Below are 114,806 nucleotides of genomic sequence, written 5' to 3' on the forward strand. Positions count from 1 at the left end.
TGTGATCGAGAAGGTGATTGAGAAGCCGGTTGATCACACCGTGCAGCGGGTGGTGGAGAAGCCCAATGTGATCGAGAAGGTGATCGAGAAGCCGGTCGATCACACCGTCGACAAGATCGTGGAACGGCCCAAGATCGCCGAGCGCGTCGTGGACAAGCCGGTCAATCGCGAGCTCGAGAAGATCGTCGAACGACCCGTCATCGTGGAGAAGACCATCAACAAAGAGGTGAAGTTCTTCCAGGAGCGGGTGGTGGAGCGGCCGGTCGAGGTTCCGGTCGAGAAGATCGTGGAAAGGCCCGTCTACCGCGAGGTCGAGAAGATCGTGGAGAAGCCGGTCGAGAAGATCGTCGAGGTGGTGGTCGAAAAGCCGGTCTATGTGCGGAAATTCGTGGAGAAGCCGGTCGAGAAGATCATCGAGGAACACCAGGCCACCAAGACCGTCACACGTGGACTTGCGGGTGAGGTCACGGCGACCACGGCCACCTTTGTCGAGACCGGAGACGTGAAGGAGGCGCGGTGGATCGAGCGTGCCACCGGGCAGCATCCCGACGACGACATCGTCGGTGACGGCTCTGTGGAACTCCGGAAACGGTCGGAAGAGATTCCCGTTCGCCCGGCCGCGCCGGTCGACAACTCGCGAACCGATCGCCCCGACGACCCCAAGGGGCCGCGGTGGAACATCCCCCGTCACCTGCGGAAGTGAAACCAGAAACCCCAAAGGAGGAGGTTCCGGTGCGTACCTCGTCATCGCCATTGATGCGACGCCCAGATTTACGACGATTCACGACCGTAATGACCCTTGCGCTCGTGGGAGCCGGCTTGACGATCTGTTCGGTTCCCGTGGCCCGAGCGGATCCCGCGCAGTCCGCGGCGGCAACCGCGATCACCGCGCACTACAAAGAGCTGGGCGGCAACAGGGCGCCGCTCGGTGAACCCGCCGGCCCGGCGACCGCGATCGCCGGGGGTGCCTATCAGGTATTCGACGGAGGAGAGATCTACTTCTCCGATGAAACCGGAGCCCGCGTGATGTACGGGGTGATCCTCGCGAAGTACAAGGCCCTGGGCGGGCCCGCTGCGCTCGGATTCCCGACCGACGACGAGAGCGACACCCCGCCGGCGGGCAAGATCACCGACCTGTCGACAAAAGGGGGTGCATCGATCGTGTGGAGTCCGCAGACGGGCGCGCATCTGATCACGGGAAAGGTGCGGCAGGCATGGAACGCGAGCGGCGCGGGCCGAGGACCGTTCGGGTTCCCGGTCACCGACACCGCTCTGAAGGACGAGACCGCCATGTCCACGTTCGCGGGTCCTCGAGGCACCGAGATCAGCTGGAATCAGACAACCGGACTGCGGACCGAGCCGGCCGCGTTGGCGTCGACGATCCCCGGATTCGCGGGATCGGCGCCGGGCGCCACGGGTGTGTCCGCACCGAGCGTCGCGGCACCGGGTGTCAGTGCCGGTGACGCGGGTGGTTCGTCGTCGAGGTGGTGGCTGTGGGGATTGCTGCTCGCAGCACTCGCCGCGTTGTGCGCCCTGGCGGCCTGGCTTCTGCGCCGCCGACCGAAGGCGAAGGGGCACGGTCCGACGCGACCCGAGCCGATATCGCGGGGAGCAGTTCCCGCGTCACCACGGGCCGCAACACCGCCGGCGCCGGCGCCCCGATCCGCGCCCGCAGGCGTGGGAGGGACATCGGCTTCGGTGACGCGACCCGTCGCGACGTCACCACGCGCGACACCACCGGCACCGACCAGGCCCGCTCCGGTCCCTGCTGCGCCTGTCAAGCCCGTGCCGGCGCAACCCGCCCCGGTCAAGCCGGTTCCGATCAAGGCGGCCGAGGTCAAGCAGGCCGAGGTCAAGAAGCCTGAGGTCAAGAAGGCCGAGGTCAAGGCCCCGGTCAAACCTGTCCCAGCGGTGCCCCCGACCGAGATCGAGGTATTCGCGCACGATCTGCCGAAGACCCCGTTGGAGGTGCGCTACGACGACGTCGTGACGACCGGTCCGATCGAGATCACGTATCTCAACAACGCGGTCGGCGACCACGAGGTGAGCCGGGAGGACAAGTCCGACGTGCTCTGAGTCCCGATCACCCCGGCACGAAAACCAGTGATGCCCGGTTCCACAACACGGAACCGGGCATCACTGCGTCAGGTCTCAGGGCGTGGCGTCAGCCGTGGTACGGCTCGGCCTTGACCAGCGTCACCTTGATCACCGAGCCACTGGGGACGGTGTACTCGCGGGTGTCGCCGACCTTGGCGTCGATCAGGGCCGAACCCAGCGGCGAGCTGGGCGAATAGTTCTCCAGGTTGCCGCCCTGGGCTCCCTCTTCGCGCGTGGCGATCAGGAAGGTCTCCTCATCGCTCTTGTCGCCGTCGTAGTACACGGTGACCACCGAACCGGGCAGTGCGACGCCCGACTGCGTCGGCGCCTCGCCCACCTTGGCGTTGTTCAGCAGTTCCTGCAGCTGGCGGATACGCGCTTCCTGCTGGCCCTGCTCTTCGCGGGCCGCGTGATAGCCGCCGTTCTCCTTGAGGTCGCCCTCTTCGCGTCGCTCGTTGATCTCGGCAGCAATGACCGGACGGTTGGCGATGAGGGAGTCGAGCTCGCTCTTGAGGCGGTCGTGCGACTCCTGGGTCAGCCAGGTCACCTGGGTGTCGGTCATCGGTCACTCCTTTGTGTTGTCCGCGCCTCGGGCGAAGGTCTTCACCTGGGCATATGGACTGCTCTAAATGCAGCAACACGACCCCTTCCGGAGCCGTGTATTCGATCACGATACCAAAGGTTGCGGGCAGAAGCACGTCATTTGACGTCTTCGCGCAATTCTTCAAGCGCTTCTTGGTAGCTGGGCTCGGCCATTTTCAGCCGCGCCACCACCAGATAGGTGATCGGCATGACGACGATCTCCACCAGCGTCTTCCAGATGAAGCCGACGGCCGTGTAGTTGATGAAGTCGCCCCAGGTGGAGATCCCCAGGGCCGACGCCGCGATGGAACAGAACACGAGGGTGTCGGCGAATTCGCCGACCACCGTCGACCCGAGAAGCCGTGCCCACAATTGCCGCTCACCTGCGCGTTCCTTCATCTTGACGAGGACGAAGGAGTTGAGGAATTCGCCCGCGAGGTACCCGGCGAGACCCGCGAGAAGGAACTGTGGAACCACGCCCGCGACCCGCTCGAACGCCTGCTGGCCGTCGTAGAACGGCGCCGCCGGCAGATGGATGGTGAGCCAGAAGCACAGCGACGCGAGCACCAGCACGGCGAATCCGGCGAGGATCACCCGTCGCATCGCGCGAAAGCCGTACACCTCGCTGATCACGTCGCCGAGAACGTAGGCCAGCGGGAACAGGAAGAACGCGCCGTCGGTCACCAGGCCGTGCAGACGAATCGGTCCGACGTCGAGGTGCAGCCATGAATCGAACAGCAGCACGCCCTTGGTGCCGGTGATGTTGCTGATCAGCATGACGCCGACGAACAGCGCCACCAGCAGCGGGAAGTAGGGACTGCCCGCGGAGGCGAATGCGGCTCGCTGCCGGGTGTCGCGGGTGGTCACGAGTCCGGCACGGTCAGATAGGCCGGCACGTTGGTGGTGCAGCCGAACACCTCGCCGATGACCGGCGGCTCCGAGGTGCGCACCACCGTGCGCAGTCCCTCCTGCTGTTGTCCCGGCGGAACGAGCACCTCGCGGCGTCCGGTCTCCGACCCGTCCTTGGACCGCGCACGGACCACGCAGGCCACCGGCCGGGTGGGATCGCTGCGGTTGACGGTGTAGATCACGGCCACCGACGAGGAGTCGAGGATGTCGTATCCGGTGGCCTGCCCGCTGACGTCGGGATCGGCGAATTTCGTGTAGCCGATCGCGGCCAGCGCGATCCCGATCACCACCACGGCCACCGACAGACCGATGAACCAATAGCGCCGACTGCGCGCCGACTGTGCGACGGGGTAGGTGGCGCGGGGACCGCTCTGCGGGCGATCCTGCAGGTCGGAGCCCTCCGACCTGCCCCCGTCTGAACTGTTCACGCGTCAATACCTACCATGTGAGGAGTACGCATCCGAAGGTGAGGAACCCGTGACGCAATCCCGTCCGACCGGCGACGGCTTTCGACTGATGGCCGTGCACGCCCACCCCGACGACGAGTCGAGCAAGGGTGCGGCAACGTCGGCCAAGTATGCGGCGGAGGGCGACGAGGTGCTGATCGTCACGCTCACCGGTGGTGAACGCGGCGACATCCTCAATCCGGCCATGGACCGTCCGGGCATCAAGGAGCGGATGAGCGAGGTCCGCCAGGAAGAGATGGCCAAGGCCGCCGCGGCGCTCGGCGTCGAACAGGTGTGGCTCGGCTTCGTCGACTCCGGGTTGCCCGAGGGCGACCCGCTCCCGCCGTTGCCGGAGGGCTCGTTCGCGACGCTTCCGCTCGAAGTGCCCACCGAGAAACTCGTCCGCCTCGTCCGTGAGTTCCGGCCGCACGTGATGATCACCTACGACGAGCACGGCGGCTACCCCCACCCCGACCACATCATGTGTCACAAGGTGTCGGTGGCAGCGTTCGAGGCGGCCGCCGACCCCGACGCCTATCCGGGTACCGGAGAACCCTGGACCGTGTCGAAGCTGTATTACACGCACGGGTTCATCCGCGACCGGATGGTGCTGTTCTCCGAGGAGTTCGCACGTCACGGGCAGGAGAGCCCCTTCGCCGAGTGGCTCAGCAAGTGGGACCCGAGCCGCGGCGACCTGATGGGGCGCGTCACCACCCAGATCGAATGCGGCGACTACTTCCCGCAGCGCGACGACGCGCTGCGCGCGCACGCCACCCAGATCGACCCCAACGGGGTGTTCTTCGCCGTGCCGCTGGAATGGCAGCAGCGGCTGTGGCCCACCGAGGAGTTCGAATTGGCGCAGACCCGCGTCACCACCTCGATTCCGGAGAACGACCTGTTCGCCGGTGTGGCCAAGGACTCCGAACTGCTCGACGTGCGTGAGGAGGCGTCCTCGTGAGCCCCACGACGATCGCGGTGCTGGCCGCGCAGCAGCCGCAAGGACCCGAATTCGGCAAGGCCTCCCCGATCGGCCTGCTGGTGATCATCGTGCTGCTGATCGGCACCGGCCTGCTCATCTGGTCGATGAACAAGCAGCTACGCAAACTGCCCAAGTCGTTCGACTCCGAACATCCCGAGCCCGATCAGGCCTTCGACGAGGGGACCGACAACGCCGGTGCCGGACTGACCCCCGACACCGCCGCCGGCGCAACCACCGACGACTCGCCGGGCACCTCGGTCCCCGGCGCCACCGACGACCGCAAGTCCGCGGACACCTGACCCCCGCGGGACGCGAGCCGGGATGCGCAACGAACTGGGCGGCTCGTCGAGTCCCTACCTGCGCCAGCACGCCGGCAATCCGGTGGCCTGGCAGGAGTGGGGTGATGCGGCGCTTGCCGCGGCGGTGACCCGCGACGTGCCGATCCTGCTGTCGGTCGGCTACGCGGCATGTCACTGGTGTCACGTGATGGCACACGAATCGTTCGACGACCCGGTCACCGCCGAGGTGATGAATCGCGACTTCGTGTGCATCAAGGTGGACCGGGAAGAGCGCCCGGACATCGACGCCGTCTACATGAACGCCACCGTCGCCATGACCGGGCAGGGCGGCTGGCCGATGACCTGTTTCCTCACTCCGTCGGGCGAACCGTTCTACTGCGGCACCTACTATCCGGACACGCCCCGCGGTGGGATGCCGTCGTTCCGGCAGATCCTCGCCGCGATCACCGAGGCGTGGACGCAGCGCCGCGCCGAGATCGACTCGCTCGGCGGGCAGGTGCGCGACGCGCTGGCGTCGGCCTCGTCGGCGTTACCGGCGGGCACGATTCCGGTGGACGAGCGGCTACTCGGCCATGCGGTCACGACGGTGCTCGGTGACGAGGACGTCGTCGCCGGGGGTTTCGGCGGTGCGCCCAAGTTTCCGCCGTCGGCCCTGATCGAAGGATTGTTGCGCCACCACGAACGCACCGGAGACGTCGCGCCGCTCGAGGCGGCGGCCCGCACCGCGGACGCCATGGCCCGCGGGGGCATCTACGACCAGCTCGCCGGTGGCTTCGCCCGATACGCCGTCGACAACGACTGGGTGATACCGCATTTCGAGAAGATGCTCTACGACAACGCACAGTTGTTGCGGTGCTACGCACACCTCGCACGCATCCTCGACACTGTTCCGGCGCAACGCGTCGCCGGCGAGATCGTCGACTTTCTGCGCACCGACCTGCGGGTTGTCGGCGGCTTCGCATCGGCGCTCGACGCCGACGCCGCCGGTGTGGAGGGCTCCACCTACGTGTGGACCCCCGACGAACTGCGCGAGATTCTGGGCGAGGACGACGGACGTTGGGCCGCTGAGCTTTTCACCGTGACGGCGACCGGCACGTTCGAGCACGGACGGTCAACGCTGCAGTTGCGCGCCGACCCCGACGACGCCGCCCGCTATGCCGATGTGCGACGCCGACTGCTCGCCGCGCGTGCCGAACGGCCGCAACCGGCCCGCGACGACAAGGTGGTCACCGGGTGGAACGCGATGGCGGTGACGGCGCTGGCCGAGGCGGGATCGGTGCTGGGCAGGCCGGAGTGGGTGGATCTGGCGGTCGAGGTGCTCGACGAGGCGTGGGGTCACCATGTGGTCGACGGACGTCTGCGTCGCTCGTCGCTCGGCGGTGTGGTGGGGGATCCGCTGGCGGCCCTTGACGATCACGCCGCGCTCGTCACCGCGATGCTCGTCGTTCATCAGGCCACCGGTGACAAGCGTTGGTGCGAAAGGGCATACGAGCTGCTGGACACGACGGTCGAGGTGTTCGCCGACCCCGCCGAGCCGGGCACCTGGTTCGACGCGGCCGAGGGCACGCTCATCGCGCGGCCGCGTGATCCGGCCGACGGCGCCACCCCGTCGGGCGCCTCCCTGCTCGCCGAGGCGCTGTTGATCGCCTCGACACTTGCCCCGTTCGGCCGGGCAACCCGATACGCCGAGCTGCTCGACGCGACCTTGGCGCGCGCCGCGATCCTGCTGGCCAAGGCGCCCCGCGCGGCGGGTCACTGGCTGGCGGTGGCGCAGGCGCGCGTGGCCGGTCCGCTGCAGGTGGCGGTCGCCACCGGCACGTGGTCGGATGGGGAACTCGCCGCGCGGGCACGCCGACTCGCGCCGGGCGGCGCGACTGTTGTTGCCGGAAGCCGTGATTCGGTGCCGTTACTCGACGGTCGCGGACCGGTCGACGGCGCGGACGCCGCGTATGTGTGCCGGGGCACAGTGTGCTCGTTGCCGGTCACGTCGGAGGCCGCACTGGCAGACCTGTTGCGGCAGCCGTAAATCCGGCCGAACACCCACTGTGCCGTAGTTTCGTGTCACCTGGTGACATCGAACTACGGCAGAAGGGTTTTCACAGCGCTCCGGTCGACGGATGCGCGCCCTCGGGTCCGCGGAGCTCGACGAGACGGCGATCGCCGCCGGTGTCGCTGAGGAGTGCACTACCGGCGGGACGCAGGTCGATGTTGGCGCCCTGGGCGATCGGCCACCCGAGGAATCGGCAGATGAACGAGCGCGAGAAGTGTCCGTGCGACACCACCACCACGTCGGAGACTTCGAAACGTTCCTCGACGTGATCGACGGCGGTGTCCACCCGGCGGGTCATGTCGGCCACCGACTCGCCGCCGGGAGCACCCGACGTCCAGATCGCCCAGTTCGGGTCGTGCTCGGCGTGGATCTGCGCGCGGGTCAGTCCCTCGTAGTCGCCGTAGTCCCACTCGGCGAACAGGTCGTTGGTCTCGTCGATGTGGAGACCGGCGAGTTCCGCGGTGCGCTGGGCGCGTCGCCGCGGTGACACCATCACGTACGGGTCGAGAAGTCCCAGCCGTCCGGTGACGCCCTGGAGGGCGGCGGCGTCCTGGGCGCCCTTGTCGGTGAGATCGATGTCGGTGCGTCCGGTGTGCCGGTCGGTCAGCGACCATTCGGTCTGACCATGCCGGATGAGCAGCACGTGACGCGCGATGCGGGTGGACATTTCTCCAGGCTAGTCCCGGCGGAACGTCGGCACGTACAACGACGCCGGGCCGCGGTGGGCGGCCCGGCGTCGCGCTGACCGGTTCGGTTGTCAGGGGTCGGCAGTATTCAGGCGCTGATGGCCTCGGCGAACTGCTCGATCATCCAGTCGATCTCCTGGTGGGTGATCACGATCGGCGGGGCGAAACGGATCGTCGAACCGTGGGTGTCCTTGGCCAGCACACCGAGTTCGGCGAGGCGCAGGCAGATCTCTTTGCCCGTGCCCAGGTCGGGGTCGATGTCGACACCGGCCCACAGGCCCTTACCGCGCACCGCGATCACGCCGCGGCCGACGAACTCGCGCAACCGGGCGTGCAGGTGCTCACCGAGATCCTCGGCCCGCGACTGCCACGTGCCCTCGGCCAGCATGCGTACCACGGTGTGGCCGACGGCCGCGGCCAGCGGGTTGCCGCCGAAGGTCGAACCGTGCTGTCCGGGGTGCAGCACGCCCAGGATGTTGCGGTTGGCCACCACCGCCGACACCGGCAGCACACCGCCGCCGAGCGCCTTGCCCAGGGTGTAGATGTCGGGCACCACATCCCAGTGCTGGCACGCGAAGGTCTTGCCGGTGCGGCCGAGTCCGGACTGGATCTCGTCGGCGATCATCAACACGTTGTTCTCGGTGCAGAGGCGACGCACCTCGGGCAGGTAGTCGTCCGGCGGCACGATGATGCCCGCCTCGCCCTGGATGGGTTCGACCAGCACGGCCACGGTGTTCTCGTCGATGGCCTCGGCCAGCGCCGCGGAGTCGGCGTAGGGCACGCGCTCGAATCCGGGGGTGAAGGGACCGAAGCCGCCGCGTGCGTCGTCGTCGTCGCTGAAGCTGATGATGCTGATCGTGCGGCCGTGGAAGTTGCTGCCCGCGACGATGATCTTGGCCATGCCGTCGGGTACACCCTTGACGTCGTAGCCCCACTTGCGGGCGACCTTGAGCGCGGACTCCACCGCCTCGGCGCCGGTGTTCATCGGCAGCACCATGTCCTTGCCGCACAGGGTGGCCAGCGCCGCGCAGAACGGTTCGAGCTGATCGGACACGAAGGCGCGGCTGGTGAGGGTGACCCGCCCGAGCTGTTCCACAGCGGCCGAGGTGATCTCGGGATTGCGGTGGCCGAAGTTCACGGCGGAGTACGCGCCGAGTGCATCGAGGTATCGGCGGCCTTCCACGTCGGTGATCCAGGCCCCCTCGGCGGTGGCCGCGGTCACCGGCAGAGGCGAATAGTTGTGCGCCACATGGGGCTCGGTGACTGTGTGCATTCCTGCCCCTTTCTGATTCGTCGGTGAATCTGTTGAAACCGTTGGGTGTGAAGCGGGCGTGGGAAGTCTCAGTTCCAGTGTGCAGCACTTGACCCCGCCGCCGCCCTTGAGGAGTTCGGACAGGTCGACGGTGATCGGCTGATACCCGGCCAGCCGCAGCTGTGCCTCGAGGTGCGGTGCCGCGTCGGTCATCACGACGTGGCGGCCGTCGGAGACGAAGTTGAGTCCGAGAACCGCGGCGTCGGAGTCATCGGCGATGATCGCGTGCGGGAACAACTCTTCGAGCAGGGCCCGCGAGGCGTCGGAGAATGCCGCCGGGTAGTAGGCGATGTTCTCGTCGTCGAGCACGCCGAGCGCGGTGTCGAGGTGGTAGTAGCGGGGGTCGACGAGGTCGAGCGTGATCACCGGGAGTCCGGTGATGGCTCCGACCTCGGCGTGGGTGTCGGGGTGGGTGCGGAATCCGGTGCCGGCCAGGATGCGTCGGCCGACCACCAGGAAGTCGCCCTCGCCCTCCTGCACGCCCGACGTGCGGTGTACCTCGCCCACGCCTGCGGTGTGGAACCAGTCGGCGTAGTGGTCGCCTTCGGGTGCGCGTTCGGGAAACGCGAAGCTGGCGGCGACGGCCTTGCCGTCGATCACCAGGCCACCGTTGGCGGCGTAGACCATGTCGGGCAGACCGGGCTGCGGATCGACCAGGTGGACGGCGTGTCCCAGGGATTCGTACACCTGGCGCAGGCCGTGCCACTGGGCGAGGGCCTTGCCGGCGTCGACCGGGACGGACGGATCCATCCACGGATTGATGGCATAACTGACGGTGAAATGCGCGGGGGCGGTCATGGCGTAGGTACGGGCGCGTGGCGACCGTTCGAAGGGCGCAACAAAAGAAGGGCTCGTCATCGTCATAAATCGAGGGTATCGTGCCTGATCGGCGCAATCAATCGACGTAGATTGCGCATTTGATTTACAAATCACCGGAAGCTGATCAGAGGAGATTGATACGTTGCGTCAGATCGACGATCTGGATGAAAAGGTGCTCGCGTGCCTCACCCGCGACGCCCGGGCCACGTACGCGCAGATCGGCGACGAGGTGGGACTCTCCGCGCCGGCAGTCAAACGACGCGTCGACCGATTGCTCGACGACGGCATCATCCGCGGCTTCACCACGGTGATCGATCCGATCGCGATGCAGTGGACCACCGAGGCCTACGTGCAGGTGTTCTGCCGCGGCAACATCTCACCCGACGAACTCGCCGCCGCATGGGAACCCATCCACGAGGTGGTGAGCGCGGCCACCATCACCGGACAGGCCGATGCGATCCTGCGGGTGATGGCCCGCGACGTACACCACCTCGAGCAGGCGCTCGAGCGCATCCGGCAGGCCGGTCCGGTGGACCGCAGCGAATCGATCATCGTGCTCAGCCATCTCATCGACCGGGGCCATCCGTGAGCGCCGATGGGTGAGCGCCGATTGTGAGCTCTTTGTCGTGATCGACGCCGCGGTGCTAGCCTTGTGCTCGTGATCAGAGTGCGCGCCTATTGGCGGTTCTTTATCGAGGCTCCGGGTGAGCCTGCGATGAAGCGCTGATCAGCGTCGCACAACACAAACCCGGAGCCCCGAGCAGTGACCATCAGGTCGCTGCTCTTCTCATGTCAGGGGTCTCCGGCCACGACCAGCGGGTGCGCCTGACAGACGGACAAGGGCACACAACCGCGAAAGGCATCACCGTGACCACCCTCCCGGACCTGAGGAATGAGAGCACATCCGACCGACGGGTCAGATCGTTCCGCTCCATCCCGTCCCCGGACACCATCCGCACCGAGTTGCCGCTGACGGCGCGTCGCGCGCTGGCCGTGCAGGCCGACCGCGACGAGATCGCCGACATCCTCGCCGGTCGCGACGACCGCCTGCTCGTGGTGGTGGGACCGTGCTCGGTGCACGATCCGATCGCCGCACTCGACTACGCCCGGCGCCTCGCGCCCCTGGCCGTCGACTACGCCGACCGGCTCAAGATCGTGATGCGGGTCTACTTCGAGAAGCCACGCACCACGGTCGGATGGAAGGGTCTCATCAACGACCCCGGCATGGACGGCAGCTTCGACGTCGAGCGCGGACTGCGCACCGCGCGGTCGCTGCTGCTCGACATCATCGACCTCGGGCTGCCCGTCGGTTGCGAGTTCCTCGAACCCACCAGCCCGCAGTACATCGCCGACGCGGTCGCGTGGGGCGCGATCGGTGCCCGCACCACCGAGTCGCAGGTACACCGACAGCTCGCGTCGGGTCTGTCGATGCCCATCGGATTCAAGAACGGCACCGACGGCAATGTGCAGGTCGCCATCGATGGCGTCAAAGCCGCAGCGGCACAACACGTCTTCTTCGGAGTCGACGACTTCGGTCACGGCGCGCTGGTCGAGTCCGCCGGCAACGACGACTGCCACATCATCCTGCGCGGCGGCACGTCGGGACCCAACTTCGACGACGCCTCGGTGACCGCGGCCGTGGCCGCACTCGAGAAGGCCGGGCTTCCCGCGCGGGTGATGATCGACTGCAGTCACGCCAACTCTGGCAAGGACCACATCCGTCAGGCCGAGGTGGCCACCGAGATCGCGGAAACCGTGCGGGCCACCCGCGCTGCGGGCAAGGCGCCGACGATCAGCGGTGTGATGCTGGAGAGCTTCCTCGAGGCCGGGGCGCAGTCGCCCGACGCCTCGCCGCTGGTGTACGGCAAGTCGGTGACCGACAAGTGCATGGCGTGGGACGTGAGTGCGATCGTGCTGGCGGCGCTGGCACGTAGCTGAGACGCACCTTGCTGGGGCGCACCCAGCTGGGCGGGCGCTTCGGCTGGCCGGGCCCCTTCTGCTGAGAGCAGAAGCGTCGGTCGTCAACGTTGAGTGGTGCCTACGATCGGCACATGAGTGCTCTCGGTGGATCAGACCCGGACGTGCAGACCGAACCCCTGTGGCGTGAGGTCATCGGCAAGCTGATTCAGGTCATCGGTGTACGCCATCTGCCCGGTCTGAACCTGGTTCAGAATCGCGCCCATATCCGACAGCGACGTACCCGCAATCGCAGCGGTATCCGCCGTCATCGTCAGATACTTGGTGAGATCCTGACCCGGCTTCACACCCGCAGCCATTGCCGACGCCGAAATTGTCGCCGCATCACCCAGCCCGTACGCGGTGCCCTTCACCGCGGCCAGAGCCGAATCCATCACCTTCGCGGTCGTCTGCGTCGACGCACCCAGCGCCGACAGTTTGCCCCGCGCCTGGTCGATCGCATCGAGACGCTTAAACCCGGCTACGAGAGCGGTGCCGATCGCAGCGGTACCAGCAGCCGCCGCCGCAGCAGCACCCGTCTTGAGCGCGGTACCCAACGCCGACGACATCGCGCCACCCATACGCTGACCGGCGCGCGACGCCTCACGATCAGCTTGGCCCAGCGCCGCACGAACACCAGGAGCAATACGGCTTGTCTCCGGAACGATGCTCACGTACGCGGTGGCTAGTTCGGTCACCGACACCTCCAGATGGGGCTACAATCTCGCGCATGGCACGGAACATCACCGACGAGATGATTGACGCTGAATTGGCACGTCAGGAGCGCATGTCTCGTGACGGCGTAGTTGAAGTCGAGGGAACAGTGAACGCGAACCTGTCGTTCAGTCAGTTGATGCTTGCGGTACTCGCCGCGAACCTCGCAACCGCCGTACTCGTCGGCCTCGCAGTGTGGTTGATAGTCGCGCTCGGCTAAGCCGTCAGTTCCGCGCGGATCTCGTCTGCCACCTTGCGGGCACGGTCGATCGCGTTCTGGGAAGCGAACAACTGGTACGACCAGGCGACCACCTCGGCGTGCGACGCCGGAAGGAAATTGAAATCCTCTGCTGCCGTGGACAGGCCGAAACCCGGCAGGTCGATCGCGACGCAACGGAAGTCGTTGCGCAGGGCGGTGATCACGTCGCGGTAGACGAACGACCACGTCGGGTTGCCGTGCACCATCAGCAAGGTGGGCCCCGAACCCTCGTCGAGGTAGTGAATGTGATGCCCCGCCACGTCGATCCACGCACCGGTGAACGGGTACAGCTCCGGATCGACCCAGTCGGGAACATGGTCAGTCATCAGCAGTCACCTATCGGCAGTCACCCGTCAGCAGTCACCCGGCGGCAAAGACCCATCGGTTCAGACTACGTCGACGCCGGGTCGCCCGGCGGGAATGGTGACGGTGGCGCGACGCTGCAGCGTACCCGTGGGTGACGCGACGGAGCGAGCAACGCGGTACTCCGCTTCCCACGTGTTGTGGGTCAACCGGTTGAGCACGTAGCCGCGTTGTGCGTTGCCGAAATGCACGTGCGGGCATGCGGCCTTGAGTTGCTGGTCGCTGGGATCGCTGTCGGCGCCGTCGCCTCCCGAGGTGATCGACGTACCGGCCAATTCGACGCCGACGGTGGGTGACGGCCGCGAGTAGGTGGCCCGCAGGTCGCTGACCACACTGCGATGGATGTCGCCGACGATGGACACGAGGTTGTTCACCCCGCGGGCGCGGGCGCCGTCGAGGATGCGTGCGCGTGAGGCCTCGTATCCGCTCCAGCCGTCCATGCTGACCGCGCGCACGCCGTTGTGCTCACGTGCGATGTCGGCGATGGTGGTCTGGTGCGCGAGCACGTTCCACCGGCTGCGGCCGGCGGCCAGGCCGTCGAGCAACCACCGTTCTTGTGCAGCACCGGTGATGGTGCGTCGCGGGTCGGCGGTGCGGTCGTTCTGGGCGGTGTCGTTGTCGCCGTTGACCTGGTCGCTGCGATACGTGCGCGTGTCGAGGACGCTGAACTGCGCGAGGTCGCCGAACGAGAATCGACGGTAGGCGCGGATGTCGAGGCCGTGTGGTCGCTGGGCGGTGCGTACCGGAGTGTTCTCCCACCACGCGCGGATCGCCTGGGATCGCCGCGCGAGGAACGCCGGGATGGGTTGGTCGTCCTCGGGGATGTCGGCGGCCCAGTTGTTGTCCTCCTCGTGGTCGTCGAAGGTCGTGATGAACGGGCTGGTGCCGTGTGCGCGTTGCAGATCCGGGTCCAGTTTGTAGAGCGCGTAGCGGTCGCGGTAGTCGTCGATGGTCATGCACTCGCGCTGCGCCGATGCGGGCATCGCCGTGGTGCGCCGCCGTCCGCCGTCCACCGGGATGGGCTTCTCGTAGATGTAGTCGCCGAGGTGGAACACCACGTCGGGTGCGCGGTGGGCCATGTCGGCGAAGGCCAGGTAGTGCCCATCGGCCCATGACTGACAGGATGCGAAGGCGAAAGTCATTGCGGCCGGACTGCTCCCGATGGCCGGAGCGGTGCGGGTGCGGCCCACCGGGGAGATCTCGCCGTTGGCCCGGAACCGGAAGAAGTAGTCCGCGGCGGGACGGAGTCCACGGACGTCGACGTGGATGCTGTGGCCGTTGTCGGGTGTGGCGAGGGCGGTGCCCCGCGCGACCACTCCGCGCAGCGACGGGTGGGACGCGATCTCCCATTCGACGGGGACGCTCGCCTGTCCCATCCCGCCCCCGCGCGCGAGCGGGTCGGCGGCGAGGCGCGTCCACAGCACCACCGAGTCGGGCAGCGGATCTCCCGAGGCCACACCGAGTGTGAACAGGTTGTGGCCGCGTCGGGGCGGGGGTGCCGAGGCGGCGTCGGTGGTGAAGATCGACGGGATGGTCGCCAGGCCGGCGGCCACGCCCGTCCAGGTGAGGAATCGTCTGCGGGTGAGGCCACCGCGCAGCGTCTTGTCGGGGTCGACCCGAAGCGTGCGGATCGAGGGTCCAGGCATGAGCACAGACGACCAGGGTGCGGTGTCGTGGCGGCGACACCACAGCGACACCCGAATGAGGGCGCAGTGAAATAGGGAAGATGCAGATAGTGCTACGCCGCGCTGGGCGGGTCGGCGCTCGGGTCGTCGGGGTCGCTGCGGTATCGCGGCCAGGTGATGTCCCACGCTCGCGGCCGTTCACGCAGCTGCGTGAGCACCTGGTGGGTGAGGTGGTCTTCGAGCCCGCTTCGCGGTGGCGATGGAGGTGGCAGAGGCGGATCAGGTGGGATCGGCGCGTCGGACTGCGCTGGCGCAGTCGGTGGTGACGCTTCCTGATGGATTTCTGAACGAACCACCGAAAGGTGTCGGGCCAGTTCGGTCCTCGCATCGGGGAATCGGTTGACCTGTTCGGGATTGAGGGGCATGCCCGGCTCCGCGTTGACTCGCCAGGCCGTACGCCCGGTATCGGGACCCGACTTGATCACGCGCGTGGAGTACTGACCGGGATTGGGCCCGATCATGTGGTGGTGCACGGGGCAGGCAGGCGCCAGCACGTCGATGTCGGTGAGCCCCCCTTCGGCCCATTCCACGGTGTGGTGGATCTCGACGTGGGTGGCCGGTTGGGTGCATCCCGGTGCCGAGCACATCTCCCCGCCGTCGGCGGCGAAGGAGGCGAGGCGCTGTCCGAGCGAGGCCAGGCGCCTCGACCGGCCGAAATAGAGCGGCACGCTGGTGTGTTCGGAGAACACCGCGAGGTACTGCTGCGATCGTGCGGCCAGTTTGATCACATCGGAGATCGGCAGTTCCGTTCCGGACGCGGTGGTGCCCAGGCCGGCCTGGCGGCGCAAGTCTTTCTCGTCGACCTTGATGATGACCTGGGTCGGCATCCCGCGATGACTCTTACCGAGCAACTTCTGATTCAGCGCGGCGGCCAGGAGGGCGTGCAGCGCGTCGTGATGGCGTTGCGCGGTGCTGCGGAGGTCGCGCTTGGCCGCGTCGTCGAGTTCTTGCGGGTCGACGTCGGCGGCCGATCCGCTCGGAGAGTTCTCGTCGTCACGGTTGTTGACGCCTGCCGCGCCCCACGTGTCGAACAGCACCTCGAGCATGGCCCGCGTCTGCGGATCCAGATGGCCCGTCAGCTTCGACATCAGCTGTGAATCCTGCCGATTGAGCCACAGGTTTCGTCGACGTGCACGGTCGGAGTCGTCGGAGAGTTGCCCGTCGGGATCGAGGTGCGCCATCAGGCGAGACCCCAGCACGGACAGATGCGCGGGCCCGAACTCGATGGCGAACTCGGCCATCATGGCCTCTGCGGCCACCCTGACGTCGTGGGCCACCGCGTAGGGGATCTTCTCCAAGATGTCGAGCACGGTGTGGGCACGTGCCGGTGCGACGCCGCCCGCCGCAAGCGCGTCGGCCAGTCGTGGGTGCTGCGGTTCGAGTACCTCGCCGGTGGCCCCGTGGAAGCGGGCGGTGGCCTTGATGAGTCGATGCCTGCGCACCGGATCGCCGATGCCCAGATGCTGGGCGAGGAATCCGATGACACCTCTGCTGCGCATCCGTCGCGGCAGATCACGATCGGAGATCTCGACCACCTGCTGATCGGTGACGGCCGCCAGTCGCCGTGAGGCCCGTTCGGTCTCGGCGCTCACCGCTACGACGTCCTCATCGGTACACGACGAGACGCCGGTGGCGGCCAACTCGTCGATGAGACGGTGGATCTGCGCGACGAGTTCGGCCGGTCGCGACTCGCTACTGCTCGCGTCGGTACTGCTTGCATCAGTGCTGCTCGCGTCGGTACTGCTTGGGTCTGTCACGCCGATCACCTCCCGCCGGGGCATTGTCATCTCAGGATCGTGTCGTCTCAGGATCGCTCGACCGCCATCCAATCGATCATGTGTTCGACACTATCAGACTATCGTGACAAGTGCCGCGGCGCAGGTCAGGGCATGAAAACGGCCGCTATCTGCTCACCCGAGGATCACCAGCCACACCGCCACGTAATGGAGCAGCGCGGCGATGGCGGTGCAGGCGTGGAACACCTCGTGGTGCCCGAACGTCGTGGGCCAAGGATTGGGCCAGCGCGCCGCGAAGAGCACGCCGCCGATGCTGTAGAAGAGGCCACCGAGCACCAGCAGGACGATCACGGCCCACCCGGTGCGGGCAACCAGGGTGGGAGCGACGGCGATGACCACCCAGCCGAGCAGGATGTAGAGGGTGACGCCGAGCCACCGCGGGGCCTCCGGCCACGCCATCTTGAGCGCGACACCGGCGATCGCGCCGGCCCAGACGATGCCGAGTACCCACCACCGGATCGGCGTGGGCAGCGCCATGGTGCAGAACGGGGTGTAGCTGCCGGCGATGAAGACGAAGATCATCGAGTGATCGGCACGCTTCATCCGAATCTGCGCGCGTACGGATTTCCATGGAATCCGGTGGTAGAAGGCCGATACCGCGAAGACGCCGACGATGGTCAGCGCATACACCGAGCATGCGACGGCAGCCCCCGGGCCACGCACGAGTCCGGCGCCGACCACCACCGCCACGCCGGCGAGAGCCGCCACGTACGCCGCGTAGTGGTGGATCACGCCGCGCAGGCGTGGCTTCTCCGCGGTGGGCGTGGGCAGTATCGTGTTCACGCAACCTACGGTACCGTAACTTGGCTGTCCCGTCGGGAGGGTGTCACCGCGCCTCGGCGGTGTTGTAGCGATGCAGCAGCGACGCGAACTGTTCGAGGTCGCCGGCAGGCCAGTCGGCCAACAGCCGGGTGATCGCGGCGCCGCTGCGGTGTCGGATGTCGTCGAGTATCGACTCGCCGTCGGCGGTCAGTTCCAGGGTCTGCGAGCGTGCACTCAGCTCGTCCTGACGGCGGCGCAGAAGGCCCCGGGTGCGCAATTCGCCGAGTTGTCTGCTGGCCGTCGACTTGTCGATGCCGGCCTCTCGCGCCAGGGCGGCGGCATTCACACCGGGGTGTGCCGCGACCAGCGAGAGCAGCGAGTACTCGACGTAGGTGAGGCCGCTTTCGGCGTAGATGCTCCTGGCCCCGTTGCGAAGGCGTCGGGACAGTGTCACCAACTCGGTGCCCACGCGGGTGCCGGCATCGGGGGCAGGGGCATCGGGGGCGGGGGCATCGGGGGAGGGGGCATCGGGGGAGGGGGATTGCACACGATCGACCATGGTTGTATTCTACAACTATCCCACGGTTGCAGAATGCAACTTCAATCATCACTCCGACAGAGGTATTTCGTGTCCGCTCCAGCTCCCCACGCTCTTCCGATCAAGACGATCGCCTCGCACGTCGCCGTGCCGTTGGTGATCGGATTCGTCATGGCGCTCGCCTACATCGGCGGTTTTCACAAGCCCGACCCACACGATGTCCGGGTGGACGTGGTGGGTGCGGGTCCCCAGACCGCGATCACCGCGCAGAGCCTGCAGCAGACCCTCGGCGATCACGTGTCGATCCGCACCGTGGCGAGCGTCGACCAGGCGCGCTCGGCCATCGAACACCGCGAGATCGCCGCGGCCTTCGTCCCGTCCGCAAACCCGCCGTCGCTGCTCGTCTCCACCGCAGCGTCCGACCCCACCGCGGTCACCATGGAACGCATCTTCGGACAGATCACGATCGCCCGCGACGAACCGCTGAAGATCGTCGACGTGGTGCCTGCCGATCCGGTGCGCGACCCGTCGGGTCAGAGCATCTTCTTCTTCCTGGTGGCGCTGACCGTCGGATCGTACGGTTGCGGCATCGCCATCGCCGTTGCCGCCGGCGGCCGATCAGTGCGTGTGCGTCTCGCATTCGCAGCGGCTGGTGCGGTAATCGCCGCGGCGGTCACCACAGCCATTGCCACCTGGGTATTCAATGCCCTTCCCGGGGCGCAGTGGCAGATCTTCGGTCTGTCGATCATCTACGCATTTGCCACCATGCTCTTCGCGATCGGCTTGCATCCGCTGATCGGCCGGTTCACCACGCTCGCCATGGTCACGCTGTTCGTGGGCCTGAACTTCACCAGTAGTGGCGGCGTGTTCGCCCCGCAGCTACAGCCGGCGTTCTTCGGTGTGCTGCACGACTTCTGGATCGGCGCCGGGCTGAACGAGTCGGCGCGTGACCTTGCGTACTTCCCGCAGGTCGCAGTTGCTGGTGACATCGCGAAGATCGTGGGCTGGCTCGTCGTCGGAGCTGCTCTGGTGGCTGTGGCGGCGACCGTCGAGCGGCGTCGCAACGTCGCGGCTCTCACGGCCGGCGGGGCCGGACGTCACGAGCGCGACGAGCTGTCGGAGGCCGAACGTGAGGAACTCGCCGAGGACGTGGTGGCCTGACTCACGGGGCTCACAAGGTCGGCGGCTACCCTTGGTCGCGATGAAGTTGCTTCCCGATCGTCTGCGTCGGCCGATGCTCAGCGTGTATGAGCGTCGGCTGATCCAGTTGACCGACGGAACTCGGCTGCCCCGACACGTCGCGATCATCTGCGACGGCAACCGCCGTTGGGCCCGCGAGGCCGGATTCGAGGACGTCAGTCACGGGCACCGGGTGGGTGCGCAGCGGATCGCCGAGATGCTGAGCTGGTGCGCCGAACTGGGCATCGAGACCGTGACGATCTACTTGCTCTCCACCGAGAATCTCCAGCGACCCTCCGACGAACTCGATGCCCTGATGGAGATCGTGCCCGACATCGTCGACGAGATCTCCGGCCCGGACAGCAACTGGCTGGTCCGCATCGTCGGCACCCTCGACCCGCTGCCCGACGAAGTGGCCGAGCGGCTGCGCCGTGCGTCGGAACGGACCGCCGGGCGCGTCGGGATGAACGTGAACGTGGCGGTGGGTTACGGGGGGCGGCAGGAGATCGTCGACGCGGTGCGGGCACTGCTCACCGAGCGGGCCGCCGATGGTGCCGATCCCCAGCAGATGATCGACGCGGTGACCGTCGAGGCCATCGACCGCAACCTGTACACCAAAGGTCAACCCGATCCCGATCTGGTGATCCGGACGTCGGGGGAGCAGCGGTTGAGCGGATTCCTGTTGTGGCAGAGCGCTTACTCGGAGATCTGGTTCACCGACGCGTACTGGCCGGAGTTCCGTCGGGTCGATTTTCTGCGGGCGCTCCGGGATTTCTCGGCGCGTAACCGACGATTCGGGAGGTAGGACCGCACATGGGAGGGGCGCCGGGGACTGTTCCGGCTCGATGTGTTGGTCGGAGGGTGACGGCGGTCTCGTGTCCCCAATTAAGGTGACAACGCCCTCGAAAGTTCGATATCGCCGAGTATCAGGTCATTTGACCTGGTAAGTACGGAGGGTCTGGAAGGGCTGTGCTGGCAAGGGTCGGGTGGGCAGCCTCCGGGGAACGGGAGTTCGAAAATGACTATTGCGGATCAGCACGGGCCGGGTAGGCGTCGGCGGCTGGCGGGCTTGGCGCTCGCGTCCCTGGCCGCCGCCACCATCGGCCTCGCCGGATCGGCGGGCATCGCGCATGCAGACGACACCACGCCCGGGCGGGTGATCTCGACGGCGCCGCTGGCACCGCGCGCGACGCTGCCGGGTTCGGTCGACGGTCAGCGGATCACCTACTGGACCAAGGGCGTCAAGGATGTGCCTGCGCAGTCGAGTGCCGCGGTGTACCTGCCGCCGGGCAAGGCGCCCGCCGGCGGATGGCCGGTGATCGCCTGGGCGCATGGCACCACCGGTCTCAATGACGTGTGCGCGTACTCGACCAACGGTCCGATCCTGCCCGATCGTGACTGGGCGTACCTCGACAGCTGGCTTCAGCAGGGTTATGCGGTGGTGGCCAGCGACTATGTCGGTCTGGGAACTCCGGGCCCGCACCCCTATCTGGACGGCAAGGTGGAGGCGCACAGCGTCGTGGACGCGGTGAAGGCCGCAACGGCGACCAACCCCGCGCTGGCCAAGAAGTGGGTGGTGGTGGGCCAGTCGCAGGGCGGCGGTGCGGCGATGTTCACCGCGCGTTACGCCGACGAATTCGGCGGCAACTCCGACGGTCTCTCGTATCGCGGAGGGGTGGCCACGGGTGTGCCCGCCTACGTCGAGGATTTGGTGCCGCTCATCGCCCGCCCCGGTTCGGTGCCGGTGTCGCTGGGTAAGTCGCTGCCGGAAACGACGAGCTACGTGCTGTACATCCTCTCCGGGTTGCGGGCGGCGTTCCCCGAATGGAATGTGGATTCTTACCTGACTCCCTACGGCCGGGAATGGGTGGATCGGGCCGAGGGGCCGCTGTGCGACACCACCAAGGGGCCCGGTCAGGAGTACGGCTTCGGTGACGTGATCGAGAAGTCGGACGTGGTGATCGGCAAGTTGTTCAGCCGGCCTCTTGACCAGATCCCCGGATTCAGTGCCGCGCTCAAGGACTACATGGGCGTACCCGAAAGTGGTTACCACGAACCTGTTTTCGTCGGTCAGGGGTTGCTCGACACCGACGTGAACACGCCCGGCACCCTGCTGTTGGTGCAGCGGATGAAGAGCAACGGGCAACCGGTGACCTTCAAGGCCTACAACACCGATCACAGCGGGACCGTCAATGCGTCGAAGGCCGACAGCATCCCGTTCGTGAAGAAGCTGTTCGGCTGACACAGCGCACCAGCGCTGGATACGGCGTCCGCTGGTGACTATCGCACGGGTGGAGCCTCGGGGGGCGCTCCGGCGGTACCGAGGATCTGCAGCGCCTCGAAGACAGTGTCGACCGCACGCTCGCCGATTTCGTCGGCCAGTGCCCCGGCCTCTGCCGCAGCGGCGGCCGTGGCGAGTGCGGTCACCTGTCGACCCATCGCCGTCAGTTCGATCAACCGTGCGCGTTTGTCGCCGGGGTCGACACGACGGCTCACATACCCCCACTCCTCGAGTGATTCGACGATCGCAGCCGCTGATTGCTTGGTCACTCCGATGTGCGCGGCTATGTCATTGATCGAGGCACCGCCGGCGTCGATCCGCGCGAACACCATGCCGTGTACCGGCCGGAGCGACCGATGCCCGCCCGCGACAATCCGAGCGTTGATCCGCTCGTTCACCGCAGTTTCCGCGCGTATGAGGAGAAACGGGAGATCGCTGTGTGCGGAGCGAGGCGTTGACATATAGGCAGCCTATCTGTCTAATTATGGACAGTCTAACTGTCTATGAGAGAGAGTCGTCATGCCACTCATTACCAAGCCGATCACCTTTGAAATGCACGGAGCCGTCTTCGAGTCGTTCGTGTCTCCGTCGCGGGGGAGTAGCGAATTGTGCGGATGGCGCACCGAACTGCGGCCGGGCCAGATCGGGGCCGAGCATTGCATCGACGCCGAAGAGATCCTTTTGGTGCTTTCGGGCCGGCCGCGCGTCGTGCTCGACGGCGCACAGTACGAGGTCGCGGCTGGAGATGTTCTCTTCGCCGCCGCGGGAACGTCTGTACGCGTTGACAATCCGCATGCCACCCCGGCGCGCATGTGGGTCTCGGCCGTCGCGGGGCTGACTGCAACGTCCTCCACCGGAGAGCGAATCAGTCCACCATGGACGCATTGACGCGACATTCGCATCACCAGATTTGTAGAACAGGCCACAGGTACCGCCGTCGCCGCAGTTGCCCGCGGACCCCTCGCTGTCCATCGGACGAACCATCACCGAAGGCCGCGACAACCCCGCAATCCTTGTGTCTACCCGCTCACACAGGCAAGGCTCACATCACAACTTGCGCAACCGAACCCGATTGATCGAATGGTCGGGATCCTTGCGGAGCACCAGTGTTGCGCGCGGCCGGGTGGGCAGGATGTTCTCCCGCAGGTTCGGCAGGTTGATCGATGTCCAGATGTCGCGGGCGGCCGCCGACGCCTGCTCGTCGGTGAGCGACGAATAATGGTGGAAATGCGAGTGGGGATCGGCAAACGACGTCGACCGCATCTGCAGGAACCGTGACACATACCAGCGTTCGATGTCGGTGGTCTTGGCGTCGACGTAGATCGAGAAGTCGAACAGGTCCGACACCATCAGCGTCGGCCCGGTCTGCAGCACGTTGAGTCCCTCGAGAATGAGGATGTCGGGCTGATGGATGTAGTGCAGCACGTCGGGCACGATGTCGTAGGTGAGGTGCGAGTACACCGGCGCGGTGACCTCACGCGCCCCCGACTTCACCTCCGTGACGAAACGCAGCAGCCCCCGACGGTCGTAGGATTCGGGAAAACCCTTGCGGTGCATGATGCCCCGGCGTTCGAGCTCGGCCGTGGGATACAGGAACCCGTCGGTGGTCACCAGGTCGACCTTCGGGTGCGACTCCCACCGCGCGAGCAACGCCGCGAGCACGCGTGCCGTGGTCGACTTGCCCACCGCGACGCTGCCGGCGATCCCGATGACGAACGGCACCTGCTTCTTGGTGCCGCGCTCGCCGAGGAAGGTCGAGGTTGCCGCGAACAATCGCTGCCGTGCCGCCACCTGCAGGTGAATCAGACGCGACAGCGGCAGATACACCTCGGCCACCTCGGTCAGGTCGACGTGTTCGCCCATCCCCACGAGCTGCTCGAGTTCGGTCTCGGTGAGCACCATCGGCATGGATTCGCGCAGATCACGCCACTGTTTGCGGTCGAGCTCCAGGTAGAGACTCGGGTCGCGCCCGGTGGTGTCGCGCGCCATCAGGCGAGTTCGGCCGGGGATGGGTGCGAACCGGGCCTGCTCGTCATGGGCCCCCTGAACATCATGCGCACAGTGTAGAAGCACGCACGTGGGGGCACGCCATTCGGCAGGTGTGGGTAGCCTTCGCCTATGGCATCGGACCCCACCAGGCCGGGCGGCGCCCTCGTCGACGACTACCTCCGCCTCGGGCTCGCCTTCGACCGCATCGAGGACGGCTTTGTCGACGCCTACACCGGTGATCCCGCGCTTCGGGCCGAAGTCGCCAACGCGCCGGCACCCGACCCGGCGCGCCTCGCCGACATCGCACGCGGACTACGCGCCGACCTCCCGGCCGACCTGCCCGCCGACCGGGCCGCGTTCATCGACGCGCACCTGCGTGCACTCGAATGCTCGGCTCGCAAATTCGCCGGCGAGGACATCGGTTTCGTCGACGAGGTGCGTGCCTACTTCGACGTCGACATCGCACTCGCCGACCCCGACACCTACCGAAAAGCCCACGCCGACATCGCATCCGCTCTCGGCGAACCCGGCCTGAGCGGTGCCGCACTGGCCGATGCCTACGCTGCTCACCGTCGCGCCGACGAGATCCCGCCCGAGCGCGTCGACGAGTGTGTGCGCGCCTTCAGTGGCGCGTTGCGGGAGCGAGTTCGCAACACATATCCCTTGCCGCACAACGAGATCGTCGAGTTCGAGGTGGTCACCGACAAACCGTGGTCGGGATTCAACTACTACCTCGGCAACTATCGCTCCCGCGTGGCGATCAACGTCGACCTCACCCAGTACATGTCGTCGCTGCCGTACCTCATCGCCCACGAGGCGTACCCCGGGCACCACACCGAGCACTGCCGCAAGGAGGAGATCCTGGTGGGTGGCGGACAAGACGAGCAGACCATCTTCCTTGTCAACACCCCGCAATGCCTGATGGCCGAGGGGCTCGCCGACCACGCCCTGCATGCCGCCGTCGGCGACGACTGGGGACTGTGGGCGCAAGAGATCTACGCCGACCTGGGCCTGCGATTCGACGGAGCCCGCGCACAACGGGTGAGCGCGGCGTCGTCGGGCCTGCTCACCGTGCGCCAGGACGCCGCGCTGTTGCTGCACGACCAGCACGCCGACGCCGACACCGTCGCGCAGTTCCTGCAGCGCTGGCTGCTCGCCCCGCCCGAACGTGCCCGGCAGATGCTGCGTTTTCTCACCTCACCGCTGTGGCGGGCCTACATCTCCACCTACGTCGAGGGCTACCGGCTGCTCGGCGCGTGGCTCGACCGCGCACCCGAACCTGCGCGCCTCGCCCGCTTCGGGCGCCTTCTCGACGAGCCGCTGACCCCGGCCCTCCTGCGGGCCGAACTGGGCCAATAGACTGTCGGGCATGACCGACACCCCGAGCGTCAATTCGCTGTCCCTGGCCGAACTCGACCCTGACGTGGCCGCGGCGATGAACGGCGAGCTGAGCCGTCAGCGCGACACGCTGGAGATGATCGCGTCGGAGAACTTCGTGCCGCGCGCGGTGCTGCAGGCCCAGGGCAGCGTGCTCACCAACAAGTACGCCGAAGGCTATCCGGGCCGCCGCTACTACGGCGGCTGCGAATACGTCGACGTCGTGGAGGACATCGCCCGCAACCGCGCCAAGGAGCTGTTCGGCGCCGACTTCGCCAACGTCCAGCCCCATTCGGGTGCGCAGGCCAACGCGGCGGTGCTGATGGCACTGATGAATCCCGGCGAGGGGCTCCTCGGTCTCGACCTCGCGCATGGCGGCCACCTCACCCACGGCATGCGCCTGAACTTCTCGGGCAAGCTCTACGAGAACCACTTCTACGGAGTGAGCAAGGAAGACTTCCGCATCGACATGGACGAGGTGCGCAAGATCGCCCTCGACGCCCGGCCCAAGGTGATCTGCGCCGGATGGTCGGCGTACCCGCGCACCCTGGATTTCGCGGCGTTCCGGTCGATCGCCGACGAGGTGGGTGCCTACCTGTGGACCGACATGGCGCACTTCGCCGGTCTCGTCGCCGCCGGACTGCATCCCTCGCCGGTACCCGATTCCGACGTGGTGTCGACCACCGTGCACAAGACGCTCGGCGGTCCCCGGTCGGGTTTGATCCTGGCCAAGCAGGACTGGGCGAAGAAACTGAACTCGGCGGTGTTCCCCGGCCAGCAGGGCGGACCGCTGATGCACGTCATCGCCGGCAAGGCCGTCGCCCTCAAGATCGCGGCCACCGACGAGTTCGCCGAGCGTCAGCGCCGAACGCTGTCGGGCGCGAAGATCCTCGCCGACCGACTGACCGGCGCCGACGTCGAGAAGGCCGGGGTCTCGGTACTCACCGGCGGCACCGACGTGCACCTGGTGCTCGTCGACCTGCGCAACAGCCCGCTCGACGGTCAGCAGGCCGAGGATCTGCTGCACGACGTCGGGATCACCGTCAACCGCAACGCGGTGCCGTTCGACCCGCGTCCGCCGATGGTCACCTCCGGCCTGCGGATCGGTACCCCGGCGCTGGCCACCCGCGGATTCGGCGACGAACAGTTCACCGAGGTCGCCGACATCATCGCCACCGCATTGGCCGCGGGCACCCACGCCGACCTGCCCGCGCTGCGCGGCCGCGTGTCGAAGCTGGCGCTGGACTTTCCGCTCTACGACGGCCTGGAGGAATGGGGCCTGATGAGCCGGATCTGAGGGCCGATTGATCTGAGCACCTACGGATCCGTATCCTTGCACCGGTGAACGTACTGAGCGAAGACGATCTGATCATCGCCCTGGAGAAGGCGCTTCCCGAGATCGCGGAGGACCACCAGCTGGCGTCGGCCGTGTGGAACCCCCACGACTACGTGCCCTGGGACGACGGCCGCAACTTCGCCTTCCTGGGCGGGGAGGACTTCGACCCCTCGCAGGCCACGCTCTCGGACGAGGCCACCGCCGGCGTGCTGGCGCTGCTGCTCACCAAGGACAATCTGCCGTCGTATCACCGCATCATCGCCAAGTACTTCCCGGCGTTCTCCGACTGGCGGCAGATGGTGGGTGTGTGGACCGCCGAGGACAATCGGCACGCCGTGGTGCTGCGCGACTACCTCGTGGTGACCCGCGCCATCGATCCCGTCGACTCCGAGGAACGTCGTCGCATCCACGTCACCGCCGGATACCGCCAGAACGAGGCGGCCGTGGCCGAACTGACCCCGCTCGACGTGCTGGCCCTGATGGCGGTGCACGAGGCGCAGTGCGTCGAGTTCACGCAGAAGCTGTCGGCAGCGGTCACCGACGACGTGTTCAAGCAGGTCCTCACCAAGATCATCTCCGACGATGAGAACTCCGCGCGCACCTTCGGCGCCTTCCTCAACGCCGGGCTCGTCGCCGATCAGGACGCAGCGGTGATCGCCCTCGACAAGGCGCTCGCGCGTGCGGCCGACGAGGAGATCGGCTCCGACGTCGCCGACTTCGACGCCCAGCGCGCCCTGATCGCCGACTACGAGACCGACGAATCGCGGGCGCGCATCGCCGCGCAGTTCGCCGACCAGCTCAAGCTCGACAGCGTCGACGGCCTCGGCGACGAGGCGCAGGCCGCGAAGGCGCGCATTCTGGCGCTCGCCGGTCGCTGAGGGCCGCTTGCCGGCCGGTTAGGTCGCCGAGAACGGCGTCCAGCTCCCGTTAACGCACTTTTCACGCGAACACGCGCCGCAGCGCGCGCCACGACGCGGGTGCGCGCGTACGTTGACGAGTGACGGGCCGCGGGGAAGCGGTTCGTCCGGGAGGTTCCATTCGTGGGTTGCACCAGCAGCACGAGAGGACCGGCCCCGGTCCTCGTCCACCTCGGCTGACGCCGAGGGCAACGGACAGGAACCGGCCGGTCATCGAAGAACTGGTTTGTGCGGGGTCGCACAAACGTAGGAGCCCACGTGACCACACGCACCTACGTCCTCGACACCTCTGTGCTGCTGTCCGACCCTTGGGCAGTCACACGCTTCGCCGAACACCACGTCGTTCTTCCGCTGGTGGTCATCGGCGAGCTCGAGGGCAAACGTCATCACCACGAACTCGGCTGGTTCGCGCGTGAGGCGTTGCGCATGCTCGACGACCTGCGACTCGAGTACGGGCGACTGGACAAACCCATCCCGATCGGCGATGTGGGCGGCACCCTGCAGGTGGAGCTCAATCACACCGATCCCGCGGTGCTGCCGGCCGGATTCCGCACCGAGACCAACGACTCCCGCATCCTCGCCTGCGCACTGAACCTGCGCGCCGAGGGCGCCGACGTCACCCTGGTCTCCAAGGACACCCCGTTGCGTGTCAAGGCCGGCGCGGTGGGTCTGGCCGCCGACGAGTACCACGCACAGGACGTGGTGATCTCCGGATGGTCGGGGATGGCGGAGCTGACAGTGGACCAGCCGGTCATCGACACGCTGTTCGCCGACGGCATCGTCGACCTCGATGCCGCGCGAGAACTCCCGTGCCACACCGGGGTTCGGCTTCTCGGACACGGCTCGTCGAGTGCGTTGGGCCGGGTCAACGAGGCCAAGCAGGTGCAACTCGTACGCGGCGATCGCGAGGCGTTCGGTCTGCACGGACGTTCGGCCGAGCAGCGGGTGGCTCTCGACCTGCTGCTCGACGACAGCGTCGGCATCGTGTCACTCGGCGGCAAGGCGGGCACCGGAAAGTCGGCGCTGGCGCTGTGCGCGGGCCTCGAAGCGGTGCTCGAACGCCGCACCCAGCGCAAGGTGGTGGTGTTCCGGCCGCTGTATGCCGTTGGCGGACAACAACTCGGCTACCTGCCCGGCGGCGAGGCCGAGAAGATGGGACCGTGGGCACAAGCCGTGTTCGACACCCTGGAAGGCCTTGCCTCCCAAGAGGTCATCGAGGAAGTGCTCAGCCGCGGCATGCTGGAGGTGTTGCCGCTCACCCACATTCGCGGCCGGTCGCTGCACGATTCGTTCGTGATCGTCGACGAGGCACAGTCGCTGGAGCGCAACGTGCTGCTGACGGTGCTCTCGCGTCTGGGCACCGGGTCGCGGGTGGTGCTCACCCACGACGTGGCCCAGCGCGACAACCTGCGCGTCGGGCGTCACGACGGTGTGGCCGCGGTGATCGAGAAACTCAAGGGGCACCCGCTGTTCGCGCACGTGACGCTGACCCGCAGCGAGCGGTCGCCGATCGCCGCGCTGGTCACCGAGATGCTCGAAGAATTCGCGCCCGGCGCCACGTACTGAGGTTCGCTTCGTACTGACGCCGGTTGCGCCCTGACAAGCGCCCACCCCGGGGCTGCTGTCGCGATATCGCGACGGAGGTCCGGGGGAGGGCGCTTTTCAGGCAGTGGTCGGGTCAGGCAGTAGTCGGGTCAGGCAGTAGTCGGGTCAGGCAGTGGTCGGGTCAGGCGCGGCCGGACACCTTGTCGGCGATCCGTGCGATCACGTCCGACTGGGCCGACTCCGAGTCCAGTTCGCGGCGATCAGCGGTGCGGTAGGCCGCATACATGGTCGCGACGCCGACCCAGCGCAGCGGTTCGGGTTCCCACCGCCGCGAGTGATGGCCCACCCAGGGCAGGTCGGTGAGGTCGGTGCGCTCTCCGGCCACCAGATCGCGCAGGGTGCGTCCGGCCACGTTCGTCGTGGTGAGCCCCGATCCCACATACCCCGACGCCGAGCCGATGCCGGTGGTCGGGTCGAAGTCGATGGATGCCGACCAGTCCCGCGTCACGCCCAGCACCCCGCACCACGCGTGCGCGATGTCGACACCCGCGGTGGCCGGGAACATCTCGTGCAGCGCGGCAATGAGCGATCGTGCGGTGCGCTCCTGTGTCCGCCCGTCGTGGTCGATGCCGGACCCGAACCGGTAGGGCACCCCGCGACCACCCAACGCGATCCGGCCGTCGGCGGTGCGCTGCGAATAGGTGTACGCGTGCGCCGTCTCACCGAGCAATTCCGCACCGGCCCAACCGATCTCGTCCCACACCGCGTCGGGTAGCGGATCGGTGACGATCATCGACGAGTTCAGCGGCAACAGGGTGCGCCGCAGGCCGGGCAGGGTGGCGGTGAAACCCTCCAGGCAGATCAGGATCGTCTCGGCCCGCACCACACCGCGATCGGTGGTCACCCGCCGCGGGGCGATCGCGGTGACCGCGGTGTCCTCGTAGATCGCCACGCCCCGGCGCTCGACGGCGTCGGCGACACCGCGGGAGAGCTTCATCGGATTGACCCGCGCGCACTGCGGCGAGAACATCGCCGCCCGGGCACGCGGTATCGAGAGGCGGCCGCGCAGCGCGTCGGCGTCGAGGAACTCCCAGTCGGCCGCGCCGACATGATGTTCGTGGTCGAGTTCGTCGCGCAGTCGCGCCTCCTGCGAGGGGCACCGCGCGATGTGCAGCACCCCCGACTTCACCGCGTCGCAGGCGATGTTCTCCTCGTCGATCCGGTGCAGCACCTCGTCCACCCCGGCGCGCATGGTGGCGGTGAGCCGACGATTCGCGTCGAGTCCGTCGCGCCCGCGGGACTCGGCGATGGCCGCGTAGTTCGACCGGTTGCCCGCGACCTCGGCCGAGAGCCAGCCGCCGTTGCGCCCCGAGGCGCCGAAGCCGCAGAACTCCTTCTCCAGAACGGCGATACGTGCGTCGGGTAGCGCCCCGGCCAGGTAATACGCCGACCACAGGCCCGTCAGACCGCCCCCCACGACGGCGATGTCGACGTCGAGATCACCCGGCAGGGCGCCACGCCGGTCGATGGGGTCGATGGTCGAATACCAGAAGGACACGTCACCATTGAGCACGTCACTCACCTTAGGCTCCGCAATGTTGCATGGATATTAAGAATCCGTTGTTCGGGTAGACCGATACAACGAAATCCGTGACGATCGATGCCAGATAGTTCGGATTTCGTGAGTGAAGGGTATCGATCGCGTTGGCACGACTCCCCGACACCGTGTTCCACTCGGGGCCGGTTTTCGACGGGTTTCGCCTGCTGGAGGGCGTGGCCGTCGGCGTGCGCGACGGCCGCATCATCGCGGTGGGAGACCGGGCGCGTGTGCGCGCCGATCTCCCGCACGCCGACGACTTCGATCTGGCCGGGCGCCTACTGCATCCCGGCTTCACCGACGCCCACATCCATGCGCTCTCCGGCGGCGTCGACCGCAACGCCTGCGATCTCACCGGCGCCACCGACGCCGAATCCACCCTGGCCGCGATCGCCGCCTACCCGGCAGGCACCGACCGGGACTGGATCGTCGGTTCCGGCTGGACGATGAGTCATTTCGACCGCGGGTGTCCCACCGCCGCCGCCCTCGACTCCGTCGTCGCCGACCGTCCCGTCTTCCTGCTCAACCGCGACCATCACGACGCGTGGGTCAACACCCGCGCGCTGGAACTCGCGGGGGTGGACGCACAAACCCCCGACCCGGCCGACGGTCGCATCGAACGCGACGCCGCCGGCCACCCGACCGGCACCCTGCACGAAGGCGCGATGGACCTGGTGGGACGGCTGGTTCCGCCCACCGACCGCGACGAACAGACACGCGGACTCGCCACCGCGCAGACCTACCTGCATTCGCTGGGCATCACCGGCTGGCAGGAGGCCATCGTCGGCGACTATCCCGGCATGGCTGATCTGGACACCGCGTACACCTCTTTCCTGCAGGCGGGTCTGCTCACCGCGGACGTGGTGGGCGCCGCCTGGTTGCCCCGCGACCTCGATCTCGCCGGTGTCGAGGCACTGGTCGCCGGATTCGCCGCCACCGCCGCGGCCACCGAAGGCCGGCGCTGGCGGATACCCGCGGTCAAGATCATGGTCGACGGGGTGGTGGAGAATCAGACCGCCTCGATGTCGCAGCCGTACTGCGGGTGCGCACCCACCGCGCTGGGCCTGTCGTACTTCGACCCCAAGGTGCTCACCGAAGCCGTGATCGCCTGCGACGCAGCCGGACTCGACCTGCACTTCCACGCCATCGGCGACGCCGCGGTGACCACCGCGCTCGACGCCATCGAGGCCGCGCGGGTGGCCAACGGCATCACCGCCGGACGCCACCACATCGCGCACGTGCAACTCGTGGTGCCGGCCGACATCCCCCGCTTCGCCCGACTCGGGGCGACGGTCAACATGCAGGCGCTCTGGGCGCACAACGACGACGCCATGGTGAGCCTCATCCGGGCGGCCGTCGGCGAGGAACGCTACCGCTGGCACTACCCGTTCGGGTCCCTGCACCGCTGCGGGGCGCAACTGGCGATGGGCAGCGACTGGCCGGTGACCACGCCCGACCCGTGGGCGGCGATCTCGGTGGCCGTCACCCGCACGTCGCCCAGCGACGACACCGACCCGCCGCTGCTGCCCGACGAGGCACTCGACCTGTCGACCGCCCTGGCCGCGTACACCAGTGGGTCGGCGCGAATCAACCGGCGCAAGACCGCGGGTGTGATCCGTCCCGGCGCGTCCGCGGATCTGGTTGTCGCCGACCGCAATCCCTTCGACCACCCGCCGCAAGACCTGTGGCAGACCGGCACCGATCTCACCGTCGCCGACGGCACCATCGTTCACGAGAGGACACCCACATGACCGCAGTCGACGCGCCCGCCCCGACGCAATCGGCCCCACCCACCAAGGGCGCCATCTCGCTGAGTGGCATCACCAAGGTCTACGACAACGGCTACGTCGCCGTCACCGACATCGATCTCGACGTCGCCGCAGGCGAATTCGTGTCGCTGCTCGGACCGTCGGGCTGCGGCAAGACCACGCTGCTGCGCATGATGGCCGGATTCGAACGTCCCACCAAGGGCGACATCACCCTCGACGGCACCTCCATCGTCGACGTCCCGCCGGAACGGCGACCCATCAACACGGTGTTCCAGTCGTATGCCCTGTTCCCGCACATGACGGTGGCGCAGAACGTGGGATTCGGTCTGCGCCAACGCAAAGTGCCCAAGAAGGAGATCGGCACCCGTGTCGCCGAGGCACTCGAACTGGTGCAGATGACCCGCTTCGCCGACCGCAAACCCGCGATGCTCTCCGGCGGCCAGCAACAGCGCGTCGCGCTGGCCCGCGCCCTGGCCAACCGGCCCGACGTGTTGCTGCTCGACGAGCCGATGAGCGCGCTCGACCGCAAACTGCGCGAAGAGATGCAGATCGAACTCAAACTGCTGCAAAAGGATCTCGGCACCACCTTCGTGTTCGTCACGCACGATCAGGAGGAGGCGTTGTCGATGAGCGACCGCATCGTGGTGATGAGCGAGGGTCGCATCGCCCAGATCGGCGACGGCAGAGACGTGTACGCGGCGCCGGTCAACCGGTTCGTCGCCGACTTCGTCGGCAAACAGACGTTCTTCGACGTCACCGGCGGGTACATCGACGGACGTGTCGAGACCACCGACGGGGCGTTCGCCGCCACCGGTGACATCGACGACGTCACCGGCGAACTCGTGGTGGCGGTACGACCCGAGGCCATCTGGTTCGTCGACGACGACACCGCCGTCGACTCGGGCGACAACGTGGTGTCCGGTGTGGCCGAAGGGGTCTCGTTCCTCGGCGACTTCACCCAGGTGGTGGTGACCACCGACGCCGGCACCGAGGTGCTGGTGCGCGGGGCCACCCGCAACTTCCCGCCACTGGAGGAGGGGCAGCACGTCACCTGCACCTTCGCCAAGGCCGACACCCGGGTGTACGCGAAATGAGCCGACGAGACAACCACGGCGGTGGCAACCACGGCGCGAGCGCCGTGACGGTGAACGCGCTGGTGCCGCGGGCATCCGTGGCGCGCATCACCCGACGCAGCTTTCTCGCCGGGATCGGTGTGGCCGCAGCGGGAGTGGCCGTCTCGGCATGCGGCGGGTCCAAGACGATCGCACCGTCGGCCCCGCTCGGCGACAGCGTCGAGAGCCAGCTCAACTACTACAGCTGGGGCGACTACGAGGACCCCGGCGACCTCGACGGATACCGCAACAAGTTCGGGGTGCGCCTGCAGGTCGACTCATTCGGCTCCAACGAGGAGATGATCGCCAAACTCGCCGCCGCCCGCGGCACCTCCGGATACGACGTGGTGGTGCCCACCGGCGTGTACATCCCGCAGATGGTGCAGCACGGCCTGCTCGACGAACTCGACCACGCGCTGATCCCCAACCTGGTCAATCTCGAGGAGCGGTTCTTCAACCCGCCGTGGAACCCGATGTCACGGCACGCGGCGTGTAAGGACTGGGGCACAACGGGATTCATGTACCTCAAGTCGCTCACCGACCGCACCCCGACGTCGTGGAAGGATTTCATCGACCTCGCGACCGGACCGGCCCGCGGCAAGGTGAGCGTGGTGGAGGACCCGTGGGAGGTGGTCTCGATCGCGATGGGCGCGTTGAACATCAACCCGAACACCACCGACCCGAAGGATCTCGACGCCGCCCGCACCATTCTGCTCAACCAGCTCGCTCCGACGGTCCAGGGCTACAACTCGTCGATCACGTCGGTGGTCTCCGGCGGCGCCTACAGCCTGCTGCAGGCGTGGAACGGCGACGCGCGCCTCACACTGATGAACGAGAACGATCCGGACCGGTGGGGTTTCGTCTACCCGCTGCCCACGGCGAACCTGTTCGTGGACAACTTCGCGATCGTGCACGGCACCCAGCATCCGCGTGCCGCACACGAGTTCATCAATTACATGCTCGACCCCGAGGTGAGCTTCCGGGAGATGGAGTACATCGGGTATCAGACGGGAGTGAGGGGGATGGCGGAGAAGGGCAAGGCCGCCGATCTGCCGTTCCCGGAACTGTTGTTCCCGTCGGACGAGATCGTCGATCGTCTGGTGTCGGCCAACGTCGACTCCGCCACCCAGGAACGCACCGAGATCCTCAATCAGATGCAGGCGAGGAGTGCCCGATGACCGTCACCATGGACCCGCCGGCCGGAGCCCCGAAACACGCCGCACCCGATCCGGATCCGATCGAGACCCCCAAACCACCACTGCGGCAACGTCTCTTCGGTGTCGGGGGTCTCACATTCCCGGCCTGGGCCTACCTGCTCTTCTTCTTCGTCATCCCGCTGGCGCTGGTGATCTGGTACAGCTTCGGCTACAAGCCCGACCAGTTCACCACGTATGCCACCGACCAGCTCTCCTTCGGACGCTACAGCGAGGCGTTCGGTGCCGATTACCGGTCGACGTTCTGGAACACACTGGGCATCGCGGTGACCGGTGTGGTGCTCGCGCTGCTGATCGGCATCCCGTTCGCCTACTGGCTGGCGGTGAAGTCCGCCGCCCGCCGTCGTCCGATCTATCTGGCGCTCATCATCATTCCGTTCTTCACCAACTTCCTGGTGCGCACCATCGGCTGGCAGATCACGCTGGCCCCCTCGGGATGGCTGTCGGGGTTGATGCAGAGTATGGGGCTCGGCGAACTCGGCGTCCTCTACACGCGCACCGCGGTCCAGATCGGCGTCGTGTACAACTACCTGCCACTGATGATCTTCCCGCTGTTCGTGGCGATGGACCGCGCCGGACTGTCGCTGCGTGAGGCCAGCCGCGACCTCGGCGCCAATCGCTGGACCACGTTCTTCCGGATCACGCTGCCCCTGGCCTCCCCGGGCATCGTGTCCGGCTGCCTGCTGGTGTTCATCCCGCTGATGGGCGACTACGTCACCCCGGCCGTCCTCGGCGGCGCCAAGGGCACCATGGCCGGCCAGATGATCGCCGCCCAGTTCGAGACCGCGCAGAACTGGGCGCTCGGGTCGGCGATGACCGTGTCGCTGATGGTGATGGTGCTGCTCTGCGTGATCCTGGTCGGGCTCGTCATCAGGGTGGTGGCCCATCTGCTCGACACCCGGGTGTTCAACGTGCCCGCACCCGAGACCGGCGCCGACTCACCCGGACCGCTGCCGCCGCTGACGATGAAGCCCCTGCGCACCACCCGTGACTGGTACACGATCGCGATCAAGGTGTGGGCGGTGATCGTCTACCTGTTCCTGTTCCTGCCGATCCTGGTGATCGTCGCCTACTCGTTCAACACCGGCCGGGTGCTGGCCTCCTTCGAGTCGTTCGGGTTCAGCGCCTACTCCGACGCCGTCACCAACGACACCATCGTCCGCACGGTGGTGGTGTCACTCGAGGTGGGCATCCTCTCGGCGTTGCTGGCCACCATCCTCGGGTCGCTCGCAGGGATCGGTATCGGCATCTCGCGCCGGCCGCGCTGGTGGTCGATCGGCCTGCTCGCCCTGCTCACCGTCACGCTGGTGACACCCGACATCGCCGACGCCGTGGCGTTTCTGCCCTGGTACGTGACCCTGGGCGTCGACGCCGGGCTTTCTCCGTTCAACAACGGCCTGGTGCGCCTGGTGATCTCGCACGCGGTGGTGTCGATGGTGGTGGTGACCTTCATCGTCCGCGCCCGCGTCGCCGCGCTCGACCCGGCATTGGAGGAGGCCGCGGCGGATCTGTACGCCTCGCCGCTCTCCCGCCTGCGGCACGTGATCCTGCCGGCCGCGATGCCGGGCATCTTCGCGGGCATGATGCTGGCCTTCACGTTCAGCCTCGACGACGTCGTCATCTCGACGTTCGTGCAGCAGCCCGGGTACACACCCTGGCCGGTGTACATCTTCTCCAGCGTGCGGGTGGCGCTGAAACCCGAGGTGGCGGCGATGTCGACGCTGATGCTGCTGCTGACGCTGGTGGTGCTGGCGTTGAGTGCGCTGGTACTGCGCCGCAGCGGTGAGGACTCGAACTCGATGGCCAAGATGCTCGGCTGAGGCAGAAGCCTGGGTCGAGAGTCTCATCGGTCCGCCCTCGGGGGGTAACGTGAACGCTTGAACCTGAAACCGGATTCAAGTACGTTTCTCGTATGAATATCGACGGCACCGTGGCCATCGTCACCGGTGCGGGCGGCGGCATCGGCGGGGCACTCACCCGAGCTTTCGTCGCGAACGGTGTCCGGGTGGTGGCCACCGACCTCGACGAGCAGGCGGTGTCGGCGACCGCTGCCGCCATCGATCCGACAGGGCAACGGGTCGCGGCGCTCGCGGGCGACGCCGGGTCGGCCGAGCACATCGATGCCGCGATAGCGCTTGCCGAGTCGCGATTCGGCCCCGTCGACATCTACGTGGCCAACGCCGGCATCGGCGGACGCGCGGGTCTCGAGGCGTCGGACGCCGACTGGGATCTCGCCCTCAACGTCAATCTGTTGGGCCACGTCCGTGCCGCGCGCCGGTTGGTCCCGGAATGGGTGGGACGGGGCAGCGGCTACTTCATCTCCACCGCATCGGCGGCGGGCCTGCTCACCCAGATCGGTTCGGCCGTCTACGCCACCACCAAGCACGCGGCCGTCGGATTCGCCGAATGGCTCAACGTCACCTACGGCGACGCCGGAGTGCGGGTGAGCTGCCTGTGCCCGATGGGTGTGGACACCAAACTTCTTCGCCCCGAGGGCGGCTCCGACGATCCGGGGGAGGTGCTGATGCAACGGGCCGTGGAGTCCTCCGGACGCGTCCTCGACGCCGACGAGGTGGCCGAGGTGGTGCTCGCGGCGATGCACGACGAACACTTCCTGATCCTGCCGCACCCCGAGGTACTCGACATGTACCGGCACAAGGGCGCCGACTACGACCGCTGGCTGCGCGGCATGCGCCGCTACCAGCAGTCGCTGCTCGCCGTCGGCCCACAATCCTAGAAACCCCACCACAGTCTTGGAAACACCACAGTCTTGGAAAACCCACCACCGCAAGGAGATCCGATGAGTCTGTTCGAGATGTCGCCGCGCGCCGAAGAATACCGGCAACGCCTGCTGGCCTTCATGGACGAGTACATCTATCCCAACGAGGCGCTGTTCGCCCAGCAGGAACGCGAACTCGACAACCCGCACGGCAATCCGCCCATCCTGCTCGAACTCAAGCAGAAGGCCAAGGCCGACGGGCTGTGGAACTTGTTCCATCCGCACAAGGAGTGGGGTCCTGGCCTGACGAACCTCGAGTACGCACCGCTCGCCGAGATCATGGGGCGCGTGGTCTGGGCGTCGGAGGTGTTCAACTGCAACGCCCCCGACACCGGAAACATGGAGGTGCTTACACTCTTCGGCTCCGACGAGCACAAGGAGCGCTACCTCAAGCCGCTGCTCGACGGGGAGATCTCGTCGGCCTTCGCGATGACCGAACCGGCCGTCGCCAGCTCCGATGCCACCAACATCGAGATGTCGATGGTCCGCGACGGTGACGAGTACGTCCTCAACGGCCGTAAGTGGTTCGCCTCCAACGCGGTTCGTCCGGACTGCAAGGTCCTCATCGTGATGGGCAAGACCGATCCCACCGCACCCACCCACCGCCAGCAGTCGATGATGGTGGTGCCCACCGATGCCCCCGGCGTCACCATCGTGCGCAACCTGCCGGTGTTCGGCTACACCGACCGGGAAAGCCACGGCGAGCTGGTCTTCGAGAACGTGCGCGTGCCGGCGAAGGACGTGCTCAAGGGAGAGGGCGAGGGCTTCGCCATCGCGCAGGCCCGCCTCGGGCCGGGCCGAATCCACCACTGCATGCGCACCATCGGCATGGCCGAGCGGGCGCTGCAACTGTTGTGTGAGCGTGCCGTCGACCGCGTCACCTACGGTGAGCCGCTGTCCAACCGCGCCAACATCCAGGATTGGATCGCCGAGTCGCGCATCGACATCGAGATGGTGCGCCTGCTCACGCTGAAGGCGGCGTACATGATGGACACCGTCGGCAACAAGGAGGCGGCCACCGAGATCGCCGCCATCAAGGTCGCCGCCCCCAATGTGGCGCTCAAGATCATCGACCGCGCCATCCAGGTCTACGGCGGAGCCGGCGTCACCGACGACGTCCCGTTGGCCATGGCCTACGCCCACATTCGCACCCTGCGACTGGCCGACGGCCCCGACGAGGTGCACAAGCGGGCCATCGCCCGACGCGAACTGCGACCCTACCGGCACGGTAAGCCCGCCCCGGAGACCGTGGCAGGCGTGTCCGATCAGGCGCTGGTGTCTCGGTGGTGAGCACGACGGCGCAGGGTACCTCGATTCCCGAAGTGGACACCACAGCACTTCGGGAGTGGTTGCGCACCAACGAAATCGACATCGACGACGAGTTCGGGTGCGTCCGCGTCGGTGCCGGACAGTCGAATCTGACGTATCTGCTGCGCGACGCGTCGGGCCACCGGTACGTGCTGCGTCGACCACCCGTCGGTCACCGGCTCGCCTCGGCCCACGACGTGGTGCGGGAGGCGCGGATCCTGTCGGCGCTGGCGCCCACCGACGTTCCGGTGCCCACGGTGTTCGGTGTGTGCACCGACGAGTCGGTGGCGCCGGTCCCGCTGGTGGTGATGGAGTTCGTCGACGGGGTGGCCCTGGACAAGCGGGAGACCGCCGAGGCCATGCCGATGGACGTGCGGCGCGCGGTGGGCACGTCGATGATGCAGACCCTCGCGCACATTCATGCCGTCGACCTCGAGGCGACCGGTCTGATCGATCTGGCCAGTCACAAGCCGTACGCGCAGCGACAGCTCAAACGGTGGAGTGCGCAGTGGGAACAGTCGAAGACCCGGGAGATCCCCGAACTCGACGCGCTGACCCGCCGCCTCGCCGACAATATCCCCGAGCAGCGCGAGATGTCGCTGGTGCACGGCGATTTCCACATCCGGAACGTGATGGTGGATCCGGCGAGCGGGGAGGTGCGCGCGGCGCTGGACTGGGAGCTGTCGACACTCGGCGATCCGCTGGCCGACATCGGCAGCACCCTGGCGTACTGGCCCGAACCCGGGGAGGAGATCCCCGGCCGCTTCTCGGTGGAGACCATGCCCGGTTTTCCCACCCCCGCCGACGTGCGCGACGACTATCTGCGGATCACCGGACGCGACCCGCAAGCGCTCAAATACTGGCACGCGCTGGGACTCTGGAAGGTGGCGATCATCGCCGAAGGCGTGTTGCGCCGGGTGCGCGACGACGCCACCAACCGGGCGGCGAGCGGTGTGCCGACCGACGCGGTGGTGGATCGTTTCGTCGCCAAGGCCACAGCGGTGGCCGACTCGGCGGGATTGGTGTGAGCACGCAGCCGCTGCCCGACAGCGCACTCGCGGTCCCGGCGCTGGTACCCGATGCCGTCGACCGCAAACCGCTCACGGCCCGCGGCGAGCGGACCCGCACCGCGCTGGTCGACGCGGCCCGCCGCATCTTCGAACGCGACGGCTTCGCCGATTCCCGGCTCACCGACATCACCGCCGAGGCGAACTGTTCGACGGGATCGTTCTACACCTACTTCGACAGCAAGGAGGAGATCCTCGACGCGGTACTCGCCCAGGCCCATCAGGACATGCTCCATCCGGGCCTGCCGCACGTCGAATCCGATTCCGACGACGACCCGACGGCCGTCCTCGCCGCCGCCAATCGTGCCTATTTCGAGGCATATCGGCGAAACGCCGGCCTTCGGCTGGTGCTCGATCAGGTGTCGTCGACGATGCCGGAGTTCCGCGAGAAGCGGCGCCGACGCAGCATGGTGTTCGTCGAACGCAACGCCCGCCACATCCAGGAGTTGCAGGACCGGGGTCTCGCCGACCCCGAACTCGACCCCATCGCCGCCGCGGGAGCGCTCTCGGGCATGGTGTCGCGCATGGCATTCCAGGCATTCGTGGTCGGCGACCCCGACGCCGATCCGGACGACGACGTCGATATCGACGCGATGGTGTTCACCGCAACTCGTCTGTGGGTCAACGCACTCGGGCTCGGGCCGACGCGTCGGGCGTAGCATCGCGATCATGTCCCTGAGTGTGGCGCGCCTCGATCACCTGGTGCTGAACTGCCGTGACATCGACGTCACTGCCCGCTGGTACCAAAGGGTTCTGGGGATGCGCGTGGAACGATTCGGTGCCGAGATGCGGACAGCCCTACGCTTCGGGGAGCAGAAGATCAACCTGCGACCGGCTTCCCGCGAGGGTGACGATCCGGGATGGGTGAGCGCGCGGGTGGTGGCCTCCGGGTCGGAGGATCTGTGTTTCGTCATCGCGTCGGCGACGGCGACGGAGGTCGGTGATCACCTGCAGCGTTGCGGAGTCGAGATCACCGAGGGGCCGGTGACACGAACGGGTGCGCTCGGTTCCATCGTCTCGCACTATTGCCTCGATCCAGACGGAAACCTCATCGAGATCGCGGTCTACCCGGCAGACCGCGCCGAATGAGGTGCACCCGGCGCGGTGAGCGGGTTCATGCAGTGGCCGTGAGCCCTTCCCGGTCGATGGCCCGCTTGAGGATCTTGCCGGTGGCGCCCTTCGGTAGCGCTTCGACGAACTGGAACACGCGCGGCACCTTGTAGGCGCTGAGGTGTTCCTTTGCCCAGCTGCGCAATTCGTCGACGTCGAGGTGGCTTCCCGGTCGTGGCGTGATCACGGCGGCGATCTCCTCGCCGTAGTGGTCGTCGGGGATGCCCACGACGGCCACCTCCACGATGTCGGGATGCTCGTAGAGCACCTCCTCCACTTCGCGGGGGTACACGTTGTATCCGCCGCGGATGATGAGATCCTTTGCGCGGTCGACGATCCGGACATCACCGTCGGCGTCCATCGAGCCGAGATCCCCGGTCTTGAGCCAGCCGTCGCGCAGTTCGGCCGCGGTGGCGTCGGGGCGGTGCCAGTAACCCTTCATCACGGTGGGACCGGAGATGAAGATCTCGCCGACGGTGTCGGCCGGCACGACGTGTCCGTCGGGATCGCGCACCTCGATGGTGAAACCGGGCAGGGCGGGACCCACGGTGCCCACCTTCGGTGGACTCGCGAGGTCCCGGAAGGTGGCGGTGCCCGCGGTCTCGGTGAGTCCGTATCCCTCGAGTATCGCGCACCCGAACTTGTCGGCGAAGGCACGGATCACCTCGCCGGGCATCGAGGCGCCGCCCGAACAGGCGAGCCGGAGATCGACGAAATCGCCTGGCGCGTAACCCTCTCCGGCGAGCAACATGGCGTTCCACATGGTCGGCACACCGCAGGCGATCGTGATGTGCTCGTCGCGCAGACGATCCATGAACACGGTGGGGGAGAACGGGGAGAGCAGCGAGAGGCTGCATCCGCTCGACAGCGCGGTGTGCATCACCACCGCCTGACCGAACACGTGGAACAGCGGCAACGCGGTGGCCCACCGGTCGTCGGCGGTCATCTGCAGGGACTGGCGGAAGGTGATGGGCACCGCGTTGATGTTCGCGACGGTGAGTTCGGCGCCCTTCGGCCGGCCGGTGGTTCCCGAGGTGTAGAGCAACACCGCGTCGTCGTCGTCGGAACGTTCGACGTACTCCGCGACGGGCTCGTTTCGAAGGTCGCGGTCGGCGGGCGTCACCTCGACGAAGCCGAGTCCTTTCTCCTCGGCCACGGTGCGCGCATGCTCCGCGCACCCGTGCCACGCGACGATCAGCGACGCCTCCGAATCGTCGACCACATAACGGATCTCGGACGGGGTGGACATCACGTTCATGGTGACCACGGTGGCGCCGACCGTGTGCAGCGCATAGTAGGTGATCGCGAAATCGGGTACCGACGGTGCGATCAGCAGGACGCGATCACCCGGTTGCACGCTATGGCCCTGGTGGTCGGGATCGCGGTAGCGGGCTGCGGCCCGCGCGATATGCGTGCGCAACTGGCCGTAGTCGAGTACGTCGGCGCCGTCGCGGATGGCGATCCGCTCCGGCGTGTGTGCGGCGATGCGCCACAGGTCTGCGACAACACTGCTCATGGCTCGATGTCCTTCTCGGTCGGGGTGATCGGGGCGCGCCCTGTGATGCGACGTGGCCCTGTGATGCGACGTGGCCCCGTGATGCGACGTGGCACTGTCATTCGAAGTTGCCCTGTCATTCGAAGTAGCGGCGGGGGACGTCGACGAGCATGGTGGTGATGTCGGCGTCGCTGACGCCCCGTTCGCGCAGCGCGGGCAGCACGTCCTCGCTGATGTGGCGGTAGTTCCACTTCGGGACGGCCTGCTTCTTGGCCTCGGGATCGAACCAGTCGATGAAGCAGGAGGCGTCGTGGGCCAGTGCCATCCGGTCGGCGTAGCCCCTCTTGGCGAGTTCCACGACGGTGTTGATGCGGTCCTCGAAGGGCAGCAGTACGTCGAGGCCGAAGCGGTCCATGCCCAGGATCGACCCGGCGTCGGCGATCTTCATCAGATAGTCGAGGTCGGTCGAGTCACCCGAGTGCCCGATGACGACCTTGGAGAGGTCCACGCCCTCCTCGTCGAGCACCCGCTGGGCGACGAGACCCGATCCGGTGTGCGGGTTGGTGTGCACCGTGATCGGTGCCCCGGTCTGCACGTGGGCCTGTCCGACGGCGCGCATCACGCGCTCCACGCCGGGGGTGAGGCCCGGTTCCTCGATGGCGCACTTGAGGAACGCCGCCTGCACGCCGGTGTCGGCGATGCCCTTGGTGAGGTCGCGCACGAAGTAGGTGACGAGCGGCTCGTCGACGTCGAAGAGCAGTCCCGGACCGGTGTAGTGGAACTGGAAGGGAATGTCGTTGTAGGTGTAGAGGCCGGTGGCGACGATCAGGTTGAGGTCGATCTGCTCGGCGATGCGCTGGATACGGGGGATGTAACGGCCCAGGCCGAGGACCGTCGGATCGAGGATGGTGTCGATGCCCAGCGACTTGAGTTCGGTCAGGTCGCGCACCGCTTCGGCGATCTTCTGATCCTCGTCCCAGTCGTATTGGTAGTTCTCCCGGTACTCCTCGCCGAGGACGAAAACGTGTTCGTGGACCAGGACGTTGCCCAGGGCTGCCGAGTCGACCGGACCTGTGACTGTGTTGACGATGCTCACTGCGTTCCCTTCGCGCTGTTGCCGGACATCACACCCGCCGACGGTTGTGCTGTACATCACGTGCTGCAGAGAGAGATTAGTTGAGACTGAGTTCAAGTTCAATGGGCACGTCATGGGATCAGTACCGCACCGTGACCATGCCGAGACTTACGCACTCTTGCCTTTTGTCACACTGGTGTGGTGCAGAAGTTACTGATGAGGCGAATGAGACTGTTGGTACTAGTGGTGCTCGCGGTGATGGCTGCGATCGCGGCGGGTACCGGCCAGGCGCTCGCCGCGCCGGGAACGACCACCACGCCCACCACACCGGTCACGCCGAGCGTGTCGGGCGTGCCGCAGACCGGCATTCCGCAGCTCGACGAGATCCTGAACAAGCTGGCCGGCACCGGGTCGTCGGAGCCGGGGGGCACCGCGGGCGACAGCAGTCAGCTGATCGTGGTCACCGCTCCCAAGGCCTCCGACACCACCGCGACGCTCACTGCGTTCGAGCGCGGCACCGACAACACGTGGAAGACGGCGATCGGGCCGACCAAGGCATTCCTGGGTGCGCAGGGGATGGGCGAACCCAAGGACAACGTGCCCCGCACCCCGGAGGGCACCTTCGCTCTCGACCAGGCGTTCGGGCGACAGGCCAATCCGGGCACCAAGATGCCGTACTTCCAGGCGACCCGGGAGGATTGGTGGGACTCGAACATGAAGTCCCCGACCTACAACACGCATGTGCGACAGGCGAAGAGCCCCGGCGGCGACAGCGAGAACCTGTACGACTCGGGTCCGGTGTACGACTACGCGGTCAACATCGCACACAACCCGCAGCGGGTGCCGGGCAAGGCGTCGGCGATGTTCTTGCACGTGACCAACAACGAGCCCACCCAGGGCTGTGTGGCGATCGACCGGGAAGACATGCGCAAGGTGCTGACGTGGCTCGATCCGGCCAAGCACCCGAAGATCACCATCGGCGTCAACGCGTCGGCCCCGACCGGCAGCGGGCCCTCGACCACCACGCCGCCGACCACCACACCGCCGACCACCACCCCTCCGCCCGGGGGTGCCTCGCCGGCGCCGTCGGTCCCGGGAGTGTCGGACATCCTCGGGGGCGGAGCGCTGACCGATCTGCTCACCCAGCTGGTCAACCTGCTGCCGGGGCTGCTCGGAACCAAATAGCGACCGCTCATGAGTCTGTGCCGTATTTCGGTGTCACCAGGTGACACCGAAATACGGCACAGTGGTTAAACGGCTCAGCGCTTGTGGTCGAGGTTGGCCATCTTGAGCACGTCGAGCCGGGAATCGAGTTCCGCCTCGCTCAGCTTGTCCGGCACCAGCCCACGGTCGAGGACGGTCTGCCGAATCGTCTTGTGTTCCTTGAGGGCCTGCTTCGCGACGGCGGCCGCCTCCTCGTAGCCGATGGCGCTGTTGAGGGGTGTGACGATCGACGGTGAACTCTCCGCGAGGGTGCGCAACCGTTCGGTGTTCGCTTGCAGCCCGGAGATACAGCGGTCGGCGAACAGTCGCGACACGTTGGCGAGCAGCTTGAGCGATTCGAGCACGTTGCGCGCCATCATCGGGATGTACACGTTCAGCTCGAACGCGCCGTTGCCCCCGCCCCAGGTGACCGCCGCGTCGTTGCCGATGACCTGTGCGGCCACCTGTGTGACGGCTTCGGGCAGAACGGGATTGACCTTGCCGGGCATGATCGAACTGCCCGGCTGCAGGTCGGGCAGGTGGATCTCGGCGAGGCCGGTGAGCGGTCCCGAACCCATCCAGCGGACGTCGTTGGCGATCTTGGTCAGCGAGACGGCGATGGTCTTGAGCACTCCGGACAGTTCCACCAGGCCGTCGCGGGCGGCCTGGGCCTCGAAGTTGTTGGTGGCCAACGTGATCGCGTCCACATCGGTCAGCCTGACGAGCTCGGCGACCACCTTGCTGCCGAAGTGGTCGGGGGCGTTGAGTCCGGTACCCACCGCGGTGCCGCCGATCGGGACCTCGCCGACGCGGGGCAGCGCGGCGAACAACCGCTCGATGCCGGCCTCCACCTGACGGGTGTACCCGCTGAACTCCTGCCCGAGGGACACCGGCACGGCGTCCATCAGGTGGGTGCGGCCGCTCTTGACCACGTCGCGCCACTCCTCGGCCTTGGCGAGCAGTGCGAGCCGGAGATGGTCGAGCGCGGGGATCAGATCGGTGACCACGGCCTCGGTGGCCGCGACGTGGGTGGCGGTGGGGAACGTGTCGTTGGACGACTGCGACATGTTGACGTCGTCGTTGGGATGCACGGTGACGCCGTTGGCCGCGGCGATCGAGGCGATCACCTCGTTGGTGTTCATGTTGGAGCTGGTGCCCGAGCCGGTCTGGAACACGTCGATGGGGAACTGGTCGTCGTGGCGGCCGTCGGCGATCTCGGTGGCCGCGGCGACGATCGCGTCGGCCTTGGCCGGGTCGAGTAGGCCGAGGTCTTCGTTGACCCGTGCGCATGCCGCCTTGAGCAGTCCCATGGCGCGGATCTGGGTGCGTTCGAGGGGACGGTGGCTGATCGGGAAGTTCTCGACCGCGCGCTGGGTCTGTGCGCGCCACAGCGCGTCGACGGGAACCTTGACCTCGCCCATCGTGTCGTGCTCGATGCGGTACTGCTGTTCGGTCATGGCGTGCCAATCCTCCGGCTCATCGATGAAGTCAGGGTGTCCTCACGCAACGCTACTCGGCCGGCGATCTGCCGTACTTCCGAGTCACCAGGCGGCACGAAGGTACGGCACAAGCACTCGCGGACGACGAAGTTGTCCACAAGCTTGTCGGCGGGCCGATCACGGAGGGAAAGCGGGCGACACTGTCGGGCATGACCTCGCCCCTGCGGACCGCACTGTCACACGTCGACGATCTGCTGCGCACGCAGCATGGTGTGATCACCCGCGGCCAGGCGATGGCGGGAGGTTTCTCGGCGGCAGACATCCGGCGCATGGTGCGCCGACGCGAATGGGCCACCGTCTACCCCGGGGTCTACGTCAACCACACAGGGCCGTTGACGTGGCGGCAGCGCGCCTGGGCTGCAGTACTCGACGCATACCCCGCGGCCTTGAGTCACTCGTCGGCCCTGATTCCCGGATCTGGGCCGGCACACGGATCCGCGCCGGCAACCCTGGACGAACGAGCCGCGGGCGTCATTCACATCGTGGTCGACCGGTCGCGCCGGATCACGCGACGACCGGGGGTCGTGGTCCACTACGCGTCCCGGCTCGACGACAGGGTGTTGTGGCACACCGACCCGCCCCGCGTACGCGTCGAGGAAGCAGTACTCGACCTCGCCGACGCCGCGTCATCCGAACTCGACGTCGTCGGCCATCTGACCGAGGCCGTCAACGCGCGAACAACGACGGCCACCAGGCTGATCGAGGCAACGCGGCGTCGACCACGCATGCGCCGTCGCGATCTGATCGTGAACGTGCTCCACGACGTTCGGGACGGGACGTGTTCGGTGCTCGAGCACGGGTATCTCCGCAGAATCGAACGCGCACATGGTCTTCCGTCGCCCCGACGACAGGCGCCGACCACCGTCGGCCGCCGCGGTTTTCGAGACGTCGACTATCCGGAATGGGGAGTGGTCGTCGAACTCGACGGACGCGCGGGGCACGACGGACCCCGAGAGCGCGACCGTGATCTGCAGCGCGACCTCGACGCCGCGGTCGGTGCCGCGCGCCAGACGCTGCGACTGGGCTGGGGACAGGTGTTCGGCCGTGCATGTGCGACCGCACACCAGGTCGGGCAGGTACTCCGATCGCACGGGTGGACCGGATCGGCCTCCCGGTGTCCCTCGTGCCCGCCTGTGCCGTAGATCCGAGTCACCAGGCGACACCGATCTACGGCACAAGCCCTGCGGTCAGGACCGGACGCGGACACCGAGCGGGACGGTCACGGCGCCGCCGGGGTCGGTGAAGAAGTCGTTGCCCTTGTCGTCGACGACGATGAACGCCGGGAAGTCCTCGACCTCGATCTTCCACACCGCCTCCATGCCGAGTTCGGGGTACTCGATGACCTCCTGGCTCTTGATGCAGTCGAGCGCGAGGCGGGCGGCCGGCCCGCCGATGGAACCGAGGTAGAAGCCGCCGTGACGGTGACAGGCGTCGGTGACCTTCGTCGAGCGATTTCCCTTGGCCAGCATCACCATCGACCCGCCGGCGGCCTGGAACTGGTCGACGTAGGAGTCCATGCGCCCGGCCGTGGTGGGACCGAACGAACCCGACGCCATGCCCTCGGGCGTCTTGGCCGGACCGGCGTAGTAGACGGGATGGTCGCGCAGATAGTCGGGCATGGGTTCGCCCGCGTCGAGCCGCTCCTTGATCTTCGCGTGCGCGATGTCGCGGGCCACCACCAGCGGGCCGGTCAACGAGAGCCGCGTCTTGACCGGGTGTTTCGACAGTTCGGCGAGGATCTCGGGCATCGGCCGGTTCAGGTCGATCTCGACCACCGCGCCACCCTCGATGTGCTCGGAGACCCCCGCGTCGGGCATGTAGTGCGCGGGATCGGTTTCGAGCTGTTCGAGGAACACCCCGTCGGCGGTGATCTTGGCCAGGGCCTGGCGGTCGGCCGAGCACGACACCGCGATCGCCACCGGGCACGACGCGCCGTGACGCGGCAGGCGCACCACCCGCACGTCGTGGCAGAAGTACTTGCCGCCGAACTGCGCTCCGATCCCGAAGGACTGGGTGAGCTCGAACACCTTCTGTTCGAGTTCGAGGTCGCGGAAACCGTGCGCGGACATCGATCCCTCCGTCGGCAGCGTGTCCAGGTAGTGCGCCGACGCGTATTTCGCCGTCTTGAGCGCGAACTCGGCCGACGTGCCGCCGATCACCACCGCCAGGTGATAGGGCGGACACGCGGCGGTGCCCAGCGACCGGATCTTCTCGTCGAGGAAGGTGAGCAGACGGTCGGGGTTCAGGATGGCCTTGGTCTCCTGGAACAGGAACGACTTGTTCGCCGACCCACCGCCCTTGGCCATGAACAGGAACTTGTACTCGGGCCCCTTGGGGCCCTGCTCGGTGGCGTAGATCTCCACCTGCGCAGGCAGATTGGTACCGGTGTTGCGTTCGTCGTAGGTGGTCAGCGGGGCCAGCTGCGAGTACCGGAGGTTGAGTTTCGTGTAGGCGTCGTACACCCCCCGGGAAATCCATTCGCCGTCGTCGACGCCGGTCAGGACGCCCTCGGACTTCTTGCCCATCACGATCGCGGTGCCGGTGTCCTGGCACATCGGCAGCACGCCACCCGCCGAGATGTTGACGTTCTTGAGCAGGTCGAGCGCCACGAAACGATCGTTGCCCGACGACTCGGGATCGTCGATGATCTTGCGGAGCTGCGCGAGATGCGCCGGGCGCAGGTAGTGGGCGATGTCGTGCATGGCCTCGGCGGTCAGCCGCTGCAGCGCCTCGGGGGCCACCCGGAGGAAGCGGTGGCCGTCGACCTCGAACGTCGACACCCCCTCGGTGGTGATCAGTCGGTAGGGGGTCTCGTCGGCGCCGGAGGGCAGCAATTCGGCATAGCGGAACTCCGGCGCGGGGGCTGTTGCGCTCACCCTTGAATCCTATCGCGGCCGGTCAGCGCGCTGCGCAAGGGGAGTTGGGAGTTCAGGCCTCGACCGCCAACGGGGCGCGGCGCACACTGATCGGCGCAACACCGTTGCCCATCAGTGCGAGTGCATCGATGGTGCGCGGGCGGTAGCCGCATGCTGCGAGCCTGGCGCACATCAGCGCCGCCGGATCGTCCACCGGATCGACGCGACCGAAGAGGTAGGCCCACTCGTGCTCGTCGGAGCCGTAGTAGGTCACCGAGTCGAACACCGTGTGGAAGCGCTGCCACATCCGGATCAGGGTGGTGTTGCGCCACAGCGTCTGACATCCGGCCTGGGAGACGAATACGCCACCGGGGCGCAGCAGCGCCCGGCACAGGCGCAGGAACTCCGTCTCGTACAGACGGTTGTGTTGCGCGGCCTCGTCGCGTTCGTCGGGTAGATCGACCACCACCACGTCGTAGCGTTCGGCGGTGGTGGCGATGTGCGAGAAGCCGTCGACGAAATGCATGCGGATCGGGCCGTCGCCGGTTTCCGTGGCGGCGAGTTCCCCGGGCGAGTACCCGTAGGGCAGGTACTGCGCGCACACACGTACGGCCTGCTCGTCGATGTCGACGTGGTCGACGACTGTGGCGCCGGTCTCGACCGCCATCTGAGAGGCCACACTCTCCCTGGACCCGTCGATGAGCACCCGCTCCACACGGTCGGCAGCAGAAATGCCGGCACCATCAGTGCCTCGTGATAGGTCAGCTGGCTGAACTCCGTGCTCTGCCGGTCGTCGTCACAGAACAACGAGATCCCCTGGGCGGTCCGGGCGATCAGCAGGTGCTGGTATGCCGTCCGGGTGTCCACCAGCACGTCGCCGATGGCCCAGTGCCGGGTCATGCCCGGGGCCACGGGCTCCGGTACCGAGCGGCCGTTCATGCGATCACCGCCCGCTCCGGTCCGGGCGCGTCGGTCTCTCCGCGGCGGATCACGTCCCGGCGGACCGCGCGGGCCCGCAGCGCGGTCGATCGGGTGACAGGCGATCTCGGTCATCGGTGTTCTCCCTTCACATCTCAGAGGCAGGTCGTATCTCAGAGGCAGTAGGTGGGTAGCGGCGCGAATCCGTTGAACTCGACCGACGAATAGCTCGATGTGTAGGCGCCCGTACACAGCAGGTCGACGTGGTCGCCCGCGGCGAGCGCCAACGGCAGTCGATACGGGGTGTGCTGGTAGATCACGTCCTCGCCGTCGCAGGTGGGTCCGGCGATCACCACCGGGCCGTTTGGGCCGTGGTCGGCGCCGGTCCGCAGCCGGTAGGCGACGGCCTCACCCTCGGTCTCGGCCAGTCCGCTGTACCGCCCGATGTCGAGGTAGACCCAGCGACGGCCGCCGGCACGATCGCGACGGGTCACCAGGACCACCTCGGATCGGATGAGTCCCGCGTCGGCCACGATCGACCGTCCCGGCTCGATCATCAGCTCCGGCACGTGCGAGCCGAAGTGCGCCGTCACGGTAGCCCCGATCGACCGCCCGAACGTCGACAACGGTGCGGGCTGTTCGCGGTAGTGCGCGGGGAAGCCGCCCCCGAGGTTCAGCGTCGTCAATTCGATTCCCTCGGTGCGCAATCGGGTGAATGCCGATGCCGCGTGACCGATCGGTGCGTTCCAGGCGTCGGGATCGAGTTGTTGTGATCCGGTGTGGAATGCGACTCCTCGCGCCTGGAGACCGAGGCGGTGGGCGAGCCGCAACAGGTCGGCAGCCAGGTCCGGGGAGCACCCGAATTTGCGGCCGAACGGCATGGCCGAGCGCCCGGGATCGGTGCGGATGCGCACGAGCACCGCACTGCCCGGGGCGTGGTCGGCGATCGACCGGATGTCCTCGGCGCTGTCGGAGACGAACGTCCGGACGCCTCGGCGGTAGGCGTGGGCGATGTCGCGCGGCTTCTTGATGGGGTTGCCGTAGGAGATGGTCTCCGGTGCCGCGCCCCGGCTCAGGCACCGGTCGATCTCCGCGACGCCGGCCGCGTCGAACGCCGACCCTTCGGCCACCAGCAGATCGATCACCTCGATCGCCGGGTTCGCTTTCACCGCGTAGAAGGGTGTGGCGGTGGGGAACGCGGCACGCATCGCCCGGAACCGTCGACGCACGGTGTCGAGGTCGACCACCAGGCACGGCGTGGGTGGCCGTTCGGTTTCCAGGAAGTCCAGGATGCGTGTGTGAGCCGCCGACAACCCGGCTGTGCTGTCGTGGACCGGCGCCGACGTGGTGGTCATCACGCCACCAGATCCTCGGCCTGCGGGTCGGTTGCCGACGACGGATCGGTCGCCGCAGCGGTCTGCTCGGCGTTCTCGTCACGCTTGGCCAGCGGGTGTGCGAGCCAGCGTCCGAACCGCTCGTAACTGAAGATCGTGCAGACGTAGAACGTCGCGTCGGCGATGAATCCGCCGACGACCCATCCGGCCACTGTGTTCTGGAGCAGGATCGGACCGAGGTAGTAGAGGCCGGGGCGGACCACGACGCTGTCGATGACCTCACCGATGCCGAATTCGACGGCCAGGCTGCGCAGGGCGATGACGTTGACCAGCGCGACCCGCGTCCACATCGTCCGGCCGGCCAGCGTGGGCCACGTCCAGCGCACTGCGTTCACGTATGCGGGTAGGTAGTACCCGACCGACGAGCCCACGGTGGCGGCGACGGCGGCGACCACCAGCGACCCGGTGGACGCGTACGCGACCCACGCCGCCCCCAACTCGCCGACCCAGCCGCTGATCTCCAATGGCAGGTAGCGACGCAGCCACTCGATCACCTTGGCCCGGCGGCCCAGGGTGGCCTCGATGTGCCCCGTCGAGGAATCCATGTGCCCGGTCGCGGTCTCCGTGTGCTCTGCCATCGGTGTCTCTCGCCGTTCGCGTCGGTTGTGGTGTCCCATCGAGACTGCGGCGCGGGTGACGGGTGGGCGCGCGTAGTCGATTACGCGTTATCCGGCGGCGGCCGGCGAACCCGCTGTCCCGGCTACTCCAACGTCCCGGCTACTCCAACGTCCCGGCTACTCCAACGTCGCGGATGCGGGCCCGGCGGAGCGAGGGGTCCGCGCAGGGTCCCGCGGTGCGGCGGGGAGCATTGAGGCGATAGTGTGCGATGAATCACAATGGCGTGTAGTAAGTGATCCGATGCGGGTTGGTGAAGGGCCCGGTGGGAGGAGTCAGCTATGGAGGAGATCGTGCTTGCCGAGGTCCGTACCGACTGCGAACGGGAGGTGGTGGCCGACTGGGTGGCGGCCAGACATCCACACGCCGTGATGGAGACCGTCGACGAGATCGACCCGAACCGTCTCGACCCCGACACCGTCCTCATTCCTGCGCGGGTGGTCTGGCTTCCGCCGGTGCGCAAGGGGGAGCGGCGGGTGTCGGTTGCCGATGTGCTCGCGCTGTCCAATCCGCGACGTCCTCCGGCCTTCCGGCAGGCGTCGATCCGCAAGCGCGCACCTGACCGCGTCCGGGTGGTGGCGGGAGAAGCGGCCACCGTCGAAGAGCTGCGGAAGCGTCACGATCAGTCGTCGGCCGAGGGTGAGGACTTTGCCGAGTTCGTCGGTCTGCAGGCGTCGTTGTCGGCCGAACGCGCCGAACGGCAGCTCATCGGCGACCGCTACAAGGTGCCCAAACTGGTCGCTCAACAAATCGGCTCGTCGGCGCGGTTCCGGGCGAGCGCGGAGAAGCTCGCCGCCGAACTCGGTCGGCCGGTGACCGCGGTGAAGCACGAGACCATCGACAAGATGTCGACGTTCGTCGCCACCCAGAGCCGGCTGATGGACGACATCTTCTCCTCGGTGTTCCGGCAGCTCTACCAACGCACGTGGACGATCGCCGTCGATCTCGACACGCTCGGAAAGCTGCGCGGCCTCAACAAGACCCACGGTCTGATCTTCCTTCCCTCGCACCGCTCGTACGTCGATCCGCTGGTGCTTGCAGAGGCGTTGCGCGGCCACGACTTCCCGCCGAATCTCGTACTCGGCGGCAACAACCTGGCGCTGTGGCCGGTGGCACCGGTCGCTCGTCGCGCGGGCATGATCTTCATTCGTCGGAAGTTCGGTGAGGATCCCATCTACAAGTTCGCGATGCGGTCGTATCTCTCGTTCATCGTCGAGAAGAGATTCAACCTCGAGTGGTACATCGAGGGCGGTCGCAGCCGTACCGGCAAGCTGCGGCCACCGATGCTGGGCCTGCTCCGGTACGTGGTGGACGCCGTCGAACAGCTCGACGGTCCCGACATGATGGTGGTACCGACCTCGATCGTGTATGACCAGCTCCAGGAGATCTCCGCGATCGCTCGCGAGAACGCCGGTGGCGTGAAGAAGCCCGAGGACATGACGTGGCTGTTGAAGTACGCAAAGGCGCAACGCAAGTACTCCGGAGAGGCGCGCGTGCGTTTCGGTGAGCCCTTCTCGCTGCGTGAGGCCATCGCCGAGAACGCCGACGACCCGGCCAAGCTGGAGAAGATCGCCTTCCGGGTGATGGACGAGATCAACGCCGCGACGCCGATCTCGGCAACCTCGCTGGTCGGGTTCGCTCTTCTCGGGGCCTGGAATCGGGCGTACACCGCCTCCGAGATCGAGCACATCCTCGCACCGTTACTGCACTACGTCGATGCGCGCGGGCTGCCCGGTCCTGACCCGGCGTTGTGCCGCGGCCTCGGCCTGCTGTCCACGTTGCGGGAGCTCACCGCCGCCGGGGTTCTGACCAACTTCCGCGGCGGCGAGGACGAGGTCTGGTCGATCGCACTCAACCGGGAGCCGGTGGCCGCCTACTACCGCAACGGGGCGTTGCATCATTTCGTCGGACGTGCGATCGTCGAGCTCGCGCTGATTGCCGCGGTGGAACGGGAGCCGCATGCCGATCGCGAGGCCTCCCTGCTCGCATCGCAGGAGGAATGCCTGCGTATCCGCGACCTGCTGAAGTTCGAGTTCTTCTTCCCCACCAAGCAGGAGTTCCTGCATCGGCTCGGCCTCGAGATGGACCTCGTCTCCACCGAGTGGCGGGAAGTGGCGCCGACCGCCACGTGGCTCGACGAGACCTTCCGCGCCACGTCGGGCGCATTGTTCGCACGACGGACGCTGCAGCCGTTCTTCGACGCGCAACTGGTGGTGGCGCGCCGCCTCGTGGCCACCGACGTCGCGGCCGTCGACAAGGACCAACTGATCGCCGACTGTCTCGGCCTCGGCACCCAGCTGGCGATGCAAGGTGTTGTGCGGAGCAAGGATTCGGTGTCGAAGGAACTCTACGATGCCGCGTTCCGGCTGGCCGACAACCGCGGACTCGTCGACTCCGGCGGACCCGGTGGCACGGCCGGAGGCGACGTGGCGGCCGGACGCAGACTCTGGCTCGCCGAGGTCGAGGAGATGCGTGAGCGACTCGCGCTCATCGCCACGATCGAGGCCGAACACCTGCGGGCCGCGTGATGACCGCGTTGCAGGACCGCCTCGACGAGATCCGTTCGGCACCGCGCGGCAAGCAGATCGGCGCGTTCTTCGATTACGACGGCACGCTGATCGAGGGCTTTTCGGCGACAGCGATCTTCGGTGAACGGATCCGCAGCATGCAGTTCGGTCTGGGCGAGGTCGCCGACTTCATGCTGATCGGGCTGCGCGGCGTGGAGTCCGAACAGGACTATGCCGAAGTCCTCGAAGCCACCAAACCGACGTTCGCCGGCCGGACCTACGACGAGCTCATCGCCATGGGGGACAATCTGTTCCGGCGCGAAACCGCCGCCAAGATCCGGCCGCAGATGTGGCAGATCCTCCAGGCGCACCGCCAGATGGGTCACCGCATCGTGGTGGCGTCGTCGGCCACCCGCTTTCAGATCGAACCCATCGCCCGCGAGATCGACGCCGACCACGCGCTGGCCACCGACGTCGAGGTAATCGACGGCGTCGTCACCGGTGAGGTGCTGGGACGGCCGCTGTGGGGGCCCGGAAAGGCCGCCGCCGTGCGGGCGCTGGCACGCCGCTACGACATGGACCTCGACGCGTCCTTCGCCTACAGCGACGGCAACGAGGACATCCCCTACCTGGAGAGTGTGGGGCACCCCACCGCCGTCTCGCCGGGGCGGACCCTGCGCCGTGAGGCGCAGGAACGTGGCTGGCCGATCCTTGACCTGCGCAATCCCACACACAACAGGTTGGGCATGGTGCTGCGGACCAGCGCGATGTACGGGTCCTTCCTCACCGGCGCGGCCGCGGGTGTCGTCGGTGGACTCGTGCGCCGGGGTCATTCGGTGGAGATGATGCAGACCGGTATCGCCGGAGGCAACGACGTGGGGCTCACCTTGGCCGGGGTGGAGGTCGAGGTGGTGGCCGGCGAGGAGAACCTCACCGAGAGCCGTCCGTGCGTCTTCGTGTTCAACCACCAGTCCAAGCTGGATCTGCCCGTCCTGATCCACCTGGTGCGCCACCGCGCCACCGGGGTGGCCAAACGTGAGATCCAGCAGCTACCGGTGTTCGGTCAGATCCTCGACGCGGCAGGACTGGTGTTCATCGACCGGGCCGACGCGGGCAAGGCCATCGACCAGCTCGAGCCCGCGGTGCGCGCGCTACGCGACGAGGGGATGTCGTTGGTGGTCGCTCCGGAGGGCACCCGGTCGCCCACCCCGCGCGTGGCGCCGTTCAAGAAGGGACCGTTCCACATCGCGATGCAGGCCGGCGTGCCGGTGGTGCCGGTGGTCCTGCGCAATGTGGGCGAATTGATGTGGCGCGGTGCGCAACTCGTGGCGCCGGGCACCGTCGAGGTGCAGGTGCTGCCGCCCGTCGACACGTCGGCGTGGCGCACCGAGGACATCGGCGAGCACGCCGAGGAGGTCCGGCAGATGTTCATCACCACGCTCGCCGAGTGGCCGGACCACTCCCTCTCCGACCCCGAGTCGGCCGCGACCGTGGAGGTGGCCCGATGAGCGACGATCAGCCCCTGTCGTGGGGCACCGAACCCCACATGAGTCCGGTCGACACCGTGATGTGGCGCGGTGACTCCGACCGCCGGTTGCGGGGCACGATCTCAATGCTCGAGATCTACGACTGCGAACCCGACTGGGATCGCCTGCTCGCCGCCCACGACTGGGGCAGCCGCATGGCGCCGCGCTTCCGGCAGCGCGTGATCGAATCACCGTTGCGGACCGGCACCCCGAGCTGGTCGGTGGACCCCGAATTCGATCTGCACTATCACGTCCGGCGGATCCGGCTGGCCGGGGACGGCTCGATGCGCGAGTTGCTCTCGACCTGCGAACAACTCGCGATGACCGCCCTCGACCCGGCGCGCCCGCCCTGGGAGGGCTATCTCATCGTGGGTCTCGCCGACGGCAAGGCCGCCTACTTCGCCAAGGCCCACCACGCGCTCACCGATGGACTGGGCGCGATTCTGGCTCTCGCGCAACTGCATTCGCGATCGCGCGAGCCGATGACCGACAAACCGCAGCCGCCGGTGCCCGCGCCCACCAACATCTCGGCCCTCGAAGTACTGCGCCGGCAGGTCGGCGAGGAACTCTCCCACGTGCCCTACCGCGTCGAAACCGCGCTGCGGGGCGCGTGGGCGCTGACCGATCCCAAACGCGCGTTGAGCAAGGTGCTGCGGTACGGGCGGTCGGTGCCGCGGGTGGCGGGGATGGTCAACCCGCCCGGATCACCGTTGCTCGCCGCGCGGAGCCTGTCCTGGCGGTTCCTCGCCTTCGAGGTTCCCTTCACCGAGCTGAAGGCGGCCGCGACCGCCACCCGCGCGTCGATCAACGACGTGTACCTCGGTGGCCTGATCGGCGGATTCCGCATCTATCACGAAAAGCTCGGCAGCACCGTCGATGCCATCCCCGTCGCCATCCCCATCTCGGTGCGTCGTCCCGAGGATCCCGAGGGCGGCAACCGGATCGCGGTGGGCAGGCTCGCCGGACCGATGGGTATCGACGACCCCTTCGAACGGGTGCTGACCATCCGCGAACAGGTGCGCGCCGCCCGGACCGAACCGGCCGTCGACATCTTCAACGCCCTCGGTCCGCTCCTGGCGTGGGTTCCCGGTGGTCTGCTCGGGCAGTTCAGCGGCGCCACCAGTCAGAACGACCTGCAGGCCAGCAACGTGCCCGGCATCCCGTGGGAGACCTACGTGGCCGGGGCAAAGGTGGAGCGGCTCTTCCCGTTCGGCCCGCTGCCCGGATGTGCGGTGATGGCCACGATGATCACGCACAACGGCACGGCGTGTCTGGGGCTCAACTGCGACGGTGCATCGATCACCGAGCCGGACCTGTTCGCCGATTGCATCGTCGCGGGATTCGGCGAGGTGCTCGACCTCGCCGCGTCGACGGAAAGTGGCCCGCGAACCGGCATGCGGCGGTTCGGCTGATCGGTGGTTCGGCTGGATGGCCGGCGGCTCAGTCGGGGCGCCGGGGGAGTGCGATCGCGACGACGAGGCCCGCGACCGCGATCCACATCGCCGACAGTCCGAGCGTCCGGTAGCCGATCCCGCCGGCGGTTGCGCCACCGGCGAACACGAGCCACGCGAACAGTGTGCCCACCCACTGCCACGGGGTGTCGGTCCTGAGGCCGTACACCAGTTGCTGCGCCGCTTTCACCAATGTGCCGGTGACATAGGTCAATCCGACGTGGATGTCGGACGACCGCGAGAGCGTGGTGTTGATCATGCCGCCGCTGATCGCCACCAGGATGAGGCCTGCGGTGGGTGATGCGGTGGTGGCCACGAGGCTGCCGAGTGCTGCCGACGCCGCCGTGGTCGACGTCTGCACCAGATGCCGCCGCGGCCCACCCCACCGGGTGATCACATTGCCCAGGACGTTGCCGAGGAAAAAGCAGGCGATGAGCGCGCCGGCCAGCGCCGCCGGATGCCAGTGGCCGGTGCCGACCGATTGGCCCAGGATCGTCGTGTTACCCGACATGAACGCGACGAAGGAGCCTCCGAGCACCGTGAACGCGATCGCGTCGAGGAATCCCGCTGCCGCGAGCAGTGTGAACGCGAGGAGACGATCCGACGAAGCCGATGCGGTGGGCACAGGCGAAGAGTACTCAGGACCTCGCGGGGCCGGGGACGCTCAGCCGAGGTCGAGGCGGGCGTACTCGCGCAGTTTGGCGGTCTTGTGCACCGACTCGACGCGCCGGATGGTGCCCGACTTGGAGCGCATCACCAGCGATCGGGTGGTGGCGCCGGTCGGCCGGTAGGTGACCCCGCGCAGCATGTCGCCGTTGGTCACGCCGGTGGCGCAGAAGAACGAGTTCTCGCCACGCACCAGGTCGTCGGTGCCCAGCACCCGGTTCAGGTCGTGGCCCGCGTCGATCGCCTTGCGGCGCTCCTCCTCGTTGCGCGGCCAGAGCTTGCCCTGGATCTCGCCGCCCATGCACTTCATCGCGACGGCGGTGATGATGCCCTCCGGGGTGCCACCCACCCCCATCAGCATGTCGACGGTGCTGTAATCGCCTGCGGCGGCGATCGAACCGGCCACGTCGCCGTCGGAGATGAGCCGGATCTTGGCGCCCGCCTGCCGGATCTCGCCGATCAGGTCGGCGTGGCGGGGGCGGTCGAGGACCACCACGGTCAGGTCACCCACGTCGATGCCCTTGGCCTTGGCCACCGAGTTCACGTTCCACTCCACGGATTCCTCGATGTTGATCGCGCCCTTGGCCTCGGGGCCCACCGCGATCTTGTCCATGTAGAACACCGCCGACGGGTCGTACATGGTGCCGCGCTCGCTCACCGCGATCACCGCGATGGAGTTGGGGCGGCCCTCGGCCATCAGCGTGGTGCCGTCGATCGGGTCCACCGCGACGTCGCAGTCGGGGCCGTCGCCGTCACCGACCTCCTCGCCGTTGTAGAGCATCGGGGCCTCGTCCTTCTCGCCCTCGCCGATCACCACCACCCCACGCATCGACACCGTGGAGAGCAGTTCGCGCATCGCGTCGACGGCCGCGCCGTCGCCCTTCTTCTTCTCACCGCGACCCACCCACCGTCCGGCGGCCAGCGCCGCCGCCTCGGTGACGCGGACCAATTCCATTGCCAGATTGCGATCGGGGGCCTGATTGATGGAAGGGGACATGTCCGGGTGACTCCTCGACGTCGGCGCGATGCTCAGTCTCCTCATCTTCGCATGTCACACCGAGTGACCGTGCACGCACCCGAGGTTGAGACGCTGCCCACGCGCTGCCGCCCGGCCGTGACGGCGCGATTCGGATGTCTGGGATACTCGGATGCCATGGCGAGCAAACCGCGCATCATGATCGGCGGCAAGGACATGATCTGGACGCTGATCCCGCTGCTGGCGGTGTGCGCCCTGGTGGCGATCGCGTCGCAGAACTGCTCGGTGGGACTCACCGGAACGGCATCCGACGACCGGACCCCCGCCTACGACGTGCACAACGGTCTGGCCGCCGACGCCCGCGTGATGGCGTTCCCGATCCGCCGTCCACCCACCCCGCAGGGATGGAAACCCAACTCCGGCAGCACCGGCGAGATCGCCGGCAAGCAGTCGAGCAATGTCGGGTGGATCACCGCACCGGGTGCCTACCTGCAACTCACCCAGACCGATGCGAGCGAGGACGCCCTGGTCGGCGAACTCGGCGGCGACGACGTGTCGTCGGGGACCGGTGTCCGGCAGATCGGTGGCCACAAATGGGTCACCTACTCCACCTACGACGGCGACAAATTCTGGATCACCGACCTCGGTGACGTGCGGATCGCCGTGATGTCCAAAGGCCCCGATTCGGACATGGAGACGATGGCGGCATCCGTGCTCGCCCAGCAACCGCTGTCCCGGACGGGCTAGGTTGGCCTAAACGCCCAACCGCGACGCACGGGTGGGTACAGTCCCACCGTGACTCGTGTGCTCGCCGTGGCCGCCCTCGTGGTGCTGGCCGTCGCATCGATCGTGGCCGCCGTTGCGGGACCGTGGGGTTGGATCATTCCCGCGGTGCTGCTCACCCTGCTCGCCGCGGTCGGGGTGTACGACCTCGTGCAGCGACGCCACTCGATCCTGCGGAACTATCCGGTGCTCGGGCACGCGCGGTTCCTGATGGAGGGGCTGCGTCCGGAAATCCAGCAATACTTCATCGAACGCAACTTCGACGGCCGGCCGTACGATCGCGACACCCGCTCGCTGATCTACGAACGCGCCAAGGGCACCGCCGCCGAACTGGCCTTCGGCACCGAACGCGACATCGACCGCGAGGGCTACGAGCACCTGGTGCACTCCTCGGCGCCGGTGGATCCGCCCGCCGAGCCCTACCGGGTGCGGGTGGGTGGACCCGACTGCACCCAGCCGTACGACATGGCGCTGCTCAACGTGTCGGCGATGAGTTTCGGTGCGATCTCCGCGAACGCGATCCGGGCGTTGAACAACGGCGCCCGCAAGGGTGGTTTCGCCCACGACACCGGTGAGGGCGGACTGACCCCGTATCACCTGGGCGGGGCGGACCTCATCTGGGAGATCGGATCGGGCTACTTCGGAACCCGCACCGCCGACGGGCATTTCGACCCGGTGCAGTTCGCCGACAAGGCGGCCACCGACGAGATCAAGGCCATCTCGGTGAAACTGAGCCAGGGAGCCAAACCGGGGATCGGCGGTGTGCTCCCGGGAGCCAAGGTGACCCCGGAGATCGCGCAGTACCGCGGTGTGCCGGTGGGACAGAAATGTGTCAGTCCCGCAGCACATTCGGCGTTCTCCACGCCGCGTGAACTCATGGCATTCATGGGGCGCCTGCGGGAACTCTCCGGGGGCAAACCCGTGGGGTTCAAGCTGTGCGTCGGGTCGCGCGTCGACGTACTGGCCATGTGCAAGGCGATGCGCAGCGAACAGATCACACCCGACTTCATCATCATCGACGGCGCCGAGGGCGGAACCGCCGCGGCGCCGCTGGAATACGAGGACCACATCGGGCTACCCCTGACCGACGGCCTGATGACCATGCACAACGCCCTCGTGGGTACCGGGCTGCGCGACCGGATACGCCTGGGCGCCGGCGGCAAGGTGGCTTCGGGCAACGACATCGTCAAGCGGCTGATCCAGGGAGCCGACTACACCAACGCCGCCCGCTCGATGATGATGGCGACCGGCTGCATCCAGTCGCAGCGCTGCCACACCAACCACTGTCCGGTGGGCGTGGCCACCCAGGACCCGCGCCGCGCACGAGCACTCGACGTCGACGACAAGAGCGAGCGGGTGTACCGCTACCAGCACGCGACCGTGGCGCAGGCGATGCGGATCATGGCCTCGATGGGGATCACCGATCCGGCACAACTCAATCCGCATCTGCTGCGCAAGCGGGTGTCGTCCACCGAGCAGCGTTCCTACGCCGAGATCTTCGAATGGCTGTGTGTGGACCAGCTTCTGGTGGACCCGCCGTCATCGTGGATGGACGACTGGACACGGGCGTCGGCGGATTCGTTCCGCCCGGCCTGCTAGGACTGCTCCGAAGCCCGGATCAGTCCTCGTCGTCTGCGTTCTCGTCGTCATCGTCTTCGTCGTCGTCGTCGAATTCGTCTGTGCCGTCGCCGGTTTCGTCTGGCTCGCCGTTCTCGTGAGCCAGGGCCGCCTCGATCCGCTCGCGCGCGCCGGTCAGATGCTCCTCGCACCGGTCGGCGAGTGCCTCGCCGCGCTCCCAGAGGGCCAGGGACGAGTCGAGGTCGAGGCCACCGCGTTCGAGCGTGGTGACCACCTCGACGAGTTCGTCGCGGGCCTGTTCGTAACCCAGCTCCGTCACCGGTATCACCTTGACGGACTTGCCTTTCGCCGGATCGCTCACGACTGACTCCTCTTCTCGTCCCGGGTGTTCTCGTCGGTGACCCTGGCCGGCGCGGCGCCGTCGGCCACCCGGATACGCAGTTCGGCACCCGCGGGCAAGTCCGCTACCGTACTCACCACCACGGGTGAACGGCCATCGACGCGCTGCACCACGGCGTACCCGCGGGCCAGGGTCTGCGCGGGCCCCAGCGTGGCGAGCCGGGCCGACAGGTGTTCGTGACGGCGTTCCTCGGTGTCGAGCAGCCGGGTGACGTCACGGCGGATGTCGGCGCGCATCCGGTCGACGCGTTCGGCACGCCGGTCGATCATCGAGTATGGGTCGGCCAGCACCGGACGATCGCGCAGCCCCGCCAGCCGATGCTCCTCGCGGTACACCCAGTTGCGCAGGGCGCGCGCGGCACGGGCGCGCATCTGCGCGACTCCGGCGAGTTCGGCGGCCACGTCGGGGACCACCCGTTTGGCCGCGTCGGTGGGAGTTGCCGCGCGGACGTCGGCAACCAGGTCGAGTAGCGGGGTGTCGGGTTCGTGGCCGATGGCGCTGATCACCGGGGTGACGCAGGCGTCGACCGCGCGCAGCAGCGCCTCGTCGGAAAACGGGAGCAGGTCCTCCACGCTGCCCCCGCCGCGGGCGATGATGATCACGTCGACCTCGGGATGGGCGTCGAGGTCGGCGAGCTGAGCGAGGATGCGCGCCACCGCGGTAGGCCCCTGCACGGGGGCATCACGCACCTCGAAACGCACCGACGACCAGCGGCCGGCCGCCACGCTCATCACGTCCTTCTGCGCGGCACTGGCACGGCCCGAGATGAGGCCCACCGCACGCGGCAGGAAGGGCAGCGGTCTCTTGAGCCGCGTGTCGAACAGTCCCTCCGCGGCCAGCAGCTGCCGGAGCCGTTCGATGCGCAGCAGCAGCTGTCCGATGCCGATGGGCCGGATGTCGGTGACCCGCAGCGAGATGGTGCCCCGGCCGGGATAGAACTCGGGTCGGCCGAGCATCACCACGTGGCTGCCTTCGCTGAGCGGCACCTCGGTGCGGGCCAGCAGGTCCGGGTTGCAGGTGACGGTGATCGAGATGTCGGCGGCGGGATCACGCAGGGTGAGAAACGACAGCCGCGTGCCTCGCCGCGGCGAGATCTGGGTCACCTGGCCCTCCACCCAGATCTGACCGAGCCGGTGCACCCAGTCGCCGATCTTGCGGTTGACGGTGCGGACCGGCCACGGATTGTCGGCGGAGTTGCTCGACGCCGTGTGTTCGCCACGGCCGGGGGTGGGACCTGTCACGTGGGGGTGTGGCGCTTGTTCTGCGCGACGATCCTGTTGTCGAGCATGGTGAGGAACGGTGCCCGGTCCCGGGTGGCCTTCTCGTAGTCGGCGAGTGCGGTGAGATCGTCGACGCCCACCGACCGCAGCTTGGCGCGTAGCTGGGCGAGGGTCAACGAGTCGTATTCGATGTAGTCGACGATCTCGGGTTTGTCGACGTCGGATACGGAGTTCTCGTCCGTCTGGGCGGCGCCCTTGTGGGCGGCGGCATCGGCTTCGATGAGCTCGGCGGGGGCCGAACTGTACAGCGCGAACCGCCCGGCGTCGGCGCGCGCGGTGGGTGCCGGGTCGGCCGCGGCCTTCTTCGCCGTTGCCGCGGGTTTCGCCGTTGCCGCGGGTTTCGCCTTTGCTGCGGGTTTCGCCGTGGATGCGGTTGTCGGTGTGGGCGCCGCTTTCGGTTCGGGTGCTGCCCGGGGTTTCGGTTCCGCAGGCGGCGCGGGGGCCTCGATCTCGTCGGCCTCGTCCTCGTCGAAACGGGCCCATTCGGGCTGCTCGGCGGGCCGGTCGAAGAGCAACTCGATGGCCTCGTCGCCCTTGATCGCGAGTTCGGCGATGCCCTGCTGGGCCTTCATCCCCGCCTGCAGGGTCTGGCTGACCGCCGTCATCGGAAGGGTGAACAGCAGTGTGGGCAGCTTGCGGGTTTCCTCGATCGCCACGACGAGTAGACCTGCGGCGATGCGAGCCGGATACGGTGCGCGAACCATGGTCACACTCTGCCATCTGACACAGCGGGCACCAACCCGGAGGTCACCAAACCCGTACGCTTGGTCTCATGTCCGTTCCGAAACGTGTCCTGCTCGCCGAACCGCGTGGTTACTGCGCCGGGGTCGATCGTGCGGTCGAGACCGTCGAACGCGCCCTCGACAAGCACGGTGCCCCCGTGTACGTACGCAAGGAGATCGTCCACAACCGGCATGTGGTGGAGACGCTCACCGAACGGGGCGCGGTGTTCGTCGGCGAGACCGATCAGGTGCCCGAGGGCGCGATCGTGGTGTTCTCCGCACACGGCGTGTCCCCGGAGGTGCATCGCACCGCGGCCGCACGGAATCTGCAGACCATCGACGCCACCTGCCCGCTGGTCACCAAGGTGCATCAGGAGGCCAAGCGGTTCGCCCGCGACGACTACGACATCCTCCTGATCGGTCACGAGGGCCACGAGGAGGTCGAGGGGACCGCCGGTGAGGCGCCTGAGCGCATCCAGCTCGTCGACGGTCCCGACAGCGTCGACCGTGTCGAGGTGCGCGACGAATCGAAGGTGATCTGGCTGAGTCAGACCACGCTGTCGGTGGACGAGACGATGGAGACGGTGCGGCGACTGCGTGAGCGGTTCCCGCTGCTCAACGACCCGCCGAGCGACGACATCTGCTACGCGACGCAGAACCGTCAGGTGGCGGTGAAGGCGATGGCACCGAGCTGCGACCTGGTGATCGTGGTGGGATCGAAGAACTCGTCGAATTCGGTGCGTCTCGTGGAGGTCGCGCTGCAGAACGGCGCGTCGGCGGCACACCTGGTCGACTACGCGCGCGAGATCGACCCCGCCTGGCTGGAGAACGTGGACACCGTGGGCGTGACCTCCGGTGCGTCGGTTCCCGAGGTGCTGGTCCGCGGCGTCATCGACCTGCTCGGTGAACACGGCTTCGGGACCGTCGAGAAGGTGACCACCGCCGAGGAGACACTCACCTTCGCACTGCCCCGCGAACTGCGGCCGGCCCGCACCGCGAACTAGGTTCTGCGGCGGCGTCGAACGCCCTTGTGCCGTATTTTCGTGTCGCCAGGTGACACGAAAATACGGCAGTAGTGCGTGAAGTCGGCGCGATCAGTACTCGTCCGGGTCGAGCGTGCGGACCCGTCGGTGCGGTAACGACACCGCGAGCACGACGACGATCGCGACCGCGGCCGCGCCCACCCCGATCAGTGCGACCGTGCGTGCCGTGTGGTCCGGCGCCGGTGCCGTCGCGGGCGCGGCGATCGGGTGCGGGGTGTCGGCGTCGGGAGCCGGCGACGCCGCGAGTTCCGCGGTGAGCGCGGCGACGGGATCGATCACGCCGTACCCGATGGCCGTGTCGTGCCCCGGGCCGGGAGCGTGCGCGGTCCGCACGATCCGATCCATCACCTGCCGCGCCGTCAGATCCTTCTGCGATGCACGGATCAGCGCCGCCAAGCCCGCCACGTACGCGGTGGAGAAACTGGTGCCGCGCAACGGAACCGGCCCTTGCGCATCCTGCTGTGCGAACACCGGCCGCCCCGAACCGTCGACGCTGACGATCTCGGTGCCCGGCGCGGCCACACTCACCCACGGGCCGTGCAGGCTGAAATCGCTCGGCGCGCCGCTGCCCGCGTCCACCGACCCCACCGTCAGCACATACGGGGAGAACCAGGCGGGACTGGCCACCGTGGAGACGGATTTCCAACCCAGCGGGTCGTCGCCCAGGGGTGCCGGATTCTGGGTGCCGCACGCCGAACTGCGGGTGAGGTTGCCCGCGGCCACCACGACCACCACGTTGCGGTCGAAGGCGTAGCGGACCGCGGCGCCCAGTGAGCGGTCGTTGAGTTTGGTGCCCGCGGGAGCACACGCCACCTCGGAGATGTTGATGACCGTGGCACCCAGATCGACGGCGCGGACCACCGCATTGGCCAGGGTGCGCACCGATCCGTATCCGCCGCCGACGCGGGGATCGTCGTCGTTGCGGTCGTTCTTCGCCTGAAAGGTGTTGCTGGACTGCCTGATCGAGATGATCGATGCGTCCGGGGCCACTCCGGCGAAGGCGTCGTTCGCACTGGGTGCACCGGCGATCAGGCCGGCGACGAGGGTGCCGTGCATGTCGCAGTCCGAGAGTCCGTCGCCGGTGGAGACGTAATCACCGCCGCCCTGCACGCGGCGCAACCGGGGATTGGGGGTCACGCCGGTGTCGATGACCGCAACCCGCTGGCCGCCACCGCGACTGATGCGCCAGAGTTCGGGGAGGTTCATCATCTCCTGCGCGGCGCTCGGCGATGACTGGCCGACGGCGGGAACGGTGGTGGCGCACAGGGTCCGTTGCTCGGTGGGCCCGGGCGGTGCCACCGGCGCCGAACGCACCAGCGCCCCGGGGTCGATCGTCGGCGGACCCAGTGCCACGGCGGGCGCCGCGCCCAGCATCGCGGCCGAGACGACGCAGAGCACGACGGCCACGGTCGCCGACACGGTGCGCGCGCCGACCGCACAGGCGGCTGAGGGCACCGTCAGATCTCCCGGACCATCTGGTAGAGATCGAGAACCCACAACAGCAGCGGCACCACGAGGGCGAGCAGGATGTACTCGACGATCTCCGCGGAGCGGCGCATGACGGGGGAGAAGTCGTTCTGCGGAGCGATGACACCGAGGACGAACGCGCCGATCGCGATCGCCACGGCCACCGCGAACCCGACGACCGGCCAGTTGTGCGCACCGAAGGCGAGGCCGACCGTCACCGCGAGCAGGGTGGCGGTGCCGCCGGCGATCAGCGTCGACGCCTGGGCAAGATCGCTGTGCGAGCGACCGCGCAGACACAGCGCCGCGCCGATGACGGCGGCGTAGACCACCCGCTTGGCGTCGAAACCCGACAGGGGGTCGGCGGCCAGCACGGCCGCGGTGGCCGTGATCAGGGTGACGCCGCCGACGATCCCGGTGAGATACGCATTGGCCAGCCGGGAACGGCGTTCGAGCGCGTCGGCCTTGGGCAGTGCCATCGCGCCGATCGCGCCGATGCCCTCGATCGCGGGTGCCGGCTGTGCGGCGTCGAGGTCGATGGGTGCACCCGCGGTGGGTACCGGGGGCAGCGGCAGTTTGGCGAGCAAAATGGTTGCGCGGGGCGCCATTCCGATCACCGCGAGCCCCACGGCGGCGGTCACGGCCGCCACCTCGGGGACCCTGCCCTCCCACACCATCGCGCCGACACAGGCCAGCGCACCCAGCAACGCCGCCGACGTCAGCGCGCTGTGGGTGACCGGGCCCACCGCGGTGACGCGGTAGGAGAGCGTCGCCGCCAGCAGCACCAGCGCGGCACCCAGACCCAGATGGGCGGCGCCGTATCCGCCGGGTGGGATCAGCATCCCGCTGACGAAGACCAGCGGCATCGCCGCCGCCGACAACACGGTGGCGGTGAGCGCGTCGCGATAGTGTCGCGCGACGATCACCGCGGCCACCAGGAAGCCCACGGCGGCGACACCGCTCAGCGCGGCCACCCAACTGCCCGTGCCCGCGATACGGGCCGCCCCCAGACTCACCGCGGCGATCAGCGACGCCGCGAGAGCGGCCACATAACCGGCGTTACGGGCGGCGGTGGCCGACCACGCCGAGAATCCGGATTCATTCAGCTGGGCGACGGCGTCGACGACGTCGTCGAACAGGATCGGGGTTTCCCCGGTGCGTACCGATTGCAGGATGAGGAGGTCGCCGTCGCGGATACCGGACTCGCTCAACGACCTGTTGGGTGCTATCGGGTCACCGCCACCGACGAGCGCCAGGGTCCAACGGTGCTGTCGGTCATGTGGACGACCACCGGGGCTCGCGCCGGGATCGGATTCGGGATCGTCGGGATCTCGTCGTACCGGTGAGCGGGATTCGATCTGCGCCACCAGTTCCGGGATCAGCGCCGCCACCGGGATCGCGGCGGGCAGCCCCACGTCGAGCTGGGTGTTGCCGCCCAGTACCGAGACGCGTACCAGCGCCGGTTCGATCCCCACGTCCGTGCGGGCGGGGCGCCGTTCACGCCCCGGACCGACGCCCGACGCCGGCGCTGTGTCCACAGAAGTCATGACCTTCGATACCTCCCCGCCGGTTTCGCAGTTAACATAGCGAACCACGACGACGCCGACCAAGCGCGGTTTCTACAGGCTGCCGAGGCGGGCGGTGGAAACCGGCCGGGCAGGCGTCAACACCGATTCGGGGGAAGCATTGGCAGTCACGACGGAGGGATTCGTGCGGCGTGCGCGGATCACCCCGCCCCGCACTCCCGGTGGTGAGCTGGCCATCGCGCCTCCGCCCGACGTTCCGCGTGTGGTGCCCGGCGGCATGCTGATGAAGTTGCTGCCGGTGGTGATGATCGTCGCGGTGATCGGCATGATCGCGATGATGTTCGCCACCGGCGGGCGCAGTATTCTGAGCAACCCGCTGTTCATGATGTTCCCGCTGATGATGGTCATGTCGATGATGGGCATGTTCGCCGCGGGCGGTCGTGGCGGCGGCAAACGCGCGGCCGAGCTCAACGAGGAGCGCAAGGACTACTTCCGCTATCTCGGTCAGTTGCGCACCCAGGTTCTCGACACCGTGGAGGCGCAGCGTGCTGCACTCACCTGGTCTCACCCCGACCCCACCGCACTGCTCGGGGTGGTGGGCAGCAGGCGGATGTGGGAACGGCGGCCGCAGGACCCCGACTTCGCGCACGTGCGGGTCGGTGTGGGATCGCAGGGCCTCGCGACCCGCCTGATGCCACCGGAGACCGGTCCGCTCGAGGATCTCGAGCCGGTGTCGATGGTGGCGTTACGTCGTTTCGTGCGAACCCATTCGGTGGTGCACCGGTTACCGACGGCGATCTCGTTGCGCGGATTCCCGGCGGTCAACATCGAAGGGGCACGCCAGGAGACGCGAGATCTGGTGCGCGCGATGGTGGTGGAACTGTGCGCGTTCCACGGTCCCGACCACCTGCGCATCGCCATCATCACCGGTGATCCGGCGGGCGAGGCGTGGGACTGGACCAAGTGGCTGCCGCAGGCGGGGCACCCCGGGCTGCGCGACGCCGTGGGACCGATGCGCATGCTTTACCCGACGCTCACCGACTTCGAGAACTCCATGGCCACAGACCTTCTCGAGCGAGGTCGGTTCAGCCGGTCGGCGCCGCCGACACCGGGCCGCCCGCACCTCGTGGTGATCATCGACGACGGGCAGGTGACCGGGGACGAACGTCTGGTCAACGATGCCGGGATGGAAGGCGTCACCATCGTCGACCTCACCGCACCGCCGGATGGTCTCGCCGCCCGGCGCGGCCTGCAGCTGGTGGTGCGCAACCGAAAGGTGCTCGCCCGCAGTGCGGTTGGGGTCGAGGAGTTCGCCGACATGGATTCGGTGACGATCGCCGAGGCCGAGACCATCGCGCGGCGGATGGCCCGCTATCATCTCGCGACCGCGGCCAGCCTGGCCAACCTCGACTCCGAGGCCACCAGCAGCGATCCCGGCCTCCCCGCGCTGCTCGGCATCGACGACATGGCGCGCTTCGAACCCGAGATCGCCTGGCGCGGCCGCACCGGGCGTGACCGGCTCCGCGTGCCGATCGGCTACACCCCCAACGGCACCCCGGTGGAACTCGACATCAAGGAAAGCGCCCACGGTGGCACCGGACCGCACGGATTGTGCATCGGCGCAACCGGTTCGGGAAAGTCGGAGTTCCTGCGCACCCTCGTGGTGTCGATGCTGGCCACCCATTCGCCGACCGAGCTCAACCTGGTCCTCGTCGACTTCAAGGGTGGCGCCACGTTCCTCGGGCTCGAGGCCGCACCGCATGTTTCCGCGATCATCACCAACCTCGAGCAGGAACTCGCAATGGTGGACCGCATGCGCGACGCACTCTCGGGCGAGATGAATCGGCGCCAGGAGATCCTGCGTGCGGCAGGCAATTTCGCCAATGTCAGCGACTACGAGCAGGCGCGCGCATCGGGGGTGCGGCTCGAACCGCTGCCCGCGTTGTTCATCGTGGTCGACGAGTTCTCCGAGTTGCTGGCGCAGAAACCGGATTTCGCGGAGCTGTTCGTGGCGATCGGACGCCTGGGCCGGTCCCTGCACATCCACCTGCTGCTCGCGTCGCAGCGACTCGAGGAGGGCAAGCTGCGTGGACTCGACAGCCACCTGTCCTACCGGATCGGGTTGAAGACGTTCTCGGCCAACGAGTCCCGTTCGGTGCTGGGCGTGCCCGACGCCTACCATCTACCCAGCGTGCCCGGCTCGGCCTACCTCAAATGCGATGCGTCGGACCCGTTGCGGTTCAACACCTCCTACGTGTCGGGCCCCTACCATTCGCCGTCGGCTCACGAGTCCGATGTCGACGCCCCGCTGGTGGAACGCGGCGGCGGGCGAATGAAGTTCTTCACCGCCCTACCGGTACCGTTCGACCACGATCACGACGATGCCGTCGCCGAGGTCTCCTCCGGGTCGGTGCTCGATGCGGCCGCCGCGCTGCTCGACGAGGTACCACCCGGGGCAGGGGAGGACGCCGACGAGGACAACGCCGACGTGGTGGGGGTGGGCGTGCCGACGCTCCTGCAGACGCTGATGGAGCGCATCTGCGGCCACGGTCCGGCCGCGCACGAGGTCTGGTTGCCGCCGCTCGACGAGTCCTCGACGGTCGATCAGGTGGTGGGTGCGCGTGACTTCACCGTCGCGGCGGCACCCGGACGACTGCAGGTGCCCGTGGGTATCGTCGACCGTCCCTACGACCAGCGGCGTGACCTGCACATCCTCGACCTCGCCGGGGCGGCGGGCAACGTGGCGGTGGTGGGCGGTCCGCAGTCGGGCAAGTCGACCGCGGTGCGCACGCTGATCATGTCGGCGGCAGCCACACACACCCCCGAACAGGTGCAGTTCTACTGCCTCGATTTCGGCGGCGGCAGCCTCACCGGCATCGCCGGGCTGCCCCACGTGGGGTCGGTGGCCTCCCGCGGCGACATGGATGCCGTGCGCCGCACCGTCGCCGAGGTGTCGACGATCCTGCGCAATCGCGAACTGCTGTTCTCCCGCTTGGGTATCGAGTCGATGCACGACTACCGCGCCCGGCGCGGTGAGTGGTTCGCAACCGGCCGCCTCGCGCCCGACGATCCACTCGCCGAGGATCGTCACGGCGACGTGTTCCTGGTGTTTGACGGTGTGGGCGTGCTGCGCGGTGAGTTCGACTTCCTCGAAGACCAGATCCACGTGCTCGTCTCGCAGGGCCTGAGCTACGGCGTCCACGTGGTGGTGACCGCCACCCGCTGGGGTGAGATCCGGCCCGCGATGCGCGACCTCATCGGCAGCAGACTCGAATTGCGGCTCGGCGACGCGATGGATTCGGAGATGGGCCGTCGTGCCGCGTCGTCGGTGCCGCAGAACCGGCCCGGCCGCGGCCTCACCGGTGACGAACTGCACATGCTGATCGCGCTGCCGCGCCTCGACGGCGTGTGCACCGCGCAGACGCTGTCGGCCGGAGTGGTCCAGGCCGTGGAGAAGCTTGCCGCGGCGTATCCGGGTCGCGGTGCGATGAAGGTTCGCAAACTCGGCACCGAGATCACCCCTGACACCGTGCACGACCTCGTCGCATCCTCGGGAATCACGTTGGCGCCCAACCAGGTGGCGATCGGACTCGGCGAGCTCGAACTGTCCCCGGTGATCCTCGACTTCACCACGCAACCGCATTTCATGGCGTTCGCCGACGTCGAGCACGGCAAGACGAATCTGTTGCGCAGCATCGTGACCGGCCTCGTCGGGAATTCGACGCCCGAGCAGTGCAAGATCGTGTTGGTGGATTACCGGCGGACGATGCTCGGCATCATCGACGGCGACCACCTGGCCGGGTACGCGAGTTCCGGGGAGAACGCCACCAAGATGATGCATCAGCTCGCGGCGTACTTCACCAAACGGCTGCCGCCCGAAGACCTCACGGTGCAGCAGCTCAAGGACCGCAGCTGGTGGTCGGGTCCCGACGTCTACGTGATCGTCGACGACTACGACATGGTGGCCACCTCGGGTGGAAATCCGTTGCAGCCCTTGGTGGATCTGGCCTCCCACGCGCGCGACATCGGCATGCACATCGTGCTCGCCCGCCGCTCCGGCGGCCTGGGCCGCGCGATGTTCGACCCGGTGATCGCCCGGCTCAAGGACCTCTCCAGCGACGTCCTGCTGATGAGCGGCGACCGCGATGAGGGCTACATCGTCGGTCGGGCGCGGATGCAACAACTCGTTCCCGGCCGCGGTGAACTGATCTCACGGACGCGTCCGCAGGAGATGATCCAGATCGCCCATCTGGTCGAGCAGTGAGATCGCAGGTGTGAGAACCGTATGACGGTCACCGACCGGTCCGCCGCACCCCGGCCACGACCCCTCGTGCTCGATCCCGTCTACGCGACGGGCACCGAGGCCGCAGCGCTGCGCGGGATGCTCGAATCCGTCGACGCGGCGACCGTGCCGGTCGCGGGCGGGCGGCGGTTCACCCGGGATGTGTTGCGTGACACGCTGGGTGCGGCGATCGCCGCCGCCACACCCGGCGCGAATGACACGCGGCCGGTGGTGATCGGCTATCCCAGCACGTGGGGTGCGGTGCGCCGGGCGGTGCTCGCCGCGGCGGTGGCCGACCTACCCGTCGACGTGTCGCTGGTCCCGCGCGCGGTGCTGATCGCCCGCAGTCACAGCGACGTCGCGATGCAGCGGTGCGCGGTGGTGGAGACCACGCACGTCCCCGGCTATCCGGTCGATCCCGCACACCCGCTGCCGCGCAGTTGGGATGTGCAGCGACTGACCCGCGGTGCCGACGGCTGGGTGATCGATCGCAGCGGCGTGATCGGCCCGGACGGACCGGCCGATCGGGTGGAGTCGCTCATCGACGACTCGGTGGAGGCCGTGTTCGTCGACGGCGAGGTTCCCGCGGAGGTCTCCGATGCCATGGACTTGGTGAGGGCGCATGTCGTCGCGGGCCGCGTGGTGGGTGTCGACCACCCACTGATCGCCCGCTACGGCGCCCGTTCGGGGCTGATCGAGCCGATGACGCACGTCGTGGACCCCGCCGGAGGTGCCGACTCCTCGTCACGACCGTCCACGCGTCGTCGATGGGTGTGGGCTGCTGCGGCGGTGGCACTGGTGGTGGCGGTCGGGGCCGCGGTGGTGGGGGTATGGCAACGCGACGAACAGCCTCCCGATCCGACACGGCAACTCAGCGTCGGGCGGACCTCCCTCATCGTCCCGACCGACTGGCAGCAGAGTTCACCACCGCCGCCGAGCGGATCGGCGGGCACCGCCGACACCGTGTCGCGGACGGTGTTCACCGATCCCGCCACCGGAGGCCGCATCCTGCTGGTGCAGACCGAGGTGCGATCGGGATCGACCACCGAGTCGGTGGCCACCAGCCTGGCCAACCGGATCCGGCAGCGCGGTGACGACGTGGTGACCGAGTTCTCCGCGTCCACCCGATTCGCCGGACGTGACGTCATCGCCTACCGGGAGGCGCCCGCCTCGGGTTCGGCGATCCGCTGGTATGTACTGGTGGCCGGCGATCTGCAGGTCAGTATCGGATGTCAGGCGGGCTCCGACGGGCAACCGGTGGACGCGCAGTGCGCCACCGCCGTGGGCTCGGCGCGCGTCGCGGACGCGTGAGCGCGGCGGGCGTTTTGACCCTGACCTGCGCTCTCGCGTAAGCTGGATCGCTGGTGCGCGGCACCCGTCTGCCCTGGTGGCGGCGGGTCACCGAGGCCCGGGTCCCCATCGGTCGCCGGGAACTCCTCCGCCACGACACCCGACCGATACCCGAATCTCGTGAAAGAGAAGGACCGACTGTGCCTACCTACACCCCGAAGGCCGGTGACATCACACACTCGTGGCATGTCATCGACGCCACCGACGTGGTGCTCGGCCGGCTCGCCGTGCAGAGTGCCACTCTGCTCCGCGGCAAGCACAAGCCCACCTACGCCCCGCACGTCGACGGCGGCGACTTCGTCATCATCATCAACGCCGAGAAGGTTGCGCTGACCAGCAACAAGGCAGAGCGCAAGCTCAACTACCGCCATTCCGGGCATCCCGGTGGCCTGACGGTCCGGACGACTGCGGAGCTGCTGGAGTCCCACCCCGAGCGTGTGGTCGAGCAGGCCATCAAGGGCATGCTCCCGCACACCAAGCTCGGTCGCGCGATGGCCTCCAAGCTGAAGGTCTACGCCGGACCCAACCATCCCCACGCGGCCCAGCGCCCCGTCCCCTTCGAGATCAAGCAGGTGGCCCAGTGACCAACGAGAACATCAGCGACGAGGCCGTGGAGAACGCCGCAGCAGCACAGGCCGCGGCCGGTGACGATGTCGCCGCCGCCGAGACCGCTGTCGAGGAAGCCGTGGAGGCCGTCGAGACCCTCGAGAACGCCGACGACTACGACACCGACGTCGCGGCGGCCGCAGAGCCCGCCGTGGACCGTGGCCCCGTGGTCATCGACCACCCGATCCAGACCGTCGGCCGCCGCAAGGAGGCCGTGGTGCGGGTGCGTCTGCTGCCGGGCACCGGAGGCTTCCAGCTCAACGGCCGCACCCTCGAGGACTACTTCCCCAACAAGGTGCATCAGCAGCTGATCAAGGCCCCGCTGGTCACCGTCGAGCGCACCGAGTCGTTCGACATCTACGCCAAGCTCGTCGGCGGCGGCCCCTCGGGCCAGGCCGGCGCGCTGCGTCTCGCGATCGCCCGTGCCCTCATCGAGGTCACCCCGGAGGATCGTCCGGCACTGAAGAAGGCCGGCTTCCTCACTCGCGACCCGCGTGCGGTGGAGCGCAAGAAGTACGGCCTGAAGAAGGCCCGCAAGGCGTCGCAGTACTCCAAGCGCTGACTTGGCACGCCTCTTCGGAACCGACGGCGTCCGAGGCCTGGCCAACGACCAGCTCACCCCCGAGTTGGCGTTGCGCCTGGCCTCGGCCGCCGCGGTCGTTCTCGAAACTTCCTCCGGCATCGCACCCGGCCGTCCCCGGGTGGTGGTCGGTCGCGATCCGCGCGCCTCGAGCGAGATGCTCGAGGCGGCCGTCTGCGCCGGTCTCGCAGCGGTGGGTGCCGACGCGATCCGCGTCGGTGTGTTGCCCACGCCGGCGATCGCCTTCCTGACCGCCGACTACCGCGCCGATTTCGGCGTGATGATCTCGGCGTCGCATAATCCGATGCCCGACAACGGCATCAAGTTCTTCGGAGCCGGCGGGCACAAGCTCGACGACGACGTGGAGGACCGCATCGAGGCCGCGATGACCGGCGACCTCCCGCACCCGGTGGGTGCCGGGGTCGGTCGGCTGCGTGCGGCGCCCGACGCCCAGGCGCGGTACGCCGCTCACCTCGCCGAGACACTCGACGTCCGCCTCGACACGCTGACGGTAGTGGTCGACTGCGCCAACGGCGCGGCCTCGCAGGTGGGTCCGCTGGTGTTCGGCGCCGCCGGCGTGAACGTGATCCCCATCCACGCCGAACCCGACGGCATCAACATCAACGCCGACTGCGGCTCCACCCACATGGACAAGCTGCAGGCCGCCGTGCTCGAACACGGCGCCGATCTGGGCCTGGCACTCGACGGTGACGCCGACCGGTGCCTGGCCGTGGACTCCACCGGGCAGATCGTCGACGGCGACGCCATCATGGCCATCCTCGCCACCGCACTGCACGAGCAGCACCGGTTGCGCGACGGCGTGCTGGTGGCCACGGTGATGAGCAACCTCGGGCTGCACCTGGCGATGCGTGCCGCGGGCATCGAGGTGCGCACCACCGCGGTGGGCGACCGATACGTGCTCGAAGAGCTGCGCCGGGGCGGTTACACGCTCGGCGGTGAACAGTCCGGCCACATCGTGTTCCCCGCGGCCGGCACCACCGGCGACGGCGTGCTCACCGGGCTGCTGCTGATGCAGCAGCTGGTGCGGACCGGACGACGTCTGGCCGAGCTCGCTGCGGTGATGACGGTGCTGCCGCAGGAACTCATCAACGTGCGGGTGGACGACAAGCACGCCGTGGCCCGTGCCGAATCGGTGCAGGACGCGGTGGCCGCCGCCGAGGCCGAACTCGGCGCCACCGGCCGGGTGCTGCTTCGACCGTCGGGCACCGAACAACTCGTCCGGGTGATGGTCGAGGCGCCCACCGCCGACGTCGCGCGCGCGGTGGCCGAACGTATCGCCGACGTGGTGTCCACCGCGGGCACGGCAGTCGAGGCGTGAACACACCGCGGGCCGTACTCTTCGACTTCTCGGGCACACTGTTCCGGTTCGAGGCACGCGACGAGTGGTTCGCCGACCTGCACGACGAATCCGGTGCGCCGCTGCACGTCGAGCATCAGGCGGAACTGATCCGGCGGATGACCCAGCCGGTGGGTTTGCCCGCCGCAGTGACCGACGATGACCGGATCTCCTGGGAGCGCAGGGATCTCGACCCCGCCGAGCATCGGCGTGCCTATCTGGCGATCCTGCGGGCGTCGGGGCTGACGGTGCCCGGACACGCCGAGGCCCTGTACCAACGGGTGCTCGACCCGCAATCGTGGATGCCGTTTCCCGACACCGCCGACGTGCTGCGGGGTCTGTGCGAGAGCGGTGTGCCGGTGGGCGTCGTCAGCAACATCGCCTTCGACCTGCGTGCCGTCTTCGGGCTGCACGATCTGTTGGACACCGTTGGCGCATGGGCGCTTTCGTACGAGGTGGGGGCGATCAAGCCCAACCCGCGCATCTTTCACGCCGCCCTCGACGAACTCGGCGTGCCCGGCTATGACGCGCTGATGGTCGGCGACAGCGAGGAAGCCGACGGCGGCTCACGACGGATCGGATGCGCCTTCGAACTCGTCGCCGACGCCCCGGTCGCCGAGCGTCCCGATGCGCTGTTACGGGCGGTCGCCGCGCACGGACTGCGCTGAGATCTGCCCAGCCGCCGGGTCGCTGGCGTGATCGTTTGCGCAGCAACCACATTCGGTATCTTCCTGTGGTGACGGCGCACAGCACAGGCGCCCACGCCAGGCCTCGACGCCCTCCCGCACCGCGATCACCGCGATCACCAGGCCGGCCACCGGATCGGCCCACGACCAGCCCCAGAGTCCGTTCACCACAAGGCCGATCAGCAGCACCGCCGACAGGTAGGTGCACAGCAGGGTCTGCTTGGAATCGGCCACCGCCGACCGGGAGCCCAGTTCGCGCCCGGCGCGACGTTGCAGCCATGACAGCACCGGCATGATCACCAGACTCGCCACCGCCACACAGATACCGATCAGCGACGGCCGCGCGGGTTCGGCGACTCCCAGCAGGGTTGTCGCGGAATCGATCGTCACGTACGCGGCCAGGGCGAAGAAGGAGAACGCGATGATGCGCAGTGCGGTATGCTCCCGGGTCTGCGGGTCGCGTGCGGAGAACTGCCAGGCCACGATGGCCGCCGACGACACCTCGATGACCGAGTCCAGTCCGAAGGCCACCAGCGCGGCCGACGACACGCGGGTGCCCTCGGTCAACGCCACGACCGCCTCGATCACGTTGTAGGCGATCGTCGCGGCCACCAGCCATCGAATCCGTCGCTGCAGGGCGGCGCGGCGGGTGGCGCCGGGGGTGATGGTTGCGCTCATCAGCAGCACCCGTCCGTCTCGGCATCGGGGCAGCAGGACGGGTCGACGGTGAGCACCAGGCCCATCAGATCGTCGAGTGCGCGACCGATGCCCGCGTCGGCGAGTTCGTATCGGGCGCGACGTCCCTCCGGCACCACCGCGACGAGTCCGCAGCCGCGCAGGCAGGCGAGGTGGTTGGACATCTTCTGACGGGACACGCCCAGCTCGTCGGCGAGATCGGCCGGGTACGCCGGACCGGTGCGCAGACGCAGCAGCACCCGGCTGCGTGTCGCGTCCGAGAGGGCATGCCCGAAGCGGACGAGAGAGTCGAGAACGGGGGACTCGAGAACGGGGGAGCCGGAAGTCACCCACTGATGGTACAGCGATTTCTGTATTGCGAAACCGGGATATCCGGATGCGGTCGCGTGCACGCGTGCGGCGATGGAACCCGTGGTGTGCCGGCTGCGTCTAGACTTCAACGCCATCACCGCGCACCTGGTCTGGTGGGCGCGCGTTCGTTCGTGGGAGGGTCGGTCGATGGATCACGGGGAGTCCGGAAACCCGGGAGCGCCGAGCGGAATGCCGCCCGCACCGCTAGTTGTCGATGTCGATCAGGTCGACGCCGTCGCCTCGTTCTACCGACGCGCCGCGCTCGTGCTGTCGGCAGCCGGCGACGACATGGCGGTACATCACTTCGGCGGCTGGGCGGTGGGCCCGGGCTACCGGGCGCTCGGCGAGCGGTATGCGGTGATGAGCGCCTTGGTCGCCGACCGGCTGCGGGAGCAGGCGGCCGCCGCCGACGGTCTGTCAGAACTACTCGGACGCGGGCTGGACGAGCTGGTCGACGCCGACGCGGCGCAGGCCCACCAACTCGGCGGCATCGCGGAGCGGGACACGTGAGCAGATCCGCGGATTCGCTTCCGGCGCTGCGGGTTAGGGCACTGCAGGGTGTCGATGCCCTGGTGGAACTTCTCGGGGTGGGACGCAGCCTCGGACTGGTGGTGCCCGACGACGAGCAGATCCGGGCGCCGTTGCGGCGCATCGGCGACTTCGACGTCAACGGTCTGTCGGCGGACTCGCATCGTCTCGCGGCGGTGCACCGTGCGGTGTCCGATCAGCTTCATCGTCTGCCCGAGCAGCAGGTGCGTCTCGACGACGGATGGTCGAGCGCATCGGGCGCCGCGGCGGTGGGGATCATCATCGAGCATCAGCGACGCGCGGAATCCGATCTCGATGTCCTGCGCACACTTTCGGAGGCCACCGGGGCTGCGGCGTCGGGCATCGACCGGATTCTGCGGACCTGGTATCTGGCGGTGGCGAGATGCTCGGCGCCCGTGGTGGCCGGGGTGCCGGTCGTGGAGCTTCCCGGTGCGATCCTCGTCGGCAAGGTAACGCTGCCCGTGGTGGCCGCCGACATCGGCTCGCGCGTCACGCTGCTGCAGTCCACCGCCGAGATCACATTGCGGAGTGTGGATCTCATTCTGGACACGCTCAACAGGGCCACCGAGGGGCTGGCGGCCACGGACGCCCACGCGCCTCGCACTCCGCCACCGCCCCCGCGCGCCGACATCATCGACCACGCACCGGTGGCCACCGTTGCGCCCGCCGACCCCGAGGCCGCCACCGTCGCGCCCGCCGACCCCGGCACCGGTTCCACCGACTCAGGTTCCACCGACTCCGACGTGCCGCTGACCCTGCCCGGCACGGACGTGGCGCCGCAGGTCCCGGACACCGCGCCCCCAGACCGAGAACCCGGAGACCGAGCACCCGCAGACCGAGCACCCGAGCCGCCGGTCGAGCCGACGTCGATCGATTCCGGGCCGCGCGGGGCCGTCGACCCGGTGCCGCACCCCGACGGCGACCTCGCACTGGCAGGTGACCAGTGAATCTCGCCGATCAGATCGAGGGCATCACCCGCGACGCCACCGACCGCGTCGCCGCGGCCTCCCGCGCGTTCTCCCTGGCCCAGGCCGAACTCACCGAGCGCGCGGCCACCGAACACCGCGACGCGAGTGCGACGGCACGTCTGCGTGCGGAACTGCTCGACGACGCCGATGCCGCCGATGCGGCCACACCGCGCATCATGTTGCCCGCCGACGTGGCCGAGGCCAGTCCCCACCGGCACCCCGACACCCCCTAGGCTGATCGTTGTGTCCGGCAAGAAGCGCGCCAGCAAGCCGTCCCGGCCCCCGGCCAAGCTGATGAAGCAGCTCGCCACCCGAGGCCCCTACCGCGTGCTGCGCGGCAACCTGGGCATCGTCGGCATTCCCGGTCAGGTGTTCACCCCCGCCGAGGGCACCCGTCGCGCTGCGATCGCGTTCGGACACGACTGGCTCGTGGACAGTCGCCGCTACCGCGACCTGCTCTATCACTTCGCGTCGTGGGGATTCGTCGTGGTGGCACCCGACACGCAGACCGGGGCGGTCCCGTCGGATGTGGGATTCGCCGCCGACCTGCGGTCGGCCCTGTCGATCGTCTCGCACTACCCGCTCGGCACCGGGCAGGTCACCGTCGACCCGGATCGCACGGGACTCGTCGGCCACGGATTCGGTGCCGCCGCAGCGGTGATCGCCGCGGGTGATCGGCCACTTCTCGGCCAGGAACCCGCAGCCGTGGCCGGGCTGGTCGGTCTGTTTCCCGCGCCCACCACGCCGATGCTGCCCGCCGCCGCGGGCACCGTGACGGCACCGGGTCTGCTGCTCGCCGGAAGCGAGGAGATCGACAACGTCGACGCCAACGCGCTCTCGCTGGCCGGCGACTACGGCGGCGATGTGGTGTTGCGCACCATTCCGCAAGCGAGCCGTCGCGGCCTGCTGGAACGACGTACGCCGAAATCACTGCTCGGCATGAACGGCGCCGACAAGAAGACCCACACGGCGGTGCGGGCCATCACGACGGGATTCCTGCTGCACACACTGGACGGCGACGCCGAGTACGCGGCGTTCGCCGATCCCGACGAGATACTGGGCAAGACCACCGTCATCGACGTCGACGAGCCGCCGGAACAGCCGCTGGGACAGGTGTCGCGGCTGTTGGGCGCCAAACCGCGCACCCGAGCTCGCAAGCTGTTGCAAAAAACCCCGGTACGCTGACTACCTATGTGTGGAATCGTCGGATACGTGGGCAGGCGTGATGCCCTCGACATCGTCGTCGAGGCGTTGCGCCGGATGGAATACCGCGGATATGACTCGGCCGGTGTCGCGATCCTCGACGGGCGGGGACACACCGCCATCGAGAAGAAGGCCGGCAGGCTGGAGAATCTCGACAAGCAGATCGCGACGGTGGGGCGGGAGGCCCTGGCCGGCACCACCGGCATGGGCCACACCCGGTGGGCCACCCACGGTCAGCCCACCGACCGCAACGCCCACCCGCATTCGAGCGCCGACGGCAAGATCGCCGTGGTGCACAACGGCATCATCGAGAACTACGGGCCGCTGCGCGCCGAACTCGAGGCCGCGGGCATCGAGTTCAGTTCCGATACCGACACCGAAACCGCGGTTCACCTGGTGGAACGCAACTACGCCACCGGGCCCACCGCTGGCGACTTCGTCGCCAGCACCTACGAAGCGCTGCGCGGCCTCGAAGGGGCGTTCACCCTCGTCTTCACCCACTCCGACCACCCCGACACGATCGTCGCCGCGCGCCGGTCCACGCCGCTGGTGGTGGGTGTCGGGGACGGAGAGATGTTCGTGGGCTCCGACGTGACCGCGTTCATCGAGCACACCCGCGACGCGGTGGAACTCGGTCAGGACGAGGTGGTGGTGATCACCGCCGACGGCTACACCATCACCGACTTCGACCAGGACCCCCGCCCGGGCAAGCCGTTCCACATCGACTGGGATCTGGCCGCCGCCGAGAAGGGTGGCTACGACTTCTTCATGCTCAAGGAGATCGCCGAGCAGCCCGCCGCTGTCGCCGACACCCTGCTCGGGCATCTGGTGAACGGTCACATCGTGCTCGACGAGCAGCGACTCTCCGACGACGACCTGCGCGACGTCGACAAGGTGTTCGTGGTGGCCTGTGGCACCGCCTACCACGCCGGCCTGCTGGCCAAATACGCCATCGAACACTGGACCCGGCTGCCCGTCGAGGTGGAACTGGCCAGCGAGTTCCGCTACCGCGACCCGGTGCTCGACCGGCAGACCCTGGTGGTGGCGATCTCGCAGTCCGGCGAGACCGCCGACACCCTTGAGGCCGTGCGCCACGCCAAGGACCAGAAGGCGCGCGTACTCGCGATCTGCAACACCAACGGTGCGCAGATCCCCCGCGAATCCGACGCCGTGCTCTACACCCATGCCGGCCCCGAGATCGGCGTGGCCTCCACCAAGTGCTTCCTCGCGCAGATCGCTGCCGCCTACATGGTGGGATTGGCCCTGGCGCAGGCCCGCGGCACCAAGTACGCCGACGAAGTGGCCCGCGAGTTCGGTGCGATGGAAGCCATGGTCGAGGCCGTACGCGAGGTCCTCGGCACCATGGAGCCGGTGCGTGACCTGGCCCGATCGCTGGCCCACCACAACACCGTGCTGTTCATCGGCCGCCATGTGGGTTATCCGGTGGCCCTCGAGGGTGCGCTCAAGCTCAAGGAACTCGCCTACATGCACGCCGAGGGTTTCGCCGCCGGCGAGCTCAAGCACGGGCCGATCGCGCTGATCGAGGACGGCCTGCCGGTCATCATCGTGATGCCGTCGGCCGACGGCCGTGCGGTGCTGCACTCCAAGATGATCAGCAACATCCGCGAGATCCAGGCGCGCGGCGCGCTGACCATCGTCATCGCCGAATTCGACGACGACACGGCACGCTCGGTCGCCGATCATTTCATCCCGATCCCCAAGACGCCGACACTGCTGCAGCCGCTGGTGTCCACCGTGCCGCTGCAGGTCTTCGCGGCCAGCGTCGCGCAGGCGCGCGGCTACGACGTCGACAAACCCCGCAACCTGGCCAAATCGGTCACGGTGGAATAGCACGGCGATGCCGGTCCGCTACCTCACCGCCGACGCCGTCCGCGTGGCGGAGCGTGCCACCGGAGAGTTGCTGGCCAACGGCACCCTGATGCGGCGCGCGTCGCACGGCGTGGCGCAGGTGGTGGCCGGCGAGCTCAACCGGACCGGTGGCTGTTACGGACGCCACGTGGGTGTGGTGGTCGGTGCCGGCGACAACGGCGGCGACGCACTGTTCGCCGGTGCTGCACTCGCGCACCGCGGAGTGCGCGTCAGCGCGGTTCTGCTCGCTCCCGACAATGCACACCCCGCGGGGCTCGCGGCCTGTCGTGCGGCCGGTGGGCGAGTGGTCGGGGAAATGCCCGCGGGCGTCGACATCGTGATCGACGGGGTGGTGGGGATCGGCGGCCACGGACCGCTGCGTCCCCCCGCGGCCGCGGTGTTCGAGGCGCTCGATCCGGCCACGACGGTGGTGGCCGTCGACCTGCCGTCGGGTGTCGACGCCGACACCGGTGAGGTCCACCGGCCCGCGGTACGCGCCGACATCACCGTCACATTCGGGGCGCTGCGCAACCTGCATCTGCTGGCCGCACCGCAGTGCGGACGCGTCGAACTCGTCGACATCGGCCTGCCCGAGGACGCCGACGGCGAACCGACCACCGGCGGAGGGAGCGCGGCGGTGCGGCTGTACTCGCTGCGCGACTCCGAGGTCGCCGAGGCGTGGCCCGTCCCCGGCCCCCACGACGACAAGTACACCCAGGGCGTGGTCGGCGTGATCGCCGGATCGCACCGCTACCCCGGGGCGGGGATCCTGTGTACCGGCGCAGCGGTCACCGCGACGTCGGGGATGACCCGCTACGTCGGGTCGGCGCACGCCGAGGTGGTGGAGCACTTCCCGGAGGTGGTCGCGGTCCCGGCGTTCGCCGATGCCGGTCGGGTGCAGGGCTGGGTGATCGGGCCCGGCGCGGGCACCGACGACGACGCGGTCGACCTGCTGCGCACCATCCTGGCCACCGAACTGCCGGTACTCGTGGACGCCGATGGCCTGACGGTGCTCGCCGAACACCCGGAGCTGGTGCGCGGCCGAGACGCCCCGACACTGCTCACCCCGCACGCGGGCGAGTTCGCGCGGCTCACCGGAGAACCGGTCGGCGCCGACCGGTTGGGCGCGGTGGCCGGGCTCGCGCGCCGCTGGGGTGTCACCGTGTTGTTGAAGGGACGCGTGACGCTGGTTGCCGAACCGGACGGCACCGTGTTCGGCAACGACGCGGGCACCTCGTGGGCGGCCACCGCCGGTGCCGGCGATGTGCTGTCGGGGATCGCGGGTTCGCTTCTGGCAGCAGGACTTCCGCCGATCTGGGCGGGTGCCTGCGCGGCGCGGGTGCATGCGCGGGCCGCGTCTTTGGCCAGCGGGGGAGCGCCCATCGGTGCCTCGACGCTGCTCGCCGGGCTGCGTCCGGCGATCAGGGCGTTGTTGGCCTGAGACCGGGCGGTCCGATTCTGTCGGTGGGCAGCGTTAGTGTGAACGCATGTTCGATTACGGCAGCTCGGAGGAAGACTTGGCACGCATTGCGCGTGCCGGGTCCGACGAGTTGTGCGATGCCGGTGTCGAGGCGCAGCGCCTCGAACGGCAGGCGTGTGCCCGCAAGATCATGACGGCGGTGCGCGTGGCCGCGCTCGTCTTCGATCAGGTGATGGACCTGTGCGAAGGCCGTAATGTCAACGCGCTGCCGGAAAAGGCTGCGCTGCGGGAGGTTTCGATCCGGTTCGGGGTGTCGGTGTCGGTGGCCGGCAAGTGGATCGCCCTCGGCGAGGGGCTGCGGGACATGCCCGTGGTGCTCGATGCATTTCTCGACGGTGACCTCTCCGAACACAAAGCGCGGATTCTGACCGACGTCCTCGAGTGCGTACCCGATGACAAACGCGACCTGCTGCTCGACGCCGCACTGAGTTGGGCCACGGCCGCCACCACCGGCTCCGAGCTACGGGAGAAGCTCGACGAGATGGTGATCGCGTTCGATCCCGAACTGGCCGCCGAGCAACGCCGCGAATTCGCCAAACAGCAAGATGTCCGCATCCGCAAGGAGGCGCACGGCCATTGGAACATCGACGCCATGGTGCCGTTGGAAGACGGGATGTTCGCGAAACAGCGCCTGGCCGAGATTATTTCGCGCAGCGTCTGCTCCGACGACCCGCGCCCCCTCGGGCAGCAGCGGGTGGCGGCACTCGGTGCGATGATGCGCGGTGAGTCCTCCATACCCTGCGCATGCGGCCGCGACGACTGCCGGAAAACCCCGCACACCGCAGACTCGGACGCCGCAGACTCGGACACGGCAGACTCGGACACCGCAGACTCGGACACCGCAGACTCCGGACACCGCAGATCCGCACACCGCAGACTCGGACACCGCAGCGCCCTCGACGGAGCTCTCGGTCGTCGCCACCCAGGCGGTGGTCAGCGTGATCGTCGACGCCCCCACACTGCCTGGCAAGCGCTGCACCGCGCCGGTGCCGTGGAACCCGGTATCCGCAAGGGCCGCCCACGGCGTGCGGGCACCATCGCCCCCACGCACCTCGTCAGCGGCGGCCCCATCGTCGTGCGCTCACGCCCACCCAACGAGATCGACCTCGCTTCCCTGTCGCCGATTGACCCGAGCGGGCACGGCGGACTACAGGCACCGACCCCCGGGGCCCTGGTGTACCAACCGGGCGCGGCGATCCGCCGCGAGGTGCACCTCTCGGATCGGCGCTGCCGCGGACCGTTCTGCGATCAGCCGGCCTCGTCGTGTCAGTTGGATCATGTCGTGCCCTTCGACCACGAGAATCCGCTGGCAGGCGGCTGGACCATCCCGGATGACCTCATCCCGCTCTGCATACCGTGCCACCAGGTCAAACACCTCGGAATCTGGATTCCGACGCTCTACCCCGGCCGTATCGTGGTCTGGCGGCACCGCGACACCGGCGAGATCGTCGTGACCCATCCCTAAGACGGTCTGGGACAATGAACGCGATGACCACTTCAGATCTGCCGCCCGCGGCCCTGACCGCCACCGTCGACCTCGACGCGATCGCCCACAACATCGGTGTGCTGCGTGCTGCGTCCGGTGCCGACATGATCGCCGTGGTCAAGGCCGACGCCTACGGGCACGGAGCGGTCCCGGTCGCGCGGGCGGTACTGGCCGCGGGCGCCGCCGAACTCGGTGTCGCGCACGTCGCCGAGGCGCTGGCCCTGCGTGGCGCGGGCATCGATGCGCACATCACCGCCTGGCTGCATCATCCGCACACCGACTTCGACGCCGCCATCGCCGCCGACATCGACATCGCGCTCTCGTCCCGCCGGCAATTGGCCGCACTGATCGCGGCGGCCGAACGAACAGGCGCCACCGCAACCGTGACCGCCAAGGTCGACACCGGGCTCAACCGCAGCGGTGTGGCCGCCGACGAATGGGCCGACTTCGCCGACGACCTCGCCAAGGCCGCCGCCGACGGTTCGGTGCGGGTGCGCGCGATCATGTGCCATCTGGCACGCGGAGACGAGCCCGACCATCCGCTGAACTCGGCCCAGGCGCAACGCCTCGACGATGCCGCCGCCGACCTCGTCCGGCTAGGCACCCCGGCCGAGGTGATGCACATCGCGAATTCGCCTGCGGCGCTGACCCGCCCGGATCTCGCGCGCGACCTGATCCGGCCCGGCATCGCACTGTACGGGGGTGCCCCGATCCCCGGCCGCGACTTCGGATTGATCCCGGCGATGACCCTGCACGCCGAAGTGGTGCTGGTGAAACGGCTCGCGGCGGGGGAGGGCGTGTCGTACAGCCACACCTGGGTCACCGACCGCGACACCGTCATCGCGGTGATCCCCGCCGGATACGCCGACGGGGTGCCGCGCGTGTTGTCGAACAGGCTCCGGGTCATGATCGGGGGCCGCTCGTTCCCGCAGGTCGGGCGAATCTGTATGGACCAGTTCGTCGTTGACCTCGGACCCGATGGTGGCGGTGTGGCCGAGGGCGATACAGCCGAACTGTTCGGCACCGGCGCCGCCGGCGGCCCCACCGCACTGGACTGGGCGGCCGCGAGCGACACCATCGACTACGAGATCCTCACCGGCATCGGCGCCCGCGCACGGCGCGAGTACGTCGGTGGAGTGATGGGCGGAGTGACGGGCGGCCGCGCGCCGGTGGGGCAGCGGTGAACAACTCCGAGAGACTCGGTGTGGTGGCCGGGATCGCGGGTCTGGGCGCGCTCGGCGGACTCGCCGCCGCGAGTGTGTCGCGGACCGCGGCCCGTCGCCGCCGTTATTCGGCCGACGATCCGTGTGCCGGAATCGATTTCACCGCGATCTACGCCGACGAGGCATCCACGGTGACCACCGATGACGGCCTGGCGCTCGCGGTGCGCACGGTCGATCTGGGCGGCCTGACCCACACCGACACCCCCGAACTCACCGTGATCTTCGTCCATGGGTTCAGCCTGCGTATGGCGGCGTGGCACTTCCAGCGATTCGATCTGGCCGACATCTGGGCCGATCGCCGCATCCGCATGGTGTTCTTCGACCACCGCGGACACGGCAAGAGCGAAGCCGCACCACCCGAGACGTGCACCATCACGCAAGTCGCCGACGACCTCGCCGCCGTGATGCGGACGGTGGCCCCGCGAGGGCCGATACTGCTGGCCGGGCACTCCATGGGTGGCATGGCGCTGATGGCGCTCGCGAGGCGCCACCCCGAATTCTTCGAACCGTCGGGACCGGTGGTGGGGGTGGCGCTGATCGCCACCGCGGCGCGTGGGCTCACCGAGGCCGGCTTGGCCCGTGGCCTGCGTAATCCGTTGGTGGACGCGTTCCGGGCGACGGTGCGCCACACGCCGCGGGTGATCGAGGCCGGACGCGACCTCACCCGGCTCGTGCTGGAACGCGTGCTCGTCTCCGCCAGTTTCGGTCCCGACTTCCACAGCCCCACCGCCGGCCGGGCGGTGGAGAAAATGATCCAGAACACCCCGATCTCGACGGTGGTGAGTTTTCTGAACACGCTGGAACAACATGACGAATCGATGGGACTGCCGGTGATCGCCCGCGTCCCCACCGCAGTGGTGTGCGGTACCGCCGACAAGATGACCCCGCTGCCCAACTCGTTGCACATGTACGGCGAACTCGGCGACGACTCCCGCCTCGACGTGGTGGAGGGGGCCGGACATATGGTGCTGATGGAGACACCCGACCGGGTGACCGACGCGATCGCCGATCTCGCCGAACGTGCCCGCGCCGCACAACCGCAGCCGCATCGGCCGTGGTACAAGGCGCTGAGGCGGCGAGGATGACGCCGATCCCGCCCGAGCAACGCCGCGATCTGCCCGACGTGGCCGACACGGAGTTGCTGGGACGCGAACTGGGACAACAGCTCGGTGCCGGAGACCTGGTGATCCTCGACGGTCCGCTCGGGGCGGGCAAGACGGCGCTGGCGCGCGGGATCGCCGCCGGACTCGGCGTGATCGGCCGGGTGTCGTCGCCGACCTTCATCATCGCGCGCGAACACAAACCGGGCGGCGCGGGAATGCCGGGCATGATCCACGTCGACGCCTACCGGTTGGGCGGCCTCGACGAACTCGATGCCCTCGACCTCGACACCGACCTCGACGACGCGGTGGTCGTGGTCGAATGGGGCGAAGGGGTGGCCGAGCAGCTCGCCGACCGGCATCTGCTCGTGCGGCTGCGACGTGACCCCGACACCGATGTGCGGCACGCGAAATGGGGATGGGTGAGCGGACATGAGTGAGCACGAGCCCACGCCGGTCCGCACCGTGCTGGCCATCGACACCGCCACCGATGCGGTGGTGACCGGAGTGGCCACCATCGGTGTCGGGGGCGTGGGGGATACCGATGACGCCGTCGCGGTGCTCTCCGATCGCGGCATCACCGATCACCGCCGCCACGCCGAACTGCTGACCACGCTGATGTCGGAGGCCCTGGCCGTCGCCGGGGTGCGCCGCGACCAACTCGACGCGGTGGTGGTCGGCTGCGGTCCGGGCCCGTTCACCGGACTGCGCGTCGGCATGGCCACCGGCGCCGCCTTCGGTGATGCACTCGGACTGCCGGTGTACGGCGTGTGCTCGCTCGACGCGATGGCCGCCGACGCGGCCCGGCACACCCCGCGCGCGTCGTCGATCCTGGTGGTCACCGACGCACGCCGGCGTGAGGTGTACTGGGCGCGCTACCGCGACGGGCACCGGGTACGCGGCCCGGAGGTGGCCGCCCCCGCCGACGTCGCTGTAGCGCTGTCCGCGGAGCCCGCCGATGTGGTCGCCGGTTCGCCCACACATCTGGCGGCGTGCGGCTGGACGGGCGAACCGCCGCTGCTGACGACGCCGACCGTGACCGGACTGGCGGCCGCCGCCGCACCCGCGCTGCTGGCCGGTGCCAGTCCCGAACCCCTTGTGCCGCTGTATCTCCGGCGACCCGATGCGGTGGAACGCAAGGATCAGCGCGTCCAGGAGGTGACCCCGCGATGACCACCGGTGAACTGCTCATCGACCGGCTCGACTACCCCGACATCCCGCGGTGCGCCGCCCTTGAGCGCGAGATGTTCAGCGGCGACTCACCCTGGCCGGCGTCGGCATTCCGCGCCGAACTCAACGCCCCGCACAACCAGTACTTCGCCGCGCGCGACACCCCCGGTGGCGAGGTGGTGGGCTATGCCGGGATCTCCACGCTGGGCAGCGACCCGGATTTCGAATGCGAGATCCACACCATCGCCGTGGCCCCGTCGCACCGTGGCCGCGGCTACGGCCGGGCACTGCTGACCGAGATGCTCGCGGTGGCCGATGCCGCCGACGCGCCGGTCTACCTGGAGGTGCGCACCGACAACGACACCGCGATCGCACTCTACGAGCGCCACGGGTTCGTCCGGCGAGGAATCCGCCGCAACTACTATCAGCCCTCCGGCGCGGACGCCTACACCATGGCGCGCCCGTCGGTGTCCGGACGGGCAGGTGATCCCGCATGATCGTGCTGGGTGTGGAGAGCTCGTGCGACGAGACCGGGGTGGGCATCGTCCGGTGGCATCCGGCCGGCGACACGACACCCGGACACGTCACCCTGCTCGCCGACGAAGTGGCCTCCAGCGTCGACGAGCACGCGCGCTTCGGTGGCGTGGTGCCCGAGATCGCCTCGCGCGCACATCTGGAGGCGATCGTGCCCACCATGCGCCGGGCGTTGCGCGCCGCGGACATCGAACGGCCCGATGCCGTCGCCGTCACCATCGGCCCCGGACTCGCCGGTGCGCTGCTGGTGGGTGTGGCCGCGGCCAAGGCGTATGCGCTGGCGTGGGATGTGCCGCTGTATGCGATGAACCACCTCGGCGGGCACGTCGCGGTGGACACCCTCGAACACGGGCCGATGCCCGAATGCGTGGCGCTGCTGGTGTCCGGCGGGCACACGCATCTGCTGCACGTCACCGATCTCGCCGACCCCATCGTCGAACTCGGGACCACCGTCGACGACGCCGCCGGTGAGGCCTTCGACAAGGTGGCGCGTCTGCTCGACCTCGGCTTTCCGGGCGGCCCGGCGCTGGACAAGGCAGCGGCACACGGCGACCCGCACGCCATCGAGTTTCCGCGCGGCATGACCGGGCCCCGCGACGCCCGCTACGACTTCTCGTTCTCCGGGGTGAAGACGGCCGTGGCCCGCTATGTGGAGAAGTGTCGCCGCGACGGCATCGAGGTGCCCGTCGCCGACATCGCCGCGTCGTTTCAGGAGGCGGTGGCCGACGTGCTGACGCTCAAGGCGGTGCGTGCGTGTACCGACCTGGGGGTCGACACCCTGGTGCTGGGAGGCGGAGCGACGGCCAACTCACGGATCCGGTCGCTGGCGGCCGAACGGTGCGCGGCGGCAGGCATCACCCTGCGTGTCCCCACGCCACGACGCTGCACCGACAACGGCGTGATGATCGCGACCCTGGGCGCCCATGTCATCGCCGGTGGCGCGGCCCCGTCGCCGCTGACGGTCGCCACCGATCCGGGCATGAGCGTGCAGGTGTCGCAGTACCGGTGATTCCGTCCGTGCGAGCGCGGCTGGTATGACCGCCGTGGCGGGCCGAATTCGCGTGAGTATTTGCACCCGGGAACCTTGAGTGCTGGCACTCGCGTGTATAGAGTGCTAGTAGGCACTGGTGAGAACCCTCGGCACCCGCGACGACGGGGGATCTCCCTCAGGGCCCACGAAAACGTACGGACAAGTACATCGTTTCTCAGAACGAAAGTTGAGGACTCACATCGTGGCGAGCGTGAACATCAAGCCGCTTGAGGACAAGATCCTGGTGCAGGCCGTCGAGGCCGAGACGACCACCGCCTCGGGCCTGGTCATCCCGGACACCGCCAAGGAGAAGCCCCAGGAGGGCACCGTCATCGCCGTTGGCGAAGGCCGCGTCACCGAGCAGGGCAATCGCGTCCCGGTCGACGTCAAGGAAGGCGACACCGTCATCTACAGCAAGTACGGCGGCACCGAGATCAAGTACGCCGGCGAGGAGTACCTGATCCTCTCGGCACGCGACGTGCTCGCGGTAGTCGGCAAGTAAGGACCCACGGGACCATCGTGTGGTCGTTCCGCCCCGGAGTCTCGCGAGACAGTTTCGCGCAGACACCGGGGCGGAACACTTTGCGTGGTCTCCACTGATCTCGACCCCCACTGATCTCGAGAGGAATCATGGCCAAGCAGATTGAATTCGACGAGGAAGCCCGGCGTTCGCTCGAACGCGGCATCAACACTCTCTCCGACACCGTCAAGGTGACCCTCGGCCCCCGCGGCCGCCACGTGGTCCTCGCCAAGGCGTTCGGCGGACCCACCGTCACCAACGACGGCGTGACCATCGCCCGCGACATCGACCTCGAGGACCCCTTCGAGAATCTCGGCGCGCAGCTGGTGAAGTCGGTGGCCACCAAGACCAACGATGTCGCCGGTGACGGCACCACCACCGCGACCGTGCTGGCGCAGGCCATCGTCGCAGCGGGTCTGCGCAACGTGGCCGCCGGCGCCAACCCGATCGCCCTGGGCGCGGGCATCGGCAAGGCCGCCGACGCGCTGAGCACCGAACTGCTCCGCGTGGCCACCCCGGTCGACGGTGAGAAGGCCATCGCGCAGGTCGCCACGGTCAGCTCGCGTGACGACGAGGTCGGCGAAATGGTCGGCAAGGCGATGACGACCGTCGGGGTCGACGGTGTGGTCACCGTCGAGGAGGGCTCCGGCCTGCAGACCGAACTCGACATCACCGAGGGCGTGCAGTTCGACAAGGGCTATCTCTCGCCGTACTTCGTCACCGACTTCGACAACCAGGAAGCGGTCCTCGAGGACGCGCTCGTGCTGCTCTACCGCGACAAGATCAGCTCGCTGCCCGACTTCCTGCCGCTGCTGGAGAAGGTGGTGCAGGCGGGCAAGTCGCTGCTGATCGTCGCCGAGGACGTCGAGGGTGAGCCGTTGTCGACGCTGGTGGTGAACTCGATCCGCAAGACGGTCAAGGCGGTCGCGGTGAAGGCCCCGTTCTTCGGCGACCGTCGCAAGGCGTTCCTCGAGGACCTCGCCGTCGTCACCGGTGGCACGGTGATCTCCTCGGATATCGGCATCAACCTCGCCGACGCCGACCTCGACCTGCTCGGCTCGGTGCGGCGTGTGGTGGTCACCAAGGACACCACCACCCTCGTCGAGGGTGGCGGCACGGCCGAGGCCATCGCGGCCCGCGTCGACCAGCTGCGCCGGGAGATCGAGAACAGCGATTCCGATTGGGATCGGGAGAAGCTCGCCGAGCGGCTGGCCAAGCTGTCCGGCGGTATCGCCGTGATCCGCGTGGGAGCGGCCACCGAGACCGCCCTCAAGGAGCGCAAGCACCGCGTGGAGGACGCCGTCGCGGCGGCCAAGGCCGCGGTCGAGGAGGGCATCATCCCCGGTGGCGGCTCGGCGATCGTGCAGGCTGCCAAGGTGCTCGACGCGCTGGCCGACGAGGTGTCCGATGACGAGGCTCTCGGTGTGCGTGTGGTGCGTGACGCCGCACGCGCGCCGCTGTACTGGATCGCCACCAACGCGGGTGTCGACGGTGCCGTCGTGGTGAACAAGGTGTCGCAGGCGGCTGCGGGCGACGGCTTCAACGCCGCCACCCTCACCTACGGCAGCCTGCTCGCCGACGGCATCATCGACCCGGTCAAGGTGACCCGCTCCGCGGTGGTCAACGCCGCCTCGGTGGGCCGGATGGTTCTGACCACCGAGACCGCCGTCGTGGACAAGCCGGAGGAGGGTGCCGCCGACCACGGTCACGGCCACGCGCACTGACGCCGTTCACACACGAACCCGGGGTGGACCGATCGGTCACCCCGGGTTCGTCATGTCTGTGGTGTGTTTCTTGCGGTGAACGTCCTCAGCTGGCGATGCGGCGTCCCACGCCGCGCTTCATCAGCATGCTGCGCTCGGATTCCGAGAGGCCGCCCCAGATTCCGTAGGGTTCGGCCACGGCCAGTGCATGCTCGCGACACTGTGCGATCACCGGGCACTTGTGGCACATTTCCTTGGCGTGGCGTTCGCGCTGGGCGCGGGCGCGGCCGCGCTCGCCGTCGGGATGAAAGAACATGGACGAGTCGACACCGCGACAGAGGCCTTGCATCTGCCAGTCCCAGATGTCTGCGTTCGGGCCGGGGAGGTGATTTGGCTGAGGCATTGCACAAACTCCTTCGAGTCTCGAAGCACCGGCGCGGATTCCCGCCTGCACCGCAGGGCCGGAATTCTGGTCTCGCACTGCCGTGATCGGCGATGCACCGCAAACACTAAGCGGGTGCGAGAAACAGCGTCAATACCGTCTCGTGACCCCCGAAAAGGCCCGAAGATTCCATCATTGTTAACGAAATGTTGTGCATGCGGACCGCGCTACCACATCGCCCCGGGCGCGGTGACCGACCCCCTCGGCGCGATGGTCGCACCCCAGCTGAACAGTGCAGATACGCGATTGCCAACTGCGCATTCACAAAGACCCGATGGTCGGCGACGCAATGACCGTCGTCGCGCACGTAACATGACGGAAATCCATCGATCATCTTGCCGTGATTTTTCTGTCGCATTTTGCGAATGTGTCGGATGGTTAAATTCATGCTAACTGAGAGTGCGGAGAGTGACGGGGGACACGAAATCGCGCAGTTCGGGGCACGAAACCGGTGGAGTGCCGCAGTCGAGCGGGGCGGTCGGGGAGACGGTGCCGCGGCCCTGACCGAGCTCGCACGCGTCGAGCGGTGGGGTCGGGCACACGCCGACGCCGCGCTCACCTCACTCGCGTTGTCGACCACCGCGTCGTTGTACCGGCAATGCGGACGCCATCAGACGTCGCGTCGATTCGACGGTCTGGCGTTGGCCGCGTTGCCGCGGCCGTTCGCCTCCACCAGCCCGTGGTCACGCGCCGCGGCACTCGACGCCGTGACGGGACTGGCCGCCGACGCGTTGGGCTTGGCCGAGTTCGGGGTGGCCGCGACGCTGCTCGACCGGGTCGCCGCGCTGCTTCGGACCGCCGACGATGACGACTGGCCGACCGCGATCAGGCCCCGTCTGCGTGCGTGCTGGGTGCGCGCGGAACTGGCCCTCTACACAAACCGGCCGTCGGACGCCCTCACCGAGGCGCTGGCCGGGCAGGAGATCATCGCCACTGTTACGCCCGGACACGAGCGCCACCGGATCAAGACCGACCTCATCGCGGCGGCCGCCCGGGCGGGGGCGGGTGAGCTGCGCACGGCCCGGTTGCTGGCGCACGACTGTCGCGACCGGGCGTCGGCTCTCGGGCTGATGCCGCTGACCTGGGCGGCATTGCTGCTGATCCGGGGCCTGGGCGACACGACGACCGAGACGATTACTTGCCTCGACGCCGCCCATGAGATGCTGGTGGATCGAGGCATGCCGTTCGCGCACGCCCAGTGGTGAGCCCGGCATCGATGTATGCGGGGAAGGTCAGGACTGGCACGACCGGTCAACACGATTGTGTAACACGGGGATCTCGACGGGCGATGAAACTGACGGGTGTTGAGTTGGACCACGCCGTCCGCGCTGCCGCGCAGGGCGATCGTGGTGCTCTCACCTCGGTTCTCGAAAGCGTGCAGGAACCCGTCTTGCGCTACTGCCGGGGACGAATCGGTGTGGGAGAGCGACATTTGTTCTCCGCGGACGATGTGGCCCAGGAGGCGTTGATGGCGGTCATGACGGCGCTGCCCCGGTACCGGGATCAGGGTCGGCCATTCATGGCATTCGTGTACGGCATCGCCTCGCACAAGGTGGCCGATGCGATGCGGGTCGCGGGCCGGATGAAGGCCGATCCGGTGGAGGACGTGCCCGAGGTGGGCAGCATCGTCGGCGGACCGGAACAGAAGGCACTCGAGGCCGACGCGAGCCGCGAGATGCGTGAACTGCTCGCGCTGATCCCGGAGCGACAGCGCGAGGTCCTCATCCTGCGCCTGGTGGTGGGACTCTCCGCGGAGGAGACCGCCGAGGCGGTCGGGAGCACACCGGGGGCGGTACGGGTGGCCCAGCACCGTGCGCTGGCCAAGTTGAAAGAAGAGATGAAAAGGACAGGAGGGCGTGATGAACGACGAGCATGATCGGCGTCGACGCGGCCCCATGTCCGATTCGACGCCCAGCGGCGGCTGGCAGATGCCCGACGACGAACCGGTCAATCTGTCGGAGGTCAACTTCGACGACGCCTACCTGGACTCGCTGTCTCGCGACCTGCCCACGCCCACACGCGATTCCGCTGAGTACGAACTCGCCGGCCTGCTCTCCTCCTGGCGGCACGAGGTACTCGCCGAACCACTCCCGCCGTTGCCCGGTGTCGAGGAAGTGGAACGCGCGATCGCGGCCGAGCAACCCGTGCGGCGGGCCAACCGGGTGGTGCGGACACTGCGGGTGGTGGCCGGTGCCGCGGCCATCGCGGTGGTGGCCGCAGCGGGCCTGACCGTCATGTCCGAGAGGGCGCAGCCGGGCGATCCGCTGTGGGGCGTGAAGAAGGTCGTGTTCGCGCAGGCGGCGTCGGAAACCCAGGCCGCCTACGACGTGCGATCGGATCTCGAGCGGGCCGAAGCGCAACTCGCCGCGGGCAACACAGCCGAAGCGCAGCAACTCATCGCCCGGGCACAGAACGCGATGGGACCCGTCCGTGACAGTTCCACCCGGGCCGACCTGGACGATCGAATCAACAGGCTGCGCGCGGATGCGGGAACCGTCACCTCCACCCCGGGCGGCGGCGCACCTGCCGTGCCCGGACCGGACGGAACGCTCCCCGAGACCAGCGATGCCCCGGATGCGACGACTCTCACCAGCGTGCCGACGACAGATGCACCGGTGACCACCGCGCCCACCACCTCGCCCACGACGACCACGTCGCCGACCGAACCGGGCCGAACGCCACCGCCGACATCGACGCCGGCGAGCTCCACCCGTTCAACGGCGCCGGCCACCACCACAACAACAACGACCACCCCGGTCCCGCGCTGAGGACGGGGGTCTCCTGGTCACCGGGCCCGGTGGCGTCGGGTGCTCAGCGTTCGCCGTCGAGGTGGCCACGGGCGTCGGCGTACCCGCGGCAGTAGTCCCAGGTGACATAGGCGTCCGGGCGCGGGTCGACGGCCGGCTCGTGCGGGCGCACGGTGCCGTCGATCAGCAGTTGCAGCAGGTTGGCGCGCAGCATGTCCCAGTCGTGGTAGTGGTCCTCCTGGCAGTCGTCGCAGACGACGACGAGTCCGCGGATCCCCCGATGGGCGAGCAGCGCTTCATAGACCGCCAGATCGGCGAGATCCTCCTCGACCGCGAGACGCTCGTTCTCGTCCAGCGGGATGCCCGGCTCCATCGAATCGAGGACCGCGGCGGGATCGCTCGGGTCGTCGGCGAACGGGTCGGGCGGAAGGCCCGGAGGTAGATGGTCACGCACATCACCACGGTAACCGATGGTGAGCGGCCCGCGCCGCAACGCCTCCACAGATCGATGACATGACACGACACCTTTTCTGCGGTCGTCGTCGGCGTGTCGCCGGTGATCGCGCAGGGCGGAATCGACGGTACGGCCAATGCCGATACCATGGACGGATGACGCACGTTCGCACTGGTGGAGACGATCCCGGCAAGGTCGCGATGCTCGGGCTGACCTTCGACGACGTCCTGTTGCTCCCCTCGGCCTCCGATGTGATCCCCAGCGAGGTGAGCACCGCCTCGCGGGTGACCCGCGACATCACGCTGCGAGTGCCACTCGTCAGTTCCGCGATGGACACGGTGACCGAATCACGGATGGCCATCGCGATGGCCCGGGCCGGGGGCATGGGGGTGCTGCACCGCAACCTCGCCATCGACGCCCAGGCCGCACAGGTGGAAACCGTCAAGCGGTCGGAGGCCGGGATGGTCACCGACCCGGTGACCTGTTCGCCGACGAACACCCTGGCCGAGGTCGACGCGATGTGCGCGCGCTACCGCATCTCCGGGCTGCCCGTCGTCGACGACCGTGGTGAGCTCGTCGGCATCATCACCAACCGCGACATGCGATTCGAGGTCGACCAGGACCGTCCGGTGTCGGAGGTGATGACCAAGGCCCCGCTGATCACCGCCCAGGAGGGCGTCTCCGCGGAAGCGGCACTCGGGCTGCTGCGACGCAACAAGGTGGAGAAGCTGCCCATCGTCGACGGAAACGGCAAGCTCACCGGGCTGATCACCGTCAAGGACTTCGTCAAGACCGAGCAGCATCCCAACGCCACCAAGGATTCCGACGGAAGGCTCCTCGTGGGTGCCGCCGTCGGTACCGGCGACCCGCAGTGGGAGCGCGCGATGGCGTTGTCCGATGCCGGGGCCGACGTCATCATCGTCGACACCGCACACGCCCACAACCGGCTCGTGCTCGACATGGTGGCCAAGCTCAAGGCGGAGGTCGGGGATCGCGTGCAGGTGGTCGGCGGCAACGTGGCGACGCGCGAAGCCGCCCAGGCGCTGATCGAGGCCGGAGCCGACGCGGTGAAGGTGGGCGTCGGACCGGGGTCCATCTGCACCACCCGCGTGGTCGCCGGAGTGGGCGCCCCGCAGATCACCGCGATCCTCGAGGCCGTTGCCGTCTGTCAGAAGGCCGACGTCCCGGTGATCGCCGACGGCGGACTGCAATACTCGGGCGACATCGCCAAGGCGCTCGCCGCCGGTGCCTCCACCGCCATGCTCGGATCGTTGCTGGCCGGTACCGCCGAGGCTCCCGGCGACCTGATCCTGGTGAACGGCAAGCAGTTCAAGAGCTACCGCGGCATGGGCTCGCTGGGCGCCATGCAGGGCCGTGGCCAGGCCAAGTCGTATTCCAAGGACCGTTACTTCCAGGACGATGTACTCGCCGAGGAGAAGCTGGTGCCCGAGGGCATCGAGGGTCGCGTACCCTTCCGCGGCCCGCTCGGCCAGGTGATCCACCAGCTCGTCGGCGGCCTGCGCGCGGCGATGGGCTACACCGGGTCGTCGTCCATCGCCGACCTGCAGCACGCACGGTTCGTGCAGATCACCGCGGCGGGACTCAAGGAATCCCACCCGCACGACATCACACTCACCGCGGAAGCGCCGAACTACTATTCACGCTGAGTACTCCACCGCCACCTGAGAACGCGCTTGCGAATCTGTGTGTGCGACAGGCATGTGCGACAGACATGTGCGTAACAGAAAGGCGCAACGTTGCGTGACCTGATCGACATCGGCATGGGCCGGACCGCCCGGCGGACCTTTGAACTCGACGACATCTCGATCGTGCCGTCGCGACGGACGCGCTCGTCCAAAGAGGTGTCGACGGCCTGGCAGATCGACGCCTACCGCTTCTCCTCGCCCATCCTCAGCCACCCCACCGATGCCCTGGTGTCCCCGCAGATGGCCGTGGAACTGGGCAGACTCGGGGCTCTCGGGGTGATCAACGGCGAAGGGCTGTGGGCCCGGCACCGCGACGTCGAGGCCAAGATCGCCGGTCTGGTCGAGATCGCCACCACCGATCCGGACCCGCAGGCCGCCATCCGCCACCTGCAAGACCTGCATCGGGCGCCGCTGGACACCGGCCTGCTGGCCGAGGCGGTGGCGTTCGTCCGCGATGCGGGGGTGACCACCGCGGTCCGGGTGAGCCCGCAGCACGCACCCGAACTCACCCCGGCACTGCTGGCCGCGGGCGTGGAGATCCTGGTGGTGCACGGCACGATCATCTCGGCCGAACACGTGGCGCGAGACACCGACGAACCGCTCAATCTGAAGACCTTCATCGCCGACCTCGACGTGCCCGTGATCGCCGGCGGCGTCCACGACCATCGCACCGCGCTGCACCTGATGCGCACCGGGGCGGCGGGCGTCATCGTCGGATACGGTTCCGCGGCCGGTGCCACCACCACCGGCGAGGTGCTCGGCATCGGGGTTCCGATGGCCACCGCGATCGCCGACGCGGCAGCCGCCCGCCGCGACTACCTCGACGAGACCGGCGGTCGCTACGTGCACGTGATCGCCGACGGTGACCTGCACACCGCGGGTGATCTGGCCAAGGCCATCGCCTGCGGCGCCGACGCCGCGGTACTCGGCACCCCGCTGGCCGCGTCCGCGTCGGCTCCGGGGCGCGGCTGGTATTGGCCCTCGGCGGCGGCACACCCCGACACCCCGCGTGGTGCGCTGCTGCAGGTGGCCACCGACGAGGGGCGCCCGAGCCTGGAGACGGTACTCAACGGCCCCTCCGACGAGCCCTACGGCGAACTCAATGTTGTTGGTGCGCTGCGTCGTTCGATGGCCAAGGCGGGATACTCCGATCTCAAGGAGTTCCAGAAGGTCGGGCTGTCGGTTCATCGCTGACGGCCGGCGGGTGCCGGCGCGGCGTGATCGGGAGATTCGACAATGCCATGTAACAACGTACGTTAGTATGGTTTCATGGCAGCCCACCATGTGAATTCTGATTCCGATTTCGACGTCCTGATCATCGGTTCCGGCTTCGGCGGCAGCGTCAGCGCGCTGCGTCTGGTCGAGAAGGGATACCGCGTCGGGGTGATCGAGGCCGGTCGCCGGTTCGAGGACGACGAGTTCGCGAAAACCAGTTGGCGCCTGCACAAATGGTTGTGGGCACCCAAATTCGGCCTGTACGGAATCCAGCGCATCCACGCCCTCAAGGACGTGATGATCATGGCCGGCGCGGGTGTGGGCGGCGGATCGCTGAATTACGCGAACACCCTGTACAAGCCGCCGACACCGTTCTTCACCGACCCGCAGTGGGGCCACATCACCGACTGGGAGGACGAGCTCACGCCGTACTACGAGCAGGCGCGGCGCATGTTGGGTGTGGTGACCAATCCGACCTTCACCGAATCCGATCGGCTGATGAAAGAGGTGGCCGACGAGATGGGCGTGGGTGACACCTTCACCTCGACGCCGGTGGGGGTGTTCTTCGGCGCCAAGACCGGGCTGGTCGGGGCGCCGGGGGAGACCGTACCCGATCCCTACTTCGGCGGCGCCGGACCCGAGCGCACCGCATGCACCGAATGCGGTGCCTGTATGACCGGCTGCCGCGTGGGCGCCAAGAACACCCTGATGAAGAACTATCTCGGCCTCGCCGAGCGCAACGGAGCCCGGATCATCGACCGCACCACCGTCGACCATCTCGAGCAGCGCGCCGACGGCACGTGGGAGGTCCACACCCATGGTTCGTCGTCGTGGGGTCCCTTCGGTGCGCGTCGACGCACATTCACCGCCGGGCAGGTCATCGTCGCGGCAGGCACATTCAACACCCAACGCCTCATGCATCACGCGAAAGACGGTGCGCTGCCCAAGATTTCCGACGCGATGGGTCGGCTCACCCGCACCAATTCCGAGTCGATCCTCGGTGCGATGGCCAGCAGATACGATCCGGCGCACGACTTTTCGCGGGGAGTGGCCATCACGTCCTCGTTTCATCCCGAATCCAATACCCATGTGGAGCCGGTGCGATACGGCAAGGGGTCCAACGCGATCGCCTATCTGCAGACCGCGCTCACCGACGGCGGCTCACCGCTGCACCGGTTTGGCCAGTTCCTGCGGCAGGTGATCGCCAATCCGTTCCTTCTGGTGCGACTTCTGTACGTGCGCAAGTGGAGTCAGCGCACCGTGATTGCCCTGGTGATGCAGAACAACAACAATTCGCTGACCACCTTCGTCAGGCGGCGTGGGCCGCTGCGCTACATCACGTCGAAGCAGGGTCACGGCGAACCGAATCCGACGTGGATTCCCAAGGGCAACGAGGCCACCCGGCGCATGGCCGCCAAACTCCCCGGCGGTATCGCCGGCGGCACCTGGGGCGACATCGTGAACATGCCGCTCACCGCCCACTACCTGGGCGGCTGCGCGATTTCCGACGATCCGGCCACCGGTGTCGTCGACCCCTATCACCGGGTGTGGAACTATCCGACCTTGCATATCACCGACGGGGCGGCGATCTCGGCGAACCTGGGGGTCAACCCGTCGCTGTCGATCTGCGCGCAGGCCGAACGTGCGATGTCGTTGTGGCCCAACAAGGGTGAGGACGATACCCGCCCGGCGCAGGGTCTGGCGTACATGCGCATCCAGCCGGTTTCGCCTCGGCATCCGGTAGTTCCTGCGGATGCGCCGGGTGCGCTGCGGTTGCCGATCGTGCAGGGCCGACGAACCGGCCCCGTTGAAGTGTCGTGACCGCTCACGAAGCGGCTTAGTGGCTTGCCGCTGCGGTCGGGGCGGCACACGATGCCATGCCGGGGGCACTCTGCACAGCGGGGGCTGGGTCGATCGCAGTCGTCACGTTTGCGGCGACAAGGACGCCGAGGCTCATCACCGCGAGCGCGACGAGTACCGATGACCTCCACGTGCGCCACCGCGCCCAGCACAGTGCGACGAGCGTGACCGCCGAGACTCCCGCCAGAACTGCAAGGGTCCAGTGGTAGGTGACGAACGACGAGGTCATTGTTGTCAATGGTTTCGGACCACAACGTGTTCCGGCCGGCATCTGCGCGGGCAACAGTGACATCAGCGATGCCAGCGGGGCGATCGCACCTTGAAGATTCGCCATGGCTGCGACAACGCCGACGCCGATCGCGCCGATGCTGGACAACCGTCCCACGCCGGTACGTGCCCGACGAACCGCCAGCACGCCAACCGCGACGATGCCGATCGCGAAGAGTGCTTTGACCAGATGAAGCCGACACCAGAACTCGACGAGCCGTGAAAGCTCTGGTGTCAGGGCGGCATCGTCGCGTGTCCACCAGTGAGCGAAAGCAGCCACGGTTGCGTCGACAAGTTCTGAGGAGGCGGTGACATGGCCGGCGCGGGGGCCGCCGATCAGTGGAGGAATCGTGACGAATGCGATCGCGAGCAACGCGAGCCCGATCGCAGGTCGATGGTGTGGCACGACGTCAGGCCCGATGCGCATACGCAACTCCTCGCGCGGCGGATGACGGGATGCCGCGAACGATCAGATAGACCGCAAACGATACCTCCCAGGCGAACACCGGAACGGCCGCTGCGGCGATGGCGCCAGTGTGTCCACTCAGTACTGCGAGATTCGAGATTCCGACGAGCGCGCCGCCCACCAGACCCAGCATGCATATTGTCCGAGGGGCGAGCCGGAATTGTAGGAGGCACCACGCCAGCATGATCGTGTGAAACGGCACCAGGAGACCGGGACCGATGAGAAATGTCCAGTCGTGGACGAGGCGTAATCCCTGCGCCACAGCAGGTTCCAGATTCGGGCCGACGGTGGTTCCGGGCCGGGCGGTCACCGGCATCAGGCTCACCACGCCGACGAGGATCACCGAGGCCTCAAGAGTGCGCAGACCCAGGTAGGCGACGGCAACCGCGGGCGACCACGTGACGATCATCGGGAAGAGGGCAGCCGCGGTGCCGACGACGGCCACCGCGAGCAGCAGTTCACAGAGGCCGCCGAGCAATGTCGACTGTCTACCGGCGAGCGCTGAACCCTCGTCGTATGGCGGGGCTCCGTATAGCAACAACGCCCCGACCGACGTGGCGTGGGTGATCAGGTACAAGGCACCTGCCCAGCGTGACAGCGTTCGCGAGCTGGACATCGATCCTCCTCGAGCAAAGGTGTACGCCGTACACCGGGTGATCTTGAGCGTAGGTGTACGATGTACACCACGTCAAGGGTGAGGTGGACGATGACCGATCCGGGTAGCCCGCGCACCCGTCGAATGCCGTTGGACCGGACGCTGGTGATTTCCGCCGGCGTCGAGATCGCCGATGACGGTGGAATCGGTGCCGTCAGCATGCGATCGGTTGCCGACCACCTCGATGTGGTTCCGATGGCCCTGTACAAGCACATCGCGAACAAGGAAGACCTTCTCGACGGGATGGTCGACGCGGTGATCGCCGAATTTGGTGACCATGCCCACCCCGTGGACTCATCGGCCGACTGGCGACTCACATTCCGCCAGATCGTTCTCCGTGCTCGACGGGTGGTCCAGTCGCACCGGTGGGTGATGGCGGTGATCGAAACGCGCACCCGACGCACGCCCGCGGTGCTCGGGCACATGGAATTGCTGACGCAGGTACTCCTCGATGGCGGATTGTCGGCCGATCTCATCCACCACGTCATGCACGTATTCGGCAGCCGCATATGGGGATTCAGTCCTGAGCTCTTTGACGAGTCGGCTCAGGACAGCGAGCGGAAGACTACGTCGGCGCCGCCGAATCCGAGCGACTATCCAGGGATCATGCAGGTTGTCGCCGACGCGAACCGGCGTCGCCCGGGCGCGGGTTGTGACGAAGAGTTCGAGTTCACGTTTGCTCTCGACCTCATTCTCGACGGAGTGGCACGACTGGCCGCTCAGCGCTCTGCTGGTTGAGCGTCCGTCGCTGGTTGAGCTTGTCGAAACCACCCCGCGGGCACGCCAACCGCCCGCTGGTTGAGCGCTCTGCTGGGTGAGCGCTCTGCTGGTTGAGCTTGTCGAAACCACCCCCGCGGGCACGCCAACCGCCCGCTGGTTGAGCGTTCTGCTGGTTGAGCGCTCCGCTGGTTGAGCTTGTCGAAACCACCCCCGTGGGCACGCCGCCCGCCCGCTGGTTGAGCTTGTCGAAACCGCCCTGCGGGCACGCTCGACACGGATCTGGGCACGCTCGACACGGATCTGGGCACGCTCGACTGGGAAGTGGGTGATCTCGACAGGCTCGATCAGCGAGTGGGACGGGTTCGATCAGCGAGTGGGACAGGCTCGACGGCTCAGTCCAGTCCGCGTGCGGTGAGGCTCTCGGCGAACCCGTCGGCGGTGCGCAGGGCCGCGATCACGATGGGCGCCACCAGGATCCGCGGTCCCGCGCGCAGGCCCCGGGCGCGACGCGCCTCGTCCACCTGTCCGGCGATCTCCACGATCAGCGGGATCGAGCGCACCGCGAGCGCCAGGGCGATGGCGATCAGATCGGTGCGCACCCCGAGCCGGCGTAGTGGTGACAGGCCGCGGGTCAGCGCGTCGAGCATGTCGGTGGTGCGGGTGGTCAGGCTCACCACGGCCGCCAGCAGCACCGACAACGCGAGGATGCCGCACACCAGCACCGCGCGCCGCCAGTCGGTGAAGATCACCTGGAACACGAAGATGAACACCAGGATCCACAACGTCGGGCGGAACTGTCGCCACGCGTCGACGGGGCCGATCCCGGCGAGCACGTAGATCGCCGCGGTCGCCGCAGCGGCGACACCGAGGCCCAGCGGCGACCGCACCCACACCGAGATCGCCAGGATGCCCGCGGCCAGGCCGACCAGCTTGAGCCCCGGCGACAGACGATGCAACACCGAGTGCCCGGGCCGATATGTGCCGAGCGGGGTCACGACATCATGTCCCGGTATGCGGCCAACGCCACCGCGGGTACGTCGTCGACCACGATGCGTCCGTCGTCGATCACCAGGATGCGGTCGAAATCGGCGACGAGATCGAGATCGTGGGTCACCACCACGAGCTGGACGTCGAGGTCGGCGAACACGCGACGCATCATGCGGCTGTTGCGCAGATCGAGCAGCGTGGTCGGCTCGTCGGCGACGACGATGCCCGGTTCGGTGACCAGCACCGCGGCCAGTGCGAGCAACTGCTTCTGCCCACCCGACAATCGTCCGGCGGGGTGGTCGGCGAACTCGGCGAGTCCGAACCGCTCGAGCACCTCGAGCGCCCGCGCGCGTCGCTCCGCCTTGTCGAGATCGGTTCGGCGCAGCGACAGTTCGATGTCCTCACGCACCGTCGGCATGATGATCTGCCGGTCGGGATCGGTGAACACGAATCCCACATTGCGGCGGACCCGGCGCGCGTGGCGCCCGGCGTCGACCCCGTCGACGACCACCGTGCCCGAGTCGGGGATCACGAGCGCATTGATCATCCGGGCCAGCGTCGACTTGCCGCTGCCGTTGGCGCCGACGACGGCCACCCGGCGTTCGGACAGGCGCACCGTGACCTCACGCAGCACCGGACGACCGTCGAATGCGTGTGAGACACCCCGGAATTCGATCACGGCGAAACGGTCACCGGCGGACGCGCACAGGGCTGATCAGACCCGGCCGGGCACGGTGGACCTGCGCGGCCACCAGGGCGGCCACCACCGCCTTGAGTACGTCACCGATGACGAACGTGCCGTTGGTGGTGATCGCCGCCCACAGGGTGAGATCGGTGCGGATCAGCAGACCCACGACGCCACACGCGTAGAGCACCACCATGCCGCCGAGCAGGTTGATCACCACACCCCAGCCGACGCGGTATCGCGGCATCATCATCGCGGTCAGCACGCCGATCACGATCACCGCCGGCAGGAATCCGACGAAGTAGCCGGCGGTGGGCGACGCGAGCGCGGTGAGTCCGTTGCGGCCACCGGAGAGTATCGGCAGCCCCGCGATGGCCAGCACCATGAAGATGACGACGGCCAGGGTGCCCTTCTTGGGGCCGAGGATGGCACCGGCGAGCATCACGCCGAGTGTCTGGAAGGTGATCGGTACACCACTGGTGCCGATGGTGATGGTGCCGGGCAAACCCAGCGCGGCGATCAACGCGGCGAACACCGCGGCCTGCGCGATGTCGGCGACCGACAGCGACCGCCGACGCGCGGACCCGGGCGGCGGGGATGACGGCGGTGGGGATGACGGCGGCGGGGATGGAGTAGTCATGTCTCCTGGAGACACTAGACTCCGTGAGGTGAGCGACGCTTCCACCTCCCCGACCGGCATGGACCTTCCCGACGGCCCGCGACCTGTACTCGTCGTCGATTTCGGTGCGCAGTACGCGCAACTCATCGCCCGCCGGGTGCGTGAGGCGCGCATCTTCTCGGAGGTGATCGGTCACGACGCCTCCGTCGACGAGATCAAGGCGCGCGATCCGCTGGCGCTGATCCTCTCCGGTGGTCCGGCGTCGGTGTATGCCGAGGACGCTCCGTCGATCGACCCGGCGATCCTCGACCTCGACATCCCGGTGTTCGGCATCTGCTACGGCTTCCAGGCGATGGCCGCCGGACTCGGCGGTGAGGTCGCCAACACCGGTGGCCGCGAATTCGGGCGCACCTCGTTCACCGCCAGCGGCGAGGGCGTCCTCCACCAAGGCCTCGGCGACACCCAGCCGGTGTGGATGAGCCACAACGACGCCGTGCAGCAGGCCCCCGAGGGGTTCACCGTGACCGGCTCGACCGCCGGCGCCCCCGTCGCCGCGTTCGAGAATGTCGAGCGGCGGATGGCCGGCGTGCAGTATCACCCGGAGGTGATGCACACACCGCACGGTCAGCAGGTGCTCACCCGTTTCCTCTACGAGGTCGCCGGGCTCGAGGCGGCCTGGACGCCGGCCAACATCGCCGACACCCTCATCGACGCCGTATCCGATCAGATCGGTGACGGCCTGGCCATCTGCGGATTGTCGGGGGGAGTGGATTCCGCGGTGGCCGCCGCATTGGTCCAGCGCGCCATCGGAGACCGCCTGACCTGTGTTTTCGTCGATCACGGACTGTTGCGGGCCGGGGAGCGCGAACAGGTGGAACACGACTTCGTGGCGGCCACCGGCGCCCGGCTGGTCACCGTCGATGCCGCTGGCACGTTTCTGCGCGAGTTGTCGGGGGTCGCCGACCCGGAGGAGAAGCGCAAGATCATCGGCCGGGAATTCATCCGGTCGTTCGAGGGTGCGGTCAGCGAGGTACTGGGCGACCGGTCCGCCGAGGGACACACGGTCGACTTTCTCGTGCAGGGCACGCTGTACCCCGACGTGGTGGAATCCGGCGGCGGCAGCGGCACCGCGAACATCAAGAGCCACCACAACGTCGGCGGATTGCCCGACGACCTCGAGTTCACCCTGGTCGAGCCCCTACGGCTGCTGTTCAAGGACGAGGTGCGCGCGGTGGGCCGCGAACTGGGCCTGCCCGAGGACATCGTCGGGCGTCAGCCGTTCCCCGGCCCCGGACTCGCAATCCGGATCGTCGGTGAGGTGACCGCCGACCGACTCGCGATGCTGCGTACCGCCGACCTCATCGCCCGTGAGGAACTCACCGCGGCGGGTCTCGACGGACAGATCTGGCAGTGCCCGGTGGTGCTGCTCGCCGACGTGCGGAGCGTCGGCGTGCAGGGCGACGGGCGCACCTACGGACATCCCATCGTGTTGCGCCCGGTGTCGAGCGAGGACGCGATGACCGCCGACTGGACCCGGGTGCCCTACGAGGTGCTCGAGACGATTTCGACCCGGATCACCAATGAGGTGCCCGACGTGAATCGTGTGGTGCTCGACGTGACGAGCAAGCCGCCGGGCACCATCGAGTGGGAGTAGGTCCCGAGCGCGAGGAGTCCGGCTCAGTTCCGGCGGGTGCCGGTGAGGATCAGCACCAGCCCGATCACCAGACCCGCGGCCACGGCGATCCAGCCCACGGTCCCCGCGCTCGGTAGCGCGGGCCCGCCCGCGAGTCCCCATCCGGCCACGCAGAGCCCGGCCACACCCAGGATCACCAGGCCCGGCGCACGATGGTCGCTCATCGGGTGACCTCCACCTCTCCGGCGCCGCTGTGGGCGTTGATCGTCAGGACCGGCGCGTCGGGCCCGTTGGTGCCCACCGACATTCCCTCCGGGCAATGGTATTCGCCCACGCCGGTGTCACAATTGGCTGTCACGTTCATGTCCTTGGGCACGCGGACGGTGATCTCGCCGACGCCGGTGCGCAGCTCGACCGACCGGTCGGCGGTGAGGTCGACGTCGCGCAGGTCGAGTTCGATCTGCCCCATTCCCACCGTGTACTCGGCGCGGATGTCGTTCTCGTGCAGTGGTTTCCACGATCGATCGCCGACCCCTCCGGCGGGCAGCGGATTCCACCCGGTGTTGTTTCCGGCGTTGACGGCGACGGTGGCCACGATCACCGCGACACCGAGCGCGATACAGATGGGCACCAGTGCGACCTGTCGGCGGCCATGTGGCCGTCGACGCAACCCCACCACCACCAGTCCGGCGGCGACCACGCTGAGTGCGAGTGCGAGAACCCTTGCGGTGGTGAACCATTCGACGCCCGCCTGATGGGCGGCGGTACCCACGGCAGCCACCACCAATGCAGTCCCGATCACGATCAGGCTTGCTCGCCCCACCCCGCGCCGGGGCGCGATGACGGGCGGTTGCGGTTCGGTCGGTTCGGGCAGATCCCAGGCGAACCGCGCCGCACCGAGCGGATCCCACGACGGCGGTGGCCGGTCGATGCCGTCGTCGGCGGCGGCGGGAATCCCGGCGTTCGACGTGGCGCTGCCGGCACCGCCGGGTTCCCCCGTGGCCGCGGCACCGGCATGCACCGCGCGCGGCGTCCATCGCTCGAAACGCTCCACCGGCAGGGGTGAGTCGGTCCCGGCCAGGGTGTCGGCACTGGTACCGGGCCGCGGATCGGGGGTGCGCTGATAGAGCAGCCACCAACCGAGGAGCATCAGGATCGCGCCGACGAGGCCGCTGCCGCCCCACGTGCTGTTGGGTCCCGCCGAGACGGCCACGATCACCAGGGGGATGAGCAAGAGCAGCGCCGGTTTACGGGGATGGCCGGTCCGAACGCCGCGGCGATCCGATCCGGTGTCGGTCCGGCCGTCGGAGCCGACGGCCGACCGGCTCGACGGCATGGCCACCCACGCCGCGATGTACAGGATGAGTCCGCTGCCACCGAGCAGGGTGGCCACCACGAACGCCACCTTCACCAGGGTGGGGTCGACCCGGTAGCGGTCACCGAATCCGGCGCAGACACCGGCGATCGTCCGCGGTGCGGCCGGCCGGACCGGTCGCGTCGCCCATATCGTCTCCAGTTGGGTGCGGAACTCTTTTCCGTTCATACGCCCATCGTGTGGCATCGGGACCCCTCGTCACATCGGGGCGGCACCCTGACGTTGTCCCCGAATTCTCCGGTGGCACCCTGATGCGTCCGACGGGTGGTTTCGGGCACTATCGGTGGTGTGACCACGCAGTTACCCCATGATGCCCCGGCCGTGCCACGGCTGGTGCGTCGCGATGCCGGCCGGGTGATCGGCGGTGTGGCCGGCGGTGTGGCCGACCACCTGGGTGTCGACGCCTTCCGCGTCCGCGTGGTGTTCGTGGTGCTGGCGGCACTCGCCGGTGCGGGCGTGCTGGCCTATGGTCTGCTGTGGTTCTTCTGCCCGCAGGGTGACGACACCACACCACCGGCGCCGGGCGAACGCCGGCAGGCCCTCGGACTGGCCATCATCGCGTTGGTCGCGATGACGGTCGTCGGGTTCGCCGCCTCGGGTACGCCGGCCGCCTACCTCGTTCCGTTCGTCTTCGTCGTGGTGGGCGCGAGCCTGGTGTGGCGCGAGTTCGACACCTCGCGGGTGACCCCGCGCAGCACCGCCCTCACCTGGACCCGGCTGGGCGGCGGTGCGGTGCTCGTCATCGGCGGCCTGGTGGTGATCGTGGTGGCAGGCAACCGCAATTTCGGTGGCCTGAGCACCACTTTGCTCGCGGTGGTGGCCACCCTGGTCGGCGTGGTGCTGCTCACCGTGCCACTGTGGATGCGCCTGTGGCGAGCGCTGAACGAGGAGCGTGCGGCACGCATCCGCAACGCCGAACGCGAGGAGATCGCCTCCCACCTGCACGACTCGGTGTTGCAGACCCTCGCCCTCATCCAGAAGCAGGCGGGAAAGCCCGAGGAGGTCACGCGGCTGGCCCGTAGCCAGGAACGCGAGCTGCGCACCTGGCTGTTCGGCGACTCCGCGCAACGCGGTGCGTCGTTGAGTGCGGCCATGCGCGGACTCGGGGCCGAGGTCGAGGACGACTACGGCATCGAGGTGGAGGTGGTCACGGTGGGCGACCTGCGACCGGACGGTGACGGTGCGGGGGCACCGCGAGCGGCCGCCGTACGCCGACGCTGGACCGCACTGATCGGCGCCACCCGCGAGGCCCTGGTCAACGCGGCCAAACATTCCGGCGAGCGCACGGTCGACGTGTACTGCGAGGTCGGTGACGACGAGGTGGAGGTGTTCGTGCGTGATCGGGGCGCCGGGTTCGACCCGGACGCGGTCGACGAGGACCGGCAGGGGTTGGCCCGGTCGATCCGCGGCCGCATGGAGCGCGCCGGGGGCGCCGTTCGCATCGACACCGCACCCGGCCGTGGCACCAACGTGCGGTTGACGATGCCGCGCGAGGAAGGTGCCGACCGGGGCGAGCACAGCGGCGATCGCGCCGCCGATCCGGTGCCGGCGACCGACGAGGGATTGGCCCGATGAACGGCGAGACGAAAGGGCACGGCGAGAGGAAAGAGCAGGGCGAGACGAACGCGCAGTGCCGCGTCTTCCTCGTCGACGATCACGCGGTGTTCCGGTCCGGGGTGCGCGCCGAACTCGCCGACGAGGCGGGCCTGTTCGTGGTCGGTGAGGCCGGTACAGTGCCGGAGGCGGTCGCGGGCATCACTCACACCCGGCCCGACGTGGTGCTGCTCGACGTGCACATGCCCGCCGGCGGCGGGGTCGCGGTACTGCGCAGTGTCACCGACGCGATGGGCGAGGCGGCCCCGGTGTTTCTCGCCCTGAGCGTCTCCGACGCCGCCGAGGACGTCATCGCCACCATTCGCGCCGGGGCGCGCGGTTACGTCACCAAGACGATCAATGGCCGCGATCTCGCCGACGCGGTGCGCCGGGTGGCCGACGGCGATGCGGTGTTCAGTCCGCGGCTGGCCGGATTCGTGCTGGACTCCTTCACCGGCCGTTCCGCGGTACCCGAACCCGCACTCGATCCGGAACTCGATTCGCTCACCCGACGTGAACTCGAGGTCCTGCGTCTGCTGGCCCGTGGCTACACCTATCGGGAGATCGCCGAGGAACTGTTCATCTCCATCAAGACCGTCGAGACGCACGCCTCCAATGTGCTGCGCAAGACCCAGCAGTCCAACCGCAATGCGCTGACCCGCTGGGCGGCCACCCGCCACATCGGCTGAGTTACATCGGCTGAGTTACATCGGCGCACCGATCAGCGGATGAGCGCGATGGCCAGGACCAGTACTCCGGCGAGCACCACGAAGAACGCGAAGACGGTGACGGCCAGCGCGGTGGGCGACGTACCCGACGACCGCTGCGGCGGCGGAATGCTGGGTGGTAGATAGCCATTCGACACATATGGTGGTGGCGCGGAGACAGACGCGCTGGGCATGGCCGGGGTGGACATGAGCGTGTGCTCGTGGGCGCCGGCGGCGTTCATCGGCTGCCAGCCGCTGCCCACCGGCGGGTGCCCGGTGGGCGGCTGGCTCCGCGGGCCGCGGGCAACCGGTGCGACGCGTGCCACGGTGGCCGGTGTCGGGAGCAGGCTGGTGAGCACCTGGTCGGCCGAGCCGCGTCCGCCCGCGGCCACCCGGATCAGTTCGTCGCGGGCGTCGGTCATGGTGATCCGCTTGGTGGGACTCGGTTCCAGCATGCGTAGGAGCACCGGTTCGAGTGCGCCGGCCTTCGTCATCGGATTGATCTGAGCGCGAGCCACCCTGTGCAGCATGACAAGTGAGTTGTCGTCGACCCCGAAGGGCGGTTCACCCTCGACCATGGTGTAGATGGTGGCGCCCAGCGAATAGACGTCGGACGCCTCCGACGGCTCGGCGCCGCGGGCCACCTCCGGCGCGAAATAGGCGGGTGTACCGGTGATCACGCCCGTCTGGGTGAGGGTGACGTCGTCCTTGGCCCGGGAGATCCCGAAGTCGGTGAGCTTGACCAGCCCTGCGGTACGGCCACTTTCGGTGATGAGGATGTTGCCGGGTTTGATGTCGCGGTGCACGATGCCCGCGGCGTGTGCCTCGATCATCGCGTCGGCCACCTGCGCACCGATCTTTGCCGCCTCGGTGACCCCGAGAGTGCCGGTGGCATGCAGGATCTGGGCGATGCTGCGCGACGGGAGGTATTCCATCACCAGCCAGGGCTCACCCCGGTCGAGTGCCACGTCGTGCATGGCGATGGCGTTGCGGTGGCTCAGTTTGGCGGCGATGCGGCCCTCACGCATCGCGCGCTGCCGGATGTTCTCCGCCGAATCCTCGGAGAGGCCCTCGGTGGAGAGCACCTGCTTCACGGCGACGTCACGGTCGAGTAGCTGATCGCGTGCGAGCCACACGGTGCCCATGCCACCACCACCGATGCGGGACCGCAGCCGGTACCGGCCGGCGACCAGGTACTGCGGGCCCGGTACGCGGTAATTGTCGGCACCGAGGGACATAGGGGAGATGATAGCGGGGGGCGGCGCCGGCACGCGTCGCGCACGCGGTTGACACCACATCGCACGTGTGTTCGACTCGTGGGCATGAGGTGGTCCGAACAGATGGTCGAGGCCGACGACGGCGCACTGCCCGGTTTCGGCCGCGCCGGGCTGGTGCGGTCGGTGCAGACCCCGGATTTCGAGGGCATCACCTTTCACGAGGTGCTGGCCCGCAGTGCACTCAACGAGGTCCCGGAGGCGTCGGGGCTGCCGTTCCGGTTCACCGTCAACACCTTCCGGGGATGCACCCACGCCTGCCGTTACTGTTTTGCCCGGCCCACCCACGAGTACCTCGATCTCGATGCCGGGCGCGACTTCGACACCCAGGTGGTGGTGAAGCTCAATGTGGCCGCGGTGCTGCGCAAGGAGTTGCGACGGCGATCGTGGCGGCGCGACACCGTGGCACTGGGCACCAACACCGATCCGTATCAGCGCGCCGAGGGGCGGTACCGGCTGATGCCCGGGGTGATCTCGGCCCTGGCGTCCTCCGGTACACCGTTGTCGATCCTCACCAAGGGCACGATGCTGCGCCGGGACCTGCCGCTGCTGCGGCAGGCAGCGGGTCAGGTGCCGGTGAGCATCGGGGTGTCCTTGGCGCTCTACGACGACGAACTGCAGAAGCAGATCGAACCCGGCACCCCGTCGCCCCGGGCGCGACTGGAGCTGATTCGGGCGATCGCCGATGCGGGGTTCGCGCCGCATGTGATGGTGGCTCCGGTGATCCCGTATCTGAGCGATTCCAGTGCCCACCTCGATGCGCTGCTGGCCGCGCTGGCCGAGGCGGGCGCATCCGGGGTCACCGCATTCCCGATGCATCTGCGCGGTGCCACCAAACCCTGGTTCATGAGCTGGCTGGCCGAGCATCATCCGGCGTTGGTGCGTCGCTACCGTGGGCTCTACGGCCGCGGCGCCTACGTGACTCCCGAGTACTCGTCGTGGTTGCGGGAACGTATGCGGCCGTTGGTGATACAGCACGGTCTGGCCGGCCGGGAGTCGTCGGGCGGTGAGACCTTCCGGTCGGTGACACCCCCGGCCGAGGTGGTCGCGACGCCCGCGCAGCAGCAGGTGCTGACCCTGTTCTGACGCGTTGTCACAGGGTCGACCTGCGCTGTTGCGGAGTGTCGGAGGCCCGTCGTAGGATCGGCACACATCGAAAAAACGTTCGATCGGCGCGCACCTTCCCGGCTCGCCACGCGAATCAGCGCTGGCCAGGAGGGGTTATGAAGGTATTGCCGACAGCATTGCCGATGCAGGAGGCTCGCCCGGCGGAGGGGCGGACCGACACCCTGGCGCGGCTGCGCCGTCAGATGGCGGTGCTCTCGGGCATGCCCGACCGTGCGGCCGTCGACCCCGACGACCGACTCGGTGCCGCGTTGCCGTTACCGGATTCGTTGTCGGATCTGTTGCCGCACAATGGTATTGCGCGCGGAAGTGTGGTGAGTTGTGTCGGCGCGCGGTCGTTGCTGGTGGCCGTGATCGCCGCGGCCACCGCATCCGGGGCGAACGTCGGCATCGTGGGCCTGCCCCGGCTGAGTCTGCTGTCCGCGGCCGAGATGGGCGCCGACCTCGCCCGCATCGCCACCGTCCCGCAACCCGGAGCCGATCCGGTGGAGGTGGCCTCGGTACTGCTCGACGGGATGGACCTCGTGGTACTCGACCTGAACGGTGTCGACATCGCACCCTCGCGGTGCCGGGTGGTGATGGGCCGGGTACGGCAGTTGTCGTCGACGCTGCTGGTGGTCGACGGGCACTGGCCCGGCACCCAGGTGTGTCTGGCGGCTGAGGTGCTCACCTACCGTCATGTTCCCGATCCGGCCGGTCTGGCCGACCTCGCCGCCGCCCGGCGCGGCCACGGACGGATCGGCGGGATGCGGTTGCGGGTCACCGCGAGTGGTCGCGACCGGCGACGGCGCAGCGCCGACATCGACATCCACACACTGGGCTCCGGTGACACCGCGCTGGTCGGCAGCACCCGCTCGGACATCGCGTTCGGCGCGGTCGGGCACGCAGTGGACGAATCGGCCGGGGCGGTAGCGAACTGATGGGCGGCGAACTGATGGGTGGCGAACTGATGGGCGGCGAATTGTTGGGCGGCGAATTGTTGGGCGGCGAGGCCACGGGGACCGGTGGACGACGGCGGCTGCTCGCCCTGTGGTGCCCGGACTGGCCTGCGATGGCGGCGGCTGCCGACGCCGACCTCCCGCCGACCCACCCCGTGGCGGTGTTGTCGGCCAACCGGGTGATCGCCTGCTCGGCGACCGCGCGGACCGCCGGAGTGCGTCGCGGGATGCGCAAACGGCAGGCCCAGTCGGCATGTCCGCAGATGCGGGTGTTCACCGCCGACCCCGACCGGGACGGACGGTTCTTCGAACCGGTGGTGGCCGCGGTGGCCGACGTCGTCGCAATGGTCGAGGTGCTGCGGCCGGGACTGCTGGTGGTGCCCGCATCGGCCGCCGCACGACATCACGGCGGGGAGGCGGAGCTGGCCGAGCACCTCGTCGACCGGGTGTCGGCGTGTGGGGTGGAATCGCAGGTCGGCGTCGCCGACGAGATGTTCACCGCGGTCACCGCGGCCCGGCACGGCCACCACGTCGAACCCGGTGGCGATCGGGCCTACCTGGCCCGCCGCCCGGTGGCCGATCTGGCCGCCGAACCCAGCCTCTCCGGCCCGGACCGGGACGAACTGGTGGATCTGCTGCGGCGCCTGGGCATCGTGACGATCGGGGATTTCGCCGATCTGCCCCTCCGCGACGTGGCCACCCGATTCACCGCCGATGCGGTGACCGCCCACCGGCTGGCCACCGCCCTGCCCGGACGTCCGCCGTCGGCGGCCGCACCCGCACCCGA

General features: G+C 68.1%; 106 protein-coding genes and 1 pseudogene (1 of these 107 cut by a window edge). 67 read left to right on the plus strand and 40 right to left on the minus strand.

Features of this window, described 5'->3' with window-relative positions; translation table 11 throughout:
- Together ACWDSI_RS02165 and ACWDSI_RS02170 are read left to right on the plus strand one after the other, a co-directional pair.
- A pseudogene (locus ACWDSI_RS02165) lies at positions 1-703 on the plus strand (hypothetical protein); the annotation flags it as partial.
- Positions 704-807: 104 nt separating this feature from the next.
- Entirely contained in the window at positions 808-2,076 is a 1,269-nt protein-coding gene (locus tag ACWDSI_RS02170; RefSeq protein WP_449755523.1) for an LGFP repeat-containing protein, read from the plus strand.
- Between the two features lie 88 nt (positions 2,077-2,164).
- Here ACWDSI_RS02170 and greA read toward each other — a convergent pair whose 3' ends face one another.
- The 3 genes from greA to ACWDSI_RS02185 form a co-directional block, all read right to left on the minus strand.
- Positions 2,165-2,659, minus strand: coding sequence for a transcription elongation factor GreA (greA, locus tag ACWDSI_RS02175; RefSeq protein WP_449746221.1), 495 nt, complete (start codon positions 2,657-2,659; stop codon positions 2,165-2,167).
- A 137-nt stretch (positions 2,660-2,796) separates the two neighbouring features.
- Complete coding sequence (locus ACWDSI_RS02180) at positions 2,797-3,546, minus strand: queuosine precursor transporter (protein WP_449746220.1); 750 nt, start codon at positions 3,544-3,546, stop codon at positions 2,797-2,799.
- Positions 3,543-4,016, minus strand: a complete 474-nt coding sequence (locus tag ACWDSI_RS02185) for a DUF4307 domain-containing protein (protein WP_449746219.1) — start codon at positions 4,014-4,016, stop codon at positions 3,543-3,545. The genes ACWDSI_RS02180 and ACWDSI_RS02185 overlap by 4 nt, the downstream gene beginning before the upstream one ends.
- An 88-nt stretch (positions 4,017-4,104) precedes the next feature.
- On the opposite strand from ACWDSI_RS02185, the gene mca reads away from it, so the two are divergent.
- Genes mca through ACWDSI_RS02200 form a run of 3 tightly spaced genes read left to right on the plus strand, consistent with a single transcriptional unit; the run spans position 4,105 to position 7,338 of the window.
- A complete protein-coding gene (gene mca / locus ACWDSI_RS02190; protein WP_449746244.1) occupies positions 4,105-4,992 on the plus strand; it encodes a mycothiol conjugate amidase Mca in 888 nt (295 codons plus the stop codon).
- Positions 4,989-5,312 (plus strand): hypothetical protein, encoded by a 324-nt coding sequence (locus tag ACWDSI_RS02195; protein ID WP_449746218.1) that lies wholly within the window; start codon positions 4,989-4,991, stop codon positions 5,310-5,312. Before mca ends, ACWDSI_RS02195 begins: the two co-directional genes overlap by 4 nt.
- Positions 5,313-5,334: 22 nt before the next feature.
- Positions 5,335-7,338, plus strand: a complete 2,004-nt coding sequence (locus ACWDSI_RS02200) for a thioredoxin domain-containing protein (RefSeq protein WP_449755524.1) — start codon at positions 5,335-5,337, stop codon at positions 7,336-7,338.
- Between the two features lie 70 nt (positions 7,339-7,408).
- Here the strand turns inward: ACWDSI_RS02200 and ACWDSI_RS02205 are convergent, their stop codons facing one another.
- On the minus strand, positions 7,409-8,029 hold the full coding sequence (locus ACWDSI_RS02205; RefSeq protein ID WP_449746216.1) for a histidine phosphatase family protein: 621 nt from the start codon (positions 8,027-8,029) through the stop codon (positions 7,409-7,411).
- A gap of 107 nt (positions 8,030-8,136) precedes the next feature.
- Positions 8,137-10,224 (minus strand): ornithine--oxo-acid transaminase, encoded by a 2,088-nt coding sequence (gene rocD, locus ACWDSI_RS02210; protein ID WP_449755525.1) that lies wholly within the window; start codon positions 10,222-10,224, stop codon positions 8,137-8,139.
- Positions 10,225-10,321: 97 nt separating this feature from the next.
- On the opposite strand from rocD, the gene ACWDSI_RS02215 reads away from it, so the two are divergent.
- Both ACWDSI_RS02215 and ACWDSI_RS02220 read left to right on the plus strand, forming a co-directional pair.
- Complete coding sequence (locus ACWDSI_RS02215) at positions 10,322-10,768, plus strand: Lrp/AsnC family transcriptional regulator (RefSeq protein ID WP_449746214.1); 447 nt, start codon at positions 10,322-10,324, stop codon at positions 10,766-10,768.
- Between the two features lie 278 nt (positions 10,769-11,046).
- Complete coding sequence (locus tag ACWDSI_RS02220) at positions 11,047-12,117, plus strand: 3-deoxy-7-phosphoheptulonate synthase (protein ID WP_449755526.1); 1,071 nt, start codon at positions 11,047-11,049, stop codon at positions 12,115-12,117.
- Positions 12,118-12,248: 131 nt separating this feature from the next.
- Here ACWDSI_RS02220 and ACWDSI_RS02225 read toward each other — a convergent pair whose 3' ends face one another.
- Entirely contained in the window at positions 12,249-12,839 is a 591-nt protein-coding gene (locus ACWDSI_RS02225) for a hypothetical protein (RefSeq protein ID WP_449755527.1), read from the minus strand.
- Positions 12,840-12,865: 26 nt separating this feature from the next.
- On the opposite strand from ACWDSI_RS02225, the gene ACWDSI_RS02230 reads away from it, so the two are divergent.
- Positions 12,866-13,069: a hypothetical protein gene (locus ACWDSI_RS02230; protein WP_449755528.1), complete on the plus strand. Its 204-nt coding sequence runs from the start codon at positions 12,866-12,868 to the stop codon at positions 13,067-13,069.
- On the opposite strand, the gene ACWDSI_RS02235 is transcribed toward ACWDSI_RS02230, so the two are convergent.
- The 5 genes from ACWDSI_RS02235 to ACWDSI_RS02255 form a co-directional block, all read right to left on the minus strand.
- Complete coding sequence (locus ACWDSI_RS02235) at positions 13,066-13,434, minus strand: alpha/beta fold hydrolase (protein ID WP_449755529.1); 369 nt, start codon at positions 13,432-13,434, stop codon at positions 13,066-13,068. The genes ACWDSI_RS02230 and ACWDSI_RS02235 overlap by 4 nt on opposite strands.
- A gap of 60 nt (positions 13,435-13,494) precedes the next feature.
- Positions 13,495-15,117 (minus strand): alkaline phosphatase D family protein, encoded by a 1,623-nt coding sequence (locus ACWDSI_RS02240; RefSeq protein ID WP_449755530.1) that lies wholly within the window; start codon positions 15,115-15,117, stop codon positions 13,495-13,497.
- 92 nt (positions 15,118-15,209) lie between these two features.
- Positions 15,210-16,913 carry a DUF222 domain-containing protein gene (locus ACWDSI_RS02245; protein WP_449755531.1) on the minus strand — a complete coding sequence of 568 codons (1,704 nt, stop codon included), beginning with the start codon at positions 16,911-16,913 and terminating at the stop codon, positions 15,210-15,212.
- A gap of 153 nt (positions 16,914-17,066) precedes the next feature.
- Positions 17,067-17,735: a PAQR family membrane homeostasis protein TrhA gene (trhA, locus tag ACWDSI_RS02250; RefSeq protein WP_449755532.1), complete on the minus strand. Its 669-nt coding sequence runs from the start codon at positions 17,733-17,735 to the stop codon at positions 17,067-17,069.
- Positions 17,736-17,778: 43 nt separating this feature from the next.
- Positions 17,779-18,273: a MarR family winged helix-turn-helix transcriptional regulator gene (locus tag ACWDSI_RS02255; RefSeq protein ID WP_449755533.1), complete on the minus strand. Its 495-nt coding sequence runs from the start codon at positions 18,271-18,273 to the stop codon at positions 17,779-17,781.
- A 69-nt stretch (positions 18,274-18,342) separates the two neighbouring features.
- Here ACWDSI_RS02255 and ACWDSI_RS02260 point away from each other — a divergent pair, with 69 nt between their 5' ends.
- From ACWDSI_RS02260 to ACWDSI_RS02270, 3 genes are all read left to right on the plus strand, one after another.
- Positions 18,343-19,413 (plus strand): hypothetical protein, encoded by a 1,071-nt coding sequence (locus ACWDSI_RS02260; protein ID WP_449755534.1) that lies wholly within the window; start codon positions 18,343-18,345, stop codon positions 19,411-19,413.
- Between the two features lie 40 nt (positions 19,414-19,453).
- The gene (locus ACWDSI_RS02265; RefSeq protein ID WP_449746204.1) at positions 19,454-20,236 is read left to right on the plus strand and encodes an isoprenyl transferase; all 783 of its coding nucleotides are present in this window, start codon (positions 19,454-19,456) and stop codon (positions 20,234-20,236) included.
- A gap of 213 nt (positions 20,237-20,449) precedes the next feature.
- Positions 20,450-21,673, plus strand: a complete 1,224-nt coding sequence (locus ACWDSI_RS02270; protein ID WP_449755535.1) for an alpha/beta hydrolase family protein — start codon at positions 20,450-20,452, stop codon at positions 21,671-21,673.
- 38 nt (positions 21,674-21,711) lie between these two features.
- On the opposite strand, the gene ACWDSI_RS02275 is transcribed toward ACWDSI_RS02270, so the two are convergent.
- Positions 21,712-22,110: a MarR family winged helix-turn-helix transcriptional regulator gene (locus ACWDSI_RS02275; RefSeq protein ID WP_449755536.1), complete on the minus strand. Its 399-nt coding sequence runs from the start codon at positions 22,108-22,110 to the stop codon at positions 21,712-21,714.
- A 121-nt stretch (positions 22,111-22,231) separates the two neighbouring features.
- Between ACWDSI_RS02275 and ACWDSI_RS02280 the strand changes: the two genes are divergently transcribed.
- Positions 22,232-22,600 carry a cupin domain-containing protein gene (locus ACWDSI_RS02280; RefSeq protein WP_449755537.1) on the plus strand — a complete coding sequence of 123 codons (369 nt, stop codon included), beginning with the start codon at positions 22,232-22,234 and terminating at the stop codon, positions 22,598-22,600.
- A 159-nt stretch (positions 22,601-22,759) separates the two neighbouring features.
- Here ACWDSI_RS02280 and coaA read toward each other — a convergent pair whose 3' ends face one another.
- The gene (gene coaA / locus ACWDSI_RS02285) at positions 22,760-23,701 is read right to left on the minus strand and encodes a type I pantothenate kinase (RefSeq protein ID WP_449755538.1); all 942 of its coding nucleotides are present in this window, start codon (positions 23,699-23,701) and stop codon (positions 22,760-22,762) included.
- 129 nt (positions 23,702-23,830) lie between these two features.
- Here coaA and ACWDSI_RS02290 point away from each other — a divergent pair, with 129 nt between their 5' ends.
- From ACWDSI_RS02290 to ACWDSI_RS02305, 4 genes are all read left to right on the plus strand, one after another.
- Positions 23,831-25,060, plus strand: coding sequence for a DUF885 domain-containing protein (locus ACWDSI_RS02290; protein WP_449755539.1), 1,230 nt, complete (start codon positions 23,831-23,833; stop codon positions 25,058-25,060).
- 10 nt (positions 25,061-25,070) lie between these two features.
- Positions 25,071-26,375 carry a serine hydroxymethyltransferase gene (gene glyA / locus ACWDSI_RS02295; RefSeq protein ID WP_449755540.1) on the plus strand — a complete coding sequence of 435 codons (1,305 nt, stop codon included), beginning with the start codon at positions 25,071-25,073 and terminating at the stop codon, positions 26,373-26,375.
- Between the two features lie 44 nt (positions 26,376-26,419).
- Complete coding sequence (locus ACWDSI_RS02300) at positions 26,420-27,292, plus strand: acyl-ACP desaturase (RefSeq protein WP_449746197.1); 873 nt, start codon at positions 26,420-26,422, stop codon at positions 27,290-27,292.
- A 297-nt stretch (positions 27,293-27,589) separates the two neighbouring features.
- Positions 27,590-28,897, plus strand: a complete 1,308-nt coding sequence (locus tag ACWDSI_RS02305; RefSeq protein WP_449746196.1) for a PhoH family protein — start codon at positions 27,590-27,592, stop codon at positions 28,895-28,897.
- Between the two features lie 160 nt (positions 28,898-29,057).
- Here the strand turns inward: ACWDSI_RS02305 and ACWDSI_RS02310 are convergent, their stop codons facing one another.
- Entirely contained in the window at positions 29,058-30,449 is a 1,392-nt protein-coding gene (locus tag ACWDSI_RS02310) for an NAD(P)/FAD-dependent oxidoreductase (RefSeq protein WP_449755699.1), read from the minus strand.
- A 131-nt stretch (positions 30,450-30,580) separates the two neighbouring features.
- On the opposite strand from ACWDSI_RS02310, the gene ACWDSI_RS02315 reads away from it, so the two are divergent.
- The 9 genes from ACWDSI_RS02315 (at position 30,581) to ACWDSI_RS02355 (ending at position 40,811) form a co-directional block, all read left to right on the plus strand.
- Positions 30,581-32,224, plus strand: coding sequence for an amidohydrolase (locus tag ACWDSI_RS02315; protein ID WP_449755541.1), 1,644 nt, complete (start codon positions 30,581-30,583; stop codon positions 32,222-32,224).
- Entirely contained in the window at positions 32,221-33,336 is a 1,116-nt protein-coding gene (locus ACWDSI_RS02320) for an ABC transporter ATP-binding protein (RefSeq protein ID WP_449746194.1), read from the plus strand. Before ACWDSI_RS02315 ends, ACWDSI_RS02320 begins: the two co-directional genes overlap by 4 nt.
- Positions 33,333-34,532: a polyamine ABC transporter substrate-binding protein gene (locus ACWDSI_RS02325; RefSeq protein ID WP_449755542.1), complete on the plus strand. Its 1,200-nt coding sequence runs from the start codon at positions 33,333-33,335 to the stop codon at positions 34,530-34,532. Before ACWDSI_RS02320 ends, ACWDSI_RS02325 begins: the two co-directional genes overlap by 4 nt.
- Positions 34,529-36,388: an ABC transporter permease subunit gene (locus ACWDSI_RS02330; protein WP_449755543.1), complete on the plus strand. Its 1,860-nt coding sequence runs from the start codon at positions 34,529-34,531 to the stop codon at positions 36,386-36,388. Before ACWDSI_RS02325 ends, ACWDSI_RS02330 begins: the two co-directional genes overlap by 4 nt.
- A 92-nt stretch (positions 36,389-36,480) precedes the next feature.
- Positions 36,481-37,305: an SDR family oxidoreductase gene (locus ACWDSI_RS02335; RefSeq protein WP_449755544.1), complete on the plus strand. Its 825-nt coding sequence runs from the start codon at positions 36,481-36,483 to the stop codon at positions 37,303-37,305.
- A 63-nt stretch (positions 37,306-37,368) separates the two neighbouring features.
- The gene (locus ACWDSI_RS02340) at positions 37,369-38,637 is read left to right on the plus strand and encodes an acyl-CoA dehydrogenase family protein (protein WP_449746190.1); all 1,269 of its coding nucleotides are present in this window, start codon (positions 37,369-37,371) and stop codon (positions 38,635-38,637) included.
- A complete protein-coding gene (locus ACWDSI_RS02345) occupies positions 38,631-39,683 on the plus strand; it encodes a phosphotransferase family protein (protein ID WP_449755545.1) in 1,053 nt (350 codons plus the stop codon). Before ACWDSI_RS02340 ends, ACWDSI_RS02345 begins: the two co-directional genes overlap by 7 nt.
- Positions 39,680-40,381 (plus strand): TetR/AcrR family transcriptional regulator, encoded by a 702-nt coding sequence (locus tag ACWDSI_RS02350; protein WP_449746188.1) that lies wholly within the window; start codon positions 39,680-39,682, stop codon positions 40,379-40,381. Before ACWDSI_RS02345 ends, ACWDSI_RS02350 begins: the two co-directional genes overlap by 4 nt.
- 10 nt (positions 40,382-40,391) lie before the next feature.
- On the plus strand, positions 40,392-40,811 hold the full coding sequence (locus tag ACWDSI_RS02355) for a VOC family protein (protein WP_449755546.1): 420 nt from the start codon (positions 40,392-40,394) through the stop codon (positions 40,809-40,811).
- Positions 40,812-40,836: 25 nt separating this feature from the next.
- On the opposite strand, the gene ACWDSI_RS02360 is transcribed toward ACWDSI_RS02355, so the two are convergent.
- On the minus strand, positions 40,837-42,348 hold the full coding sequence (locus ACWDSI_RS02360) for a class I adenylate-forming enzyme family protein (protein WP_449755547.1): 1,512 nt from the start codon (positions 42,346-42,348) through the stop codon (positions 40,837-40,839).
- Positions 42,349-42,463: 115 nt separating this feature from the next.
- Positions 42,464-43,423 (minus strand): phosphotriesterase family protein, encoded by a 960-nt coding sequence (locus ACWDSI_RS02365; RefSeq protein ID WP_449746185.1) that lies wholly within the window; start codon positions 43,421-43,423, stop codon positions 42,464-42,466.
- A 204-nt stretch (positions 43,424-43,627) separates the two neighbouring features.
- Between ACWDSI_RS02365 and ACWDSI_RS02370 the strand changes: the two genes are divergently transcribed.
- Entirely contained in the window at positions 43,628-44,587 is a 960-nt protein-coding gene (locus ACWDSI_RS02370; protein ID WP_449755548.1) for a L,D-transpeptidase family protein, read from the plus strand.
- A gap of 74 nt (positions 44,588-44,661) precedes the next feature.
- Here the strand turns inward: ACWDSI_RS02370 and ACWDSI_RS02375 are convergent, their stop codons facing one another.
- A complete protein-coding gene (locus tag ACWDSI_RS02375) occupies positions 44,662-46,062 on the minus strand; it encodes a class II fumarate hydratase (RefSeq protein WP_449755549.1) in 1,401 nt (466 codons plus the stop codon).
- Between the two features lie 191 nt (positions 46,063-46,253).
- Here ACWDSI_RS02375 and ACWDSI_RS02380 point away from each other — a divergent pair, with 191 nt between their 5' ends.
- On the plus strand, positions 46,254-47,246 hold the full coding sequence (locus ACWDSI_RS02380) for a type IV toxin-antitoxin system AbiEi family antitoxin domain-containing protein (RefSeq protein WP_449755550.1): 993 nt from the start codon (positions 46,254-46,256) through the stop codon (positions 47,244-47,246).
- Between the two features lie 45 nt (positions 47,247-47,291).
- Here the strand turns inward: ACWDSI_RS02380 and ACWDSI_RS02385 are convergent, their stop codons facing one another.
- From ACWDSI_RS02385 to ACWDSI_RS02400, 4 genes are all read right to left on the minus strand, one after another.
- Positions 47,292-48,980 (minus strand): fumarate hydratase, encoded by a 1,689-nt coding sequence (locus ACWDSI_RS02385; RefSeq protein ID WP_449746181.1) that lies wholly within the window; start codon positions 48,978-48,980, stop codon positions 47,292-47,294.
- 52 nt (positions 48,981-49,032) lie between these two features.
- Positions 49,033-49,638, minus strand: a complete 606-nt coding sequence (locus tag ACWDSI_RS02390; RefSeq protein WP_449755551.1) for a spermidine synthase — start codon at positions 49,636-49,638, stop codon at positions 49,033-49,035.
- Positions 49,639-50,050: 412 nt separating this feature from the next.
- A complete protein-coding gene (locus ACWDSI_RS02395; protein ID WP_449755552.1) occupies positions 50,051-51,232 on the minus strand; it encodes a type III PLP-dependent enzyme in 1,182 nt (393 codons plus the stop codon).
- The gene (locus tag ACWDSI_RS02400) at positions 51,232-51,849 is read right to left on the minus strand and encodes a hypothetical protein (RefSeq protein WP_449755553.1); all 618 of its coding nucleotides are present in this window, start codon (positions 51,847-51,849) and stop codon (positions 51,232-51,234) included. The genes ACWDSI_RS02395 and ACWDSI_RS02400 overlap by 1 nt, the downstream gene beginning before the upstream one ends.
- A 318-nt stretch (positions 51,850-52,167) precedes the next feature.
- On the opposite strand from ACWDSI_RS02400, the gene ACWDSI_RS02405 reads away from it, so the two are divergent.
- Genes ACWDSI_RS02405 through ACWDSI_RS02415 form a run of 3 tightly spaced genes read left to right on the plus strand, consistent with a single transcriptional unit; the run spans position 52,168 to position 57,331 of the window.
- Complete coding sequence (locus tag ACWDSI_RS02405; RefSeq protein WP_449755554.1) at positions 52,168-54,414, plus strand: glycerol-3-phosphate 1-O-acyltransferase; 2,247 nt, start codon at positions 52,168-52,170, stop codon at positions 54,412-54,414.
- Positions 54,414-55,901 carry an HAD-IB family hydrolase gene (locus ACWDSI_RS02410; RefSeq protein ID WP_449755555.1) on the plus strand — a complete coding sequence of 496 codons (1,488 nt, stop codon included), beginning with the start codon at positions 54,414-54,416 and terminating at the stop codon, positions 55,899-55,901. Before ACWDSI_RS02405 ends, ACWDSI_RS02410 begins: the two co-directional genes overlap by 1 nt.
- Entirely contained in the window at positions 55,898-57,331 is a 1,434-nt protein-coding gene (locus ACWDSI_RS02415; RefSeq protein WP_449755556.1) for a wax ester/triacylglycerol synthase domain-containing protein, read from the plus strand. The genes ACWDSI_RS02410 and ACWDSI_RS02415 overlap by 4 nt, the downstream gene beginning before the upstream one ends.
- A gap of 28 nt (positions 57,332-57,359) precedes the next feature.
- Here the strand turns inward: ACWDSI_RS02415 and ACWDSI_RS02420 are convergent, their stop codons facing one another.
- Entirely contained in the window at positions 57,360-57,995 is a 636-nt protein-coding gene (locus tag ACWDSI_RS02420; protein ID WP_449755557.1) for a YoaK family protein, read from the minus strand.
- A 39-nt stretch (positions 57,996-58,034) separates the two neighbouring features.
- Positions 58,035-59,033 (minus strand): class II fructose-bisphosphatase, encoded by a 999-nt coding sequence (glpX, locus tag ACWDSI_RS02425; protein WP_449746172.1) that lies wholly within the window; start codon positions 59,031-59,033, stop codon positions 58,035-58,037.
- Between the two features lie 156 nt (positions 59,034-59,189).
- On the opposite strand from glpX, the gene ACWDSI_RS02430 reads away from it, so the two are divergent.
- Together ACWDSI_RS02430 and ACWDSI_RS02435 are read left to right on the plus strand one after the other, a co-directional pair.
- The gene (locus tag ACWDSI_RS02430) at positions 59,190-59,759 is read left to right on the plus strand and encodes a DUF4245 domain-containing protein (RefSeq protein ID WP_449746171.1); all 570 of its coding nucleotides are present in this window, start codon (positions 59,190-59,192) and stop codon (positions 59,757-59,759) included.
- A 48-nt stretch (positions 59,760-59,807) separates the two neighbouring features.
- Positions 59,808-61,394: an FMN-binding glutamate synthase family protein gene (locus tag ACWDSI_RS02435; RefSeq protein WP_449755558.1), complete on the plus strand. Its 1,587-nt coding sequence runs from the start codon at positions 59,808-59,810 to the stop codon at positions 61,392-61,394.
- Positions 61,395-61,413: 19 nt separating this feature from the next.
- Here ACWDSI_RS02435 and ACWDSI_RS02440 read toward each other — a convergent pair whose 3' ends face one another.
- From ACWDSI_RS02440 to ACWDSI_RS02450, 3 genes are read right to left on the minus strand one after another with little or no spacing between them, the layout of a single operon-like run.
- Positions 61,414-61,734, minus strand: a complete 321-nt coding sequence (locus ACWDSI_RS02440; protein ID WP_449755559.1) for an exodeoxyribonuclease VII small subunit — start codon at positions 61,732-61,734, stop codon at positions 61,414-61,416.
- Positions 61,731-63,014, minus strand: coding sequence for an exodeoxyribonuclease VII large subunit (gene xseA / locus ACWDSI_RS02445; RefSeq protein WP_449755560.1), 1,284 nt, complete (start codon positions 63,012-63,014; stop codon positions 61,731-61,733). The genes ACWDSI_RS02440 and xseA overlap by 4 nt, the downstream gene beginning before the upstream one ends.
- Positions 63,011-63,757, minus strand: a complete 747-nt coding sequence (locus tag ACWDSI_RS02450) for a lipid droplet-associated protein (RefSeq protein ID WP_449746167.1) — start codon at positions 63,755-63,757, stop codon at positions 63,011-63,013. The genes xseA and ACWDSI_RS02450 overlap by 4 nt, the downstream gene beginning before the upstream one ends.
- A 68-nt stretch (positions 63,758-63,825) precedes the next feature.
- On the opposite strand from ACWDSI_RS02450, the gene ACWDSI_RS02455 reads away from it, so the two are divergent.
- Positions 63,826-64,779, plus strand: coding sequence for a 4-hydroxy-3-methylbut-2-enyl diphosphate reductase (locus ACWDSI_RS02455; protein WP_449755561.1), 954 nt, complete (start codon positions 63,826-63,828; stop codon positions 64,777-64,779).
- A gap of 90 nt (positions 64,780-64,869) precedes the next feature.
- On the opposite strand, the gene mycP is transcribed toward ACWDSI_RS02455, so the two are convergent.
- The gene (mycP, locus tag ACWDSI_RS02460; protein WP_449755700.1) at positions 64,870-66,192 is read right to left on the minus strand and encodes a type VII secretion-associated serine protease mycosin; all 1,323 of its coding nucleotides are present in this window, start codon (positions 66,190-66,192) and stop codon (positions 64,870-64,872) included.
- A gap of 83 nt (positions 66,193-66,275) precedes the next feature.
- Positions 66,276-67,829 carry a type VII secretion integral membrane protein EccD gene (gene eccD, locus ACWDSI_RS02465; protein ID WP_449755562.1) on the minus strand — a complete coding sequence of 518 codons (1,554 nt, stop codon included), beginning with the start codon at positions 67,827-67,829 and terminating at the stop codon, positions 66,276-66,278.
- A 139-nt stretch (positions 67,830-67,968) separates the two neighbouring features.
- Between eccD and eccCa the strand changes: the two genes are divergently transcribed.
- The 6 genes from eccCa to ACWDSI_RS02495 all read left to right on the plus strand — a co-directional run bounded on the left by eccCa (position 67,969) and on the right by ACWDSI_RS02495 (position 76,651).
- Positions 67,969-72,072, plus strand: a complete 4,104-nt coding sequence (gene eccCa, locus ACWDSI_RS02470) for a type VII secretion protein EccCa (protein ID WP_449755563.1) — start codon at positions 67,969-67,971, stop codon at positions 72,070-72,072.
- 21 nt (positions 72,073-72,093) lie between these two features.
- The gene (locus ACWDSI_RS02475; RefSeq protein WP_449746162.1) at positions 72,094-73,401 is read left to right on the plus strand and encodes a type VII secretion-associated protein; all 1,308 of its coding nucleotides are present in this window, start codon (positions 72,094-72,096) and stop codon (positions 73,399-73,401) included.
- A gap of 179 nt (positions 73,402-73,580) precedes the next feature.
- Entirely contained in the window at positions 73,581-74,024 is a 444-nt protein-coding gene (gene rplM / locus ACWDSI_RS02480) for a 50S ribosomal protein L13 (protein WP_449746161.1), read from the plus strand.
- Positions 74,021-74,608 (plus strand): 30S ribosomal protein S9, encoded by a 588-nt coding sequence (rpsI, locus tag ACWDSI_RS02485; protein WP_449755564.1) that lies wholly within the window; start codon positions 74,021-74,023, stop codon positions 74,606-74,608. Before rplM ends, rpsI begins: the two co-directional genes overlap by 4 nt.
- 1 nt (position 74,609) lies before the next feature.
- Complete coding sequence (glmM, locus tag ACWDSI_RS02490; protein ID WP_449746159.1) at positions 74,610-75,965, plus strand: phosphoglucosamine mutase; 1,356 nt, start codon at positions 74,610-74,612, stop codon at positions 75,963-75,965.
- Positions 75,962-76,651, plus strand: a complete 690-nt coding sequence (locus ACWDSI_RS02495; RefSeq protein WP_449746158.1) for an HAD family hydrolase — start codon at positions 75,962-75,964, stop codon at positions 76,649-76,651. Before glmM ends, ACWDSI_RS02495 begins: the two co-directional genes overlap by 4 nt.
- Here the strand turns inward: ACWDSI_RS02495 and ACWDSI_RS02500 are convergent.
- Both ACWDSI_RS02500 and ACWDSI_RS02505 read right to left on the minus strand, forming a co-directional pair.
- Positions 76,619-77,347, minus strand: a complete 729-nt coding sequence (locus ACWDSI_RS02500) for a cation diffusion facilitator family transporter (RefSeq protein WP_449746157.1) — start codon at positions 77,345-77,347, stop codon at positions 76,619-76,621. The genes ACWDSI_RS02495 and ACWDSI_RS02500 overlap by 33 nt on opposite strands.
- Positions 77,347-77,694, minus strand: coding sequence for an ArsR/SmtB family transcription factor (locus tag ACWDSI_RS02505; RefSeq protein ID WP_449746156.1), 348 nt, complete (start codon positions 77,692-77,694; stop codon positions 77,347-77,349). The genes ACWDSI_RS02500 and ACWDSI_RS02505 overlap by 1 nt, the downstream gene beginning before the upstream one ends.
- Before the next feature lie 73 nt (positions 77,695-77,767).
- On the opposite strand from ACWDSI_RS02505, the gene ACWDSI_RS02510 reads away from it, so the two are divergent.
- From ACWDSI_RS02510 to groL, 15 genes are all read left to right on the plus strand, one after another.
- Positions 77,768-78,226 (plus strand): hypothetical protein, encoded by a 459-nt coding sequence (locus ACWDSI_RS02510; RefSeq protein ID WP_449755565.1) that lies wholly within the window; start codon positions 77,768-77,770, stop codon positions 78,224-78,226.
- Positions 78,223-79,212, plus strand: coding sequence for a hypothetical protein (locus tag ACWDSI_RS02515; RefSeq protein WP_449755566.1), 990 nt, complete (start codon positions 78,223-78,225; stop codon positions 79,210-79,212). The genes ACWDSI_RS02510 and ACWDSI_RS02515 overlap by 4 nt, the downstream gene beginning before the upstream one ends.
- Positions 79,209-79,466: a hypothetical protein gene (locus tag ACWDSI_RS02520; protein ID WP_449755567.1), complete on the plus strand. Its 258-nt coding sequence runs from the start codon at positions 79,209-79,211 to the stop codon at positions 79,464-79,466. Before ACWDSI_RS02515 ends, ACWDSI_RS02520 begins: the two co-directional genes overlap by 4 nt.
- Positions 79,467-79,476: 10 nt before the next feature.
- On the plus strand, positions 79,477-80,418 hold the full coding sequence (locus tag ACWDSI_RS02525; RefSeq protein WP_449755568.1) for a dienelactone hydrolase family protein: 942 nt from the start codon (positions 79,477-79,479) through the stop codon (positions 80,416-80,418).
- A 6-nt stretch (positions 80,419-80,424) separates the two neighbouring features.
- Positions 80,425-82,287, plus strand: coding sequence for a glutamine--fructose-6-phosphate transaminase (isomerizing) (glmS, locus tag ACWDSI_RS02530; protein WP_449746151.1), 1,863 nt, complete (start codon positions 80,425-80,427; stop codon positions 82,285-82,287).
- Between the two features lie 7 nt (positions 82,288-82,294).
- Positions 82,295-83,746, plus strand: a complete 1,452-nt coding sequence (locus ACWDSI_RS02535; protein ID WP_449755569.1) for an NAD(P)H-hydrate dehydratase — start codon at positions 82,295-82,297, stop codon at positions 83,744-83,746.
- Between the two features lie 46 nt (positions 83,747-83,792).
- Positions 83,793-85,250 (plus strand): HNH endonuclease, encoded by a 1,458-nt coding sequence (locus ACWDSI_RS02540; RefSeq protein ID WP_449755570.1) that lies wholly within the window; start codon positions 83,793-83,795, stop codon positions 85,248-85,250.
- A gap of 23 nt (positions 85,251-85,273) precedes the next feature.
- A complete protein-coding gene (gene alr / locus ACWDSI_RS02545) occupies positions 85,274-86,455 on the plus strand; it encodes an alanine racemase (RefSeq protein WP_449755571.1) in 1,182 nt (393 codons plus the stop codon).
- Entirely contained in the window at positions 86,452-87,579 is a 1,128-nt protein-coding gene (locus ACWDSI_RS02550) for an alpha/beta fold hydrolase (RefSeq protein WP_449755572.1), read from the plus strand. Before alr ends, ACWDSI_RS02550 begins: the two co-directional genes overlap by 4 nt.
- Positions 87,576-88,034, plus strand: a complete 459-nt coding sequence (tsaE, locus tag ACWDSI_RS02555) for a tRNA (adenosine(37)-N6)-threonylcarbamoyltransferase complex ATPase subunit type 1 TsaE (protein WP_449755573.1) — start codon at positions 87,576-87,578, stop codon at positions 88,032-88,034. The genes ACWDSI_RS02550 and tsaE overlap by 4 nt, the downstream gene beginning before the upstream one ends.
- The gene (gene tsaB / locus ACWDSI_RS02560; protein ID WP_449755574.1) at positions 88,027-88,767 is read left to right on the plus strand and encodes a tRNA (adenosine(37)-N6)-threonylcarbamoyltransferase complex dimerization subunit type 1 TsaB; all 741 of its coding nucleotides are present in this window, start codon (positions 88,027-88,029) and stop codon (positions 88,765-88,767) included. The genes tsaE and tsaB overlap by 8 nt, the downstream gene beginning before the upstream one ends.
- On the plus strand, positions 88,764-89,261 hold the full coding sequence (rimI, locus tag ACWDSI_RS02565) for a ribosomal protein S18-alanine N-acetyltransferase (RefSeq protein WP_449755575.1): 498 nt from the start codon (positions 88,764-88,766) through the stop codon (positions 89,259-89,261). Before tsaB ends, rimI begins: the two co-directional genes overlap by 4 nt.
- The gene (gene tsaD, locus ACWDSI_RS02570) at positions 89,258-90,307 is read left to right on the plus strand and encodes a tRNA (adenosine(37)-N6)-threonylcarbamoyltransferase complex transferase subunit TsaD (protein ID WP_449746143.1); all 1,050 of its coding nucleotides are present in this window, start codon (positions 89,258-89,260) and stop codon (positions 90,305-90,307) included. Before rimI ends, tsaD begins: the two co-directional genes overlap by 4 nt.
- A 223-nt stretch (positions 90,308-90,530) precedes the next feature.
- Positions 90,531-90,830, plus strand: a complete 300-nt coding sequence (gene groES, locus ACWDSI_RS02575; protein WP_449746142.1) for a co-chaperone GroES — start codon at positions 90,531-90,533, stop codon at positions 90,828-90,830.
- 128 nt (positions 90,831-90,958) lie between these two features.
- Positions 90,959-92,572, plus strand: coding sequence for a chaperonin GroEL (gene groL / locus ACWDSI_RS02580; protein WP_449746141.1), 1,614 nt, complete (start codon positions 90,959-90,961; stop codon positions 92,570-92,572).
- A gap of 85 nt (positions 92,573-92,657) precedes the next feature.
- Here the strand turns inward: groL and ACWDSI_RS02585 are convergent, their stop codons facing one another.
- Positions 92,658-92,954, minus strand: a complete 297-nt coding sequence (locus tag ACWDSI_RS02585; protein WP_449746140.1) for a WhiB family transcriptional regulator — start codon at positions 92,952-92,954, stop codon at positions 92,658-92,660.
- A 425-nt stretch (positions 92,955-93,379) separates the two neighbouring features.
- On the opposite strand from ACWDSI_RS02585, the gene ACWDSI_RS02590 reads away from it, so the two are divergent.
- From ACWDSI_RS02590 to ACWDSI_RS02600, 3 genes are all read left to right on the plus strand, one after another.
- Positions 93,380-94,198, plus strand: a complete 819-nt coding sequence (locus ACWDSI_RS02590; RefSeq protein WP_449755576.1) for a hypothetical protein — start codon at positions 93,380-93,382, stop codon at positions 94,196-94,198.
- A gap of 83 nt (positions 94,199-94,281) precedes the next feature.
- Positions 94,282-94,869, plus strand: coding sequence for a sigma-70 family RNA polymerase sigma factor (locus ACWDSI_RS02595; protein ID WP_449746138.1), 588 nt, complete (start codon positions 94,282-94,284; stop codon positions 94,867-94,869).
- Complete coding sequence (locus tag ACWDSI_RS02600) at positions 94,853-95,761, plus strand: anti-sigma-D factor RsdA (protein WP_449755577.1); 909 nt, start codon at positions 94,853-94,855, stop codon at positions 95,759-95,761. The genes ACWDSI_RS02595 and ACWDSI_RS02600 overlap by 17 nt, the downstream gene beginning before the upstream one ends.
- A 43-nt stretch (positions 95,762-95,804) precedes the next feature.
- On the opposite strand, the gene ACWDSI_RS02605 is transcribed toward ACWDSI_RS02600, so the two are convergent.
- Positions 95,805-96,194: a DUF5319 domain-containing protein gene (locus ACWDSI_RS02605; RefSeq protein ID WP_449755578.1), complete on the minus strand. Its 390-nt coding sequence runs from the start codon at positions 96,192-96,194 to the stop codon at positions 95,805-95,807.
- A 155-nt stretch (positions 96,195-96,349) separates the two neighbouring features.
- Here ACWDSI_RS02605 and guaB point away from each other — a divergent pair, with 155 nt between their 5' ends.
- The 3 genes from guaB to ACWDSI_RS02620 all read left to right on the plus strand — a co-directional run bounded on the left by guaB (position 96,350) and on the right by ACWDSI_RS02620 (position 100,936).
- Positions 96,350-97,861, plus strand: coding sequence for an IMP dehydrogenase (gene guaB / locus ACWDSI_RS02610; protein ID WP_449755579.1), 1,512 nt, complete (start codon positions 96,350-96,352; stop codon positions 97,859-97,861).
- 90 nt (positions 97,862-97,951) lie between these two features.
- Complete coding sequence (locus tag ACWDSI_RS02615; protein WP_449746134.1) at positions 97,952-99,094, plus strand: GuaB3 family IMP dehydrogenase-related protein; 1,143 nt, start codon at positions 97,952-97,954, stop codon at positions 99,092-99,094.
- Between the two features lie 75 nt (positions 99,095-99,169).
- Complete coding sequence (locus tag ACWDSI_RS02620) at positions 99,170-100,936, plus strand: GMC family oxidoreductase N-terminal domain-containing protein (RefSeq protein ID WP_449755580.1); 1,767 nt, start codon at positions 99,170-99,172, stop codon at positions 100,934-100,936.
- A 16-nt stretch (positions 100,937-100,952) separates the two neighbouring features.
- On the opposite strand, the gene ACWDSI_RS02625 is transcribed toward ACWDSI_RS02620, so the two are convergent.
- Together ACWDSI_RS02625 and ACWDSI_RS02630 are read right to left on the minus strand one after the other, a co-directional pair.
- A complete protein-coding gene (locus ACWDSI_RS02625; RefSeq protein ID WP_449755581.1) occupies positions 100,953-101,669 on the minus strand; it encodes a hypothetical protein in 717 nt (238 codons plus the stop codon).
- The gene (locus tag ACWDSI_RS02630) at positions 101,653-102,324 is read right to left on the minus strand and encodes a DUF4386 domain-containing protein (RefSeq protein WP_449755582.1); all 672 of its coding nucleotides are present in this window, start codon (positions 102,322-102,324) and stop codon (positions 101,653-101,655) included. The genes ACWDSI_RS02625 and ACWDSI_RS02630 overlap by 17 nt, the downstream gene beginning before the upstream one ends.
- Before the next feature lie 90 nt (positions 102,325-102,414).
- Between ACWDSI_RS02630 and ACWDSI_RS02635 the strand changes: the two genes are divergently transcribed.
- Positions 102,415-103,101, plus strand: coding sequence for a TetR/AcrR family transcriptional regulator (locus ACWDSI_RS02635; RefSeq protein WP_449755583.1), 687 nt, complete (start codon positions 102,415-102,417; stop codon positions 103,099-103,101).
- 374 nt (positions 103,102-103,475) lie between these two features.
- On the opposite strand, the gene ACWDSI_RS02640 is transcribed toward ACWDSI_RS02635, so the two are convergent.
- The 3 genes from ACWDSI_RS02640 to ACWDSI_RS02650 are packed head-to-tail and all read right to left on the minus strand — an operon-like array spanning position 103,476 to position 105,395.
- Entirely contained in the window at positions 103,476-104,078 is a 603-nt protein-coding gene (locus ACWDSI_RS02640) for an energy-coupling factor transporter transmembrane component T family protein (RefSeq protein ID WP_449746129.1), read from the minus strand.
- Entirely contained in the window at positions 104,075-104,749 is a 675-nt protein-coding gene (locus tag ACWDSI_RS02645) for an energy-coupling factor ABC transporter ATP-binding protein (protein ID WP_449755584.1), read from the minus strand. Before ACWDSI_RS02645 ends, ACWDSI_RS02640 begins: the two co-directional genes overlap by 4 nt.
- A 10-nt stretch (positions 104,750-104,759) precedes the next feature.
- Positions 104,760-105,395 carry a biotin transporter BioY gene (locus tag ACWDSI_RS02650; protein ID WP_449755585.1) on the minus strand — a complete coding sequence of 212 codons (636 nt, stop codon included), beginning with the start codon at positions 105,393-105,395 and terminating at the stop codon, positions 104,760-104,762.
- A 58-nt stretch (positions 105,396-105,453) separates the two neighbouring features.
- Between ACWDSI_RS02650 and guaA the strand changes: the two genes are divergently transcribed.
- Complete coding sequence (gene guaA / locus ACWDSI_RS02655; RefSeq protein ID WP_449755701.1) at positions 105,454-107,028, plus strand: glutamine-hydrolyzing GMP synthase; 1,575 nt, start codon at positions 105,454-105,456, stop codon at positions 107,026-107,028.
- A gap of 23 nt (positions 107,029-107,051) precedes the next feature.
- On the opposite strand, the gene ACWDSI_RS02660 is transcribed toward guaA, so the two are convergent.
- The gene (locus ACWDSI_RS02660; protein ID WP_449746126.1) at positions 107,052-107,231 is read right to left on the minus strand and encodes a hypothetical protein; all 180 of its coding nucleotides are present in this window, start codon (positions 107,229-107,231) and stop codon (positions 107,052-107,054) included.
- Positions 107,228-108,550: a PspC domain-containing protein gene (locus ACWDSI_RS02665; protein ID WP_449755586.1), complete on the minus strand. Its 1,323-nt coding sequence runs from the start codon at positions 108,548-108,550 to the stop codon at positions 107,228-107,230. The genes ACWDSI_RS02660 and ACWDSI_RS02665 overlap by 4 nt, the downstream gene beginning before the upstream one ends.
- 120 nt (positions 108,551-108,670) lie before the next feature.
- Here ACWDSI_RS02665 and ACWDSI_RS02670 point away from each other — a divergent pair, with 120 nt between their 5' ends.
- Both ACWDSI_RS02670 and ACWDSI_RS02675 read left to right on the plus strand, forming a co-directional pair.
- Positions 108,671-109,957 carry a PspC domain-containing protein gene (locus tag ACWDSI_RS02670; protein ID WP_449755587.1) on the plus strand — a complete coding sequence of 429 codons (1,287 nt, stop codon included), beginning with the start codon at positions 108,671-108,673 and terminating at the stop codon, positions 109,955-109,957.
- Positions 109,954-110,664 carry a response regulator gene (locus ACWDSI_RS02675; RefSeq protein ID WP_449755588.1) on the plus strand — a complete coding sequence of 237 codons (711 nt, stop codon included), beginning with the start codon at positions 109,954-109,956 and terminating at the stop codon, positions 110,662-110,664. Before ACWDSI_RS02670 ends, ACWDSI_RS02675 begins: the two co-directional genes overlap by 4 nt.
- A 32-nt stretch (positions 110,665-110,696) precedes the next feature.
- Here ACWDSI_RS02675 and ACWDSI_RS02680 read toward each other — a convergent pair whose 3' ends face one another.
- Positions 110,697-111,920: a protein kinase domain-containing protein gene (locus ACWDSI_RS02680; protein WP_449746122.1), complete on the minus strand. Its 1,224-nt coding sequence runs from the start codon at positions 111,918-111,920 to the stop codon at positions 110,697-110,699.
- Between the two features lie 84 nt (positions 111,921-112,004).
- Here ACWDSI_RS02680 and ACWDSI_RS02685 point away from each other — a divergent pair, with 84 nt between their 5' ends.
- The 3 genes from ACWDSI_RS02685 to ACWDSI_RS02695 form a co-directional block, all read left to right on the plus strand.
- Positions 112,005-113,042, plus strand: coding sequence for an Rv2578c family radical SAM protein (locus ACWDSI_RS02685; protein WP_449746121.1), 1,038 nt, complete (start codon positions 112,005-112,007; stop codon positions 113,040-113,042).
- 137 nt (positions 113,043-113,179) lie between these two features.
- Positions 113,180-114,001, plus strand: coding sequence for a hypothetical protein (locus ACWDSI_RS02690; protein WP_449755589.1), 822 nt, complete (start codon positions 113,180-113,182; stop codon positions 113,999-114,001).
- A 131-nt stretch (positions 114,002-114,132) separates the two neighbouring features.
- On the plus strand, positions 114,133-114,806 hold the beginning of the coding sequence (locus ACWDSI_RS02695) for a DNA polymerase Y family protein (RefSeq protein ID WP_449755702.1). It continues 880 nt past the right edge of the window; only the first 674 of its 1,554 coding nucleotides appear in the window; its start codon is at positions 114,133-114,135; its stop codon lies off the right edge, out of view.

The organism is Gordonia sp. NPDC003429 (assembly GCF_053588575.1).

Coding starts and splice junctions, on each gene's coding strand:
- greA (WP_449746221.1), bottom strand. CDS start 2,659: ATGACCGACACCCAGGTGACCTGGCTGACCCAGGAGTCGCACGACCGC.
- mca (WP_449746244.1), top strand. CDS start 4,105: ATGGCCGTGCACGCCCACCCCGACGACGAGTCGAGCAAGGGTGCGGCA.
- ACWDSI_RS02200 (WP_449755524.1), top strand. CDS start 5,335: ATGCGCAACGAACTGGGCGGCTCGTCGAGTCCCTACCTGCGCCAGCAC.
- ACWDSI_RS02205 (WP_449746216.1), bottom strand. CDS start 8,029: ATGTCCACCCGCATCGCGCGTCACGTGCTGCTCATCCGGCATGGTCAG.
- rocD (WP_449755525.1), bottom strand. CDS start 10,224: ATGACGATGACGAGCCCTTCTTTTGTTGCGCCCTTCGAACGGTCGCCA.
- ACWDSI_RS02230 (WP_449755528.1), top strand. CDS start 12,866: ATGGCACGGAACATCACCGACGAGATGATTGACGCTGAATTGGCACGT.
- ACWDSI_RS02235 (WP_449755529.1), bottom strand. CDS start 13,434: ATGACTGACCATGTTCCCGACTGGGTCGATCCGGAGCTGTACCCGTTC.
- ACWDSI_RS02240 (WP_449755530.1), bottom strand. CDS start 15,117: ATGCCTGGACCCTCGATCCGCACGCTTCGGGTCGACCCCGACAAGACG.
- ACWDSI_RS02255 (WP_449755533.1), bottom strand. CDS start 18,273: ATGGTCGATCGTGTGCAATCCCCCTCCCCCGATGCCCCCTCCCCCGAT.
- ACWDSI_RS02265 (WP_449746204.1), top strand. CDS start 19,454: ATGAAGTTGCTTCCCGATCGTCTGCGTCGGCCGATGCTCAGCGTGTAT.
- ACWDSI_RS02270 (WP_449755535.1), top strand. CDS start 20,450: ATGACTATTGCGGATCAGCACGGGCCGGGTAGGCGTCGGCGGCTGGCG.
- ACWDSI_RS02280 (WP_449755537.1), top strand. CDS start 22,232: ATGCCACTCATTACCAAGCCGATCACCTTTGAAATGCACGGAGCCGTC.
- coaA (WP_449755538.1), bottom strand. CDS start 23,701: ATGGCGCGCGACACCACCGGGCGCGACCCGAGTCTCTACCTGGAGCTC.
- ACWDSI_RS02290 (WP_449755539.1), top strand. CDS start 23,831: ATGGCATCGGACCCCACCAGGCCGGGCGGCGCCCTCGTCGACGACTAC.
- glyA (WP_449755540.1), top strand. CDS start 25,071: ATGACCGACACCCCGAGCGTCAATTCGCTGTCCCTGGCCGAACTCGAC.
- ACWDSI_RS02320 (WP_449746194.1), top strand. CDS start 32,221: ATGACCGCAGTCGACGCGCCCGCCCCGACGCAATCGGCCCCACCCACC.
- ACWDSI_RS02325 (WP_449755542.1), top strand. CDS start 33,333: ATGAGCCGACGAGACAACCACGGCGGTGGCAACCACGGCGCGAGCGCC.
- ACWDSI_RS02330 (WP_449755543.1), top strand. CDS start 34,529: ATGACCGTCACCATGGACCCGCCGGCCGGAGCCCCGAAACACGCCGCA.
- ACWDSI_RS02335 (WP_449755544.1), top strand. CDS start 36,481: ATGAATATCGACGGCACCGTGGCCATCGTCACCGGTGCGGGCGGCGGC.
- ACWDSI_RS02340 (WP_449746190.1), top strand. CDS start 37,369: ATGAGTCTGTTCGAGATGTCGCCGCGCGCCGAAGAATACCGGCAACGC.
- ACWDSI_RS02355 (WP_449755546.1), top strand. CDS start 40,392: ATGTCCCTGAGTGTGGCGCGCCTCGATCACCTGGTGCTGAACTGCCGT.
- ACWDSI_RS02360 (WP_449755547.1), bottom strand. CDS start 42,348: ATGAGCAGTGTTGTCGCAGACCTGTGGCGCATCGCCGCACACACGCCG.
- ACWDSI_RS02370 (WP_449755548.1), top strand. CDS start 43,628: ATGAGACTGTTGGTACTAGTGGTGCTCGCGGTGATGGCTGCGATCGCG.
- ACWDSI_RS02375 (WP_449755549.1), bottom strand. CDS start 46,062: ATGACCGAACAGCAGTACCGCATCGAGCACGACACGATGGGCGAGGTC.
- ACWDSI_RS02380 (WP_449755550.1), top strand. CDS start 46,254: ATGACCTCGCCCCTGCGGACCGCACTGTCACACGTCGACGATCTGCTG.
- ACWDSI_RS02395 (WP_449755552.1), bottom strand. CDS start 51,232: ATGACCACCACGTCGGCGCCGGTCCACGACAGCACAGCCGGGTTGTCG.
- ACWDSI_RS02400 (WP_449755553.1), bottom strand. CDS start 51,849: ATGGCAGAGCACACGGAGACCGCGACCGGGCACATGGATTCCTCGACG.
- ACWDSI_RS02405 (WP_449755554.1), top strand. CDS start 52,168: ATGGAGGAGATCGTGCTTGCCGAGGTCCGTACCGACTGCGAACGGGAG.
- ACWDSI_RS02410 (WP_449755555.1), top strand. CDS start 54,414: ATGACCGCGTTGCAGGACCGCCTCGACGAGATCCGTTCGGCACCGCGC.
- ACWDSI_RS02415 (WP_449755556.1), top strand. CDS start 55,898: ATGAGCGACGATCAGCCCCTGTCGTGGGGCACCGAACCCCACATGAGT.
- glpX (WP_449746172.1), bottom strand. CDS start 59,033: ATGTCCCCTTCCATCAATCAGGCCCCCGATCGCAATCTGGCAATGGAA.
- ACWDSI_RS02430 (WP_449746171.1), top strand. CDS start 59,190: ATGGCGAGCAAACCGCGCATCATGATCGGCGGCAAGGACATGATCTGG.
- ACWDSI_RS02450 (WP_449746167.1), bottom strand. CDS start 63,757: ATGGTTCGCGCACCGTATCCGGCTCGCATCGCCGCAGGTCTACTCGTC.
- ACWDSI_RS02455 (WP_449755561.1), top strand. CDS start 63,826: ATGTCCGTTCCGAAACGTGTCCTGCTCGCCGAACCGCGTGGTTACTGC.
- mycP (WP_449755700.1), bottom strand. CDS start 66,192: ATGCTGGGCGCGGCGCCCGCCGTGGCACTGGGTCCGCCGACGATCGAC.
- eccD (WP_449755562.1), bottom strand. CDS start 67,829: ATGACTTCTGTGGACACAGCGCCGGCGTCGGGCGTCGGTCCGGGGCGT.
- ACWDSI_RS02475 (WP_449746162.1), top strand. CDS start 72,094: ATGACGGTCACCGACCGGTCCGCCGCACCCCGGCCACGACCCCTCGTG.
- ACWDSI_RS02500 (WP_449746157.1), bottom strand. CDS start 77,347: ATGAGCGCAACCATCACCCCCGGCGCCACCCGCCGCGCCGCCCTGCAG.
- ACWDSI_RS02510 (WP_449755565.1), top strand. CDS start 77,768: ATGGAACCCGTGGTGTGCCGGCTGCGTCTAGACTTCAACGCCATCACC.
- glmS (WP_449746151.1), top strand. CDS start 80,425: ATGTGTGGAATCGTCGGATACGTGGGCAGGCGTGATGCCCTCGACATC.
- ACWDSI_RS02535 (WP_449755569.1), top strand. CDS start 82,295: ATGCCGGTCCGCTACCTCACCGCCGACGCCGTCCGCGTGGCGGAGCGT.
- ACWDSI_RS02540 (WP_449755570.1), top strand. CDS start 83,793: ATGTTCGATTACGGCAGCTCGGAGGAAGACTTGGCACGCATTGCGCGT.
- alr (WP_449755571.1), top strand. CDS start 85,274: ATGACCACTTCAGATCTGCCGCCCGCGGCCCTGACCGCCACCGTCGAC.
- tsaE (WP_449755573.1), top strand. CDS start 87,576: ATGACGCCGATCCCGCCCGAGCAACGCCGCGATCTGCCCGACGTGGCC.
- tsaB (WP_449755574.1), top strand. CDS start 88,027: ATGAGTGAGCACGAGCCCACGCCGGTCCGCACCGTGCTGGCCATCGAC.
- rimI (WP_449755575.1), top strand. CDS start 88,764: ATGACCACCGGTGAACTGCTCATCGACCGGCTCGACTACCCCGACATC.
- tsaD (WP_449746143.1), top strand. CDS start 89,258: ATGATCGTGCTGGGTGTGGAGAGCTCGTGCGACGAGACCGGGGTGGGC.
- groL (WP_449746141.1), top strand. CDS start 90,959: ATGGCCAAGCAGATTGAATTCGACGAGGAAGCCCGGCGTTCGCTCGAA.
- ACWDSI_RS02585 (WP_449746140.1), bottom strand. CDS start 92,954: ATGCCTCAGCCAAATCACCTCCCCGGCCCGAACGCAGACATCTGGGAC.
- ACWDSI_RS02590 (WP_449755576.1), top strand. CDS start 93,380: ATGCTAACTGAGAGTGCGGAGAGTGACGGGGGACACGAAATCGCGCAG.
- ACWDSI_RS02595 (WP_449746138.1), top strand. CDS start 94,282: ATGAAACTGACGGGTGTTGAGTTGGACCACGCCGTCCGCGCTGCCGCG.
- ACWDSI_RS02600 (WP_449755577.1), top strand. CDS start 94,853: ATGAACGACGAGCATGATCGGCGTCGACGCGGCCCCATGTCCGATTCG.
- guaB (WP_449755579.1), top strand. CDS start 96,350: ATGACGCACGTTCGCACTGGTGGAGACGATCCCGGCAAGGTCGCGATG.
- ACWDSI_RS02620 (WP_449755580.1), top strand. CDS start 99,170: ATGGCAGCCCACCATGTGAATTCTGATTCCGATTTCGACGTCCTGATC.
- ACWDSI_RS02625 (WP_449755581.1), bottom strand. CDS start 101,669: ATGCGCATCGGGCCTGACGTCGTGCCACACCATCGACCTGCGATCGGG.
- ACWDSI_RS02630 (WP_449755582.1), bottom strand. CDS start 102,324: ATGTCCAGCTCGCGAACGCTGTCACGCTGGGCAGGTGCCTTGTACCTG.
- ACWDSI_RS02635 (WP_449755583.1), top strand. CDS start 102,415: ATGACCGATCCGGGTAGCCCGCGCACCCGTCGAATGCCGTTGGACCGG.
- ACWDSI_RS02650 (WP_449755585.1), bottom strand. CDS start 105,395: ATGACTACTCCATCCCCGCCGCCGTCATCCCCACCGCCGTCATCCCCG.
- guaA (WP_449755701.1), top strand. CDS start 105,454: ATGGACCTTCCCGACGGCCCGCGACCTGTACTCGTCGTCGATTTCGGT.
- ACWDSI_RS02660 (WP_449746126.1), bottom strand. CDS start 107,231: ATGAGCGACCATCGTGCGCCGGGCCTGGTGATCCTGGGTGTGGCCGGG.
- ACWDSI_RS02665 (WP_449755586.1), bottom strand. CDS start 108,550: ATGAACGGAAAAGAGTTCCGCACCCAACTGGAGACGATATGGGCGACG.
- ACWDSI_RS02675 (WP_449755588.1), top strand. CDS start 109,954: ATGAACGGCGAGACGAAAGGGCACGGCGAGAGGAAAGAGCAGGGCGAG.
- ACWDSI_RS02680 (WP_449746122.1), bottom strand. CDS start 111,920: ATGTCCCTCGGTGCCGACAATTACCGCGTACCGGGCCCGCAGTACCTG.
- ACWDSI_RS02685 (WP_449746121.1), top strand. CDS start 112,005: ATGAGGTGGTCCGAACAGATGGTCGAGGCCGACGACGGCGCACTGCCC.
- ACWDSI_RS02690 (WP_449755589.1), top strand. CDS start 113,180: ATGAAGGTATTGCCGACAGCATTGCCGATGCAGGAGGCTCGCCCGGCG.